The 111,259-nt window shown below is 63.2% G+C and carries 111 protein-coding genes, 1 other RNA gene and 1 pseudogene (2 of these 113 cut by a window edge); 73 read left to right on the top strand and 40 right to left on the bottom strand.

Annotated features, from left to right (window positions below):
• The 4 genes from BGO64_RS16190 to rimO all read right to left on the bottom strand — a co-directional run.
• On the bottom strand, positions 1-414 hold the 5' portion of the coding sequence (locus BGO64_RS16190; RefSeq protein ID WP_010673904.1) for an ABC transporter permease. 492 nt of this gene lie to the left of the window's left edge; 414 of the gene's 906 nt are visible here — the first part of the coding sequence; its start codon is at positions 412-414; its stop codon lies off the left edge, out of view.
• 1 nt (position 415) lies between these two features.
• A complete protein-coding gene (locus BGO64_RS16185) occupies positions 416-1,399 on the bottom strand; it encodes an ABC transporter permease (RefSeq protein WP_010673905.1) in 984 nt (327 codons plus the stop codon).
• Positions 1,400-1,515: 116 nt separating this feature from the next.
• The gene (locus BGO64_RS16180; RefSeq protein WP_010673906.1) at positions 1,516-3,198 is read right to left on the bottom strand and encodes an ABC transporter substrate-binding protein; all 1,683 of its coding nucleotides are present in this window, start codon (positions 3,196-3,198) and stop codon (positions 1,516-1,518) included.
• 545 nt (positions 3,199-3,743) lie between these two features.
• Positions 3,744-5,072, bottom strand: a complete 1,329-nt coding sequence (gene rimO / locus BGO64_RS16175; protein ID WP_041215595.1) for a 30S ribosomal protein S12 methylthiotransferase RimO — start codon at positions 5,070-5,072, stop codon at positions 3,744-3,746.
• A gap of 267 nt (positions 5,073-5,339) precedes the next feature.
• Between rimO and BGO64_RS16170 the strand changes: the two genes are divergently transcribed.
• The 45 genes and pseudogenes from BGO64_RS16170 to BGO64_RS15950 all read left to right on the top strand — a co-directional run bounded on the left by BGO64_RS16170 (position 5,340) and on the right by BGO64_RS15950 (position 46,397).
• Positions 5,340-6,431, top strand: coding sequence for an HD-GYP domain-containing protein (locus tag BGO64_RS16170; protein ID WP_045525198.1), 1,092 nt, complete (start codon positions 5,340-5,342; stop codon positions 6,429-6,431).
• 389 nt (positions 6,432-6,820) lie between these two features.
• The gene (locus BGO64_RS16165) at positions 6,821-7,189 is read left to right on the top strand and encodes an ArsR/SmtB family transcription factor (protein WP_286701016.1); all 369 of its coding nucleotides are present in this window, start codon (positions 6,821-6,823) and stop codon (positions 7,187-7,189) included.
• 88 nt (positions 7,190-7,277) lie between these two features.
• Complete coding sequence (gene arsB / locus BGO64_RS16160; RefSeq protein ID WP_286701015.1) at positions 7,278-8,342, top strand: ACR3 family arsenite efflux transporter; 1,065 nt, start codon at positions 7,278-7,280, stop codon at positions 8,340-8,342.
• A 51-nt stretch (positions 8,343-8,393) separates the two neighbouring features.
• Positions 8,394-8,819 (top strand): glutaredoxin-dependent arsenate reductase, encoded by a 426-nt coding sequence (arsC, locus tag BGO64_RS16155; protein ID WP_286701014.1) that lies wholly within the window; start codon positions 8,394-8,396, stop codon positions 8,817-8,819.
• 103 nt (positions 8,820-8,922) lie between these two features.
• The gene (befA, locus tag BGO64_RS16150; protein WP_041212621.1) at positions 8,923-9,699 is read left to right on the top strand and encodes a beta cell expansion factor BefA; all 777 of its coding nucleotides are present in this window, start codon (positions 8,923-8,925) and stop codon (positions 9,697-9,699) included.
• Between the two features lie 138 nt (positions 9,700-9,837).
• The gene (locus BGO64_RS16145) at positions 9,838-10,101 is read left to right on the top strand and encodes a hypothetical protein (protein ID WP_286701013.1); all 264 of its coding nucleotides are present in this window, start codon (positions 9,838-9,840) and stop codon (positions 10,099-10,101) included.
• A complete protein-coding gene (gene fliE, locus BGO64_RS16140) occupies positions 10,077-10,394 on the top strand; it encodes a flagellar hook-basal body complex protein FliE (protein ID WP_029314161.1) in 318 nt (105 codons plus the stop codon). The genes BGO64_RS16145 and fliE overlap by 25 nt, the downstream gene beginning before the upstream one ends.
• A 55-nt stretch (positions 10,395-10,449) precedes the next feature.
• Complete coding sequence (fliF, locus tag BGO64_RS16135) at positions 10,450-12,150, top strand: flagellar basal-body MS-ring/collar protein FliF (RefSeq protein WP_041212623.1); 1,701 nt, start codon at positions 10,450-10,452, stop codon at positions 12,148-12,150.
• Positions 12,143-13,204, top strand: coding sequence for a flagellar motor switch protein FliG (gene fliG, locus BGO64_RS16130; protein WP_286701012.1), 1,062 nt, complete (start codon positions 12,143-12,145; stop codon positions 13,202-13,204). The genes fliF and fliG overlap by 8 nt, the downstream gene beginning before the upstream one ends.
• A 70-nt stretch (positions 13,205-13,274) precedes the next feature.
• Positions 13,275-14,078, top strand: coding sequence for a flagellar assembly protein FliH (gene fliH / locus BGO64_RS16125; protein WP_139736710.1), 804 nt, complete (start codon positions 13,275-13,277; stop codon positions 14,076-14,078).
• Between the two features lie 74 nt (positions 14,079-14,152).
• Positions 14,153-15,484 (top strand): flagellar protein export ATPase FliI, encoded by a 1,332-nt coding sequence (fliI, locus tag BGO64_RS16120; RefSeq protein WP_029314163.1) that lies wholly within the window; start codon positions 14,153-14,155, stop codon positions 15,482-15,484.
• Positions 15,485-15,500: 16 nt separating this feature from the next.
• Positions 15,501-15,941 carry a flagellar export protein FliJ gene (gene fliJ / locus BGO64_RS16115; protein ID WP_039039911.1) on the top strand — a complete coding sequence of 147 codons (441 nt, stop codon included), beginning with the start codon at positions 15,501-15,503 and terminating at the stop codon, positions 15,939-15,941.
• An 87-nt stretch (positions 15,942-16,028) separates the two neighbouring features.
• A complete protein-coding gene (locus BGO64_RS16110) occupies positions 16,029-17,948 on the top strand; it encodes a flagellar hook-length control protein FliK (protein WP_286701011.1) in 1,920 nt (639 codons plus the stop codon).
• A 57-nt stretch (positions 17,949-18,005) separates the two neighbouring features.
• Positions 18,006-18,512 (top strand): annotated as a pseudogene (gene fliL / locus BGO64_RS16105) (flagellar basal body-associated protein FliL).
• A 10-nt stretch (positions 18,513-18,522) separates the two neighbouring features.
• Entirely contained in the window at positions 18,523-19,596 is a 1,074-nt protein-coding gene (gene fliM, locus BGO64_RS16100) for a flagellar motor switch protein FliM (protein WP_010673923.1), read from the top strand.
• A 41-nt stretch (positions 19,597-19,637) separates the two neighbouring features.
• Positions 19,638-20,033: a flagellar motor switch protein FliN gene (gene fliN, locus BGO64_RS16095; RefSeq protein WP_010673924.1), complete on the top strand. Its 396-nt coding sequence runs from the start codon at positions 19,638-19,640 to the stop codon at positions 20,031-20,033.
• On the top strand, positions 20,030-20,413 hold the full coding sequence (fliO, locus tag BGO64_RS16090) for a flagellar biosynthetic protein FliO (protein ID WP_202044012.1): 384 nt from the start codon (positions 20,030-20,032) through the stop codon (positions 20,411-20,413). Before fliN ends, fliO begins: the two co-directional genes overlap by 4 nt.
• Positions 20,400-21,158 (top strand): flagellar type III secretion system pore protein FliP, encoded by a 759-nt coding sequence (gene fliP, locus BGO64_RS16085; RefSeq protein WP_010673926.1) that lies wholly within the window; start codon positions 20,400-20,402, stop codon positions 21,156-21,158. Before fliO ends, fliP begins: the two co-directional genes overlap by 14 nt.
• A 122-nt stretch (positions 21,159-21,280) precedes the next feature.
• The gene (gene fliQ / locus BGO64_RS16080) at positions 21,281-21,550 is read left to right on the top strand and encodes a flagellar biosynthesis protein FliQ (RefSeq protein ID WP_010673927.1); all 270 of its coding nucleotides are present in this window, start codon (positions 21,281-21,283) and stop codon (positions 21,548-21,550) included.
• A gap of 91 nt (positions 21,551-21,641) precedes the next feature.
• On the top strand, positions 21,642-22,439 hold the full coding sequence (fliR, locus tag BGO64_RS16075) for a flagellar biosynthetic protein FliR (protein ID WP_010673928.1): 798 nt from the start codon (positions 21,642-21,644) through the stop codon (positions 22,437-22,439).
• Positions 22,440-22,513: 74 nt separating this feature from the next.
• Positions 22,514-23,644 carry a flagellar biosynthesis protein FlhB gene (gene flhB, locus BGO64_RS16070; RefSeq protein WP_041212629.1) on the top strand — a complete coding sequence of 377 codons (1,131 nt, stop codon included), beginning with the start codon at positions 22,514-22,516 and terminating at the stop codon, positions 23,642-23,644.
• A gap of 318 nt (positions 23,645-23,962) precedes the next feature.
• Complete coding sequence (gene flhA / locus BGO64_RS16065) at positions 23,963-26,065, top strand: flagellar biosynthesis protein FlhA (protein ID WP_010673930.1); 2,103 nt, start codon at positions 23,963-23,965, stop codon at positions 26,063-26,065.
• 16 nt (positions 26,066-26,081) lie between these two features.
• A complete protein-coding gene (gene flhF / locus BGO64_RS16060; protein ID WP_201956072.1) occupies positions 26,082-27,581 on the top strand; it encodes a flagellar biosynthesis GTPase FlhF in 1,500 nt (499 codons plus the stop codon).
• 1 nt (position 27,582) lies between these two features.
• Positions 27,583-28,458, top strand: a complete 876-nt coding sequence (locus tag BGO64_RS16055) for a MinD/ParA family protein (RefSeq protein ID WP_041212631.1) — start codon at positions 27,583-27,585, stop codon at positions 28,456-28,458.
• Entirely contained in the window at positions 28,451-29,170 is a 720-nt protein-coding gene (locus tag BGO64_RS16050; RefSeq protein ID WP_029314170.1) for an RNA polymerase sigma factor FliA, read from the top strand. Before BGO64_RS16055 ends, BGO64_RS16050 begins: the two co-directional genes overlap by 8 nt.
• Positions 29,171-29,292: 122 nt before the next feature.
• Positions 29,293-29,664, top strand: a complete 372-nt coding sequence (gene cheY, locus BGO64_RS16045) for a chemotaxis response regulator CheY (protein WP_425278782.1) — start codon at positions 29,293-29,295, stop codon at positions 29,662-29,664.
• A gap of 12 nt (positions 29,665-29,676) precedes the next feature.
• On the top strand, positions 29,677-30,417 hold the full coding sequence (locus BGO64_RS16040; protein ID WP_041212633.1) for a protein phosphatase CheZ: 741 nt from the start codon (positions 29,677-29,679) through the stop codon (positions 30,415-30,417).
• A gap of 11 nt (positions 30,418-30,428) precedes the next feature.
• The gene (locus BGO64_RS16035) at positions 30,429-32,585 is read left to right on the top strand and encodes a chemotaxis protein CheA (RefSeq protein ID WP_286701010.1); all 2,157 of its coding nucleotides are present in this window, start codon (positions 30,429-30,431) and stop codon (positions 32,583-32,585) included.
• 31 nt (positions 32,586-32,616) lie between these two features.
• Positions 32,617-33,732 (top strand): protein-glutamate methylesterase/protein-glutamine glutaminase, encoded by a 1,116-nt coding sequence (locus BGO64_RS16030; protein ID WP_041215583.1) that lies wholly within the window; start codon positions 32,617-32,619, stop codon positions 33,730-33,732.
• A 2-nt stretch (positions 33,733-33,734) separates the two neighbouring features.
• On the top strand, positions 33,735-34,472 hold the full coding sequence (locus tag BGO64_RS16025; protein WP_041212636.1) for a flagellar motor protein: 738 nt from the start codon (positions 33,735-33,737) through the stop codon (positions 34,470-34,472).
• Between the two features lie 2 nt (positions 34,473-34,474).
• Positions 34,475-35,383, top strand: a complete 909-nt coding sequence (locus tag BGO64_RS16020; RefSeq protein WP_043154490.1) for an OmpA family protein — start codon at positions 34,475-34,477, stop codon at positions 35,381-35,383.
• A 4-nt stretch (positions 35,384-35,387) separates the two neighbouring features.
• Positions 35,388-36,182: a ParA family protein gene (locus tag BGO64_RS16015; RefSeq protein ID WP_010673940.1), complete on the top strand. Its 795-nt coding sequence runs from the start codon at positions 35,388-35,390 to the stop codon at positions 36,180-36,182.
• Positions 36,179-37,045: a chemotaxis protein CheW gene (locus tag BGO64_RS16010; protein WP_010673941.1), complete on the top strand. Its 867-nt coding sequence runs from the start codon at positions 36,179-36,181 to the stop codon at positions 37,043-37,045. Before BGO64_RS16015 ends, BGO64_RS16010 begins: the two co-directional genes overlap by 4 nt.
• 69 nt (positions 37,046-37,114) lie before the next feature.
• Entirely contained in the window at positions 37,115-37,603 is a 489-nt protein-coding gene (locus BGO64_RS16005) for a chemotaxis protein CheW (RefSeq protein ID WP_010673942.1), read from the top strand.
• 71 nt (positions 37,604-37,674) lie between these two features.
• On the top strand, positions 37,675-38,061 hold the full coding sequence (locus BGO64_RS16000; protein WP_010673943.1) for a DUF2802 domain-containing protein: 387 nt from the start codon (positions 37,675-37,677) through the stop codon (positions 38,059-38,061).
• Between the two features lie 219 nt (positions 38,062-38,280).
• Positions 38,281-38,916 (top strand): cytochrome c biogenesis heme-transporting ATPase CcmA, encoded by a 636-nt coding sequence (ccmA, locus tag BGO64_RS15995; protein ID WP_039039903.1) that lies wholly within the window; start codon positions 38,281-38,283, stop codon positions 38,914-38,916.
• A 3-nt stretch (positions 38,917-38,919) separates the two neighbouring features.
• Complete coding sequence (ccmB, locus tag BGO64_RS15990) at positions 38,920-39,588, top strand: heme exporter protein CcmB (protein ID WP_010673945.1); 669 nt, start codon at positions 38,920-38,922, stop codon at positions 39,586-39,588.
• 166 nt (positions 39,589-39,754) lie between these two features.
• The gene (locus BGO64_RS15985; RefSeq protein ID WP_010673946.1) at positions 39,755-40,495 is read left to right on the top strand and encodes a heme ABC transporter permease; all 741 of its coding nucleotides are present in this window, start codon (positions 39,755-39,757) and stop codon (positions 40,493-40,495) included.
• Between the two features lie 2 nt (positions 40,496-40,497).
• Positions 40,498-40,704 (top strand): heme exporter protein CcmD, encoded by a 207-nt coding sequence (ccmD, locus tag BGO64_RS15980; RefSeq protein ID WP_039039901.1) that lies wholly within the window; start codon positions 40,498-40,500, stop codon positions 40,702-40,704.
• Entirely contained in the window at positions 40,701-41,192 is a 492-nt protein-coding gene (ccmE, locus tag BGO64_RS15975) for a cytochrome c maturation protein CcmE (protein ID WP_010673948.1), read from the top strand. The genes ccmD and ccmE overlap by 4 nt, the downstream gene beginning before the upstream one ends.
• A 79-nt stretch (positions 41,193-41,271) precedes the next feature.
• Positions 41,272-43,227 carry a heme lyase CcmF/NrfE family subunit gene (locus BGO64_RS15970; protein ID WP_286701009.1) on the top strand — a complete coding sequence of 652 codons (1,956 nt, stop codon included), beginning with the start codon at positions 41,272-41,274 and terminating at the stop codon, positions 43,225-43,227.
• Positions 43,224-43,754, top strand: a complete 531-nt coding sequence (locus BGO64_RS15965; protein WP_010673950.1) for a DsbE family thiol:disulfide interchange protein — start codon at positions 43,224-43,226, stop codon at positions 43,752-43,754. Before BGO64_RS15970 ends, BGO64_RS15965 begins: the two co-directional genes overlap by 4 nt.
• A 10-nt stretch (positions 43,755-43,764) precedes the next feature.
• Positions 43,765-44,247, top strand: coding sequence for a cytochrome c-type biogenesis protein (locus tag BGO64_RS15960; RefSeq protein WP_010673951.1), 483 nt, complete (start codon positions 43,765-43,767; stop codon positions 44,245-44,247).
• On the top strand, positions 44,244-45,506 hold the full coding sequence (gene ccmI / locus BGO64_RS15955) for a c-type cytochrome biogenesis protein CcmI (protein WP_104452537.1): 1,263 nt from the start codon (positions 44,244-44,246) through the stop codon (positions 45,504-45,506). The genes BGO64_RS15960 and ccmI overlap by 4 nt, the downstream gene beginning before the upstream one ends.
• A 78-nt stretch (positions 45,507-45,584) precedes the next feature.
• The gene (locus BGO64_RS15950; RefSeq protein ID WP_029314176.1) at positions 45,585-46,397 is read left to right on the top strand and encodes an MlaA family lipoprotein; all 813 of its coding nucleotides are present in this window, start codon (positions 45,585-45,587) and stop codon (positions 46,395-46,397) included.
• Between the two features lie 109 nt (positions 46,398-46,506).
• Here BGO64_RS15950 and sodB read toward each other — a convergent pair whose 3' ends face one another.
• Positions 46,507-47,091: a superoxide dismutase [Fe] gene (gene sodB, locus BGO64_RS15945; protein ID WP_010673954.1), complete on the bottom strand. Its 585-nt coding sequence runs from the start codon at positions 47,089-47,091 to the stop codon at positions 46,507-46,509.
• Positions 47,092-47,378: 287 nt separating this feature from the next.
• Here sodB and BGO64_RS15940 point away from each other — a divergent pair, with 287 nt between their 5' ends.
• The gene (locus BGO64_RS15940; protein WP_010673955.1) at positions 47,379-47,723 is read left to right on the top strand and encodes a Grx4 family monothiol glutaredoxin; all 345 of its coding nucleotides are present in this window, start codon (positions 47,379-47,381) and stop codon (positions 47,721-47,723) included.
• A 67-nt stretch (positions 47,724-47,790) separates the two neighbouring features.
• Here BGO64_RS15940 and BGO64_RS15935 read toward each other — a convergent pair whose 3' ends face one another.
• Complete coding sequence (locus tag BGO64_RS15935) at positions 47,791-49,002, bottom strand: RsmB/NOP family class I SAM-dependent RNA methyltransferase (RefSeq protein ID WP_010673956.1); 1,212 nt, start codon at positions 49,000-49,002, stop codon at positions 47,791-47,793.
• A gap of 211 nt (positions 49,003-49,213) precedes the next feature.
• Between BGO64_RS15935 and BGO64_RS15930 the strand changes: the two genes are divergently transcribed.
• The 4 genes from BGO64_RS15930 to BGO64_RS15915 all read left to right on the top strand — a co-directional run bounded on the left by BGO64_RS15930 (position 49,214) and on the right by BGO64_RS15915 (position 53,256).
• Positions 49,214-51,181 carry a reprolysin-like metallopeptidase gene (locus tag BGO64_RS15930; protein ID WP_286701008.1) on the top strand — a complete coding sequence of 656 codons (1,968 nt, stop codon included), beginning with the start codon at positions 49,214-49,216 and terminating at the stop codon, positions 51,179-51,181.
• Positions 51,178-51,501 carry a hypothetical protein gene (locus BGO64_RS15925; RefSeq protein WP_010673958.1) on the top strand — a complete coding sequence of 108 codons (324 nt, stop codon included), beginning with the start codon at positions 51,178-51,180 and terminating at the stop codon, positions 51,499-51,501. Before BGO64_RS15930 ends, BGO64_RS15925 begins: the two co-directional genes overlap by 4 nt.
• Before the next feature lie 157 nt (positions 51,502-51,658).
• Positions 51,659-52,297: a pyridoxamine 5'-phosphate oxidase gene (gene pdxH, locus BGO64_RS15920; protein WP_010673959.1), complete on the top strand. Its 639-nt coding sequence runs from the start codon at positions 51,659-51,661 to the stop codon at positions 52,295-52,297.
• The gene (locus BGO64_RS15915) at positions 52,297-53,256 is read left to right on the top strand and encodes a LysR substrate-binding domain-containing protein (protein WP_103243515.1); all 960 of its coding nucleotides are present in this window, start codon (positions 52,297-52,299) and stop codon (positions 53,254-53,256) included. The genes pdxH and BGO64_RS15915 overlap by 1 nt, the downstream gene beginning before the upstream one ends.
• A gap of 66 nt (positions 53,257-53,322) precedes the next feature.
• Here BGO64_RS15915 and BGO64_RS15910 read toward each other — a convergent pair whose 3' ends face one another.
• From BGO64_RS15910 to BGO64_RS15900, 3 genes are read right to left on the bottom strand one after another with little or no spacing between them, the layout of a single operon-like run.
• Complete coding sequence (locus tag BGO64_RS15910; RefSeq protein WP_286701007.1) at positions 53,323-54,504, bottom strand: M20 metallopeptidase family protein; 1,182 nt, start codon at positions 54,502-54,504, stop codon at positions 53,323-53,325.
• Positions 54,504-54,953 (bottom strand): hypothetical protein, encoded by a 450-nt coding sequence (locus BGO64_RS15905; RefSeq protein WP_042016367.1) that lies wholly within the window; start codon positions 54,951-54,953, stop codon positions 54,504-54,506. The genes BGO64_RS15910 and BGO64_RS15905 overlap by 1 nt, the downstream gene beginning before the upstream one ends.
• Complete coding sequence (locus tag BGO64_RS15900; protein WP_010673963.1) at positions 54,950-55,768, bottom strand: DUF3100 domain-containing protein; 819 nt, start codon at positions 55,766-55,768, stop codon at positions 54,950-54,952. Before BGO64_RS15900 ends, BGO64_RS15905 begins: the two co-directional genes overlap by 4 nt.
• Positions 55,769-56,029: 261 nt before the next feature.
• Between BGO64_RS15900 and BGO64_RS15895 the strand changes: the two genes are divergently transcribed.
• Together BGO64_RS15895 and BGO64_RS15890 are read left to right on the top strand one after the other, a co-directional pair.
• Positions 56,030-57,220: a GNAT family N-acetyltransferase gene (locus tag BGO64_RS15895; protein ID WP_286701006.1), complete on the top strand. Its 1,191-nt coding sequence runs from the start codon at positions 56,030-56,032 to the stop codon at positions 57,218-57,220.
• Between the two features lie 152 nt (positions 57,221-57,372).
• Positions 57,373-57,879, top strand: coding sequence for a GNAT family N-acetyltransferase (locus BGO64_RS15890; RefSeq protein ID WP_010673966.1), 507 nt, complete (start codon positions 57,373-57,375; stop codon positions 57,877-57,879).
• A gap of 72 nt (positions 57,880-57,951) precedes the next feature.
• On the opposite strand, the gene BGO64_RS15885 is transcribed toward BGO64_RS15890, so the two are convergent.
• Positions 57,952-58,452, bottom strand: coding sequence for an SRPBCC family protein (locus BGO64_RS15885; protein WP_010673967.1), 501 nt, complete (start codon positions 58,450-58,452; stop codon positions 57,952-57,954).
• A gap of 182 nt (positions 58,453-58,634) precedes the next feature.
• Here BGO64_RS15885 and BGO64_RS15880 point away from each other — a divergent pair, with 182 nt between their 5' ends.
• Entirely contained in the window at positions 58,635-59,075 is a 441-nt protein-coding gene (locus BGO64_RS15880; RefSeq protein ID WP_041212649.1) for a GNAT family N-acetyltransferase, read from the top strand.
• 132 nt (positions 59,076-59,207) lie between these two features.
• Here the strand turns inward: BGO64_RS15880 and BGO64_RS15875 are convergent, their stop codons facing one another.
• The 6 genes from BGO64_RS15875 to uxaC form a co-directional block, all read right to left on the bottom strand.
• Entirely contained in the window at positions 59,208-59,828 is a 621-nt protein-coding gene (locus BGO64_RS15875; protein ID WP_128296023.1) for a bifunctional 4-hydroxy-2-oxoglutarate aldolase/2-dehydro-3-deoxy-phosphogluconate aldolase, read from the bottom strand.
• Positions 59,821-60,768, bottom strand: coding sequence for a 2-dehydro-3-deoxygluconokinase (gene kdgK / locus BGO64_RS15870; RefSeq protein ID WP_202015512.1), 948 nt, complete (start codon positions 60,766-60,768; stop codon positions 59,821-59,823). The genes BGO64_RS15875 and kdgK overlap by 8 nt, the downstream gene beginning before the upstream one ends.
• A 21-nt stretch (positions 60,769-60,789) precedes the next feature.
• The gene (locus BGO64_RS15865; RefSeq protein WP_286701005.1) at positions 60,790-61,338 is read right to left on the bottom strand and encodes a YgjV family protein; all 549 of its coding nucleotides are present in this window, start codon (positions 61,336-61,338) and stop codon (positions 60,790-60,792) included.
• Positions 61,335-62,822, bottom strand: coding sequence for a UxaA family hydrolase (locus tag BGO64_RS15860; protein ID WP_286701004.1), 1,488 nt, complete (start codon positions 62,820-62,822; stop codon positions 61,335-61,337). The genes BGO64_RS15865 and BGO64_RS15860 overlap by 4 nt, the downstream gene beginning before the upstream one ends.
• 9 nt (positions 62,823-62,831) lie before the next feature.
• Positions 62,832-64,295: a tagaturonate reductase gene (locus BGO64_RS15855; protein WP_286701003.1), complete on the bottom strand. Its 1,464-nt coding sequence runs from the start codon at positions 64,293-64,295 to the stop codon at positions 62,832-62,834.
• 122 nt (positions 64,296-64,417) lie between these two features.
• Positions 64,418-65,830 (bottom strand): glucuronate isomerase, encoded by a 1,413-nt coding sequence (gene uxaC, locus BGO64_RS15850; RefSeq protein ID WP_286701002.1) that lies wholly within the window; start codon positions 65,828-65,830, stop codon positions 64,418-64,420.
• Between the two features lie 436 nt (positions 65,831-66,266).
• On the opposite strand from uxaC, the gene BGO64_RS15845 reads away from it, so the two are divergent.
• From BGO64_RS15845 to exuR, 4 genes are all read left to right on the top strand, one after another.
• Positions 66,267-67,256 carry a TRAP transporter substrate-binding protein gene (locus BGO64_RS15845; protein WP_045525242.1) on the top strand — a complete coding sequence of 330 codons (990 nt, stop codon included), beginning with the start codon at positions 66,267-66,269 and terminating at the stop codon, positions 67,254-67,256.
• 44 nt (positions 67,257-67,300) lie between these two features.
• Positions 67,301-67,822: a TRAP transporter small permease gene (locus BGO64_RS15840; protein WP_043154535.1), complete on the top strand. Its 522-nt coding sequence runs from the start codon at positions 67,301-67,303 to the stop codon at positions 67,820-67,822.
• Positions 67,822-69,123, top strand: a complete 1,302-nt coding sequence (locus BGO64_RS15835) for a TRAP transporter large permease (RefSeq protein ID WP_043154537.1) — start codon at positions 67,822-67,824, stop codon at positions 69,121-69,123. Before BGO64_RS15840 ends, BGO64_RS15835 begins: the two co-directional genes overlap by 1 nt.
• 130 nt (positions 69,124-69,253) lie before the next feature.
• A complete protein-coding gene (gene exuR / locus BGO64_RS15830; protein WP_045525244.1) occupies positions 69,254-70,033 on the top strand; it encodes a transcriptional regulator ExuR in 780 nt (259 codons plus the stop codon).
• A 283-nt stretch (positions 70,034-70,316) separates the two neighbouring features.
• On the opposite strand, the gene ssrA is transcribed toward exuR, so the two are convergent.
• Together ssrA and smpB are read right to left on the bottom strand one after the other, a co-directional pair.
• Positions 70,317-70,676, bottom strand: a transfer-messenger RNA (tmRNA) gene (gene ssrA, locus BGO64_RS15825).
• 122 nt (positions 70,677-70,798) lie between these two features.
• The gene (gene smpB / locus BGO64_RS15820; protein WP_010673973.1) at positions 70,799-71,287 is read right to left on the bottom strand and encodes an SsrA-binding protein SmpB; all 489 of its coding nucleotides are present in this window, start codon (positions 71,285-71,287) and stop codon (positions 70,799-70,801) included.
• A gap of 248 nt (positions 71,288-71,535) precedes the next feature.
• On the opposite strand from smpB, the gene BGO64_RS15815 reads away from it, so the two are divergent.
• Both BGO64_RS15815 and BGO64_RS15810 read left to right on the top strand, forming a co-directional pair.
• Positions 71,536-71,970, top strand: a complete 435-nt coding sequence (locus tag BGO64_RS15815; RefSeq protein ID WP_010673974.1) for an SRPBCC family protein — start codon at positions 71,536-71,538, stop codon at positions 71,968-71,970.
• Positions 71,963-72,319 carry an RnfH family protein gene (locus BGO64_RS15810; protein WP_286701001.1) on the top strand — a complete coding sequence of 119 codons (357 nt, stop codon included), beginning with the start codon at positions 71,963-71,965 and terminating at the stop codon, positions 72,317-72,319. The genes BGO64_RS15815 and BGO64_RS15810 overlap by 8 nt, the downstream gene beginning before the upstream one ends.
• A gap of 67 nt (positions 72,320-72,386) precedes the next feature.
• Here the strand turns inward: BGO64_RS15810 and BGO64_RS15805 are convergent, their stop codons facing one another.
• The 3 genes from BGO64_RS15805 to yiaY all read right to left on the bottom strand — a co-directional run bounded on the left by BGO64_RS15805 (position 72,387) and on the right by yiaY (position 74,744).
• The gene (locus BGO64_RS15805; RefSeq protein ID WP_286701000.1) at positions 72,387-73,022 is read right to left on the bottom strand and encodes an NAD-dependent epimerase/dehydratase family protein; all 636 of its coding nucleotides are present in this window, start codon (positions 73,020-73,022) and stop codon (positions 72,387-72,389) included.
• A 100-nt stretch (positions 73,023-73,122) separates the two neighbouring features.
• The gene (locus tag BGO64_RS15800) at positions 73,123-73,461 is read right to left on the bottom strand and encodes an outer membrane protein assembly factor BamE (protein WP_029314185.1); all 339 of its coding nucleotides are present in this window, start codon (positions 73,459-73,461) and stop codon (positions 73,123-73,125) included.
• 131 nt (positions 73,462-73,592) lie between these two features.
• Positions 73,593-74,744, bottom strand: a complete 1,152-nt coding sequence (gene yiaY / locus BGO64_RS15795) for an L-threonine dehydrogenase (protein WP_286700999.1) — start codon at positions 74,742-74,744, stop codon at positions 73,593-73,595.
• Positions 74,745-75,136: 392 nt separating this feature from the next.
• Between yiaY and udp the strand changes: the two genes are divergently transcribed.
• On the top strand, positions 75,137-75,892 hold the full coding sequence (gene udp, locus BGO64_RS15790) for a uridine phosphorylase (RefSeq protein ID WP_286700998.1): 756 nt from the start codon (positions 75,137-75,139) through the stop codon (positions 75,890-75,892).
• 125 nt (positions 75,893-76,017) lie between these two features.
• Here the strand turns inward: udp and BGO64_RS15785 are convergent, their stop codons facing one another.
• Entirely contained in the window at positions 76,018-76,749 is a 732-nt protein-coding gene (locus BGO64_RS15785; RefSeq protein WP_080768016.1) for an RluA family pseudouridine synthase, read from the bottom strand.
• Between the two features lie 194 nt (positions 76,750-76,943).
• Here BGO64_RS15785 and rihA point away from each other — a divergent pair, with 194 nt between their 5' ends.
• Together rihA and BGO64_RS15775 are read left to right on the top strand one after the other, a co-directional pair.
• Entirely contained in the window at positions 76,944-77,879 is a 936-nt protein-coding gene (gene rihA / locus BGO64_RS15780) for a pyrimidine-specific ribonucleoside hydrolase RihA (protein WP_109112420.1), read from the top strand.
• 29 nt (positions 77,880-77,908) lie between these two features.
• Complete coding sequence (locus BGO64_RS15775; RefSeq protein ID WP_214004524.1) at positions 77,909-78,385, top strand: hypothetical protein; 477 nt, start codon at positions 77,909-77,911, stop codon at positions 78,383-78,385.
• 96 nt (positions 78,386-78,481) lie between these two features.
• On the opposite strand, the gene BGO64_RS15770 is transcribed toward BGO64_RS15775, so the two are convergent.
• From BGO64_RS15770 to BGO64_RS15760, 3 genes are all read right to left on the bottom strand, one after another.
• Entirely contained in the window at positions 78,482-78,778 is a 297-nt protein-coding gene (locus tag BGO64_RS15770) for a winged helix-turn-helix domain-containing protein (RefSeq protein ID WP_039039881.1), read from the bottom strand.
• A complete protein-coding gene (locus BGO64_RS15765; RefSeq protein ID WP_010674042.1) occupies positions 78,775-79,305 on the bottom strand; it encodes a DUF1523 family protein in 531 nt (176 codons plus the stop codon). The genes BGO64_RS15770 and BGO64_RS15765 overlap by 4 nt, the downstream gene beginning before the upstream one ends.
• Before the next feature lie 178 nt (positions 79,306-79,483).
• Positions 79,484-81,106 carry a methyl-accepting chemotaxis protein gene (locus tag BGO64_RS15760; protein ID WP_045525254.1) on the bottom strand — a complete coding sequence of 541 codons (1,623 nt, stop codon included), beginning with the start codon at positions 81,104-81,106 and terminating at the stop codon, positions 79,484-79,486.
• 164 nt (positions 81,107-81,270) lie between these two features.
• Between BGO64_RS15760 and BGO64_RS15755 the strand changes: the two genes are divergently transcribed.
• On the top strand, positions 81,271-81,903 hold the full coding sequence (locus BGO64_RS15755; protein ID WP_039039878.1) for a LysE family translocator: 633 nt from the start codon (positions 81,271-81,273) through the stop codon (positions 81,901-81,903).
• 142 nt (positions 81,904-82,045) lie between these two features.
• On the opposite strand, the gene BGO64_RS15750 is transcribed toward BGO64_RS15755, so the two are convergent.
• The 7 genes from BGO64_RS15750 to BGO64_RS15720 form a co-directional block, all read right to left on the bottom strand.
• Entirely contained in the window at positions 82,046-83,149 is a 1,104-nt protein-coding gene (locus BGO64_RS15750; protein ID WP_202043994.1) for a beta-N-acetylglucosaminidase domain-containing protein, read from the bottom strand.
• A 45-nt stretch (positions 83,150-83,194) separates the two neighbouring features.
• A complete protein-coding gene (locus tag BGO64_RS15745; protein WP_286700997.1) occupies positions 83,195-84,922 on the bottom strand; it encodes a potassium/proton antiporter in 1,728 nt (575 codons plus the stop codon).
• A 268-nt stretch (positions 84,923-85,190) separates the two neighbouring features.
• A complete protein-coding gene (locus BGO64_RS15740; RefSeq protein WP_010674048.1) occupies positions 85,191-85,337 on the bottom strand; it encodes a hypothetical protein in 147 nt (48 codons plus the stop codon).
• Complete coding sequence (locus BGO64_RS15735; RefSeq protein WP_103244661.1) at positions 85,337-86,023, bottom strand: M15 family metallopeptidase; 687 nt, start codon at positions 86,021-86,023, stop codon at positions 85,337-85,339. Before BGO64_RS15735 ends, BGO64_RS15740 begins: the two co-directional genes overlap by 1 nt.
• Positions 86,024-86,052: 29 nt before the next feature.
• A complete protein-coding gene (gene dapE / locus BGO64_RS15730) occupies positions 86,053-87,180 on the bottom strand; it encodes a succinyl-diaminopimelate desuccinylase (protein ID WP_039039875.1) in 1,128 nt (375 codons plus the stop codon).
• Positions 87,181-87,203: 23 nt separating this feature from the next.
• Complete coding sequence (locus BGO64_RS15725; protein WP_039039874.1) at positions 87,204-87,554, bottom strand: ArsC family reductase; 351 nt, start codon at positions 87,552-87,554, stop codon at positions 87,204-87,206.
• A gap of 374 nt (positions 87,555-87,928) precedes the next feature.
• Positions 87,929-88,243, bottom strand: coding sequence for a hypothetical protein (locus tag BGO64_RS15720; RefSeq protein WP_010674057.1), 315 nt, complete (start codon positions 88,241-88,243; stop codon positions 87,929-87,931).
• A gap of 285 nt (positions 88,244-88,528) precedes the next feature.
• Here BGO64_RS15720 and dcuC point away from each other — a divergent pair, with 285 nt between their 5' ends.
• Positions 88,529-89,905 (top strand): C4-dicarboxylate transporter DcuC, encoded by a 1,377-nt coding sequence (gene dcuC, locus BGO64_RS15715; RefSeq protein ID WP_286700996.1) that lies wholly within the window; start codon positions 88,529-88,531, stop codon positions 89,903-89,905.
• A 137-nt stretch (positions 89,906-90,042) separates the two neighbouring features.
• Positions 90,043-91,182, top strand: a complete 1,140-nt coding sequence (locus BGO64_RS15710) for a M20 family metallopeptidase (RefSeq protein WP_286700995.1) — start codon at positions 90,043-90,045, stop codon at positions 91,180-91,182.
• A 70-nt stretch (positions 91,183-91,252) separates the two neighbouring features.
• Here the strand turns inward: BGO64_RS15710 and BGO64_RS15705 are convergent, their stop codons facing one another.
• The 3 genes from BGO64_RS15705 to asnS form a co-directional block, all read right to left on the bottom strand.
• Positions 91,253-91,909 (bottom strand): Dph6-related ATP pyrophosphatase, encoded by a 657-nt coding sequence (locus tag BGO64_RS15705; RefSeq protein WP_167824853.1) that lies wholly within the window; start codon positions 91,907-91,909, stop codon positions 91,253-91,255.
• A gap of 127 nt (positions 91,910-92,036) precedes the next feature.
• Positions 92,037-93,380, bottom strand: coding sequence for an anaerobic C4-dicarboxylate transporter (locus BGO64_RS15700; RefSeq protein WP_286700994.1), 1,344 nt, complete (start codon positions 93,378-93,380; stop codon positions 92,037-92,039).
• Between the two features lie 352 nt (positions 93,381-93,732).
• Positions 93,733-95,133: an asparagine--tRNA ligase gene (asnS, locus tag BGO64_RS15695; protein WP_039039869.1), complete on the bottom strand. Its 1,401-nt coding sequence runs from the start codon at positions 95,131-95,133 to the stop codon at positions 93,733-93,735.
• A gap of 240 nt (positions 95,134-95,373) precedes the next feature.
• Between asnS and BGO64_RS15690 the strand changes: the two genes are divergently transcribed.
• Positions 95,374-95,676, top strand: coding sequence for a hypothetical protein (locus BGO64_RS15690; protein WP_010674063.1), 303 nt, complete (start codon positions 95,374-95,376; stop codon positions 95,674-95,676).
• On the opposite strand, the gene BGO64_RS15685 is transcribed toward BGO64_RS15690, so the two are convergent.
• Together BGO64_RS15685 and bioA are read right to left on the bottom strand one after the other, a co-directional pair.
• Positions 95,664-96,485, bottom strand: coding sequence for a HAMP domain-containing protein (locus BGO64_RS15685; protein WP_286700993.1), 822 nt, complete (start codon positions 96,483-96,485; stop codon positions 95,664-95,666). The genes BGO64_RS15690 and BGO64_RS15685 overlap by 13 nt on opposite strands.
• Positions 96,486-96,620: 135 nt before the next feature.
• Positions 96,621-97,895: an adenosylmethionine--8-amino-7-oxononanoate transaminase gene (gene bioA / locus BGO64_RS15680; protein ID WP_010674065.1), complete on the bottom strand. Its 1,275-nt coding sequence runs from the start codon at positions 97,893-97,895 to the stop codon at positions 96,621-96,623.
• 193 nt (positions 97,896-98,088) lie between these two features.
• Between bioA and bioB the strand changes: the two genes are divergently transcribed.
• From bioB to htpX, 5 genes are all read left to right on the top strand, one after another.
• Positions 98,089-99,177: a biotin synthase BioB gene (bioB, locus tag BGO64_RS15675; RefSeq protein ID WP_201872009.1), complete on the top strand. Its 1,089-nt coding sequence runs from the start codon at positions 98,089-98,091 to the stop codon at positions 99,175-99,177.
• Positions 99,174-100,370: an 8-amino-7-oxononanoate synthase gene (bioF, locus tag BGO64_RS15670; protein ID WP_286700992.1), complete on the top strand. Its 1,197-nt coding sequence runs from the start codon at positions 99,174-99,176 to the stop codon at positions 100,368-100,370. Before bioB ends, bioF begins: the two co-directional genes overlap by 4 nt.
• Positions 100,360-101,163: a malonyl-ACP O-methyltransferase BioC gene (gene bioC, locus BGO64_RS15665; protein WP_286700991.1), complete on the top strand. Its 804-nt coding sequence runs from the start codon at positions 100,360-100,362 to the stop codon at positions 101,161-101,163. Before bioF ends, bioC begins: the two co-directional genes overlap by 11 nt.
• 108 nt (positions 101,164-101,271) lie before the next feature.
• Positions 101,272-101,952 carry a dethiobiotin synthase gene (gene bioD, locus BGO64_RS15660; RefSeq protein ID WP_286700990.1) on the top strand — a complete coding sequence of 227 codons (681 nt, stop codon included), beginning with the start codon at positions 101,272-101,274 and terminating at the stop codon, positions 101,950-101,952.
• A 113-nt stretch (positions 101,953-102,065) separates the two neighbouring features.
• The gene (gene htpX, locus BGO64_RS15655) at positions 102,066-102,938 is read left to right on the top strand and encodes a protease HtpX (RefSeq protein WP_010674070.1); all 873 of its coding nucleotides are present in this window, start codon (positions 102,066-102,068) and stop codon (positions 102,936-102,938) included.
• 80 nt (positions 102,939-103,018) lie between these two features.
• On the opposite strand, the gene BGO64_RS15650 is transcribed toward htpX, so the two are convergent.
• The gene (locus BGO64_RS15650; RefSeq protein ID WP_286700989.1) at positions 103,019-104,821 is read right to left on the bottom strand and encodes an MOSC N-terminal beta barrel domain-containing protein; all 1,803 of its coding nucleotides are present in this window, start codon (positions 104,819-104,821) and stop codon (positions 103,019-103,021) included.
• A 350-nt stretch (positions 104,822-105,171) separates the two neighbouring features.
• Here BGO64_RS15650 and BGO64_RS15645 point away from each other — a divergent pair, with 350 nt between their 5' ends.
• Both BGO64_RS15645 and nifJ read left to right on the top strand, forming a co-directional pair.
• A complete protein-coding gene (locus BGO64_RS15645) occupies positions 105,172-106,818 on the top strand; it encodes an NAD(P)-binding protein (protein WP_286700988.1) in 1,647 nt (548 codons plus the stop codon).
• Positions 106,815-110,390: a pyruvate:ferredoxin (flavodoxin) oxidoreductase gene (gene nifJ / locus BGO64_RS15640; RefSeq protein WP_286700987.1), complete on the top strand. Its 3,576-nt coding sequence runs from the start codon at positions 106,815-106,817 to the stop codon at positions 110,388-110,390. The genes BGO64_RS15645 and nifJ overlap by 4 nt, the downstream gene beginning before the upstream one ends.
• Before the next feature lie 160 nt (positions 110,391-110,550).
• Here nifJ and BGO64_RS15635 read toward each other — a convergent pair whose 3' ends face one another.
• Complete coding sequence (locus tag BGO64_RS15635; RefSeq protein WP_143237319.1) at positions 110,551-110,766, bottom strand: HP1242/YdcH family protein; 216 nt, start codon at positions 110,764-110,766, stop codon at positions 110,551-110,553.
• Between the two features lie 276 nt (positions 110,767-111,042).
• Positions 111,043-111,259, bottom strand: partial view of a hypothetical protein gene (locus BGO64_RS15630; RefSeq protein WP_039039859.1) — the 3' portion only. Its footprint extends 374 nt past the window's final position; 217 of the gene's 591 nt are visible here — the last part of the coding sequence; its start codon lies beyond the right edge, outside the window — the gene reads right to left on this strand; the stop codon is at positions 111,043-111,045.

Below are 111,259 nucleotides of genomic sequence, written 5' to 3'. Positions count from 1 at the left end.
GGAGGCCTCTCCGATGAAGCTCGCCAGCACCAGCAACAGGGGGAGGTTCGGGATCACCAGCACCACGTTCATCAGGAAGGTGAGGCACTCGTCCACCACGCCGCCGAAGTAGCCGGCGGTGATGCCCACCGTGATGGCCAGGGCGCACACCAGCAGGCCTGCCCCGAAGCCCACCATCAGGGAGATGCGGGCGCCGTTGGTGAACTGGGCCCAGAGATCGTGGCCCATGCGGTTGGAACCCATCACCAGCTCCACGCTGGGGGGCTGGTGGGGGCGGGCGACCCGCTTGGTGGGTTCGTTGCTGGCGAGCAGCGGGGCGAACAGGGCCATCAGCACGAAGGTGACCACGATGGCGAGGCCGAAGGCGGCCTTCTTGTTGCCCAGCAGGATTTTCAAGATAGTCGGCATACGCATCTTATTTGCCTCCTGTACGCAGACGGGGATCCAGGAAGACGTAGAGCACGTCCGCCAGGAAATTGAAGCTGAGCATGGTGATGGTCATGATGAGCAGTTGCCCCTGGATGAGGGGGTAGTCACGGGCCAGGATGCCCTGATAGAGGGTCAATCCCAGGCCGGGGTAGTTGAAGATCACCTCGGTGATGAGGGATCCGCCGATGACGAAACCGAGCGCCATGGAGAGGGCGGTGACGCTGGGCAGCACGGCGTTGCGCGCGCCGTAGTTGAAGATCACCCGGTTGCTGGAGAGCCCCTTGGCCTTGGCCATGGTGATGTAGTCCTCGCCCAGGAGGTTGATCATGTTGTTGCGCATGGTGATGAGAAAGCCCCCTACCTGCACCGCGGCCAGGGTGCCCACCGGCATGATGGCGTGCAGCAGGATGCTCTTGATGTGTTCCCAGCCAAAATCGGCGGGGATCTCGGGGCTGTAGGCGTAGCCGATGGGCAGCCAGCCGAGGCTCACGCCGAACAGGAAGAGGGCGAGCAGGGAGACTACCACGGGGGGGATGGCCTGCATCACCAGGGTGAGCGGGGAGAGGATGCTGTCCATGCGTCCGCCCCGGTACCAGGCGGCGAAGATGCCGACGATGGAGCCGATGGAGAAGCTCAGGATGGTGGAGGTGCCCACCAGGAACAGGGTCCAGCCGATGGCGCGGCCGAGGACGTCGGCAACCGGTTGGGGGTAGTAGCGCACCGAGGTGCCGAGATCCCAGGTGAAGACGCTCTTCACATAGGTGAGAAACTGGGTGCCGATGGGGCCGTCCACGAAACCGAAGGTGGCTTTGAGGGCTTCCAGCGCGGCGGGTTCCATCATGGCGCCGGCCCGGGCAAACATGACGGAGACGGGGTCCCCCGGCATGGCTCTGGGTAGCAGGAAGTTGATGGTGGCGGCCACCAGGAAGGCGACCAGATAGAAGGAGAAGCGTCTAAGTATAAATCCCATGGTGATACCTTTTACTGCAAGCCTGCCCCGCGCTGGGCAAAGCTCCCCCAACCCCGGCAGGTGCGGGGATGGAAGACATGGCGGGGAAGAGGGCCCCCCGCAGGGGGCCGGGGTGATTAGCTGTTTGGCTTGAGTGACAGCACGTGCAGCAGACGCTCCGGAGTGTCCGGGTGAACCTGCGGCTTGGCGACCGGGTTGTCGGCACTGAACCAGCCATTGAAGCGCTTGGTGCTGTATTCGTACCAGGTCGGGTTGTTGAACACCGGGATGATGGTCTGGTTGGCCCCGACACGCTCCTGGATGGCGAACATGATCTCCTTCTGCTTGGCCGCATCGGCGGTCTGGGTGAAGTCGTCGATCAGCTTGTCGAGCTCGGGATCCTTGTAGCGGGGCGCCGCGAAGCGGTTGCCGCGCTCACCCATGTTGCGGGAGTGGAAAGCGGTCTCGAAGTACTTGTGCGGGTTGGCACCGGCAAAGTAACCCTGCAGGGCGACGTCGAAGTCACCGGTGATCAGGGACTCGGTCCAGACGGTGGCTTCCGGGGTGGCGGTCTTGGCGTTCAGGCCCAGGGCCTGCAGGCCTTCGACCCCGATCTGGACTGTGTTGACCCAGTCGGTCCAGCCGTTCGGTACCAGCACCTTGAACTCGATCTTCTTGCAGCTCGGGGTGTCGAGGAACTTGTCGCCGTCACAGTCCTTGTAGCCCGCCTGTTTCAGCAGGGCCTTGGCCCCTTCCAGGTCGAACTTGTTGTACTTGCCGTACTTCTTCTCGACGTCCGGGTTGTCCCAGGAGGCGAATGCCTTGCCAAGCCCTGACGGGTACTCGTTGACGGTGGGGTAGCCGTAGCCCGCGATGTCCACCATGGACTGGCGGTCCATGGCCATGGAGAAGGCGCGGCGGAAGTTGATGTCGTTGAAGGCTTCGTGGTTGCCCGGGTTCTTGCTCTGGAAGTTGACGTTGAACGCCACTGTGCCGGAGGCGGGGAACCAGTACTTGTTGTTCTTGGGATCGTTGCCGACGTAGAGACGCTCGATGTCCGGCACGAAGGAGCCGAACCAATCCACGTCACCCTTCATCACGGCGGCCAGTACCTGGTCGTTGGTGGCCATCTGCGGCATGCGCAGGCAGTCGATGGAGAGGCTGGCGTTGTCCCAGTAGTGCGGGTTGCGGCACTGGGTGTAGAGCTGGGCGGAGAAGTTGTCCACTTCGGTGAAGGGACCGGTCCCGACCGGCTTGTCGTTGGTGAAGGCCACCGGGTCTTTCACCGACTTCCACTGATGCTCCGGCACGATGGGCACCAGCACCAGGTCGTTCACCACGTTGGTGTTGATCTCGGCCAGGTCGAATTTGACCTTGTGGTCACCCAGCTTCTCGACACCCTTGATCTGGGTCCAGATGGAGCGCTCGTCCAGCGCCTTGTTGGCCTTGACCAGGTTGAAGGAGAAGAGGATGTCGTCGGCGGTGAAGGCTTCACCATCGGACCACTTGACCCCTTCGCGCAGGTCGAAGGTGACGGATTTCAGATCATCGCTGAAGGCGTAGTGGGTGGCCAGACGATAGACGGGTTTGCCACCCTGCATATCGTTGAAGATCACCAGCGGCTCATAGATGAAGTGACGGGTGGTGTGGAGCAGACCCGCTTGCAGGAAGGGGTTGAAGTTCTTGACCCATGCGGTTTCCTGCTGGGCAACCAGGGTCAGCACCGTCTTGTTGTCGGCGGCCATGGCTGTGCCGGTGGCACCGGCGAGCAGAGTTCCCAGCATGACTGAGGTTGCGATTTTGGATACTTTGGCAAGCATATTTTTTCCTTTCTTATTGGTCTTCCATGGTTTTGGAATGGAGCACCGACATCGCATGCTTGGATACCGGCCCTCGCTGTTGGTCAGGTTTTGCACCCTTGTAGTTGTGTCGTCCAACGCCCTTAGAAAAGCAGAATTAACAGGAAAACAACAACTCTTCATTTCGTCGATATCGTAAAAATTGCACGGCGCACGTCATTATCGTCAAAATGCATTTTAAATCCTTTTAAATTATAAAGTTGCATTAATTCTCACAAAGTAAAAAGTCACCTTGCCACTCCCTGTTACAACGATAATGTGAGCTGGATCGTGCTCGTTTTTTCCCCGTTGACACGGCTTATTTTTGCGCAGGAAACAAGCGACTCATGTGGCAGGAGAGAAGTGTGCGCTGGTTCACGGGCGCGTGCGAAAAGAGTAAGGAGAGGGAAATCGGTGACGAGGGGCGGGACAGGGGATGACAGGGGGGCATGCAAGAGCCTGACGGGCGGCGGACATTAAAAAAGCCAGTCGGTGAGACCGACTGGCTTTGAGGGGGAGTGGCGTGATTATTCCACCAGGCTGGCCCAGAGGTCGTACTCGTCCGCTTCGTCGATGCGGACCTTGACCATGTCGCCGGGCTTGAGGCCGGTTTCACCATTCAGGTAGACCAGGCCGTCGATCTCGGGGGCATCGGCGGCGGAGCGGCCGGTGGCACCCTCTTCGTCCACCTCGTCGATCAGCACCAGCATCTCTTTGCCCACTTTACGGGCCAGCTTGCGGATGGAGACCTGCTGTTGCAGCTCCATGAAGCGCTGGAAGCGTTCTTCCTGCACCTCGGCCGGCACCGGATCCGGCAGCTCGTTGGCCTTGGCACCCTCGACCGGGCTGTATTTGAAGCAGCCAACCCTGTCCAGTTCCGCCTTGTCGATGAAGTCCAGCAGCATCTGGAACTCTTCTTCGGTCTCGCCGGGGAAGCCGACGATGAAGGTGGAGCGCAGGGTGATCTCGGGGCAGATCTCGCGCCACTTCTGGATGCGCTCCAGGGTGCGCTCGACGGAGCCGGGGCGCTTCATCAATTTGAGGATGCGCGGGCTGGCGTGCTGCAGCGGGATGTCGAGGTAGGGGAGGATCTTGCCGTCGCGCATCAGGGGGATGACGTCATCCACGTGCGGGTACGGGTAGACGTAGTGCAGGCGCACCCACATGCCGAGCTTGGCCAGCTCTTCGCACAGGGCCACCATGCTGGTCTTGACCGGCATGCCGTCGTAAAAACCGGTGCGGTGCTTGACGTCCACGCCGTAGGCGGAGGTGTCCTGGGAGATCACCAGGATCTCCTTCACGCCAGCCTCTTTCAGGCGCTTGGCCTCGGCCAGCACTTCGCCGATGGGGCGGCTCACCAGATCCCCGCGCATGGAGGGGATGATGCAGAAGGTGCAGCGGTGGTTGCAGCCTTCGGAAATCTTGAGATAGGCGTAGTGGCGCGGTGTCAGCTTGACGCCGTGGGCCGGCACCAGGCTGGTGAAGGGGTTGTGGGTGGGTTTTTCCACGTATTTGTGGACGTGGCCCAGCACCTCTTCATAGGCGTGGGGACCGGTGATCTCGAGCACCTTGGGGTGGATCTCGCGGATCTGGTTCTCTTTGGCACCCAGGCAGCCGGTGACGATCACCTTGCCGTTCTCGGCCAGGGCTTCACCGATGGCTTCCAGGGACTCCTGCACCGCGCTGTCGATGAAGCCGCAGGTGTTGACCACCACCAGCTCCGCATCGTCATAGCTGGGCACCACGTCGTACCCTTCGGTACGCAGCTGGGTCAGGATGCGTTCGGAATCGACCAGGTTTTTGGGGCAACCCAAGGAGACGAATCCTACTTTGGGGGCCTGTTTTGTGTTGGACATCGCTCAATCACTCTTAGGTGGCTCTTATTCAAGGGCGCGGATTTTACCGGAATGGCTAACCAAAAACTATACAGCCGACACGTCGGAAGCGAACAATCTCTTTGCCCGGGGAAGCGGGGTGGGGCGGGCGTGACATGACCACGGGCAGGGAGGGGGCCGTCGCCAGTGCGGGCGGGATCACGATCCCTGTGCGCCGTCACCATTTGGCAGGAGGGGCAAAACGGGTGTCACTATACTCCCAACAGGCCTATCAGAAGGATGTGCGGGATGGAGAGTTCATTTGGTGAGAAAGTGCAGAATGTGCACGCCACCCTCAGGCAGCGGTTTGACAAGTTGAGCCGGGTGGCGATCGCCATCTACGACCCGCAGACGGACCAGCTCAAGACCTTTGCCCACAGCACGGACGGGGGCTCGCCGCTGTTGCAGTACGAGGTCAGGCTGAGCGAGGTGCCTTCCCTGCGCTACCTGGCCGAGCACCAGCAGCCCAGGGTGCTCGACACCCTGGATTCCCTGCTGGGCTCCCCCTCCGAGCACAGCCGCAAAGTGCTGGCGGCCGGGTACGCGTCGAGCTATACCGAGCCGCTGCTGCTCAACAGTCGCTTGTTCGGCTTTCTGTTTTGCGATGCCAAAGAGCCCGGTTACTTCGATGGCGCCATTTGCGGTGAGCTGGCGGCCTATGCCCAGATCCTGGCGGCCATCATCGCGGTGGAGTTCTTCTCCATCCAGACCCTGAACGGGGCCCTGACCACGGTGCGGGAGTTCAGCCGCTACCGGGACGAGGAGACCGCCAATCACCTGCACCGCATGTCGGCCTATTCGCGGCTCATCGCCCGGGAGGTGGCGGCCCATTACCCCTTGAGTGACGAGGAGGTGGAGTTCATTCACCTCTTCTCCGAGCTGCACGATATCGGCAAGATTGCGGTGCCCGACGCCATCCTGCTCAAGCCGGGCAAGCTCACGGCCGAGGAGTACGGGGTGATGAAGACCCACCCCTTCAAGGGGCGGGAGATGATCGCCCTGATGATCCGCGAGTTCGGCCTGGACGGCATCCATCACACCGACATGCTGGAGAACATCATCGCCTACCACCATGAGCGTTTCGACGGTCAGGGCTACCCGGAAGGACTGGCGGGGGAGGCGATCCCCCTGGAAGCCCGCATCGTTGCGGTGGCGGATGTGTTTGACGCCCTTACCAGCGAGCGACCCTACAAGCAGGCCTGGCCCCTCGAAACGGCTTTTGAATACCTCAAGACCCATGCCGGCAGCCAGTTCGACCCTGTCTGCGTCGCGGCGGCGCTGCAAAGCCGGGAGGCGTTTTGTGCCATCCACCGGCAATATCGGGATCCCGTGATCACCTGATTGCGCCTCTCTCTCCTCCCCGGTTTCTCCCGGATTCCCCAGGCCCCGTCATCTGATGGCGGGGCCTGGGGCCATTTCTCGTTTCATCGCCTTTTGGTGCATCCGGCGCCGGGGGTTGTTCTGCGGCATTGCGGCTTTGCGGCGGGGCAGGGCGCTGCGGTGGGCGGGGCGGCCAACGGGGGGATTGTCCGGGGTACGGTCATAAGAGTGCCTTATATAGAGAGGCCACATATTAGCCGTATGACTGGCATGAGGCCGCTGGCGGGCACGACATGGCCGGGGCGGCGCCTCTGGCGGCCCGTCCCGTCGCGATGCCGGCTCGGTGGTGGTGTTTTGATCATTTCAATAATTCTTGTATAGTTGAAATAAAGCATCCAAGGGGGAGACCCATGAACAAAGAGACGGCCACCAAGGTCTTTGAATCGCTGGCTTCCGGCATCCGGCTCGAGGTGTGGCGGCTGCTGGTCAAGGCCGGGCTGGAGGGGCGGGTCGCGGGGGAGCTGGCCAGCGAGCTCGACATCGCCCCCAATACCCTCTCGTTTCACCTCAAGGGGATGCTCAACGCCGGGTTGCTGTCGGTGGAGCAGGAGGGGCGTTTTCTGCGCTATCGCGCCAACATCCCCCTGATGCTGGGGGTGATCGCCTACCTCACCGAGGAGTGCTGCGCCGGTCATCCCGAGGCGTGCGGCCTGCTGCCCGCCGGGCCCGGCAGCGCTTCCCGCACCGAGGCGTCGTCGCCCTGCTGCGGCGAGTCGTAACGGGCCATGCCGGGCTGTCTATGCCCATGTGCCGTGCCATTCATCTATTCAACCTGGGGTGCGAGCGTGGATCGCACCGGGAGTCATCATGTCTGCAAACTGTGAGGCCAAGGCAGCCCCTGCCATCGGCTTTTTTGAACGTTATCTGACCGCCTGGGTCGCCCTCTGCATCCTGGTGGGCATTGGTCTGGGGCAGGGGTTGCCGAGTCTCTTCAAGGCCATCGGCGCCATGGAGGTGGCCAGGGTCAACCTGCCGGTGGGGCTGTTTATCTGGGTGATGATCATCCCCATGCTGCTCAAGATCGACTTTGGCGCCCTGCACCAGGTGAAGGGGCACCTCAAGGGAATCGGGGTCACCCTCTTCATCAACTGGCTGGTCAAGCCCTTCTCCATGGCCTTCCTCGGCTGGCTCTTCATCCGCGTGCTGTTTGCCGACTGGCTGCCGGCGGATCAGCTGGACAGCTACGTGGCGGGCCTCATCCTGCTGGCGGCGGCCCCCTGCACCGCCATGGTGTTTGTCTGGAGTCGCCTCACCAACGGCGATCCCTACTTCACCCTGTCGCAGGTGGCGGTGAACGACCTCATCATGGTGTTTGCCTTTGCCCCGCTGGTGGCGCTGCTGCTCGGGGTCTCCAGCATAGTCGTGCCCTGGGATACCCTGCTCACCTCGGTGGTGCTCTACATCGTCATCCCTGTCATCCTCGCCCAGCTGCTGCGCAAGGCCTTGCTGAGAAAGGGGCAGGCCCATTTTGACGGCATCATGACCCGCATCCAGCCCTGGTCGGTGGCGGCCCTGCTGCTCACCCTGGTGCTGCTGTTCGCCTTCCAGGGCAACGCCATCATCGAGCAGCCGCTGGTCATCGCCCTCCTGGCGGTGCCCATCCTGATCCAGGTGCTGTTCAACTCCGGGCTCGCCTACTGGCTCAACCGCAAGGTGGGGGAGAAGCACTCGGTGGCCTGCCCTTCCGCCCTGATCGGGGCCTCCAACTTCTTCGAGCTGGCGGTGGCCGCCGCCATCAGCCTGTTCGGCTTTCATTCGGGCGCGGCGCTCGCCACCGTGGTCGGGGTGCTCATCGAGGTGCCGGTCATGCTGCTGGTGGTGCGGGTGGTCAACGCCAGCAAACCCTGGTACGAGGCGGGACTAAGGCGCTAACGGATGGCCACTAACCCATTTCTATTCACTTGAGTCATGAGAGACAGGCAAATGAGTGCAATCACCCTCTATCACAATCCAGAGTGCGGCACCTCCCGCAACACCCTCGCGCTGATTCGGAACAGCGGTGTGGAGCCCACCATCATTCACTATCTGGAGACACCCCCCTCCCGCGACGAGCTGGTGGCCCTGATCGCCGCCATGGGCCTGCCGGTGCGCGATCTGCTGCGAAAGAACGTGCCCCCCTACGAAGCACTGGGGCTGGCAGAAGATCGCTTCAGCGATGACGAACTGATCGATGCCATGCTGGTCCACCCCATCCTCATCAACCGGCCCATCGTGGTCACCCCCCTCGGCACCCGACTGTGCCGCCCGTCGGAGGTGGTGCTCGATATCCTGCCTGACCCGCAGCAAGGGGCGTTTGCCAAGGAGGATGGCGAGCAGGTGGTGGACGGTCAGGGTAAACGGCTTCGTTGAGCCCCTGCGCGTCAGCGTCTGACCCGCGCCGGGGGGATGCCCTTAACGGGCAGGCGCCAGATCTGCTACTGTGACCTTCGACTCATCACAGAGGGTGGAAACAATGAAGATTCGATTCCTGGTGATAGCCACGGCACTGGCGCTGGCCTCAACCCCCGGTCTGGCCGACTGGGCAAAGCTGAAGGAGGCCGCCTCCGAACTCGGTACCGCGGTGAGCGATACCAGCAAGGAGGCGTGGAAGGGGATCACCGATTTCTCCAAGGAGACCTGGGAGTCGGTGTCCAGCTGGGGGGCCGAGGCCTACAACAAGGCGGGGGCCTGGACGGCAGAGAGCGCGGCCACCGGCAAGGAGTGGCTGACCGCCGCCGACAAGAAGCTCGACACCATGCTCGAGCCCAAGACCCCGGAGGAGGCGAGAACCGCCCTCGATACCATGGCCGATACCGCCCTGGTGCGGCTGTTCAACGAGCAGCCCTCGGCCAAGTTGCTGTTTGACAAGGCTTATGGCTATGCGGTGTTCGACTCGCGCAAGTTCTCCCTGATGATCCACACCAATCAGGGGGCCGGGGTCGCCGTCAATCGCACCAGTGGCAAGCACACCTACATGAAGATGTTCGGTGCCGGTCTTGCGGCCGGGATCGGCGGCAAGTTCTACCAGCAGGTGATCCTGTTCGAAGACAAGGCGAGGTTCGATGCCTTCGTCAGCAAGGGGTGGGAAGCCACCTCCGAGGTGGGCGCCGTGGCGGGCAAGGAGAGCGCCGAGCTCACCGCCAAATACAATGGCGGCATGGCCATCTACCAGATTGGCGAGAAGGGACTGTTGCTTGACGCCAACATCTCGGGCTCCAAGTACTGGCTGGATGATGACCTGAACAAGTGATCCCTGCCAATCTGTCCCGGCATTTCATGGATGGCTAGAGATGCACCCTGTTTACTTGTCGGGATTTGCAGTAAAAAGAGGGCCCAAGGCCCTCTTTTTCATGGGCGCCGCACAGAGTCCGGCGACCAGGAGAGCAAGATGACCCATGAGGCCGAGCAGGATCGGATGGCTGCCCAGCGCCGGGAGTGGGACAAGCAGAGCATCTACCTGCGGCTGCTGCTGGGCGATCCCCCGGATCTGCGACCTGATCCCCGGATGGCCGGTGCCCGTCGGCCTGATCGCGCCCCGCTTTTATCCCTGATCTCGAGATCTCGCTCTGGTTGGCACCTTTATTGCTTCAAGCCAGTCAGTGTCAATGATTTGTCTGGGAAGGGAAGATGGAAATTAGCGCAAGCAGCCTGATGCAAGAGATGCAGGCCCTCAAGGTGGAAGCCGGTGCCACGCCGTTGACCCAGCCCGGTCGTCCAGTCAGCTCGGATTTCGGCCAGATGCTGCAACAGGCCCTGGACAACGTCAACGAGTTGCAGGGCACCGCCAACGATCTGCGTACCCGCTTCGATCTCGGCGACAAGTCGGTGGATCTCTCCCAGGTGATGATCGCCGGCCAGAAATCCTCCATCGCCTTCGAGGCGACGGTGCAGGTGCGCAACAAGATGGTCGATGCCTACAAGACCATCATGAACATGCCGGTGTAACTCGGGCCCATGACGACCGAGCATCATGAAGATGTCAGCAACAAGGACATAAACCGTGGCAACTGATCAAAACGGCGATCTGCTGATCAACAACGAGGGGGCGGCCGCCCTCGACGAGCACGAGCAGAAGAGCTCGGCGCTGGGCTTCCTGTCCAACACCGATGTGTTGCGCCAGATCACCCTGATCCTGGGGCTGACCATCTGTCTGGCCATCGCCGTCTTCATCCTCTTGTGGGGCAAGGAGCCGGAGATGCGTCCCCTTGGCACCTTCACCACCCAGGAGCTGGTCTCCACCCTGGATTACCTGGATCAGCAGAAGATCCCCTATCAGGTGGATGGCAAGAGCGTGCTGGTCAGTGCCGAAAACTATGCGGACATCCGGTTGCGCCTGACCCGCGCTGGTCTGGCCAACAACAGCGACGCCAGCAACGACGGCGAAGCCATCCTGCTCAAGGACTCCAGCTTCGGCGTCAGCCAGCGCATGGAGAGCGAGCGCCTGAAACTGAGCCGCGAGCGTCAGCTGGCGAGCGCCATCGAGCAGTTCCAGAACGTCGCCAAGGCCCAGGTGCTGCTGGCCATCCCGAAAGACAACGTGTTCGCCCGCAACGAACGCAAGCCCAGCGCCACCGTGGTCCTGAGCCTCAAGGGCAACGCCCTGGGCCAGGGTGAGGTGGACTCCATCGTCGACATGGTCGCCTCCGCCGTTCACGGTCTGGAGCCGACCCGCGTCACCGTGACCGACCAGAACGGTCGCCTGCTCAACTCCGGCTCCCAGGATCCCCTCTCTGCCCAGACCCGCAAGGAGTTTGCGATGCAGCAGAAGCAGGAGCTCGAATACAAACAAAAAATTGACGCCATCCTGATCCCGGTGCTGGGGGCCGACAACTATACGGCGGAGGTGGATCTCTCCCTCGACTTCTCCCAGCAGGAGCAGACCCGCAAGACCTACAACCCGGACCTGCCGGCGGTGCGCTCCGAAATGACCATGGAAGAGAACAGCGCCAGCGGCAGCAACGGCGGGGTACCCGGCGCCCTCTCCAACCAGCCGCCCGCTGCGTCCAACATTCCCGAGCAGGCCGCCGGCGGGGAAGGAACCGCCTCTTCCGGCCGTTCCCGCAAGGAAGCGACCCGCAACTTCGAACTGGACACCACCGTCAGCCACATCCGGCGCCAGCAGGGCGGCATTCGCCGCATGACGGTGTCGGTGGCGGTGGATTACAAGGCCATCCCCGGCGCCGACGGTGCCGTGACCCGGGAAGCCCGCAGCCAGGCCGAACTCGATACCCTGCGCCGTCTGCTGAGCGGCGGTCTGGGTTTTGACGTGACCCGGGGGGATACCCTGGAGGTGGTCGCCATTCCGTTCAACCGCCCGGAACTCGAGACCGTTGCCGACATTCCTCTCTACGAGCAGCCCTGGTTCTGGCGCGCGGTGCGCATCGCCGCCTCCGTGCTGGTCATCATAGTGCTCATCGTCACCGTGGTGCGGCCCATGCTCAAGCGCCTGCTCTACCCGGACGCCAAGCCGGAAGGGGAGCTGGACTTCGACAACCACACCGTGCTGGGTGGCGACGACGAACTGAGCCTGCTGGCCGCCCAGGCCGAGGCCGAACCGGTATTCGGTCTGCGGGATGGTCAGCTCAAGCTGCCTGACCTGCACCGTGACGAGGATCTGCTCAAGGCCGTGCGCGCCCTGGTAGCGAACGAACCTGACCTGGCCGCCCAGGTCATCAAAGAATGGGTAACCAAAGATGCCTGAAGAGAATAAAAGCCAGGTCACCGGCAACGACATCACCGAAAGCCAGCGTTTGATCCTGGATCAGATGGGGGGCATGGAGATGGCGGCGGTACTGATGCTGAGCCTCAACGAGGAGGACGCGGCCCAGATCTTCCGCCACCTCGAGCCCAAGCAGGTGCAGCGGCTCGGCATGTCCATGGCCTCCATGTCGGATTTCAGCCACGATCGGGTGGCGGCGGTGCATCGTCAATTTATCGACGACATCCAGAAGTACACCAATATCGGCATCGGCAGTGAAGACTTCGTGCGCAAGGCCCTGGTGGCGGCGCTCGGGGAGGACAAGGCCAGCAACCTGGTGGATCAGATCATCCTGGGCTCAGGCGCCCGCGGCCTCGACTCCCTCAAGTGGATGGATGCCCGCCAGGTGGCCAGCATCATCCAGAACGAGCACCCGCAGATCCAGACCATCGTCCTCTCCTATCTGGAGCCGGAGCAGTCCGCCGAGATCCTGAGCCAGTTCCCGGAGCAGGTGCGCCTGGATCTGGTGATGCGCATCGCCAACCTCGAAGAGGTGCAACCGGCGGCGCTGCAGGAGCTCAACGACATCATGGAGAAACAGTTCGCCGGTGCGGCCGATGCCCAGGCGGCCAAGATGGGCGGCCTGAAGGCGGCGGCCAACATCATGAACTACCTGGATACCAACATCGAAGGGCAGCTGATGGATTCCATCCGAGAGTCGGACGAGGAGATGAGCCAGCAGATCCAGGATCTGATGTTCGTGTTCGAAAACCTCATCGACGTGGACGATCGGGGCATCCAGACCCTGTTGCGGGAAGTGCCCGGGGATCTGCTGCAACGGGCCCTCAAGGGGTCGGACGACCAGATGCGGGAAAAAGTATTCAAGAACATGTCCAAGCGGGCCGCCGAGATGCTGGCGGACGACCTCGAGGCCATGGGGCCGATCCGGGTCTCCGAGGTGGAGGCCGCCCAGAAGGAGATCCTCTCCACCGCGCGCCGCCTGGCGGATGCGGGCGAGATCATGCTGGGGGCGGGTGGTGGCGAAGAGTTCCTCTAAGCCATGGGCCATGGAATGTGCGATGATGTCGGCCCCTGTACCCGGCCCTCGATAGGAGTCTCTTCGGCACATGAATGACAAGAACAGCAAACTGCGCGGCTATCTGAGGCCCGAGTCCGACACGGCGCAGATTGAGACCTGGGGCTGGCCAGAGATGGAGACCGAAGCCGAGGTCGAGACCAATGCCCTGGGGCTGGCTCCTGACTGGTATCGTCAGGAGCAGGCCGATGCGGCCCTGCCGGAAGAACAACCCGAAGAACCCGCCCCCAGCATTACCGCCGAAGAGGTGGAGGCGATTCGTCAGGCCGCCTGGGAAGAGGGGATGCGCGATGGGCGCGAGGCCGGTTTTGCCAAGGGGCTGGAAGAGGGCAAGCTCGAAGGCTTGCAGCAGGGCCACCAGGCCGGGCTGGAGCAGGGCAGGGAAGAGGGACTCGCCATGGGGCGGGAGCAGGTGGAGCTGGAGATAGCCCGCTGGCAAGCCCTGGTCTCACGCCTGGCCACTCCCCTTGGCGAGATGGACGAGGCGGTGGAGCAGCAGCTCATCGCCCTGGTGCAACAGCTCGCCCGCGCCCTCATCCGCCATGAGGCGCAAACCTCCCCCACGCTGCTGCTGGAGGCCCTCAAGCAGGGGTTGGCCCTGCTCCCTGCCGCCGAGCAGGGGGTCACCCTGATGCTGCACCCGGAGGATGTGATCCGGGTAGAGGCCGCCTTTGGCGCCGAGGAGTGCGCCAGGCGCCACTGGCGGCTGCAAAGCGAGCCCACCTTCTCCCCCGGCGATCTGCAACTGGCCACCGAGCTTTCCAGCATCGATCTCACCCTCTCCGGGCGCATCGATCAGCTGCTGCGCAACTTCCTGCGTGACAACGCGAGCTGAGCCATGGCCCGGTTCGAACCCGTCGTGCAGCGCCCTGCTGACGGCATCATCAGGCACCCATCTTCGGAGGCGACATGACGGCACCCCTTCTTGATCGGCTTAAAGGCTACCGGGTTCGCGAGCAGGCCCCCATACCACCCGTGGCAGGCAAGCTCACCCGGGTGGTGGGGTTGACCCTGGAAGCCATTGGCTGCCGCGCCGCCATCGGCTCCCTGTGCCGCATCGATACCCAGGATGGGGCCCTGGAGGCTGAGGTGGTGGGGTTTGCCGGGGATCGCCTGTTCTTGATGCCGAGCGAGCAGCTCAAGGGGGTCATTCCCGGCGCCCGGGTGGTGCCCGTCACCGAAGATCACGGCATTCCGGTGGGCATGAGTCTGCTTGGCCGGGTCATCGACGGCATCGGCCAGCCCCTGGACGGGCTCGGTCCCATCCTCTCGTCCCAGACGGTGCAGTTCGCCCAGCACCGTATCAATCCCCTGGCCCGTCGCCCCATCCATCAACCCATGGACGTGGGGGTACGGGCCATCAATGCCGTGCTCACCGTGGGCCGGGGTCAGCGCATGGGGCTGTTCGCCGGCTCCGGTGTCGGTAAATCCGTGCTGCTTGGCATGATGACCCGGGGCTCGGTGGCGGATGTCGTCGTGGTGGGCCTCATCGGCGAGCGGGGCCGGGAGGTGAAGGAGTTCATCGAGGAGATCCTCGGCGCCGAGGGGCGCGAGCGCGCCGTGGTGGTGGCCGCCCCTGCCGATGCCTCGCCGCTGATGCGCCTCAAGGGGTGCGAGACGGCGCTCGCCATCGCCGAGTATTTCCGCGAGCAGGGGCTCAACGTGCTGCTGCTGATGGACTCCCTCACCCGCTACGCCCAGGCACAGCGGGAAATTGCACTGGCGGTGGGGGAGCCGCCGGCCACCAAGGGCTATCCCCCCTCGGTGTTTGCCAAATTGCCGGCGCTGGTGGAGCGGGCCGGCAACGGCAGCGACGGCCAGGGCTCCATCACCGCCTTTTTCACCGTGCTGACGGAGGGGGACGATCTGCAGGATCCCATCGCCGACGCGGCCCGGGCCATCCTTGACGGCCACATCGTGCTGGCGCGGGAGCTGGCGGATGCGGGCCACTATCCGGCCATCGACATCGAAAAATCCATCAGCCGGGTCATGCCCATGGTGACCTCACCGGAGCATATGGAGCTGGCGCGCACCTTCAAGCAGTTCTACTCCCTCTACCAGCAGAACCGGGACCTCATCACCATCGGCGCCTACAGTCAGGGATCGGATCCGCGCATCGACCGGGCCATCATCCAGAAACCCTATCTGGATCAGTTCTTGCAGCAGAAAATGCGCGAGGTCATTCACTACGATGAAGGCCTGCAATCCCTGCAACTGGTGGCCATGCCCCTGATGCGTTGACCGGTGGAGAGCCCTTATGAGTAAAGGATTGACGTTGCTGGCGAGTCGGCTGGAGGAGGCCGAACAGCAGGCCGCCATGGCGCTGGCCAAGGCCCAGCAGGATCTCAAGCTGTTCATGGATCAGCAAAACGCCCTCAACCAGTACCGCCAGATCTACCACCAGCAGTGGACGGAGCGCGGTCTGCAGGGGATCAGCCCCCAGCAGAACAGCCAGTATCACGCCTTCATCAACAAGCTCGAAAACGCGGCGACCCAGCAGTACCAAGGGGTGTTGCAGGTGCGCGAGGCACTGGCCGAGTGCCGCACCCAGTGGCTCGAAGCCCAGCAGCGGCGCAAGGCGGTCGAGCTGCTGCTGGAGAAGAAGGCGGACAAGGTGCGCCAGAAGGCCCAGCGCCAGGAGCAGAAGATGCTGGATGACTACGCCATCCTGCGTCGTTATCACCAATCTGGCCTGTAATTTGCTTTCTTCCGGTCATGCGAGGCCGATGGGCCAAGCCATGACCGCACGTGCGGCCGTCACCGAATCGTCGTCAGGGATCCCAGCATGATACAGACCCCCTTGATTAGCACTCTCCCCCAGGCGCCTTCTGCCGATGGCAGCGCCACCCTGCTGGCTCCCACCGTCGGGGGCGAAGGGGGCGTGCAGCCGTCAGGCGAGGGCAAGGCCGCCTTCTCGCAAGCCATGGCCATGGCCCAGCTGATGGGCAAGGCGCCAGCCAGCCAGGGCAATCCACCACTCCCGGGCCCCGCCGAGGGCGCCCGGGAGGGGCTTGCCCCGGCTGCCAAATCTTTGGCGTCTGACGAGCCCGCCACCGAGTCCGCGTCTTCCTTGAAGGGGGCGGACGACGAGGGCGAGCTGCCTCCCGACGACTTCCTGCAACAGTTGCAAGCCTCCCTGCGCCAGGATGTGAGCCTGGTGGTGCCCCCGACATCGCCCGCCATGGCCGGTGAGGCGGCGGCGCCTGTGGACGGCAACCCCTTGCCGCCTGGCGCCGCTGCGCCTGGGATGGCAGAGGGGGTGGGAATGGCAGAGGACGTGGGGTTGGCAGAGAGCGTGGAGGCGGCAGAGGGGAGCGCCTCCCTGCCGCAGATGACGCCAGAGCGTCAGCATGAAGGGAACAAAACGAAGGCTGCTCCCGGTGCGGCCCAAGGCGCCAGCGCCGTGCCAAGCGGTCAGGGTGCTCTGCCGCTGGGGGCGGAAGAGCCCCCCTTGGCCGATGACACCGCCGTGGCCGACCAGGGCGGGGTGACCCGCCAGCCCATGGCTGGCAAGGGAGCGGAGCCGGATGCCAAGGGGGGTGAGCCCCCTCTCTCGGGTCAGGAGCGTGCCGCCCTGCTCGCCAAAGTAGTGGCAGGAGAAAACGCCCAGGCTCCCACTGTCACCCGGGCTGACTCATCGCAAGAGGCACAGGTGACCGATCCCCTGGCGTCGGCCGGACAGGGGACAACCACTTCCCGTGCCGCCAGCGCCTATGGCGATGGCGTGATCCGGACGGTGGCGCAGGGGCCGGCCCCTGCGGCCACACCGGAGTCCGCCCCGCCCGCGACGGCGGCAGGGGCAGAGAAGGACGCCCCTGTCGCCGGTGAGGCCAGACAGGCCGAGGCTGCGAGCGGGCAGGGAGCCCGTGCAGGGGCCGAGCCTGCGGTGAATGCAGGGAGCAGCCAGCCCGTGACGACGGAAGACCCGGCCCCCGTGCAGGTGGCGCCGCAGATCCTGGCTCGTCATGAATCCCAGGGGGCACAGGCCCCCCTGACGGCCCTCTCGGCGGGCCTGGACCAGATGGAGAGCGCCCCCGTGGTGGCCGCCGGCGCTGCCGTGTCGGTGAAGCCCGCGGTGGACAAGTCCCGGCTCGATGAGCTGGGAAAACAGTCGGGGATGGAGGTCAAGGGCAGTGAACCCGCCGAGGGGAGCCAGCCTTTGCATCAGGCACAGAGCCAGGTCGGCGAGAACCGACCGCTGGCCGAGTCGACCGTCAGACGGGAGCCCCAGAGCCTGCCCCACCTCAAGCTGGCGACCCCTGAGGCCCCCGAGCAGTTGCACCACAAGGTGAACCTGATGCTGGCGGACAAGCTGCAACAGGCGGAGATCCAGCTAGACCCCCTGGGGCTTGGCAAGATGAAGATCCAAATCCAGATGGATGCCTCCAGCCAGGCCAGCGTGCACTTCGTGGTGCAGCATGGCCAGACCCGTGAGATGCTGGAGCAGGCCATGCCGCGCCTGCGCGACATGCTGGCAGGGCAGGGGATCCAGCTCGGCCAGACCGTGGTGCAACAACAGGCGCAGCAGCAAGCCTTCCAGCAGCAGGGGCAGTCATCCTCCCAGGGTCAGTCCGGTTTCGGTGACCAGGGGCGACAGGGGGGAAATGGCGGCGGCAGCGATGGCAGAGAGGCCGAGGGGAGCGCTCGCAACCTCACGCTGCTGGTGGAATCGGCAAACGATGCCGGAATCGATTTCTATGCTTGATGCATTCTTAAGTAAGTTTATGATACCGAACAAGTTTGAGACTAGGGTGGACAAGGGATGGCAGACGATAACGAACTGACGCTGAAGGATCCGGCGGCAGGCAAGAAAAAGAAGCTGATCATGATAGTCGCCCTGGCCGTCGTGCTCCTTGGCGGGGGCGGCGCCGGCGCCTGGTTCATGCTCGTCGGTGGGGATGAGCCCGCTGCCGAAAAGAGCGAGGCCAAGCCGGAGGCGAACACGCCCCAGCCCTCGCTCTATGTGGGCATGCCCCGTCCCTTCGTGTTCAACGTGGCGGGAGGCCAGCGGGATCGGCTGGTGCAGATCAAGATCCAGCTGATGGTGCGCGGCACCGCCGACGAAACCCTGGCCAAACAGAACATTCCCCTGATCGAAGGCACCTTGCTGCGGGTCTTCAGCTCGGCGACCGCCGAACAGCTGATGACCTTCGAGGGCAAGGAGAAGCTGCGTTAGGATTCGCTGGAAGAGTGCCGCCGGGTGCTGAACGACCTGGTCTCTTCTCCCGTAATCGAACAAGTGCTGTTTACCGGCTTTGTCATGCAATGAAAGGTGAAGCGTGAGCGATCTGTTAAGTCAGGACGAGATTGATGCCCTGCTGCACGGCGTCGACGATGTCGAGGAGGAGGAGCTGGGAGCAGCCGGGGATCCTGGTATCGCCCAGTTCGACTTCTCCTCCCAGGACCGCATCGTCCGCGGCCGCATGCCGACCCTGGAGCTGGTGAACGAACGGTTTGCCCGCCACATGCGCATCAGCCTGTTCAACATGATGCGGCGCACCGCCGAGGTCTCCATCAACGGCGTGCAGATGCTCAAGTTCGGCGAATATGTCCACACCCTGTTTGTGCCCACCAGCCTGAACATGGTGCGTTTCCGCCCCCTCAAGGGGACGGCGCTCATCACCATGGAGGCGCGGCTCGTCTTCATCCTGGTGGAGAACTTCTTTGGCGGTGATGGCCGCTACCACGCCAAGATCGAGGGGCGGGAATTCACCCCCACCGAGCGGCGCATCATCCAGATGCTGCTCAAGCTGGTGTTCGAGGACTACAAGGATGCCTGGGCGCCGGTGATGGACGTGGGCTTTGAATACCTCGACTCCGAAGTGAACCCGGCCATGGCGAACATCGTCAGCCCCACCGAGGTGATCGTGGTGAGCTCCTTCCACATCGAGCTGGACGGCGGTGGCGGCGACTTCCACGTGGCCATGCCCTACTCCATGCTGGAACCCATCCGCGAACTGCTGGATGCGGGGGTGCAGAGCGACAAGGGGGATACCGACGTGCGCTGGAGCAAGGCCCTGCGCGACGAGATCATGGACGTCAAGGTGGAGCTCAAGGCCAAGCTGCTGGAGACCGAGCTCTCCTTGCGTGAGCTGATGGAGCTCAGACCCGGGGACATCATCCCGGTGGAGATGCCGGAGAACCTGCTGGTCTTTGTGGAGGATCTGCCCACCTTCCACGCCAAGATGGGGCGCACCAAGGAGAACGTGGCGCTCAAGATCACCGACAAAATCAAGCGCCCTGACGGGGTCAAGACAGAGATGCATCTGGTGACCCGCGGGGGCGTGCGCATTGATGGCGAAGCCGAGCTGGAAGAGCTCGAACGAAGCATCTCTGACAAACACCCTGATTGATCCTCCCCCAGGGGAGGTGTTGCAACACTGAGGAATTGAAGATGAGCGGAACCGATGACGAGCAGGATTTGATGGCTGACGCCTGGGCGGCCGCACTGGAGGAGCAGGTCACGGCCGAAGCCAAGCCTGCCCCCCTGGAGGAGTTGAAGGACGAAGCCCCTATCAGCGCCGAAGAGCGGCGCAAGCTGGACACCATTCTGGACATCCCGGTGACCATCGCCATGGAAGTGGGCCGCAGCCAGATCAGCATTCGCAACCTGCTGCAACTGAACCAGGGCTCGGTGGTGGAGCTGGATCGGGTGGCGGGTGAACCCCTGGACGTGCTGGTCAACGGCACCCTGATCGCCCACGGCGAGGTGGTGGTGGTGAATGACAAGTTCGGTATCCGCCTTACCGACGTCATCAGCCAGATTGAAAGGATCAAGAAGCTCAAATGATCCGTGTGCTCCCGTTGTGGCTGTTTTCCCTGCCTGCCCTGGCCAACCCGGGGGTAGGGGCGAATCCCCCCAGCCTCACCTCCTGGCTGCTCTCCAGCCTGATGGTGATCGGCCTCATCCTGGTGCTCGGCTTCCTGCTCAAGAAGAGCAAGCTTTCCCAGGTGATGGGAGGGGGCCATATGAAGATCATCGCCACCCTGCCCCTTGGCTACAAGGAGAAGCTGATGGTGGTCAAGGTGGGCGGCCAGCAACTGCTGGTCGGGGTGACGCCGCAGCAGGTCAACTTCCTCTATCGCCTGGAGGAGCCGCTGGACGAGAGCCAGCCTCAGGCGTTCTCCGAGCAACTGGGCAAACTGATGGGCAAGCATGAAAAACGTTAACTGGACCCGGTGGCTGGCACTGCTCTCCCTGGTGCTCTCGCCTCTGGCGATGGCCCAGGACGGCATGTCGGCACTCACCGTCAAGACCATGGCGGATGGCAGTCAGGAGTACAGCCTGACCCTGCAGGTGCTGGCGTTGATGACCGCGCTCTCCTTCCTGCCGGCCATGGTGATCATGATGACCTCCTTCACCCGGATCATCGTGGTGCTCGGCATCCTGCGCCAGGCCATCGGTCTGCAGCAGAGCCCCTCCAACCAGGTGCTGATCGGCATCGCCCTCTTCATGTCGTTTTTCATCATGTCGCCGGTGCTGGATCGCATCAACAACGAGGCGCTGCAGCCCTATCTGGCCGAGACCATCGGGGCCAAGGAGGCCCTGGAGAAGGCGGAGCTGCCCATTCACCAGTTCATGCTGGCCCAGACCCGGGTCAAGGATCTCAATACTTTCATGGAGATAGCGAACGTGCAGGTGGCCGAGCCTGCGGACGTGCCGCTGCGGGTGCTGATCCCGGCCTTTGTCACCAGCGAGCTCAAGACCGCCTTCCAGATAGGCTTCATGCTGTTTCTGCCCTTCCTGGTCATCGATCTGGTGGTCGCCAGTATCCTGATGGCCATGGGGATGATGATGCTCTCCCCCATGCTGGTCTCCCTGCCGTTCAAGCTGATGCTGTTCGTCATGGTGGATGGCTGGAACCTCATTCTGGGCTCCCTGGCCACCAGCTTCGGGCTGGGCTCGGGTGGTTAGGGGAGGGCAGACCCTCCCCCGGCTTTCCCCTTCACTCGGGGAGGGCGCGAGGCCTCTCTTCCTCTCGAAGGAGGAGGCCGGGAGGATGCGGCCCTGGGCAAACCCATCACAAGGAGCGAGCAATGAGTCCTGAAACCTTCGTCGACGTCTTTCGCGAGGCGCTTTGGCTGGTGACCATCATGGTGTGTGCCGTGATCTTGCCGAGCCTGATGGTGGGGTTGGTGGTCGCCATCTTCCAGGCCGCCACCTCCATCAACGAACAGACTTTGAGCTTCCTGCCCCGTCTGGTGGTCACCCTGCTGGCCTTGGGGGCGGGGGCTCACTGGGGATTGCAGAGTCTGATGGACTTCTTCCAGCTGATGGTGAGCCAGATCCCCGAGGTGGTGGGCTGATGCCAGCCAAGGGCCACCCTTTCGCTCTGGCCGAGGCAGACCGGGGCCTGCGTCCTCCCGTTGGCCTGCCCGTGCCGGGAGTGTTGCTGTCATGACCTACACCACGGCGCTCATCATGGAGTGGCTCTCCTCCATCCTCTGGCCCCTGGCCCGGGTGAGCAGTCTCCTGATGGTGATGGCGGTCTTTGGCAGCCGGCTCGCCCCGGCCCATATCCGCATCGGCCTGGCGCTGGCGATCACCCTCATCATCGCCCCCCTGCTGCCCCCGATGCCGAAGATCGAGCTCTTCTCTCTCGGCAGCTTCCTGGTGCTGGGGCAGCAACTGCTCATCGGCATCGCGCTCGGCCTCATGACCCAGTTCCTGCTGGAGACCTTCGTGATGGCGGGTCAGGTCATCGCCATGCAGACCAGCCTGGGCTTTGCCACCCTGGTGGATCCCATGAACGGCCAGTCGGCTCCCGTGGTGGGCCAGTTCTACCTGATGCTGGCGACCCTGGTGTTTCTCGCGGTGGACGGCCACCTGCTGATGCTGCGCATGGTGGTGCTGAGTTTCGAAACCCTGCCGGTATCTGACAGCGGGCTCACCCTGCCTGCCATCCGCAGCCTGGTGAGCTTTCTCGGGGTCATGTATCAGGCTTCTCTGGTGATGGCGCTTTCGGCCATCATCGCCCTGCTGCTGATCAACTTCGCGTTCGGGGTGATGACCCGTGCGGCCCCCCAGCTCAACATCTTCAGCATCGGCTTTGCGGTCAGCATGATGTCGGGCCTGTTCATCCTCTGGCTCACCATAGGTGGCTTCATGGGGCACTTCGACGCGCTCTGGGAGCGGGTGCAGGAGACCAGCTGCGAGCTCATCAACGTCCAGTGCTTCGGGGGCCAGCATGACTGAGGCCCTCCCGGTTGCGGCCCTTTTGCTGCCAGTCTGGCGGGCCGCCAGTCGGCTGATGCCGGCAGGAGGCCAGCATGGCTGATACCGATCAGGAACGCACAGAACAACCCACGGGCAAACGACTGCAACAAGCCCGGGAAAAAGGGCAGATTGCACGTTCCAAGGAGCTGGGTACCGCCAGCGTCCTGCTGGCGACCGTGTTCGGCCTCCTGATGATCAAGGAGAGTCTGGCAGGGGCCATGATCAAGGTACTCACCATGGGCTTTACCCTGGACCGGGATCAGGCGTTCGACCCCAATGCCATGGGGGCCATGGTGCCTGCCCTGCTGGGGGAGCTGATCCAGCCTCTGGGGCTGCTGTTCATGCTGGTGATCATCGCCGCCTTCGTCGGCAACACCCTGCTCGGCGGGATGAATTTCTCCTCCGAGGCCATGCTGCCCAAGTGGAGCAAGCTGAGCCCCCTGAGCGGCATCAAAAGGATGTTCGGGGTGCAATCCCTGGTGGAACTTGTCAAATCCATCGCAAAAGTGGTGTTTATCAGTCTGTTCGCCTGGTGGATGCTGTCAAGCCAGTTCAACCATCTGCTGAATCTCTCTCTTGAGGGCTTTCCCGGCGGCATCGTCGATGCCCTGGACCTGCTGCTCTGGATGCTGATCATCCTCTGCTGCGCCCTGATCCCCATTGTCGCCATCGATGTGCCGTTCCAGAGCTGGAACCACAATCGCCAGCTCAAGATGACCAAGCAGGAGATCAAGGACGAGTTCAAGGACAGCGAAGGCAAGCCCGAGGTCAAGGGGCGGATACGCCAGTTGCAGATGCAGATGGCCATGCGCCGCATGATGGGGGATGTCCCCAAGGCCGATGTGATCATCACCAACCCGACCCACTACTCGGTGGCGCTCAAATACGATGCGGGCAAGCCGGGGGCGGCGCCCAAGGTACTGGCCAAGGGGGTCGACGAGGTGGCGATGAAGATCCGGGAGATCGGGCGCGAATACGACATCCCCGTCATGTCCTCCCCGCCGCTCACCCGGGCCCTTTACCACGCCACCGAGATTGGCCAGGAGATCCCGGAGGGGCTCTTCGCCGCCGTCGCCCAGGTGCTGGCCTATGTCTATCAGCTCAAGAAGTTCCGCCGTGGCCGCGGCCGGCGCCCGACCCCCATCGCCAAGGATCTGCCCATTCCACCCGAGTTTCGCAAATAACGCAGTGGTGGCAGCCTGATCCCGGGTGCTCTCCCTTGTGCCCCGTGTTTCGCAAATAAAGCGGCCACCATCCGATCTCTCCCTTGTGTCGCAAACAAGGCCGCAATCTCCCTGTCGAGGCGCGACGCCTCGCCCCATGGCCTGGGCTGGCCTTTGGCCTGCTTGGTGAAGGTAGCTTCCCTCCTGTCACCATTCCCCGTGACGCCAACGACGGACTTCTGACAGCGTGAAAATAAAAACCTTATAAATCAATATATTGAATCCTTGGCTTGATATTTGCTTTAATCCGCTATTGGCAGTTTATTATTGAGAAGCACGATGGGATTCAAAGCGGGACTGGGCCGTTTCAAAGAGTACAAGTGGCTGCTCAGCAGAGGGGTAGGGACGCCGCTGCTGGTATTGGCCTCTCTGGGGATGGTGGTACTCCCCATTCCGCCCCTGATGCTGGATATCCTCTTTTCCTTCAATATCGCCCTCTCCATCGTGGTGCTGCTGGTGGCGGTCTATACCCGCCGCCCCCTGGAATTTGCCGCCTTCCCCACCGTCTTGCTGATTGCCACCCTGCTGCGGCTCGCCCTCAACGTCGCCTCCACCCGGGTGGTGTTGCTGGAAGGCCACAACGGCAGCGCGGCGGCAGGCCATGTGATCGAGGCGTTCGGCAACGTGGTGATCGGCGGCAACTATGCCGTGGGCATCATCGTCTTCATGATCCTGGTGATCATCAACTTCGTGGTGGTCACCAAGGGTGCGGGCCGGATCTCCGAGGTGAGCGCCCGCTTCACCCTTGACGCCATGCCCGGCAAGCAGATGGCCATCGATGCGGACCTGAACGCCGGTCTCATCAACCAGGAAGAGGCCAAGAAGCGCCGTCAGGACGTGACTCAGGAAGCGGACTTCTACGGCTCCATGGACGGTGCCTCCAAATTCGTGAAGGGGGATGCCATCGCCGGCATCATGATCCTCTTCATCAACATCATCGGCGGCTTCATCATCGGCATGATGCAGCACCAGCTCACCTTCGGCGAAGCGGCCCAGGTCTATACCCTGCTCGCCATCGGTGACGGTCTGGTCGCCCAGATCCCCTCGCTCCTGCTCTCCATTGCCGCAGCCATCATCGTCACCCGTCAGAATACCGACCAGGACATGGGGACAGCGGTACTCGGCCAACTGTTCGAAAATCCCAAGGCGCTGGTGATCTCCGCCGGCATCCTGCTGATGATGGGCAGCGTGCCCGGCATGCCGCACCTGGCTTTCCTGAGCCTGGGGGCGGTGGCGGCGGCGGGCGCCTGGTGGCTGCTGCGCCGCGAGAAGCAGAACAAGGCGAAGGCGGCGAGCGGCGAACTCATGCCGGCCCAGGGGGATGCCCCGGTGGAGCAGAAGGATCTCAGCTGGGACGATGTCATGCCGGTGGACATCATCGGCCTGGAGGTGGGTTATCAGCTGATACCTCTGGTGGACAAGAATCAGGGGGGCGAGCTGCTCAACCGGATCAAGGGGGTGCGCAAGAAGCTCTCCCAGGAGCTGGGCTTTCTGGTGCCTGCCGTCCACATTCGCGACAACCTGGATCTTGCCCCCAACCAGTACCGCATCACCCTGATGGGCGTGAGCACGGGGGAAGCCACCGTCTATCACGACAAGGAGATGGCCATCAACCCGGGGCAGGTGTTCGGCCAGATCCACGGTATCGCTACCCAGGATCCGGCGTTCGGGCTGGAGGCGGTCTGGGTCGCCAAGGAGCAGGTCTCCCAGGCCCAGACCCTTGGCTACACCGTGGTCGATGCGGCCACCGTGGTGGCTACCCACCTGAGCCAGATCCTCTCCAACCATGCGGCGCTGCTGCTGGGTCATGACGAGGTGCAACAACTGCTCGACATGATAGGGAAGCATCAGAGCAAGCTGGTGGAAGGACTGGTTCCCGAGGTGATAAGCATGGGCAACCTGGTGAAGGTATTGCAGAATTTGCTCAATGAAGGCGTGCCAATTCGCGATATGCGCACTATCCTGCAGACCCTCGTGGAATATGCGCCCCGCAGCCCGGACCCGGAAGTGCTGACCGCAGCCTGCCGGATAGCCCTGCGCAGATTGATTGTGCAGGAGATTGCCGGCCCCGAGCCCGAGCTGCCGGTGATCACCTTGTCACCAGAACTGGAACGTATATTGCATCAATCCCTGCAAGCAGGTGGGGGAGATGGCGCCGGTATCGAACCGGGACTGGCGGAGCGGATGCAACGCTCCCTGGTGGAAGCCACTCAACGACAAGAACTGGAAGGCCAGCCGGCCGTGCTTCTGACATCGGGGATATTGCGCAATACCCTGGCGAAATTTGTCAAGAATGCCATTCCTGGATTACGCGTGCTGTCCTATCAGGAAGTGCCTGACGACAAGCAGATCCGCATCGTCAGTGCGGTGGGACAGGGCTAGTTAGCGGAGATGACGGGTGAAGATTAAGCGGTTTTTTGCCAAAGACATGCGCACGGCGCTGGCCGAGGTCAAGGAGACTCTCGGACCCGATGCCGTCATCATGTCCAACAAAAAGGTCACCGGTGGGGTGGAGATAGTCGCGGCCGTCGATTATCAATCCCAGGTACCGGGGCCCAAAGACGCGCCGGTTCGCCGTCAGTTGAATGAAGAGAGCGTCAATATCTCGTCTGCGGGCAAACAGATGACGAGGTCGGCGCCACCCAAGGAACAGAACGAATACTACGCCGATACCCTGGCGGCCCTGCTGGCACGCCAGCAGAAGCTCAATCCGGCCAACCCGGCGGGTGGCAATGCCGCCCCGGGATCATGGTCTGGCAGCGGAGCGGGCAACGGTCAGCCAGCCTCGGCCTCCTGGCCCGCCAATGGCGCTGCCGGCACCCAGTCCGCCGGACTGGCGGGCGCGGCCAGTGCTCCCAGAACCCTGGCCGAACAGGGCCAGTGGGGCGCCGCTCCCGAGCCCGCCAAGCCCAAGGCCCGTCCTGCCGCCGCCCCGCGCCAGGCTCAGTCCGCCCAGCGGGATCAGGAGATGGAGGGGATGCGCAAGGAGATGGCCAGCATCCGCAAGTTGCTGGAGCACCAGATCTCCGGCCTGATGTGGCAGGAGGTGGAGCGCCGCGAACCCATGCGCGCCCTGCTCATCAAGGAACTCAAGAAGATGGGGTTCGACGACGCCTTCGCCGATCAGCTGGCGGGCCTCATCCCCGAAGACATGCCGATCCATCAGGCCATGGCCCAGCTGGCCGAGGTGCTGACGGCCCAGCTCAAGATCAGCGAGGACGAGATCCTGCGTCAGGGAGGGGCGGTGGCCCTGCTCGGACCGACCGGGGTGGGCAAGACCACCACCATCGCCAAGCTGGCGGCCCGCTTTGCCATGAAGTATGGCGCCGAGCAGGTGGCGCTCATTACCACGGACAACTACCGGATCGGGGCCCACGAACAGCTGCAGACCTATGGTCGCATCATGGGTTGCCCGGTGCGTCAGGTGCGGGACGCCGAAGAGCTGGCCAGTGCCCTCTATCAGTTCCGCCATCGCCGGCTGGTGCTCATCGACACCGCCGGGGTGGGGCAGCGGGATATCCGCCTGACCGAACAGCTCGACACCCTGGTGAAGAATGCCAAGGTGCGTATCCGCAGTTATCTGGTCATGTCGGCCACCTCCCAGCGACGTGTGATGCAGGAGGCGGTGGATCACTTCCGGCGCATTCCGCTCTCCGGCTGCATTCTGACCAAGCTCGACGAGAGCCTGAATCTGGGTGAAGTGATCAACGTGTGCATTCAAAACGCCCTGCCCATCAGTTACATCACCGACGGGCAACGGGTGCCGGAAGATATTCAAGTTGCCAACGCGGCGCTGCTGGTCGGTGCCGCCATGGGGTCGCTGGAACGGGAAGCAGAAGATCCCTATTTCTGGGGATCGGGTTTTGGCGAATCCGAAGATTCGGAGTTTTATGAGTAACATGTATATGGATCAGGCGAGTGGTCTGCGCAAAATGCGTCAAAACAATCGAGTGAAAGTGATCGCCGTGTCCGGAGGCAAGGGGGGCGTCGGCAAGACCAACGTGACCCTGAACGTGGCGGGAGCCATGGCCGCCCAGGGCAAGCGGGTGTTGGTGCTGGATGCCGACCTTGGTCTGGCCAACGTCGACGTCATGCTGGGGCTGAGGGTGCATCGCAACCTCTCCCATGTGCTGGCCGGGGAGTGCACCATAGACGACATCATCGTCGAGGGGCCCTACGGCATGATGATAGTGCCGGCCACCTCGGGCACCCAGTCCATGGTCGAGCTCTCCCCGGTACAACATGCCGAGCTCATCCGCGCCTTCAGCGAGATGAAGACCCAGGTGGACGTGTTGCTGGTGGACACGGCGGCGGGGATTTCCGACATGGTGCTGAGTTTCACCCGTGCCGCCCAGGACATCATGGTGGTTGTGTGCGATGAACCCACCTCCATCACGGATGCCTACGCGCTCATCAAGATCCTCTCCAAGGATCACGGTGTGTTCCGCTTCAAGGTGGTGGCCAACATGGTCCGCTCCCTGCGCGAGGGGCAGGAGCTGTTCGCCAAGCTGACCCGGGTCACCGACCGCTTCCTGGATACCTCCCTGGAACTGGTGGCCTGCGTGCCTTACGACACCAACCTGCGGGCCGCGGTGCGCAAGCAGAAACTGATAGTTGAAGCGTTTCCAAAATCCCCTGCCGCCCTGGCATTTCGTGCCCTGGCGAACAAGGCGGCGAGCTGGCCCATCCCGAATCAGCCGGGCGGCCACCTCGAATTTTTCCTGGAAAACTTGTTGCAAAAGCCGGTCATAACACAGGAAGACTCCCGTGAATAAAGCCCAAGCATACTTGCGTCATCAGGATTCCTACGTGCTGGTTGAGCGACACGCTCCGCTGGTCAAGCGGATTGCCCAGCATTTATTGGCTCGCCTGCCAAGCAGTGTCTTGCTGGATGACCTGATCCAGGCAGGTATGATTGGGCTGCTCGAAGCTTCCCGCAACTTTGACGGCAGCAAGGGCGCCAGCTTTGAAACCTATGCCGGCATCCGCATCCGTGGTGCCATGCTCGACGAGATCCGCCGTGGGGACTGGGTGCCCCGTTCGGTGCACCGCAACAGCCGTGCCATCGCAGAAGCGATCGAGAACGTGGAGCAGGCCCATGGCCGGGATGCCAGAGACACCGAGGTGGCCGCCAATATGGGGGTGTCCCTCGGGGAGTACCATGCCATGCTGCAGGATGTCTCCTGCGGCAAGATCATCGGCATCGAGGATCTGGGCGTCAGCGAAGATGTCATCGGTCATCCCGATGAAGGCAACGGTCAGGGAGGATTCGACGATCTGGCGGCCGAGCGCTTCCAGGGGGCCCTGGCGGAGCACATCGCCCGCCTGCCGGAGCGGGAGGCGCTGGTGCTGTCCCTTTATTACGATGAAGAGCTGAATCTGCGCGAGATCGGTGAAGTATTGAGTGTGAGTGAGTCTCGGGTGAGCCAGATTCATAGTCAGGCCATGCACAGGCTGCGCGCCCGTTTGCGAGATTGGAATTTATAAGTGGTTGTACTGGCTACACTGGAGCACAACTCTAAGGCATAATCCGCACCATAAAACCTGCGATCTGCATCATGTAAGTGAGCCGTCTTGGCGGCTATTTAGGAGGAACTTTGGACAAGAACATGAAAATCCTCATCGTCGATGACTTTTCAACGATGCGCCGGATTATCAAGAACTTGCTGCGTGACCTGGGATACAACAATACCCATGAAGCAGACGATGGCAACACGGCGTTGCCGATGCTGAAAAATGGCGACTTCCAGTTCGTGGTCACCGACTGGAACATGCCCGGCATGCAGGGCATCGACCTGCTCAAGGCGATTCGCCTCGACGACAAGCTCAAGCACCTGCCGGTTCTGATGGTGACTGCCGAAGCCAAACGCGAGCAGATCATCGAAGCCGCCCAGGCCGGGGTCAATGGCTATATCGTCAAGCCGTTCACCGCTGCCACCCTCAAAGAGAAGCTCGACAAAATCTTTGAACGTATCGGCTAAGGAGCGGCAGGGATGAAGGCCAAAACGAGTGCCATGATCTCGCTTGACCAGGCAAGGATGCTGGTTGCCCACCTGGAGCGGGAAGAGTTTGAACAGGCCGATACCATCCTCGCCGATGTGTGCGCCCCCAATGCGGCGGCCCTGTTTGACAAGGTGGGGCAGCTGACCCGCCAATTGCACAACTCATTGCAGGATTTTCGCCTGGATCCCAGGATCCCCGACCTGGCCACCCATGAGATCCCGGATGCCCGGGAGCGTCTGAGCTATGTCATCGACATGACGGACAAGGCGGCCAATCGCACCATGGATGCGGTCGAGGCAAGCCTTCCCATCGCCGATCGACTCAACGACAACATTCAGCTGGTCATGCCCAACTGGAATGCCCTGATGAGCCGGGATCTCGAGCTGGGTCAATTCAAGGCGCTGTGCCATCAACTGAATGATTTTATTAAGGCTTCTGAGACGGATGCCGATAAGTTACGACAACTGCTGACGGAAATTCTGATGGCTCAGGATTTCCAGGACCTGACCGGTCAGATGATCCGCAAGGTGATCAAACTGGTGCAGGAAGTTGAAACGAAGTTGATAGAGATGCTGACCATGTTCGGTGAGGGCGTTAGCGACAATTCGGCACGTAGCCTGCCAGTGAGCGGCATCGAGGCGGAAGGCCCCATCATGAACCCGCAGACCCGCTCAGATGTGGTCAATGGTCAAGATGATGTGGACGATCTGCTGTCTAGCCTGGGATTCTAATGGAGTGACGCATGGCCTTCGAAGTTGATGAAGACATACTGCAAGACTTTTTGGTCGAAGCATCAGAAATATTGGAACAGTTGTCTGAACAACTGGTCGACTTGGAAAAGCGGCCCGATGACAAGAACCTGTTGAACGCCATCTTCCGCGGCTTCCATACCGTCAAGGGGGGAGCGGGTTTCCTCTCCCTCACCGAACTGGTGGATGTCTGTCACGGTGCCGAGAACCTGTTCGACATGCTGCGCAACGGCAAGCGGACCCTCAGTGCCGAGCTGATGGATGTCATCTTGCAGGCGCTGGATGCCATCAACGTCATGTTTGCCCAGGTCCAGAACCGCGAAGAGATAAGCCCCGCTTCTCCCGATCTGCTGCACGATCTGCACGAGCTGTGCAAGCCGGAAGGGCAGGAGCAGCTGCGTACCGCCAGCGTGGCGGCCCAGCCAGCACCCGAGCCTGAGCCCGAACCCGTACCAGAACCCGAGGTCATCGCCGAGGTGGCGCCTGTCGCCGTCAATGGCGGTGGCTCCATCGACGAGATCTCCGCCGACGAATTTGAACGCCTGCTCGATGAGCTGCACGGTGTCGGCAAAGCGCCAACGGTCTCTGCCGCCCCCGTGCTGAGCGGTTCAGGTGACATCACAGACGACGAATTCGAAGCCCTGCTCGACCAGCTCCATGGTCAGGGCCAGCACGGTGGTGCCCCCGATCTGGCACCTTTGCAGTCGGTCCAGAAAGAGGTGGACGAGCTCATCGACGACGATGAGTTCGAGCGCCTGCTGGATGAACTGCACGGCCGTGGCCAGGCGCCCCAGCACAGTCTGGCACCTGCTCCTGCGCCCGCTCCCGAACCCAAGGCCCCGGCACCCGCTGCCCCCGCAGCCCCGGTGACGCCGCCCAAGGCGCCAGTGGCCGCCAAACCCGCGCCGGCAGAGCCCCCAGCGCCAGCCAGGGCCGCCCCTGCCAAGCAGGCCGCTCCCGCCGAGAGCAGCGCGGTACAGAGCGATACCACGGTGCGGGTGGATACCAAGACCCTGGACGTCATCATGAACATGGTGGGCGAACTGGTGCTGGTGAGAAACCGCCTGGTGAGCCTCGGCATCGCCAGCAATGACGAAGAGATGTCCAAGGCTGTCGCGAACCTCGACGTCGTGACCGCCGATCTGCAGGGCGCGGTCATGAAGACCCGCATGCAGCCTATCAAGAAAGTATTCGGCCGCTTCCCGCGCGTGGTGCGCGATCTGGCTCGTACCCTCAAGAAGGAGATCGAGCTGGTGATGGTGGGTGAGGACACGGATCTGGACAAGAACCTGGTGGAGGCCCTGGCCGACCCCCTGGTTCACCTGGTGCGCAACTCCTGCGACCATGGCGTCGAGATGCCGGACGTGCGCGAGAAGGCGGGCAAGCCCCGTCAGGGCACCATCACCCTGAGCGCCTCCCAGCAAGGGGACCACATTCTGCTCTGCATAGAGGATGACGGCGCAGGGATGGACCCGGAGAAGCTCAAGTCCATCGCCATCAGCCGTGGCGTGCTCGATGCTGACAGCGCGGCGCGCATGAGCGACAACGATGCCTACAACCTGATCTTCGCCCCCGGCTTCTCCACCAAGTCGGAGATCTCCGACATCTCCGGCCGTGGAGTGGGCATGGACGTGGTGAAGACCAGCATCGTCAGCCTCAATGGCTCGGTGCACATCGATTCCACCTGGGGCAAGGGCACCCGTCTCGAGATCAAGGTTCCCCTGACCCTGGCCATTCTGCCGACCCTGATGGTGGAGGTGGGTCAGCAGACCTTCGCCCTGCCCCTCGGTTGCGTGAATGAGATTTTCCACCTGGATCTGAAAAAGGCCAACGTGGTGGATGGCCAGCTCACCATCATCGTCCGTGACAAGGCGATTCCGCTGTTCTACCTGCACAAGTGGCTGGTACGCGGTGCCGGCAAGACGGCCCGCCAGGACCAGGGCCACGTGGTCATCGTCCAGATCGGCACCCAGCAGGTCGGCTTCGTGGTAGACAACCTCATCGGTCAGGAAGAGGTGGTGATAAAGCCCCTGGACAACCTGCTGCAAGGTACCCCCGGCATGGCTGGCGCCACCATTACCAGCGACGGCGGCATCGCCCTCATTCTGGATGTGCCCAGCCTGCTCAAGGCCTATGCCCGTCGCCACTGAGCGCCAGGCTCAAGGAGTTAAAAGAATAACAATGGCAGTCAAGGTATTAGTGGTCGACGATTCGAGTTTCTTCCGCCGTCGGGTCAGCGAAATCATCAATCAGGATCCCCTGATGACGGTGATCGACACGGCCCAGAACGGGCGGGAGGCGGTAGACAAGGCGCAGCAGTTGCGGCCAGACGTCATTACCATGGACATTGAAATGCCGGTGCTCGACGGCATCAGCGCCGTGCGCGAGATCATGGCCAAGTGTCCGACCCCCATCCTGATGTTCTCCTCCCTGACCCACGAGGGAGCCAAGGCAACCCTGGATGCGCTGGATGCGGGCGCCCTCGATTTTCTGCCCAAGAAGTTTGAAGACATCGCCCGCGACAAGGACGAAGCCGTCAACCTGCTGCAGCAGCGGGTCAAGGAGATCGCCCGCAAACGCTTCCTGATGGCCACCCGGCCCCGAGCCCCCGAGCCTGCCGTCCGGCCCGCCGTCACGGGGACCCTGAATCGTCCCTTGGCCGAACGCCAGCCCGAGCCTGCGCGGGCAGCGGCGGCTCCCGCCGCGTTCAAGCGCAGTGGCAAGAGTTACCAGCTGGTTGCCATCGGTACCTCCACCGGCGGGCCGGTGGCACTGCAGAACGTGCTGACCAAGCTGCCGGGAGATTTCCCTCATCCCATCCTGCTGATCCAGCACATGCCGGCCACCTTCACCGCTGCCTTTGCCGCCCGCCTCAACGGGCTGTGCCAGATAGGCGTCAAGGAGGCGCAGGATGGCGACGTGCTCAAACCGGGTCAGGCCTATCTTGCCCCCGGTGGCAAGCAGATGTTGCTGGAAGGGCGCGGGCCCGGTGCCCGTCTTCGCATCATCGATGGCAATGACAAGGTCAACTACAAACCCTGCGTGGACATCACCTTCGCCTCCGCCGCCAAGACCTATGGCGACAAGGTGCTGGCCATCGTCCTGACCGGCATGGGCGCGGATGGCCGCGACGGTGCCCGTCTGCTCAAGGAGCAGGGGGCGACCATCTGGGCGCAGGATGAAGCCTCCTGCGTGGTCTATGGCATGCCCCAGGCCGTTGCCAAGGCGGGCATAGCAAGCGAATCCCTGCCGCTGGATCGGGTGGCCCAGCGCATTCTGGTCGAGTTGGGTCGCTGACCATGGGCATGCTCGGCCTGGTGCTGGCGCTGGGGGCCGTCGCCATCGCCCAGTGGTGGCATGGCGGGAGCCTGCTGACCCTGCTGGATGGCCCGGCCTTTGTCATCGTCGTCGGGGGAACCTGGGGGGCGGTGATCTTGCAGACTCCCCGCAAGTACCTGCTCAGTGCCCTGAGGCAGGCAACCTGGATGCTGTTTCCGCCGCAGCTGGATCTTGCGGAGCAGGCCGAGCGCCTGAAGGCGTGGGCCCAGTTCGCCCGCCAGCAAGGCTTGCTGGCGCTGGAAAACCAGGCCGAGGCCGAGCCCGATCCCTTCACCCGCCAGGGGCTTTCCATGATTGTGGATGGCGTCTCCATCGAGGATATCCGCAGCTTGCTGGAGGCGGACATCGACATCGAGCAGGAGCGCAACGAGCACTCGGCCAGGGTGTTCGAGTCCATGGGGGGGTACAGTCCCACCATCGGCATCATCGGGGCCGTGATTGGCCTCATCCAGGCCATGTTTCATCTGGAGGAACCAGGCACCCTGGGGGCGGGCATTGCCGTGGCCTTCGTCGCCACCATCTACGGGGTGGGCTTTGCCAACTTGCTCTATCTGCCGATTGCGAATCGGCTGCGCGCCTTCCACTACCATTACGGCCTCTATCAGGAGATGACCCTGGAGGGGCTTCTGGCCATCGCCCACGGGGAGAACGGCCCGCAGGTTGAAAGGCGGTTACGGGCTTATCTGAAAGGGGAGTAGCCATGCGCAAGCGCTATCGTTTGCACCTGCAAGGGCGAGAGCATCTCGATCGCTGGCTGGTCTCCTATGCCGATTACATGACGCTCATCTTCGCCCTTTTTGTGGTGCTCTACTCCGTTGCCATCGTCAACAAGGAGGAGTACCGCGCCGTCATCGAGGGCATGACCCAGGCCTTCAACCAGGCGCCGCGCAGCGATGGTCTGCTGGAAGGGCGGGGCAATTCCTTGTTGGACAACCCGGTCTCGGCCGCCCCCAGCCTGCTGGAGAGCCAGGCCTCTGCGTCCCCCTCGCGGGCACCCATCACGGGCACGCCCGTCTCGCAAGATGGCACGGCTCTTGCGCAGATCGACATGCAGATCCAGGAGTCCATGGGCGCCCTGGTCGATGCAGGGGTGGTGAAGCTTGCGCAGGATGACAACTGGCTGACGGTGGAGCTGAGTTCAGGTCTCCTGTTCAACAGTGGCAGCGCTTTTCTGGGGAGCAATGCCGCACCCGTGCTCGATACGCTTTCAGGTATTCTCAAACCGGTCGATAACTATGTCAGGGTGCGGGGCTACACGGATAACCAACCGATAAACAACGAAATTTTCCGCTCCAACTGGACATTGTCAGCGGCCCGTGCCGAGGCAGTGCTCAATGCCCTGGTGGGCAAGGGGGTGGCTCCCGGTCGGCTCGCCTACGAGGCGTACGGAGAGTTTTCCCCCTTCGTCGACAATGGCACCGAGCAGGGACGATTACAGAATCGCAAGGTGGTGGTCGCCATATCCAGGTTCGCCTGGGTGCCGCCAGCCCCCGTCAAACCGCTGACGGTGGCACCGGTGCAGGACGCACCGCAGAGTGTCGACAGTGAAAAGATCAGGGTGATCGCGCTGCCCGGTGGGGGCATACGCATAACAACAAGGCAGGATTGATACAGTGATTGTTTGGACGGTTGCCAATCAGAAAGGTGGAGTCGGTAAAACCACCACGGTCGTCTCCCTGGCGGGCATTCTGGCCCAGCGTGGCCAGCGGGTACTGCTGATCGACACCGACCCCCACGCCTCCCTGACCTCCTATCTCGATTTCGACTCGGACAGGCTGGAAGGCACCCTGTACGAGTTGTTCCAGGCGGCCAAACCCAGCGCCGAGCTGGTCAACCGGATGACCCTCAAGACCCGATTCGAGAACATCAGCCTGCTGCCTGCCTCGATTACCCTGGCCACGCTGGATCGGGTGATGGGCAACCGGGAAGGGATGGGGCTGGTGCTCAAGCGCGCTCTGCTGCGGGTGCAGGATCAGTTCGACTACGTGCTCATCGACTGTCCGCCGGTGCTGGGGGTCATGATGGTGAACGCGCTGGCGGCCTGCGATCGCATCCTGGTGCCGGTGCAGACCGAATTCCTGGCCCTCAAGGGGCTGGAGCGGATGATGAAGACCTTCGAGATCATGCAGCGCTCCAAGCGGGAGAAGTTCCGCTACACCATCATTCCGACCATGTTTGACAAGCGTACCCGCGCCTCCCTGATGACATTGCAGTCCATCAAGGAGCAGTATGGGGAGGCGGTGTGGAATGCGGTCATTCCCATCGACACCAAATTCAGGGATGCCAGTCTGGTGCACATTCCTCCCTCCATCTATGCACCGGGCAGCCGGGGCACCTATGCCTATGAGACCCTGCTCAACCATCTCGACGCGCTGGAGCGTCAACGGACCCAGGAGGTGATGCCGTGAGAGAAACCACCCAGGTTCGGGCCATGGACGACTATTTCCACTCCCTGCTGCTGGACGATGCCCTGCTGCGGGAAGATCCCGAAGACGAAGCACCGGCCCCTGCGTTGCAACGTCAGACCGTCGCCGTGCCGGAGGTGGCTGCCACCCCCTATCTTGAAGCCGATACCCGACTGGCCCAGCTGAGCGAGCTGCTTGCCCAGGTGGGGCAGGTCCAGTTCGAGATGGATGCCCTGAGCCACGAAGAGGTGCATGTCGAGCCATTCCAGCTCGAGGCGGAGGTAGTTGACAGTGAGCCTCTGGTCGCCCTGGCAGAGCCGGTGGTGGAAGCCGTGGTGGAGGAGGTCGAGCCCGTCGCCCTCGCGGTGGCAGAACCCGCGCCCGCCCTCGAAGCGGCGCCCGCACCATCGACCTGGGAGAACCTGGATACCGGCAACGAGTTTCAGGCGCTCTTCTTCGACGTGGCCGGGGTGACGTTTGCGGTGCCTCTGACCGAGTTGGGGGGCATCCATCAACTGGGGGAGGTGACCTCTCTCTTCGGCCAGCCGGGCTGGTACAAGGGGATCATGACCTCCCGCGAGCAGAAGATGAATGTGGTGGACACGGCCCAGTGGGTCATGCCGGGCCAGCATCTGGAGATGGACGATTACAAATATCTGATTATGCTGGGAGAATCACCCTGGGGATTGGCTTGTCACCAGTTGAAGGGCACAGAACTGCTGCACCGGGACCAGGTGAAGTGGCGCCATCAGGAGGGCAAGCGCCCCTGGCTGGCCGGCATGGTCAAGGAGAAGATGTGTGCCCTGCTGCACGTCAGGGAGCTCTTGCTGCTGCTTGGCCGGGGCGTGAACATCGAAGGCCGCTGACAACATCGGCATCGCCATGGTTTTATTGCTAATTTTACCCGTTGACGGGTTCATACAAGGATCAAGAAGATGACAGAGAAGCGCAATATTGCACAGAATCTGGCCGAAGACGAAGTGCTGCAGTGGGTGACCTTCCAGTTGGAAAACGAGACCTATGGCATCAACGTGATGCAGGTTCAGGAAGTGTTGCGCTACACCGAGATCGCTCCGGTCCCGGGTGCACCTGACTACGTGCTGGGCATCATCAACCTGCGTGGCAACGTGGTGACCGTCATCGATACCCGCTCCCGTTTCGGCTTGCCGGCCGGGGACGTGAGCGAGAACTCCCGCATCGTCATCATCGAGGCGGAGAAGCAGGTGATCGGCATCATGGTGGACAGCGTGGCCGAGGTGGTCTATCTGCGCTCCTCCGAGATCGATGCCGCCCCGGCGGTGGGCACCGAGGAGAGCGCCAAGTTCATCCAGGGCGTCAGCAACCGTGACGGCCAACTGCTGATCCTGGTGGATCTCAACAAGCTGCTCTCCGACGAAGAGTGGGAAGACATTGGTTCCCTGTAACAGGGACGGGAACGTGCGGACGGGGGCGATGGCACCTGTCCGCCTCCCTGTGACGGTAAGGTGATGGTTTGATGATTGAATTTGCAGCCTTGGGGTTGTCCTTGCTCGCACTGGTGCTGGCCCTTTACGGGATCCTGGGGCACCGTCGTCGCCAGCGAGAGTCCGAGGCCAGGGTGGAAGCGCTGCAGGGGCAGCTCGAGAGTCTGCGCAAGCAGATGATGGAGTTGCACACGGGTGCCATCGGCATGGGTCAGCGTCTGCAAGCCGCAGAAGGGGCCATGCAGAAGATCCACGACAGCCAGCAGGAGCTGACGTTGCAGGATCCGGAGCGCCGCCTCTACAGCCGCGCCGCCAAGATGGTGGAGCTTGGTGCCGATCTGGACGAGGTGATGAGCGAGTGCGAGTTGCCCCAGGCGGAAGCGGAGCTGCTTATTTCCCTGCGAAAGGGACGCAGCTGACGGATGTGTCGCGGGGAGGCCGGTGCCTCCCCGCTTTCTGTTCGGCCCGTGGCCACCTCTTTCTCGATGCCGGGACGGTGGATAATCCTTTGGCATCAATCTCTTTGGTGGGGGCGCGATCTTCCCCACAAATCCTGTTGATTATTGGCATCTTTGAAAAGACGCCTCCGGATCCTGTGTTAAGATGCAGGCCGCCTCATTTTCAACGATTACATCCCCATGCTGCTTCAAGCGAACAATCTGAGCTGCGTGCGTGAAGATCGCACCCTGTTTGAACATCTCTCCTTCGCGGTGCGTGCCGGGGATTTGATGCAGATTGAGGGTCCCAACGGGGTGGGCAAGACCAGCCTGTTGCGCCTGCTCACCGGCCTCTCCCAGCCCTTTGCTGGCGAGGTGTGCTGGAATGGGGAGAATATCCGCCATTGCCGGGATGAATACCACGCCAGCCTGCTTTACCTGGGCCATCAGCCCGGCGTCAAGGCGACCCTGACCCCCCTTGAGAATCTCTCCTTCTACCAGAAGCTCCATGGTCCTGCCGGGGACGGCGTGGATCTCTGGCGGGTGCTGGCCCAGGTCGGCCTCGCCGGTTTCGAAGACTATCCCGCGGGGCAGCTCTCCGCCGGGCAGCAGCGACGGGTGGCGCTGGCCAGGCTGTGGCTGAGCGAGCGACCGGCGCTCTGGATCCTGGACGAGCCCTTCACCGCCATCGACAAGCAGGGGGTCAGGGTGCTGGAGCAGTTGTTCCTCGCCCATGCGGACAGAGGGGGCATGGTGGTCCTTACTACCCACCAGGATCTGACCCTGATGCAGGGACGGCTCAAGACCCTCTCTCTGACCTCGCTGTTGCAGGAGTAGCCCATGCTGCGCGCCGTCATACACCTTATTCACCGCGAGTTGCTGATGGCCCTGCGCCAGCGCGCCGACATCTTCAACCCGCTCTGGTTCTTCCTCATCGTCATCACCCTGTTTCCATTGGGGATCGGGCCCGAGCCCCAGTTGCTGGCCCGCATCGCTCCCGGCATCATCTGGGTGGCGGCCCTGCTGGCGGCCATGCTCTCCCTGGAGCGGCTGTTTCGTGACGACTTCAGTGACGGCGCCCTGGAGCAGATGATGCTGATGCCTCATCCCCTGGGGTTGCTGGCCCTGGCCAAAGTAATCGCTCACTGGTTGCTGACCGGTCTGCCGCTGTTGCTGGTCTCCCCCTTGCTCGCCATCCTGCTCTCCCTGGAGCTGAAGACCTATCTGGCCGTGGTGGCCACCCTGGCGCTCGGTACGCCGGTGCTGAGCCTGCTCGGGGCGGTCGGAGTGGCGCTGACCGCAGGGCTGCGCAAGGGGGGCGTGCTGCTCAGCCTGTTGCTGCTGCCGCTCTATATTCCGGTGCTTATCTTCGCCACGTCCGCCATCGACGCGGCGAGCATGGGACTGCCCTATGCCGGTCAGCTCGCCATCCTGGGGGCCATGCTGGTGGGGGCATTGACCCTGACGCCCCTGGCCATCTCGGCGGCGTTGCGGGTGAGTGTCAACTGATTGACTTGGTGAAAAGATTTTCGTTTGAAGCCTTGTTAGGGGCGAGATAGTTGAGATAGATCAAGGGGATGGCTGCTTATTGCTTTCGGGGGATATGATGTTTTTCCCCCATGGGTATGGTAGCCCTCGCCACTTAAGAATTAATAACTGAAAGGTTTCGTGAGCTATGTGGAAATGGTTGCACCCTTATGCCAAACCCGAGCGCGCCTATGGGCTGGCCGGCACCCTGCTGCCCTGGTTTGCCGTGACAAGCCTGCTCGCCTTCATCATCGGCACCGTCTGGGGGCTGGCTTTCGCACCCGCCGATTACCAGCAGGGCGACTCTTTCAGGATCATCTATATCCATGTGCCCTCCGCCATCCTCTCCATGGGCGCCTACTCCACCATGGCGGTGGCCGCCTTCATTGGCCTGGTGTGGCAACTGCGCATGGCAGACATGACGGTGGCGGCCATCGCCCCGGTGGGGGCCGTCTTCACCTTCATTGCCCTCTTTACCGGCGCCGCCTGGGGCAAACCCATGTGGGGCACCTGGTGGGTGTGGGATGCCCGGCTCACCTCCGAGCTCATCCTGCTGTTCCTCTATCTGGGTGTCATCGCCCTCTACAACGCCTTCAGCGACAAGGTGGTGGCGGGCCGCGCCGCCGGCATCCTGGCGCTGGTCGGGGTGATCAACCTGCCCATCATCCACTACTCGGTGGAGTGGTGGAACACCCTGCACCAGGGGGCCACCATCACCAAGTTTGACAAGCCCTCCATCTCCCCCGAGATGCTGTGGCCGCTGCTCATCATGATCCTGGCGTTCGCCGCATTTCTCGGTGCCCTGACCCTGATGCGTTTTCGCAATGAGCTGCTGATGCGGGAGTGGCACCGCCCCTGGGTCGCCGACATCGCCAGGCAGGAGAAGTAAGCATGCACTTTGCCTCGTTCAGTGATTTCATGGCCATGGGAGGCTATGCCTTCTACGTCTGGCTCTCCTTCGGTCTGACCCTGCTCTGCCTGGTCGGCATCGTCATTTCCACCCGGTTGAAGACCCGCAGCCTGCTCGGCGAACTGCGCAACAAGCAGGCTCGGGAGGCTCGCCGCAAGGCGGCCCAGCAGATGGAGAACACCCTATGAACCCGCGCCGCAAGAAACGCCTCACCATCATCCTGGCCATCAGCCTGGGCCTTGCCAGCGTGACTGGCCTGGTGCTCTATGCCCTGAGCCAGAACATCGACCTCTTCTACACCCCGAGCGAGCTGGTGGAAGGGAAGGGGCCGGAGAAGATCAAGCCCGAGGAGGGGCAGCGCCTGCGCATCGGTGGCCTGGTGGTGCCGGGGTCTGTGGTGCGGGATCCCCAGAGCCTCAAGGTAGCCTTCAAGCTGGTGGACAACGGCGGCCATCTGGTGACGGTGGAGTTTGACGGCATTCTGCCGGACCTGTTCCGCGAGGGGCAGGGCATTGTCGCTCAAGGCACCCTCAAGGATGCCACCACGGTCGCCGCCTTCGAGGTGCTGGCCAAGCACGACGAGAACTACATGCCGCCGGAAGTGGCCGACGCCACCAACGGCATGCACTTCAAGCCCGAATACACAGAGGCACAGTTGCAGGGAGCCAAGCAATGATGCCGGTATGTGCCAAGAATTCACTTCTTTATGCCGCCAAATCGGCAGGTTTCTCCGTGCAATCGAGAGGGAATAGTCAATGATCCCGGAATTAGGGCAGTTCTCACTGATCCTGGCCTTCGCCACCGCCCTGCTGCTGGGCAGTTACCCGCTGATCGGGGCCCATCTCGGCCGTCTTGGCATGATGTCGGCGGCCCGCCCGCTCGCCTACAGCCAGTTTCTGCTGCTGCTGCTGTCGTTTCTCTGCCTCACCTGGGCCTTTATCGACAACGACTTCACCGTGCAGTACGTGGCCACCAACTCCAACAGCCTGCTGCCCCTGCAATACCGCATCTCGGCGGTGTGGGGAGCCCATGAAGGCTCGCTGCTGCTCTGGGTGCTGACCCTGGGGGGCTGGACGGCGGCGGTGGCCCTCTTCAGCCGTCGCCTGCCGCTCGATGCAGTGGCGCGGGTACTCGGAGTGCTCGGCCTTATCTCGGTGGGCTTCACCGCCTTTGTGCTGTTCACCTCGGATCCTTTCACCCGCACCCTGCCGTATTTCCCGGTGGACGGGCGGGATCTCAATCCGCTGCTGCAGGATCCCGGTCTCATCTTCCACCCCCCCATGCTCTACATGGGCTACGTGGGCTTCTCGGTGGCCTTCGCCTTCGCCATCGCCTCCCTGATGACGGGGCGTCTGGACGCCACCTGGGCGCGCTGGTCCCGTCCCTGGACCATGGCCGCCTGGGTGTTCCTGACCCTGGGCATCGTGCTCGGCTCCTGGTGGGCCTATTACGAGCTCGGCTGGGGCGGCTGGTGGTTCTGGGATCCGGTGGAAAACGCCTCCTTCATGCCCTGGCTGGCGGGCACGGCCCTGCTCCACTCCCTCGCGGTGAGCGAGAAGCGCGCCACCTTCAAGGCCTGGACTGTGCTGCTGGCGCTCTCGGCCTTCTCCCTGAGCCTGCTGGGTACCTTCCTGGTGCGCTCCGGCGTGCTGGTGTCGGTCCATGCGTTTGCCTCCGACCCGACCCGGGGCCTCTTCATCCTGGGCTTCCTGCTGGCGGTGATAGGCAGCTCCCTTCTGCTGTTCGCCTTCAAGGGCTCCCAGGTCAAGAGCCACGGCAAACACGAGCTGTGGAGCCGCGAGACCCTGCTGCTTGGCAACAACATCCTGCTGGTGGCGGGCCTGCTCACCGTGCTGCTCGGCACCCTGCTGCCCCTGGTGCACAAGGAGCTGGGGCTTGGCAGCATCTCCATCGGCACCCCCTTCTTCAACCACATCTACAGCTGGCTCATCATCCCCTTCGCCCTGCTGCTGGGGGTGGGCCCCCTGTTCCGCTGGCGCCGCCAGGATCTCGGTGAGCTCAAGGGCAAGGTGATGCTCGCCCTGGTGCTGAGCCTGGCCGCGGCTCTGCTGTTGCCCAAACTCTTTGCCGAGGCGTTCAAACCCTGGGCTGCGCTCGGTATCGGGCTTGGCGTCTGGATCATCGTCACCAGCGTGCTGGAGACCTGGGCGCGGGCCACCCACAAACACGGTTTTTCCACCGGCGTGCGCAAGCTTGGCAACAGCCACTGGGCCATGATCCTGGGGCACGTGGGGCTCGCGGTCAGCATCATCGGCATCGCCTGCACCCAGAACTACAGCATCGAGAAGGACCTGCGGATGCAGGCCGGCGATCGCGTCCAGTTCGCCGATTACGAGTTCGTCTTCACCGGCATCAAGGAGAAGAACGGCCCCAACTACGACGGTTTCAAGGGCGTGCTGGAAGTGCACCGGGATGGCAAGCAGGTAGCCCTGCTCAAGCCCGAGAAGCGGATGTACACCGTGAGCCGCATGCCGATGACCGAGGCGGCCATCGACGCGGGTGTTACCCGGGATCTCTATGCGGCGCTCGGTGAGCAGCTCGACAACGGCGCCTGGGCGGTGCGGATCTACTACAAGCCCTTCGTGCGCTGGATCTGGTTCGGCGGCGTCTTCATGGCCCTCGGTGGCGTGCTGGCCATGCTGGACAAGCGCTACCGCTTCGGACGTCGTGACGAGGAGGCCAAGGCATGAGCAAGAAGACCTGGCTCTATCTGCTGCCCTTCATCATCTTCCTGATGGGGGCCGTGTTTCTGTTCAAGGGGCTCTACTCCGATCCCACCAAGCTCGAATCCGTGATGGTGGACAAGGAGGTGCCCGTGTTCACCCTGCAGGACATCTATGACCTGGGCAAGCAGCACGACAGGAGCATCCTCAAGGGGCGCCCCATGCTGCTCAACGTCTGGGCCACCTGGTGCCCGACCTGTTACGGAGAACACACCTACCTCAAGGAGCTGGCGGGGCAGGGGATCTACATCGTCGGCATGAACTACAAGGACGAGCGTGACAAGGCCATCAAGTGGCTGGCGGAGCTTGGCAACCCCTACCAGATCAACCTCTACGATCCGGACGGCATGCTGGGGCTGGATCTCGGTGTCTATGGCGCGCCCGAGACCTTCTTCATCGACAGCCAGGGCATCATCCGCTATCGCCACGTGGGGGACATCAACCCAGACGTCTGGGCCAGTACCCTCAAACCCATCTTCGATGCCATGAAGTGAGGCCTCCCCGATGAAAACACTGATTGCATCCCTGTTGCTGCTGGCCGGTCTCGTCTGTGCCGGACAGGCCCGCGCCGCCATCGATGTCTACACCTTCGAGAGCGACGCTCAGGAGCAGACCTTTCGCGAGCTGACTAAGGAGCTGCGCTGCCCCAAGTGCCAGAACCAGGACATCGCGGATTCCAACGCCGGGCTTGCCAAGGATCTGCGGGACAAGACCTACCAGATGGTGCGCGAGGGCAAGGAGAAGCAGGAAGTGGTGGACTACATGGTGGCCCGCTACGGCAACTTCATTCTCTATGATCCCCCCCTGATGGCCTCGACCCTGATCCTCTGGCTTGGCCCCTTGCTGGTCATCGTGATTGGCGTCGTCACCGTGGTGGTGCGAAGCCGCCGCCATGCCCCCGCTCCCTTGCAACAGCCTGAAGGCACCCTGAGTGCAGAAGAGCAGGCCAGGCTGTCCGCCCTGCTCAAAGAGGAAGATAAACCATGACCCCATTCTGGATACTGGGTGCGGCCCTGCTGGTGCTGGCGAGCCTGGCGCTGATCGTGCCGCTGTGGCGCGGCGAGGGCAGGCAGAGCATCAGTCGCTCGGCCCTCAACAAGCAGCTCTATCGCCAGCGCCTGCTGGAGATAGGGGAGGAGCGGGAGCAGGGGATACTGGCGGAGGAGCCGGAATCCCTGGTGGAGCTGCAGCGCAGCCTCCTGGACGACATTCCCGACGTGGAGCAGACCGCCCGTGGCGGCAAGAGCCTGATCTGGATCCCCGGTGTGCTGGTGCTGGCGGTGGTGAGCATCGGCCTCTACGCCAAGCTCGGCGCCTGGCAGGAGGTGAGCCGCTGGCAGGATGCCAGCAGCCGGTTGGGGGAGCTCAGCAACCGCATCCTGGTGGAGCGCGACGCCCGGGTGACCGAGCAGGATCTGCTGGACTTCACCCTGGCCCTGCGAACCCGGCTGAAACAAGAACCGAACGACTACCGTGGCTGGCTGCTGCTGGGGCGCCTGACCCTGGATGGCAATGATCCCGAGATGGCCCGCGAGGCGCTGGAGCGTGCCTACGCCCTCGCGCCCCAGAAGGCCATGGTAGCGGTGCCCTATGCCCAGGCCCTGATGATGACGGGGGAGGAAGCCCGTGCGGATCAACTGTTGCAGGCGGTCATTACCGAGGACCCGGCCAACATCGAGGCTCGCTCCGTCCACGCCTTCATGGCCCTGCAAAAAGAGGATTTCCAGACCGCCCTCGACCGCTGGCAGGGGATGTTGCCGCTGCTGGAGCCGGGCTCGGCCCGCTACACCATGGTGGAGCGCTCCATGGAGTACGCCAGGCAGCAGCTTGGCCAGCGTGGCATCGCCGTGACTACCCCGTCTGCCGAAGGCCAGGCACAAGCCGGGGTGCTGGCGGTGAAAGAGGGGGAGTTCCCCCTGCACATCACCCTGGCGCCGGGCATCAAGATGCCGGAAGATGCCCATCTGTTCGTCTTTGCGGTGATCCCCAACGGTCCGCCCATGCCCATCGCGGTCAAGCGCATTGCTGGCCCGCATCTCCCGCTCACCCTCTCCCTGGGAGACGGGGATGCCATGATGGAGGGGAGCAAGCTGGCGGCCCATGCCGAGCTGCAGTTCAAGGCGCGCCTCTCCCGAGGTGGCAACGTCATGAACAAGGAAGGCGCCTTTGAAGGGGTTTCGGTCACCGTGCCGACCAGCACCATCCCCACAGCGCCGATTGACATCCGCATCGATCACGCCCTCTAATACGCTTTTGGCCCACCCCTTGGGGTGGGCCCCCTGTATAATTCATATCAATACCCAAAAAAATCTTAGGACTTTCATATGTATCTGCGTTCAGGAGCATTGGCGGTGGCATTGCTGCTCGCGGGCTGTGCGGGCGGCCCTCCCAAGCCGGGCCCGGAGAGCCTGGATCTCGGCGAGACCCCGAGCCGCCCCGGGGCATCCAGCACGGCCAGCGATCCTCGCGACCCCTTCCAGGGGCCCAACCGTGCCATGTGGGCCGTCAACTATGACGTGCTGGAGCCCTATGTGGCGCGCCCCGTGGTACACGGCTATGCCCGCTATGTTCCGCAAGGGGTGAGGGACAGCATCGAGAATTTCGTGGACAACTTCGACGAGCCGAGCAGCATGGTAAACCACCTGCTGGTGGGTGATCTGAAAGGGGCCGGTACCAACCTGGGTCGCTTCACCCTCAACACCACTGTGGGCCTGCTCGGTCTGTTCGATGTGGCCAAGCATGCGGGCCTGGCTCGCAACACGCTGGAGATGGACACCGTGCTCGGCAAGGCCGACATCGGGGATGGCGCCTATCTGATGGTGCCGGTCTACGGTCCCACCACCACCCGGCAACTGGTAGGGGATACCATTGATACCATCTACTTCCCCTATGCCCTGCTGACCTTCCCGCTGAAGGTGGTGCACTGGGCGCTGGATGGCCTCGGTACCCGCTCCAAGCTGATCGATCAGGAGCGCATCATCGACAACGCGCTGGATCCTTACGCCCTGACCAAGGACTTCTACTTGCAGTACAACGATGGCAAGGTGACGGGCCGCAAACCCGAGCTCCAGGAGCAGAAGCCAGAGGCGGCTGATGATGGCAACCTCGACGATTACATGGACGAGATAGACCAGTAAGCACGGTCATCTTCCACAAGGCGCCTGCGGGCGCCTTTGTTGTCGATGGCAGGTGTTCGACCATAAAAAACGCCCCGCAAGTGCGGGGCGTTTTGGCAAGAAAGGCTTATCAGGCAGCCAGGTTCTTGGCCACGAATTCCCAGTTGACCAGGGCCCAGAAGGTTTCCATGTACTTCGGACGCAGGTTGCGGAAATCGATGTAGTAGGCGTGTTCCCACAGGTCGACGGTCAGCAGCGGGGTGGTACCGGCTTCGGTCAGCGGGCAACCGGCGTTGGAGGTGTTGACGATGGCCAGGGAGCCGTCAGCCTTTTTCACCAGCCAGGTCCAGCTGGAGCCGAAGTTGCCGATGGCAGACTTGGTGAACGCATCCTTGAACTCGGCGAAGGAGCCGAAGGCCTTGGTGATGGCATCGGCCAGGGCGCCAGTGGGTTCGCCACCGCCGTTCGGGGAGAGGCAGTGCCAGTAGAAGGTGTGGTTCCAGATCTGGGCAGCGTTGTTGAAGACGCCACCAGTGGAGGTCTTGATGATCTCTTCCAGAGACTTGCCTTCAAACTCGGTACCCGGCACCAGGTTGTTCAGGTTGACCACGTAGGTGTTGTGGTGCTTGCCATGGTGGTATTCCAGGGTTTCCTGGGAGATGTGCGGTTCCAGAGCATTGATTGCATAGGGCAGAGCGGGAAGTTCGAAAGCCATTTTCTACTCTCCATTGGCTGGTCCGTGCGAAGGCGACGGTTGCAAGACATTGCGTACTCTTTTCTATCTTGAAAAGAATTGTTCTTGAAATGAGGGGGCCAGACGGCCCAAAGCCCGTCGATTGTAGCAGTATCAAAGATGGGCGAACAACCCTTGATTCTTGCCATGATCCGGATCAAGCTGCGGCGTATTGATGCATGACTTCTTTCATTCGCAACGGTTTGCCAGTTTGTGGTCTGCCCGGATTGCAGTAGAATGGCCGCCGAAATCGCTCCAGTGAGGCATTTATGGAAACTATTGAAAAGATCAAACAGCAGTTGGCTGAGAATCCCATCATCCTCTACATGAAGGGATCCCCCAAGCTGCCCAGCTGCGGTTTCTCTGCTCAGGCCTCCCAGGCCCTGATGTCCTGCGGCGAGCCTTTCGCCTATGTCGACATCCTGCAGAACCCGGACATCCGCGCCGAGCTGCCGAAATTCGCCAACTGGCCCACCTTCCCGCAACTGTGGGTCGAGGGCGAGCTGGTCGGTGGTTGCGACATCATGATCGAGATGTTCCAGGCCGGCGAGCTGCAGACCCTGATCAAGGAAACTGCCGCCAAGCACAAGCAGGATGACGCTGCCGCCGAATAAGGCCGCATTCATACCATGCAAAAAGGGGAGCCATTGGCTCCCCTTTTCTTTGTGCCCACGACAGACATCAGGCGATGCGCTCGAGGCGCGCCATGTAGAAGCCGTCGAAGCCGGTCTCGGCCGGGCTGACGTTGTGATCGCCGATCAGGCGGAAGTGCTCGTTGGCGGCGAGGAACTTGTCCACCTGCTGGCGGTTCTCCTCGGGCAGGATGGAGCAGGTGGCGTAGACCAGCAGGCCGCCCACCTTCACCATCTGGCTGTAGCGCTGCAGGATCTCCTCTTGCAGGGCGACCAGCACCGGCAGGCGCTCGGCGGTGTCGCGCCACTTGGCATCCGGGTTGCGCTTGAGCACGCCAAGGCCGGAGCAGGGGACGTCCAGCAGCACGCGATCGGCGCTTTCTTTAAGGCGCTTGACGGTCTTGCTGCTGGTGATGACCCGGGTCTCCACGTTGTGGGCACCGGCGCGGCGGGCGCGCTGCTTGAGGTTCTCCAGTTTCCACTCTTCCACGTCCATGGCCAGCAGACGGCCCTTGCCCTGCATCATGGCGGCCAGGTGCAGGGTCTTGCCGCCGGCACCGGCACAGGCGTCGATGACCCGCATGCCGGGCTTGACGTCGAGGGCCGCGGCCACCAGCTGGGAGCCGGCATCCTGCTGCTCGAAGCAGCCGTCGGCAAAGGCCTGGGTACGGAACAGGGCGGCGTCCGAGGTCACTTGCAGGGCGGTCTCCACTCCGTCGACGGGCACTGTGGTGACATGCTCTTTGGCCAGCATGGCTTGCAGCTCGTCCCGGGTGCACTTGAGGGTGTTGACCCGCAGGTAACGCTTGGGCATCCAGGCCAGGGCGGCACGCTCGGCCGGCCAGGCGTCGCCCAGTTGCTCGCTGCCGAGTTTTTCCAGCCAGGCAGGGCAGCCGTCCATCAGCACCGGGTTCTTCTTGGCTTCGGTCAGGCGGCGGCGGAACGCCTCCTCGTTGAAGCGATCCAAGGTCGGGTGGTTGGGCTGATCTATCTTGTGGAAGGCGTGCCAGCTGTGCAGCAGCGGCCAGACATTCTTCTCCGCCTGACGGACCTGGATGCCGGTGAGGAAGCAGTAGAGGCTGAGGCGGCGCAGCAGATCGCCGGTGACCAGGGCAATCCTTGCCTGTTCTTGCGGTTTGAGTTCGATGCCGGAGAAGTGACGTGCATAGGCGCGGTCGAGGGTAAGACCCTGACCCAGCACATCGTCAACGATGGCAACGACCAGATCCCCGAAACGGGGCAACAGTGGGGACTTGAGCATGAGATTAACCTTGGCCAAAGAAAGAGTGAACCGGCCCCGTCGAAGAGGGGTTCTGGAACGGACAAATCCGCGCCATGATAGGGGCTAGTCTGCATTGGTGCAACCTTCCCCATTCGGGGAATGTACAGAGGATGTTGCTGGACTAATCGGACCAGCGGGCAAATGATGCCGTGGCAGTTCAGGTGAATCCGTTTAAAAAGGAATTAAAAAGATGCAGTTGATGAAATATTCTCCGCTGGCGGTGCTGGTGGCGAGTCTGATGACGTCCGGCAACCTGATGGCCGGCGAGTGGCATACGGTCACGGCGCGGGCCACCGCCGCCGATGGGTACGAGGTGAGGGCCAGCCAGTATCGCATCGTCACCGTCTCCACCGATTACCTGGCTGCCCTGAAGGGGGGCGAGCGCCGCCTGACCTTGCCTCTGCCGGATGGCAAGGAGGTGACCTTCAGCCTGCAACCCTATGATCTGCTGCCGGCGGATCTGGCCGCCAAATATCCCGATATCCTGGCCTTCAAGGGGCACAACGAAGCGGCGCCGGGCGAGACCGGGCGCTTCGATCTCGGTCCCCAGGGATTCCACGCCATGTTCAGCCATGAAGGGAAGATGGTGTTCGTCGATCCCCTTCGCAACGGGGAAGGCTATGCCGTCTATTACCAGCAGGATGCCCACAGCCGGCTGGAAGAAGAGGCGGACAAGGTGATCGGGGGCGAGGCCAAAAAGCTGGCCCGCCAGGTGCTGGTGGATGGCAACGAGCGCAAGCGTTATGTCATCGCCATCTCGGCGGCGGGGGAGTATACCCAGTATCACGGCGGTACCGTGGAGGCGGGTCTTGGCGCCATCACCACCCTGCTCAACCGGGTCAACGAGGTCTACCAGCGTGACGTGGCGGCCGAATTCCAGCTGGCCAGCGGCAACGACACCATCATCTTCACCGACGTGGCGAACGATCCCTTCAACAATGATGACGGCGATATCGATGCCAACATGCAGGTGCAGGCCGATGCCCTGACCAAGGGGCTGGGGGCCTTCGACATCGGCCATGTGGTCAACACCGGTGGCGGCGGCCTGGCGGGGCTGGGCGTACTCTGCACCCCTGACAAATCGGCGGGGATGACGGGCTCCCCCGAGCCGGTGGGGGATGCCTTCTTCATCGACTACGTGGCCCACGAGATCGGTCACCAGTTCGGGGCAGACCACACCTTCAACGGCACCACAGGCAGTTGTGGCGGCGGCAACCGGGAGGCAAGCCAAGCCTGGGAGCCGGGCAGCGGCAGCTCCATCATGGCCTATGCGGGGATCTGCGGAGACGAAGATCTGCAGCCCCACAGCGAGCCCTATTTCCACAGCAAGTCCATCGAGCAGATGCGGGCCCACATGGCCACGGTGCCAAATTGCGGCACCCCGTTGGCGCTGGTCAACAATGCGCCCCAGGTGGCGGCAGGCAATGACTACGTCATCCCCGCCAACACCCCCTTCGTGCTCAAGGGGGCGGGGGCCGATCTTGACAGCGATCCGCTGAATTACACCTGGGAGCAGATCGATCTGGGGACGGAGTCGAGCAGCCCGGCCACCATGGTGGACGACGGCAGCCGCCCGCTGTTCCGTTTCGTGGCGCCGACCAGCGTGCCGGAGCGCACCCTGCCGAGTCTCACCTCCCTGCTCACCAACACCCTGGCGATAGGGGAGGCCTGGCCTGCCACCAACCGGGACCTGAACTTCCGCCTCACGGCGCGGGACGGCAAGGGCGGTGTCGCCAGCGATGACATGAAGATCCAGGTGGTCAACACCGGCAAGGTCTTTGCCCTGACCAGCCCGGTGGTGACCCCCCTGGGGGCGGGCAAGACGCAGACCATCAGTTGGGAAGTGGCCGGCACCAATGCCGCCCCCATCAACTGCAGCAAGGTGGATCTCTTCATGACCCGGGACGAGGGGGCAAACTGGACTTCCCTTGCCAGCGGCAAACCCAACTCGGGCTCGGCGAGCGTCACCATCCCGGCGGGCCAGGATGGCACTGCCCGCTTGAAGGTGGCGTGCAGCGACAACATCTTCTTCGCCATCAGTCCCCTCAAGCTCTCGGTCACCCAGCGCGGTGAAGAGGGGGGAAGCGGTGGCGGCGGTGCCCTCGGCTTCTGGACCCTGGCCCTGGCGTTGCTGGGCTGGCAGCGGAGGCGGGCATGAGACTGGCCGGGGTGCTGCTGCTCACCCTGCTCGGTGGTTGTCAGGCCGATGCAGACACCCTGGAACAGGCGGTCAGCGCCAGCCTTGCCAGGCAGGATTACCGGCTGATCGTGCGGGCCGGGCGCGGCGAGGTGGCGCCCGGGATCGCGGCGGATCAGCAGGCGGCGGCCAAGGCGCGCTGCGGCGTGCGCTATCTCGATGGATTCGGGGATGTCATCAAGCCGGATCAGAAGGAGGCCCATGCCAGGCTGAGCGCCTATGCGGCGGACTACAACCGGCGCATGCTGGCCCATTGCCCGCCGGTTGACGGCAAGCAGTAGGCTGACGGTCATCGGCATAAAGAGGGAGGCATGAGCCTCCCTCTTTTTTTGCTCCGCCATTTGGCCGCCCCGAGGCTTGTACCCATGGCGCGCTCGTCGCACAATGCCTGCACCCATCGCCGCACGGGCGGCAGAGAAAGAGAGAAGGAAAATCAAGATGATGGATGTGGCTGATCTGCGTCGCGAATACACCAGGGGTGGACTGCACCGGGCCGATCTGCCGGCCGAGCCCCTCGCCCTGTTCGAGAAGTGGCTGGCCCAGGCGTGCGAGGCCAAACTGACCGATCCCACCGCCATGGTGGTGGGCACCGTGGATGCCGATGGCCAGCCCTGGCAGCGCACCGTGCTGCTCAAGCACTACGATGCCGAAGGCATGGTGTTCTACACCAACATGGGCAGCCGCAAGGCGCATCAGCTGGAGGGCAACCCCCGTATCAGCCTGCTCTTCCCCTGGCATACCCTGGACAGACAGGTACACGTGACCGGCCGGGTGGAGAAGATGAGCACCTTCGAGGTGATGAAGTATTTCCACAGCCGTCCCAAGGACAGCCAGATCGCCGCCTGGGTCTCCAAACAGTCGACCCGCATCTCGGCCCGTGGCGTGCTGGAGGCCAAGTTCCTCGAACTCAAACAGAAGTTTGCCAATGGCGAGGTGCCGCTGCCGAGCTTCTGGGGTGGTTTCCGGGTGCGCATCGACACCGTCGAGTTCTGGCAGGGCGGGGAGCACCGTCTGCACGATCGCTTCTATTACACCCGCGAGGGGGACGGCTGGCACATCGAGCGCCTGGCACCCTGATGAACATCGCCCGGCTCAAGAACTTCACCGAGATAGTGAAGAACAACTTCAACATCTCGGCGACGGCGGAGAAGCTCTATACCTCCCAGCCGACCCTCAGCAAGCAGATGAAGATGCTGGAAGAGGAGCTGGGGCTGGCGCTGTTTACCCGCAAGGGCAAGAACCTGTCGGGCCTGACCCCCATGGGGGAGCAGGTGATGGAGCTGGCCAGGGGAGTGGTGGCCCAGGTGGAGCAAATTGGCCAGCTTTCCCTCGGGGATCAGCTGGCCACCAGCGGGGTGCTGCGCATCGCCACCACCCACACCATGGCCCGCTACAAGCTGCCGGCGGTCATCACCGAATTCTCCCGCCGCTACCCCGAGGTGAGCATCCAGCTGCATCAGGGAGCCCCTGCCCAACTGGCGCAGATGGCGCAAAACGGGGATGTGGAGATGGCCATCGCCACCGAGTCCATGCACCTGTTCGACGAGCTGGCGACCGTGCCCTGCTATCGCTGGGGGCGCAGCGTGGTGGTGCCCCACGGCCATCCGCTGCTGGACTGCCAGCCGCTGGCCATGGCGGATCTGGCCCGGTATCCCCTCATCACCTATGTGTTCGGTTTCACCGGCCGCTCCAAGATGGACAAGGCGTTCGGACGCCATGGCCTCAGCCCCCGCATCGTGCTGACGGCCACCGACAGCGACATCATCAAGCACTATGTGCGCCTGGGGATGGGTGTCGGGGTGATCGCCACCTCGGCGTTCGACGAAGGGGACAGGGAGAGCCTGGTCTGCCTCAACATCGATCATCTGATCGCCTCGAGCGTGGCCCATGTGTGCCTGCGCAGGCACGCCCACCTGCGGGACTACATGTACGACTTCATCCACCTCTATGCCCCCCATGTGAGCCGGGAGACGGTGCAGCTGGCGCTGCTCAACCAGGGAACGCCCGCTCCGTCTGCGACTCTGCCCTGGCTCTGACGCCGAGACATAAAAAAGAGAGGCCGTTGGCCTCTCTTTGCATTGCTATCCCCTTGTACTGACCCCTCAGGCGGCTCGGGTCGCCAGATTGACGAAGATCTGGGCACCGATCAGCAGGCAGTCGTCGTCCAGGTAATAGGGGTTCGCGTGCAGGTAGTTGCAGATCCCCTTGGCCTGATTGCCGCTGCCGAGGAAGAACATGGCCCCCATGCGGCTTGGCGTGGCGTTGATCATGTAGCTGAAGTCCTCGCTGCCGGTCATGGGCTGGCCCTTTGCGTTGATCCCGTCGCTGGACAACACATCCGAGGCGGCTTGTTGCAGGCGCTCGCAGGCCTGGGGGTGGTTCTCCACCGCCGGGTAGCCGGCATGGACCATGGTGGTCTTGAAGCCGCGCAGCTCGCTCTGGGCGATGATGTCCCTGAAGCTGTTTTTCAGGATCTGGTCGGTTTCGGCATCCATGGCGCGGATGGTGCCACGGGCCTGCACATGATCGGCGATGGCGTTGGGAATGGTGCCGCCGTTGATCATGCCGCAACCAAAGACCGCCGGGCTGAACGGGCTGGTGCGCTTGGCGACGATGTAGTCCATGTCCTCGATGATCCGCACCGCCTCCCGGATGGCATCCAGCCCCTTGTGGGGGGTGGAGCCGTGGGCGGAGATGCCGTGCACATCGAGCGTCCAGGCCGACCCCCAGGAGGACATGACCCCCTGGTTGAACTTGATGGTGCCCGTCTCCATGGCGCCGTCGTTGTGCAGGGCATAGACCTCGTCCACCCCCTTCATGCAGCCAAGCTCCACCATCTTTTCGGCACCGGGGACGCGCATGTCCTCTTCCGCCATCTGGAAGATGAAGCGGACGTTGTACCGCAGGCGATCGCGGTTGGCGGCCAGAAACCTGGCGGCGGTCAGAGCGATCGCCATGTGGGAGTCGTGGCCGCAGTTGTGGGCCATCCCCTCATGGGTGGATTTGAACGCCACCTCGCTCATGTCGTGCATCTCCAGGCCATCCATGTCGGCACGAAAGGCAATGGTGGGCAGGGCGGGGTCGACCGCCAGATCCCCGTGAAAACCGGTGAAGCCGGGATACAGGGTGATCCTGTAGCCGAACTCTTCCATCAACCCACGGCAGTAGGCAGAGGTCTTGAACTCGGCCCCGGAGTATTCCGGGATGCGGTGCAGGTGGTGGCGCACTTCGTAGCTGAAGTCGCGCAGGGCCAACAGGTCAGGTTCGATATGGTAGTGGTTCATCAGATGATCCCTTGAATGGAGAAACCGAGCTGGGCAACCAGGGAGGCGCCAAAGAAGCAGCAGGTGGAGACGATCATGAAGATGAGGATCACCTTCCACGACATCTTCTTGAGTTCTTCGAGCTGACCGCCCACCGAGAGGCCGGCGAAGGCCAGGAGCGGCACGCAGCAGGAGAGGAAGGAGATCTTGGCCACGGCATCGATGAAGAGGCCGCGTACAGGGGTCTCGGGCAGGCAGATGAGAATGCCGATGATGGTGGCATAGGCAAAGGCCGGCAGGGAGGAGGGCAGGTAGCGCTTGGTCACCAGAGAGGCGAACACCACCAGGGACATGGCGACGAAGCTGTCCCCCATCTGCCACAGCGGCAGGCCCGAGGTCAGGGTCTGGGTGAACATGGCCAGCAGGATCGCCAGGAAGACGAAGCGCATATCCATCACGATGCTTTTCATGCTTTCTCTCCTTTGGCGGTCAGGGCATAGATTTTTTCAGCGAGCGGCAGACCCAGATAGGTGAGGGAGAGCGCTCCCAGGGCCGACGAGAGCAGGTTCGAGGCGGCGGCGATGCTGAGCACCTGCTGGGCCATCGCCTCGTCCAGGCCGTTGATGAGGGCACCGGAGGCGGCGCTCAGCATGGAGCCGGATCCCACGCCGGACCCGGCGGCCAGGGCCAGGGGATGCAGCCCCGTGAGGGGGGCGATGCTGCCGAGCACGCTGAACCAGAGGGTGCCGATGACGGAGCCGCACAGGTAGATGGCGAGCACGCCGATGTACTCCTGGGAGCCGGTGCCGAACTTGCCCTGGATCACCGCGACCGAGGGTTCACGGCTGATGGAGGAGCATGCCCCGATGGCGCGGCGGCCAAAGCCGAACTTCACCGCCAGCGGAATGGCGATGAGGATGGGCAGGAGGTTGCCTATTTCCTGCAGGAAGAGCGGCACGCCGACGCTCAGGATCATCTTGAGGTTGGGGATGATCATGCCCGCATACTGGGTCCCGAGGATCAGCAGGCTGAAACCCACCATCTTGCCGCAGAAGCCCTCTTCTCGCTCGGTGAAGAGCCTCTTCCAGCCGGGAATGCGATCCTTGACGGGCTTGGCGGAGACGATCATGCCGATGATGACGGCAAAGAGCATGGGCAGGATGGGGATGATGGCGATGCCGAGTCTGATCTCCTGCTTCCCGATGAGGGATTGGGCCACGAAGATCAGCAGGGCGGTCGCCAGGGTACTGACTACTACCGTTTTGAGTGGGCTGGTTGGCTGCATAGTGTGTTCTCTTGTTATCCGTTGTCCTTCATGGGCGTCTTTGGTCGCGCCATGATGGGGGCATGATAGGAAGCGAGGAGGGGAAGGAATGTGACCGCCATCAAGTCAGCCATATGGCATTTTTTCATGGGGTATGCCGTTTAACCATGATAAACATATGGTTTAACAACTCATTGGTAGCTGCTTATGCTGCCTCAGACAGGAGTGTGGTGCCGCCCGGGCACCCGGTGCCTGATCCGGGGGGCGGATGTGGGGGAAGGAATGGATCTGTATATCGAGGGTGCGCTCTGGCGCCCCTCCTGGCAAGCGGCGTTGCAGGCCTGGCAGCACCAGGGAAACCGCTGGTGGCTGCTGCTTGGCAAAGGGGAGGCGAGGGAGATGGCACCCTGGTCGGTCAGCCCGCCAGATGGCATTCTCCGTGCCCGCGACCTGCTTGCCGCCTGGCTGGGGGAGGCAGCCTCCTCGCTGATGGCGACACAGCCGGACCGGCAGATCCTGATCGCTGCCTCCGGCTCCCTGCTGACCCTGGCCAGAGAGAGCGGCCTGCTCACCCTGGGGCCCGCGGGGGCGGATCATCGCCTCGGTGCCGATGACGACCTCGGGGTTGCCCTGCAACGCCTGCTTGCCCGCCGCCTGATGACCCCGGTGCTGCGCGAGCCTGGCGGGCAGGACGCGCTGGTGCTGCGCCCCCTGCTGCCCGGCGATGAGAGCGCCATCCTGCGTTATTGTTCGGATGCGGCGCTCGCCCGCTATACCCTCAACATCCCCCACCCCTATTCGCCGGAGGCGGCGCGGGACTTGCTTGCCCTGAGCGGGCGCAAGGCTGCTCTCGGGCTGGGATGCACCTGGGCCCTGACTCTGCCCCAGGGGCGTGAAGACGAGCCCGCTCCCCTGGTCGGCTCTCTCTCCCTGCACTGGCACGGGGAGCTGGCATGGTGGGTCGGCGTGCCCTGGCAGAACAGGGGGCTGGCCACCCGGGCCGCGAGCCTAGTCAGGGCGTTTGCCTTCGAGCAGTGGCACCTGCCTGCCCTCACCGCCCGCCACATGCCGGGCAACCTCGCCTCAGGCCGGGTGATGGAAAAGACTGGCATGCACCATGACGGGCGTCGGCCAGATCCGGCCGATGGCGCCCTCGAGCTCGATCACTGGCGGCTGGATCGCCCGGCGCGCCTGACGGATGCACGCAAAGAGGCGCTGGCCCCCTGGCTGGATGACGAGGAGGTGGTCGTGGCCATACTGCACGGTGAGGGGGTGGCACTTTTCATGGCGGGGGAGGCGACAGGGGGCGAGCAGACACTCAGCGGGCTGACGGTGCGGCGCTATCCCCAGGCCATGCTGGCGCCAGAGGCGCCCGGGGTGCAGGCTCATGGTGGTGGCGCCCTGCTCAAGGAGTGCGGGGATCTGGGCCTCGCCTATCTGCGGCGATTGCGACAGCCTGACGACGGACGCTGATGGCTTGCCCAGGGGCGGTCATCGCGAAGCCTGGTGCGGGGTCTGTCAGGCGTTTTCCTGAGTCCGTCCTCCCATTTTCAGACAAAGGCAGTGAAGAGGCGCCCCACTTCTGTGGAATAATGGCCGCCCTGCTGTACGAGGAGTAACGCTGTATGTTGAGAACCGAGCGTCCCGGTGACATGCTGCCAGTCTATGAGCTGGTGAGTGCCGCCTTTGGTCGTCCCGACGAGGCCGAACTGGTCAACCGCCTGCGAGAATGTGGGGCTGCCGTGGTCACCATGGTCGAGGAGGAAGAGTACGAGTTCATGGGGCACCTGATGCTGAGCCCGATCACCATTGAGGGACAGGAAGGGCCCTGGCTGGGACTGGCACCCGTGGCCGTGCATCCCGACTGGCAGGGGCAGGGCATTGGCTCGGATCTGGTGCGGGAAGGGCTGGACACGGCACTGGAGATGGACTGGAAGGCAGTGGTGGTGCTCGGGGATCCCGCCTACTACGCCCGTTTCGGGTTTCGGCCTGCCAGCGACTTCGGCCTGCACTGCATCTACGAGGTGCCGACGGAGTGTTTCATGGCGATGGAGTTGCAACCCGGCGGGCTCGACGGGGTAAGGGGCGAGGTGCTCTATCACCCCCTGTTCGATGAAGAGCCGGTGGAGTGACCGCCTGCCTATCCATGAAAAAGGACCCTGAGCGGGTCCTTTTTCGTGCCATGCCCATCGCTTGAACGGACGTCACTGGGCCAGGGATTTCAGCTGCTGCTTGCCCGGCGGGTTGTTCCAGTCGATGGGGCCGTGGGTGAAACGGTACTGAAGCCTTGGCAGACTCAGTTCCAGCCACTCCTCCCGGAAGTAGGCATAGCCCTGGTCCCAGTCCGGATCCTGCGCCCAGCCGGTTTGCAGGAAGTGGAGCCGGGTGCCCTGGCCCTCCGGCACGAAGCGCAGGCTGACCTGGGTCTTCTGCTGACGAATGTGGGGAAACTGGGGAGGGAAATTCCAGCTGAAGCTGAGCAGATCATGGGGCATGACCGCCATCACCCGGCACCCTTCGCTGCCACGCTCGCCGAGGGGAGCATCGGGTCTGAAATAGATCTCGAACGGTCCGTTGGGTTCCGGGACCATGAGGCACTCCGGCGCCAGAAAACTGCGCAGCCCGCTCTCCGTGGTCCAGGCCCGCCAGACATCGTCAATGTGGGCGGGTACCAGAATACTGCCTTCAATTTGCTTGTTATCCATAAATCAGTGAACCTCAAACCAGTCATGGACGGGACCTCGGCAGTATAGCCCCTGAGGCGATAAAATAGGCAGCCCTGTGTCACACGGTTACGTATTCAAGAGGGTCCACATTGCCGATTTGACAGCACGGCGGGATCCATCGAGAGTGGGAAGCGACAAGCACGCAACGCAAGGATGGTGTCATGATCAGAATGATGACGGAAGCTGACGAGCCCATGCTGGCGCAGCTCTTCCTCAAGGGAAGGCGCCAGGCCTTCCATTGGGTTGATCCCGCCCTGTTCCGGCTCGAGGATTTTGCCGAGCAGACCCGGGGCGAGGAGATCTGGGTGGCGGAGAAAGGGGGCAGCCCGTGCGGATTCGTCTCCATCTGGGGGGCCGAGAGCTTCGTGCATCATCTCTACGTGGTGGCGGACTGGCATGGGCAGGGCATGGGGCGGGCCTTGCTTGCCGCCGGCTTGGCCGGATACCCTTCCCCGGCCTCCCTCAAGGTGGCCATGCGCAACACCACGGCGATGGCTTTCTATCATCGCCTGGGCTGGGAGAACACCGAAGAGACGGGTCATTGCGACATCACGGGGCCCTGGCGCAGGCTGGTGCTGACGCCCGATGACGCAGGGGAATAAGCCGCTGGCAGACTGCGGCAACCGCACCGCATATTCATCTCCAGCCCTGGCAGGGCATAAAAAGCCACTTCGCGGGAAGTGGCTCTTCAACACATCCGGGGGAGGGCAGACCTTCCCTCGCTCAACCGATGATCACAGGGCCGCCACGGCCTCTCTTACCAGGGCGGCCAGCTCTTCCCACCTGCCCTCGTCGATGAGCTTGGCCGGCACCATCCAGGTGCCGCCGCAGGCGATCACGGCATTCAGCCCCAGATACTCCTTCAGATTGGCCGGCGTCACGCCGCCGGTGGGCATGAAGCGCACCGGATAGACGGCGCCCAGGGCCTTGAGCATGGCGGTGCCGCCAGACTGCTCGGCCGGGAAGAACTTGAGGTGGCGAAGCCCCATCTCCATGGCCTGCTCCACCAGGCTGGGGTTGTTGACCCCGGGGATGATGGTGACGTCCTTGTCCAGACAGTACTGCACCGTGGTCGGGTTAAAGCCGGGGCTGACGATGAAGTCGGCGCCCGCCGCAACGGCCGCATCCACCTGCTCGCGGTTGAGCACGGTGCCGGCCCCGATCAGCAGATCCGGGTAGGCCGCGCGCATCTGGCGGATGGCCTCGGCGGCGGCGGGGGTGCGGAAGGTCACCTCGGCGGCGGGCAGGCCATTTTCCACCAGCACCCGGGCGAGAGGGACGGCCTGGGCAGCATCTTTCAGCGCGATGACGGGGATCACCTTGAGGGCTTCGAGGCGGGCGATGAGATCAGACATGGTGCGTTTCCTTGAGTGATGGCATGTGGGAGGGGGGAATGATGGCCCCCGGATACTGGATGACGGCCGCCGCCAGGCGGTGGCCTGCCCGGGCGGCGTCGGTGACGTCGGCCCCTTGCAGGCGTGCGGCGAGATAACCGGCGCTGAAGGAGTCGCCCGCCGCCGTGGTGTCGATCACCTGTTCGGCGGACAACCGCAGGGCGGCGATTTCGATCCGCTGCGCTGCCGTGACCACCAGGCAAGGCTCAGAGCCGCGCTTGACGACGATCTCGCCCACCCCGAAGCCCTGGCTGCGGGCGAGGCAGGTTTCGACCTCCGCGTCGCCCCAGAGTGCCTGCTCGTCATCCAGGGTCAGCAGGGCGATGTCCGCCAGGCGCAGGATGGCGGTGTAGGCCTCTTTGGCGGTCTCCTTGTCTTGCCAGAGGCGGGGGCGGTAGTTGTTGTCAAAGGCAATTCTGGCCCCCCGGGCGCGCGCTGCGGCGAGTCCTTCCAGCAGGCGCTGGCGCGAGGCGGGCGGCAGTATGGCCAGGCTGATGCCGCTCACGTAGACAAGATCGCACTGGCTCAGGGCGGCGAGAATGGCCTCGCCCTCGGGTTGCGCCAGCCAGTAGCGGGCGGCGGCGTCGCTGCGCCAGTAGGTGAACGAGCGCTCGCCGTCGGCCGCGGTGTCGATGAGATAGAGACCAGGGGCCTTGTCTGCCAGGCGCAGCACCCAGTCGGTGTGGATGCCCTCTTGCTGCCAGGCGGCCAGCATCTGGCTGCTGAACCCGTCCTGGCCGAGGGCTGTGACATAGTGCACCGCGAACGCCTGGCTCCCCAGGCGGGCGAGATAGAGGGCGGTGTTGAGGGTGTCGCCCCCGAAACCTTGTGCCAGCAGGCCTTGCCCGGCTCGGCGCAGCTCCACCATGCATTCGCCGATGACGGCTATCTGTCGGGTCATGGTTTCGACTCCTTGCAATCGTTACAGGGGGTTCGCCAGGGGATGACGCCACATGCGATACATGGTGTGGCAGTTGACGAACAGGAAGGTGGTCTCAATCAGGCTGCCGCCGATGGAGCCGATCAGTATGTTGTGGCTGGTCCAGCACAGGCCGCCCGCCAGCATGCACAGCCGCAGCGCCAGCCCGCGGGCCCGGAACAGGCCCCAGGTGCCGATGGTGGTGCCGATGATGGGGAGCCACTGCACCGCACTGGTGATCCCGGGGATGCCCAGTACCCACACCAGCACGAGGAAGAAGAGCATCACCCAGGGGTTGCGGGTGCGCCCCGAGGCGATGGTGCGACCACAGCTGAGGGCGGCGCTGAGAGCCGCCGTGCTGGCACCCATTAGCAGGAAGTGGACCGCGATGGCTCCCTGGTAGAGACACAGCCGCCAGCGAAAGCGGCTGTCATCCTGTTGCAGGAAGGCGCTCACCCCGACCAGCATGGCGGCAAGGCCGATGCCTTGCGCCAGGGGCTGCTGTTCAATCAGGGTCCAGACCGGTTGCAGCCAGCCAAGCTCGAGACTCACAGGGTGACACCACTCTTGAAGATGGCCAGCTCCCGGAAGTCGTTGCGCTCGTTGCAGGTCGGCTTGCCGTTGGCGATATCGACGATGAGGTCGATGAACTGGGCGAGCAGACTGCTCATGGGGGTGCCCTCAATCAGGGTGCCGGCGTTGAAGTCGATCCAGTGTGGCTTGCGCCTGGCCAGATCGCTGTTGGTGGCAAGCTTGACCGTGGGGGCCGGGCCACCGTAAGGAGTGCCGCGCCCGGTACTGAACAGCACCATGTGGCAGCCTGCGCCGGCCAGGGCGCTGGTGGCGACGGCGTCGTTGCCCGGGGCGCTCAGCAGGTTCAGCCCGGGGCGCTGCAAGCGGGCGCCGTAGGGCAGCACGTCCACCACCTGGCTGTGCCCCGCCTTCTGGGTGCAGCCGAGGGACTTCTCCTCCAGGGTCGAGATGCCGCCCGCCTTGTTGCCGGGGGAGGGGTTCTCGTAGATGGGCTGCTGGTGGTCGATGAAGTACTGCTTGAAGTCGTTGACCATCTGCACCGTCTTGTCGAAGGTCTGCTCGTCCTGGCAACGGGACATCAGGATGCGCTCGGCGCCAAACATCTCCGGCACCTCGGTCAGCACCGAGCTGCCCCCGTGCTGGATCACGTAGTCGGAGAAGCAGCCGAGCAGCGGATTGGCGGTGATGCCGGAGAGGCCGTCCGAGCCGCCGCACTCCAGCCCGAATTTGAGCTCGCCGAGCCGACCGGGTTGGCGCCTGTCTTGCTGCATCTGCGCGAGCAGCTCGCGCAGCAGTCCCAGCCCGTGCTCCACCTCGTCATCGTGCTGCTGGCACACCATGAAGCGCACCCGGGCGGCATCGATCGGGCCCAGGGTCTCCCTGAAGGCGGCGATCTGGTTGTTCTCGCAGCCCAGCCCCACCACCAGAACCCCCCCCGAGTTGGGGTGGTGCACCAGGTTTTGCAGCAGGGTGCGGGTGTTGAGGTGATCCTGACCGAGTTGGGAGCAGCCGTACTGGTGGCCGAACAGATGCACCCCGTCAATGGCGCCGAGATCGGTGTCGCGCTCGAGCTGTTGCTTCATCTGTTTGGCGAGGGCGTTGACGCAGCCCACGGTGGGCAGGATCCACAGCTCGTTGCGAATGCCGACCTGGCCGTCGTGGCGGCGGTAGACCTGGATCTCCCGGTCCGGCAGCGCGGTGCTGACGTCGATGAGCTCCGGCTGGTAGCTGTACTCGTCGAGATCGCTGAGGTTGGTGGCCAGGTTGTGGTGATGGATATGTTCTCCCGCCGCGATGGCGCGGGTGGCGTGGCCGATGGGCAGACCGTACTTGATGATCTGATCCCCTTCAAAGAGGGCCACCAGCGCCAGCTTGTGGCCGCGGGGGAGGGGGTCGCTCAGGGTGAAGGAAACACCTTCGTGCGCTATCTGCTCGCCAGCGGCGAGCTCTCTCAGGGTCACCAGCACATTGTCGGAGGGGTGGATGCGAATCACGGCTTGCATGGTCACTCCTTAGCAGCAGGCGGCCAGCGCCGCGCGCAGGCCCTGCTCGCGGATCCGGGTCAGGCAGAGATCTACCCGCTCGACCAAGCCGGGCACCTCGCACAGGGACTGGCCCCAGTGGGCCTCCTGCCCGAGCACCTCTTGCACCAGGGCGCGCTGGGGGATCTCGCCGCGCTCCACCGCAGGCCAGAGGCGGGCGTAGGCGTCGAGCCAGGGTTGATCGTCCTGCAGCGGATAGGCGTGTCCGTTGCGCTCCCCGCGATAGAAGGCGAGCAGGGCGGCGAGGGCAAAGCTCAGGCGCGGCGCCAGGGTGCCCTGCTGCTGTTGATAGGTCAGCAACTGCGGCAGCAAACGGGTGCGGAACTTGGTCATGCCGTTCAGGGCGATGGAGAGCAACTGGTGCTTGATGAAGGGGTTGCGAAAGCGCCCCTGCACGTCGCGGGCGAAGGAGAGCAGCTCTTCTTGCGGCAGGCTCAAGGTCGGCACTATCTCATCGCGCATGATGCGCTCGACGAACTCGCCAATCTCCTCGTCGGCCATGGCCTCGCCCACCGTGTCGAGCCCGGCCAGGAAGGCGACCGGTACCAGGGCGGTGTGGGCGCCGTTGAGGATGGCGACCTTGCGCTCCTTGTAGGGCTTGATGTCGTCGACGATGAGGATGTTGAGTGCCTGCCCGGCGGGCAGCTGATCGAGGCAGAGGGCGCTCGCCAGCCATGCAGGCCCCTGGATCACCAGCAGGTAGAAGTGCTCGGCGGTGACCACGAACTGATCCTGATAGCCAAATTGCGCCTGCAGCTCGGCGTGCTCGTCCCGGGGGAAGCCGGTGACGATGCGATCCACCAGGGTGGAGCAGAAGGTGTTGTGTTCGCGCAGCCAGGTCTGGAAGGCCTCTGGCAACTGCCACTGGGCGGCGTAGCGCAGCACCAGCTCGCGCAGGGCGTCGCCGTTGTAGTCGATGAGCTCGCACGGCAGCAGCACCCAGCCCTTGTCGGCGGCGCCGTCAAAGTGACTGAAGCGCTCGAACAGCAAGCGGGTCAGCTTGGCCGGGAAGCTCGCGGGCGGAGTGTCGTCGAACTGGTCGTCGGCGTGATAGCTGATCCCGGCTTCCGTGGTGTTGGAGAAGAGGAAGCGGATATCCGGGTTGCGCGCCAGTGCCAGCACCTCGTCGAACTGGCGATAGCAGCTCAGTTCGCGGTTGACGCTGCGGATCAGGCGCTGGGTGCTGATGGCCTTGCCGGACTCGTCCAGCCCGCGGATGACGGTGGTGTAGAGGCCGTCCTGAGTGCTCAGGCTGGGGGGAACGTCGCTGTCGATGGGGCGCACTATGACCACGCCGGCGTCGAGGCGGGTGTGCTCGTTGAGCAGGTCCAGCTGCCAGTCGATGAAGGCGCGCAGGAAATTCCCCTCGCCAAACTGGATCACGCGGTCCGGATATTGGGCCCCCGGGAAGGCATCACGATTCAGGCGTTGCATCTTGTTGTGGTCCTCATGGGGCTGTGCCCCTGTGGCGGATATGGATGATGGGCGCGGTTTGACCCATGGAATGGTCCGCTCCGGCGGCGGGACATGCCCGCCGCCTCATTTTTTATTTCTGGTCAGTTCAGCTCGATGGCGAAGTAGTCGCGGGCGTTGTGGAAGCTGATGTTCTCCACCATCTGGCCCAGCAGCGCGAGATCGGCCGGGGCCTCACCGTCCGCGACCCAGTGCCCGATCATGCGGCACAGGATGCGGCGGAAGTATTCGTGACGGGTGTAGGAGAGGAAGCTGCGGCTGTCGGTCAGCATGCCGACGAAGCGACTGAGCAGGCCGAGCTGGGCGAGCTGGGTCATCTGGCGCTCCATGCCATCCTTCTGATCGTTGAACCACCAGCCCGAGCCGAACTGCATCTTGCCGGGAAGGTTGTCCCCCTGGAAGTTGCCGATCATGGTGCCGAGCACCTCGTTGTCCCTCGGGTTCAGGCAGTAGAGGATGGTCTTGGGCAGCGTCCCTTGCGCGTCCTGGGCGTCGAGCAGGCGGGAGAGCGCCTTGGCCACGGGAGCGTCGTGGATGGAGTCAAAGCCGGTGTCCGGCCCCAGGGTCAGCAGGCGGCGGCTGTTGTTGTTGCGCAGCGCCCCGATGTGGTACTGCTGCACCCAGCCGCGCCGGTGGTATTCGCCCGCCAGATAGAGCAGCACGGCGGTCTTGAAGGCGGCCACATCGGCGCTCTCCAGTACGGCGCCCCCCAGACGTCGAGTCAGCATGGCGTCGAGCGCCTGTTCGCCGGCCTGGCCGAAGGGCACTTCGTCCAGGGCATGGTCGGCAATCTTGCAGCCGTGTGCGGCGAAGTGATCCAGCCGCACGCCGAGGGCCCGGGTCAGATCGGCAAAGGTGCGGATCTGGATGTCGCTGACCCGGCCGAGTTCGGCCAGATAGTCCGCAAAGCCATGGGCGTCGATGTTGAACGCCTTGTCCGGACGCCAGCTCGGCAGCACCTTGATGTCGAAGCCGCCGTCGGCCGCGATGGCGGCGTGGTGGCGCAGATCGTCGACGGGATCGTCCGTGGTGCCCACCATCTTGACGTTCATCTGTTTCATGATGCCGCGGGCCGAGAAGTCGGGCTGGGCCAGCTTGTCGTTGCACTGGTGCCAGATGGCCTGTGCGGTCTGCGGCCCCAGCAGCTGGCCCGTGATGCCAAAGGGCCGCTTGAGCTCTAGATGGGTCCAGTGATAGAGGGGGTTGCCGATGGTGTGGGGCACGGTGCGGGCCCAGGCCTCGAACTTGGCGTAGTCGTCGGCATCCCCGGTGCAGAAGCGTTCATCCACTCCGTTTGAGCGCATGGCGCGCCACTTGTAGTGATCCCCCTTGAGCCAGATCTCATACAGGTTGGCGAAGCGGTGATCCTCGGCAATCAGCTGGGGCGGCAGGTGGCAGTGATAGTCGAAGATGGGCTGTCCGGCGGCGAAGCCGTGATAAAGCTGGCGCGAGAATTCGGTATCCAGCAGAAAGTCATCGGTCATGAAGGCGGTCATTCGCTTGCTCCCTACGAGAGTGCTCGGTGAAGTGGAGATAGTTGTTGGACCAATTATTCTCATTGCCAGACATCTCGTCCAGTCACCATATTGAAAAAACACCGGTCGGCTCACAAAATCGTCGAATTAAACCATTTTGAGTCTCAAAGAGGGCCTTCAATGGTGCCTAACAGGGTGAGAAAGAGCGGGAAAGAGGATGAAGAGGCTGGATGAGAGGTTTGTATGACACCTTTTTACTCTTGTGGATGGGGAAAATGTGACCTGCGTTGGGTTTATCACAGCCCATTTGTGGGGGTATGCCGTTTTTGTGATGGTTCTCAATATTCATAGATGTTCTACCAATTACAGTGTGCATCACAAAGATGTAGGACATTAAGACTGACTCCTCAGGGAAGAGGTCTAGCAGATAAACGCACACACTTGAGGTCCCGCTCCAATGAAAATGAAAACCATCGCCGCCGCCATCCTGATGGCCGCCCCCCTGGCCCTGACAGCCTTCTCTTCCCATGCCATGGAGAGAGTGACGCTGAAGCTGGCCCATAATCTGGACACCAACCATGTGGTACACCAGGCGCTGGCCCAGATGGCCAAGGAGATCAGCACCGCCTCCGACGGCAAGATGAAGCTGCGCATCTACCCGGGTGGCCAGATGGGCGGTCCCCGTGAGACCCTGGAGTTGCTGCAAAACGGCGCCCTGGACATGACCAAGGCCAGTGCCAGCGAGATGGAACCCTTCTCGCCCGCCTTCTCCATCTTCAGCCTGCCTTACCTGTTCAAGGATCAGGCCCACTTCAACAAGGTTATTTACGGCCCCGTGGGCGAATCCATGATGGCCCAGACCCGTGACAAGGGCTTCGTTTCCATCGCCGCCTACGTGGCGGGGACCCGCAGCTTCTACGCCAACAAGCCTATTCACACCCCGGCCGACATGAAGGGGATGAAGATCCGGGTGGTCGCGACCCCCACCACCATCAAGCTGATCGAACTGCTGGGTGCGGCCCCGGCCCCGATCCCCTTCGGTGAGGTCTACACCGCACTGCAGCAAGGGGTCATCGACGGCGCCGAGAACAACGAGCCCTCCTACGTGCAGACTCGTCATGTCGAGGTGGCCAAGTTCTACGCCGAAGATCAGCACACTTCTGTGCCCGATTTCCTGGTGATCTCGAGCAAGGTGCTGGACAAGCTTTCCGACGAACAGAAGGCCATCCTCACCACTGCCGCCAAGCACTCGGAAACCTACGAACAGGAGCTGTGGGACAAGGAGGTCGCGGCATCTCGCAAGCAGGCGACCGACGCGGGGGCCACCTTCATCCAGGTCGACAAGGAGGCTTTCCGCACTGCGCTGGCCCCCCTGTATGACGATTTCCGCAAGGATCCGGTACGCGGTGAGTGGCTCACCAAGATCGAGAATGAAGCCGGTCAGTAATCATGAGGGGAGGGCGACGAGATCGCCCTCCCGGGAGAACCGCAATGCGTCTTGAAAAGTTCAAGCAACCCATCGACAGGTTGCTCGCCGGGTTTACCGTCGCCGTGATGGCCATGCTGGTAGTCTGCGTGGTCTGGCAGGTGTTCAGTCGCTACGTGCTGGCACAGCCGAGCACCATGACCGACGAGATAGCCCGCTTCAGCATGATCTGGGTGGGATTGCTGGGAGCGGCCTACGCCACCGGCAAGCGTCGCCACCTCAGCATCGACCTGTTCGTTTCCGACCTCAAGGGAGGGCGCAAGCTCGCCAACCAGCTGTTCGTGGATCTCTGCGTGCTGCTGTTTTCCAGCGGCGCCATGGTGTGGGGCGGCCTGACTCTGGTGACCAAGGTCTACAGCACCGGCCAGGTCTCCCCGGCCATGCAACTGCCGATGGCCTATGTCTACGCCGTGCTGCCCCTGAGCGGCCTCATCATCAGTTATTACTGTGTGCTCTTCATGCTGGAGACCCTGCTCGACAGTCTGGCGCCCACCCCCGATCTTGCCCCCTCAGAGGAGAACATCTGATGGATTGGACCATAGCCCTGGTCATGTTCGGCTCCTTCTTCGTGTTGGTGTTCGCGGGCGTGCCCATCTCTTTCTCCATCGGCCTGGCGACCCTGGCCTCCGGCATGATGATGCTGCCGATGGAAACCATCCTTGCGGTGGTCGGCCAGAAGATGGCCACCGGCCTCGACAGCTTCTCCCTGCTGGCGATCCCCTTCTTCATCCTGGCGGGGACCCTGATGAACTGCGGCGGTATCGCCCAGCGGCTCATCAACTTCTCCCAGGTGCTGGTGGGCCGCATGCCGGGCTCGCTCGGCCACGTGAATGTCATGGCCAACATGCTGTTCGGCTCCATCTCGGGGTCGGCGGTGGCAGCCGCGGCCGCGGTGGGTGGCACCATGGCCCCCATGCAGAAGAAGTCCGGCTATGATCCGGCCTATTCGGCGGCCATCAACGTGACCTCCTGCATCACGGGTCTGCTGATCCCGCCCTCCAACGTGCTCATCATCTATGCCCTGACCGCCGGCGGCATCTCGGTGGCCACCCTGTTCATGGCCGGTTACGTCCCCGGCATCCTGATGGGGCTCAGCATCATGGCCGTGGGAGCCATCATCGCCAAGCGCCGTGGCTACCCGGTTGCGGAGCGACCCTCCTTTGCCATGGTGATGCGCGCCTTCTGGGATGCCATCCCCAGCCTGCTGCTGGTGGTGGTGGTCATGGGCGGGATCCTGGGGGGCATCTTCACCGCCACCGAAGCCTCCGCCATCGCCGTGGTCTACACCTTCGTGCTCTCGGTGCTCATCTACCGCGAAGTGAAGTTCAAGGATCTGCCGGCCATCATGCTGGACTCGGTCATCACCACCGCCATCGTGCTGCTGCTGATCGGCATCTCGGTGGGCATGTCCTGGGCCATGACCAATGCGGACATCCCCTACACCATCAGTGACGCCTTGATGAATGTCTCCGATAACCCTCTGGTCATCCTGCTCATCATCAACGTGATCCTGCTCATCGTGGGCGTCTTCATGGACATGACTCCGGCGGTGCTGATCTTCACCCCGATCTTCCTGCCCATCGTCACCGAGCTCGGCATGGATCCGGTCCACTTCGGCATCATGATGATCTTCAACCTCTGCATCGGGCTCTGTACACCGCCGGTGGGCAGTGCGTTGTTTGTGGGGTGTTCGGTCTCGGGGGTCAAGCTGCAGGCCCTGATCCGGCCCATGCTGCCCTTCTTCTTCGTCTTGCTGCTGAGCCTGATGGCGGTGACCTACATACCGTCACTCAGTCTCTTCCTGCCGGGACTGTTTGGCATGCACTGAGTCATGAGAGAACAAGTGAGCCCAGGGCTCACTTGTTCATTTTCATGTAAATTGGTATAACAAGTTACCGTATCCGGGTGACAGTCCCGGCACTTGAATAGTATGAGGCTGGGGTGTGAGTGAGATGAATATGGACTTGGTTGAATCAAAGCGTCTCTATCAGAAAGTCGCCGCCGAGCTGAAACAACGCATTGCCAGCCAGCGTTATCAAGTTGGCGAGCGTCTGCCGGCCGAGCGGCTGATTGCCGAGGAGATGGACGTGAGTCGCACCGTGGTGCGCGAAGCCATCATCATGCTGGAAGTGGAAGGGCTGGTGGCGGTGCAGAAAGGGTCCGGGATCCACGTGATCGCCCGGGAGAGCCAGTATGCCGAAGCGACTCCCACCCTGGATGACGCCCTGTTGACGGCGGGCCCCTTCGAGCTGCTGCAAGCCAGGCAACTGCTGGAGAGCAACATCGCCGAGTTTGCCGCGACCCAGGTGACCAAGCAGGACATCATGGAGCTGCTGAAGATCCAGGCCCTGGCCCGCAAGGAGGATCGTGCCCGCGATTCGGAGTGGGACAAGCAGTTCCATATCCAGGTGGCCAAGGCGACCCAGAACTCCGTGCTGGTGATCCTGACCGAGCAGCTCTGGCTGCATCGCGAGCGCAACCCCTACTGGCGCAAGCTCCACGAGCATATCGACGACAAGGCTATCTCCAGCTGGTGCGACGATCACGACCAGATCCTCAAGGCCCTGATGCGCAAGGATCCGCAGGCGGCCAAGCTGGCCATGTGGCAGCACCTGGAGAACACCAAGCAGATGCTCTTCCAGGCCACCATCTTCGATGACGAAATGGAGGATGACCGCTACCTCTTCTCCGAAAATCCCGTCGTTCATCTGACCCAGCATTCCACTGCCAACGGCTAGTGGAAGGTTCTCGGGGGCGAATCCTCGAGGCTGTTTCAACCCCATGGAGGCGCTGGGCTGATGGCGTGGCCCAGAGCTCCCGGGCAAATTGCCGTTCCACTCGCCGGTTTTTGCTGGCCGCATCACCTGGATGCTGGCCCATGTCAAATGCAGTAACGACCCGCAGAGCCTTTGGCCCTTGGTCTGGAGATGCACAGCACTCGCGGGGCGGATACAACCTCTGAAGGCGAGAAAAAGGATACAAAAAGGGCCACTTCTTGCGAAGTGGCCCTTTCCAAACGTTTGGTGGAGCTGGGGGGATTTGAACCCCCGTCCAAAATTACTACATCCTCGGTACTACATGCTTAGTCACTCTTTACATTCGCCAACACGCTGCGGAGAGACACGCCACGCATTGACTAGCTCGATTGGTTTTAATGCTTCCGCCCCGAGCAGGACTTCCACACGATCCTGTGAAGGATGACCTTCCATTTCCCTAGGACACAGGCAAGCTAGGGGAGAAGGGCTCAGCGCAGGTTATTAAGCTGCGAGTGCGTAGTTTTCGTCGTTTGCGACTATTTTTTTGCGGTTTATTAACGAGGCCTACCGCACCTCGGCATGCACCTTGGGTTTCGTGAATCTTGTCGAATCCAGAATCAGCCCCAAGTTGTCAAAAGGGATTGTACGCAAAAATCCTGTCATGGCAAGGCGTTGATGGCAATCGACCGGCCTTGGCCGGTCGATTGCTGGTTTATTGGACGCCTTGCCATGGCGGGTGGCGCACAATCAACCGCGGTGTTTGTTTTTCATGATGCGGGCTTTTTCCCGATCCCATTCACGGGCCTTGGTGTCTTCCCGCTTGTCGTGTTCTTTCTTGCCCTTCACCAGGCCGATCTCGACCTTGACCCAGCACGCTTTCCAGTAGAGGGCCAGCGGCACTATGGTGTAGCCCTGACGAGCGGTCAGGCTCTCGAGCTTGTCGAGTTCACGGCGACTGAGCAGCAATTTGCGGGTGCGGGTCGGATCGCATACCACGTGGCTGGAGGCGGCGTTCAGCGGCAGGAAGCTGGAGCCGAACAGGAAGGCTTCCCCCTGCATGAAGATGACATAGGCTTCGCTGATGTTGGCCTTGCCCGCCCGCAGGGACTTCACTTCCCACCCTTGCAGGGACAGGCCGGCTTCCACGCGCTCTTCGATGAAGTACTCGTGACGGGCGGTTCTGTTGAGTGCAATGGTGCTGGACCCGGCTTTGTTTTTACTGTTCTTTTTGCTCATGACGGGGGCCTTAGGCAATGTTTAGGAAGGCGCATTATACGTGGGTGGCGGCGGCTGTAAAACGCACAGCGCTCCGAGTGGCGGCTTTGTGAGCAGTTCGATGACGATTTTGAGGGAAGGGCGGGGCGAGAGCGGACCACACTGGCCGGAAAGTGTGCGATTGCCCTGCTTGGTGACCCGCGAACAGTTTCGGCGGTGATTTTGGCTGACAAGGTGATAAAATCGGGCCGATTGGATGAGGAAAACCCATGCCCCGTATTACTCGCAGTGCCCTGGTGATGTTCAGCGCGGAACAGATGTTCCGGCTGGTCAATGATGTTGATGCCTATCCTGAGTTCCTGCCCGGCTGTGTCGGCAGCCGTGTTCACGAGTCGGGTGAAGACTACATGATGGCCTCGGTCGATGTGGCCAAGGCAGGTATCGCCAAGACCTTTACCACGCGCAACCAGCTTGATGCCAATCGCACCATCAAGATGGAGCTGGTGGAGGGGCCTTTCAGCAAGCTGGCGGGTTGGTGGACCTTCACACCCCTGGACGTGGATGCCTGCAAGGTGGAGTTCGATCTCGACTTCGAGTTCACCTCCAAGCTCATTGAGCTGGCCTTTGGCCAGATCTTCCGCGAGCTGGTGAGCTCCATGGTGCTCGCCTTCTCCAATCGTGCCAAGGTGGTTTACGGTGTCTGAGCTCCTCAATATCGAAGTGGCCTATGCCCTGCCCGAGCGGCAGACGGTGCTGTGCATCCGGGTCGCGCCCGAGACCAGCGTGCTGGCGGCCATCGAACAGTCCGGCATCCTGCAAAAGCACCCGGAGATCGACCTGTCGGTCAACAAGTTCGGTATCTACAGCCGTCCGGTGAAGGGCGCAGAGTCGGTGCAGGAGGGGGATCGCATCGAGATCTACCGCCCTCTCATCGCCGACCCCAAGGAGATGCGCAAGAAGCGTGCGGAAAAAGCCAAGGAAGAGGGGCGCGCCGATGTGGTCACCGGCGGGCGGCCCGATGTGCACCGCAAGCGAGACGATGCCGGCACCTGACGGGTGATGGGTTGTGACAAGGGGCGCCGTGGCGCCCCTTTGTGATCGTCTCGCCCGACACGGGGCATCACAGGGTGAGCAGGCGCTCGTTTTCCACCGTCTCTATTCCGCTCTCCTGGATGGCAAGGCGCGCCATGGCGTGCGCCACCTGACTGGCCTCGATGGCACGCCAGCGGCGCAGCGACCCGCGCAGCAGGGGCTTGACCAGCGGATAGATGGCCTGGATGATCTGCTCCGAACGGCGCGCAGGTTCTCGATGGCCGAGCAGCATGGCCGGGCGCAGGATGACGAGCCGCTGCCACTCCTGGGCCAGCAGGGCCTGCTCCATCTCGCCCTTGGTGCGGGGATAGAGAGCAGGGGAACCCGGGTTGGCGCCCAGACTGGAGACCACCAGCAGGCGGCGGCAGCCGTGGCGACGGGCGAGCGCGGCAAAGGCCAGCACATAGTCGAGATCGACCCGGCGAAATGCCTCGGCCGAGCCGGCATCCTTGCGGGTGGTGCCAAGGCAGCAGAAGGCAATGTCCACAGGGGAGGGCAGCGTCAATCTGTCCAGCGCGTCGAACGAGGTGGGCAGCCAGGTGCGTCCCGGAGCGGGGTCTCCCGATTTGCGGCAGAGCAGGAGGAGGTCGTGCTCCGTCCCCAGCTCGCGCAGCAAGGCTTTGCCAATCAGACCGGTGGCGCCGGCAATCAGGAATCGACTCATGATGATCTCCTCGGGGCAATGAGGCATCCAGAGTGTGGCCCGGCGACATCACCGGGGCCAGAGAGAACAAAACCGGCAGAAGCCGGTTTTGTGATGTCATCTAGAGCGGTGTGGTGAAGGCGGCAGGGAGAGGGAAATCACCGGTCACGGTGGCCAGTCTGTCACCCACGAAGTTGAGGGTCAGCTCCTTGCGCTCCTTGTCGCCCCGACCGGGCTGGAACTCATAGAGGTAGTACCAGGTGTTGGGGTCAAAGCTGTCGCGCAACATGGGAGAACCCAGCACGAACTCGACCTGTTCGCGGGTCATGCCCTGGCGCAGCTTGTCGACCTGCTTTTGTTCCACATAGTTGCCCTGGGGAATATCGATGCGATAGACCAGGCTGCAACCGGACAGGGTGAGGGCGGTCAGGGCCGCGGCAATCAGGTGTTTCATCCGCATATCGGGTTCAGATCATCCATACAGTCTTTTTAGCTCGGCAAATCATACCCACTCCCCGTGCGGAAGTAAAAAGCCATTGATCCATCAGCCAATAAAAAGGGCCGCGTGGCGGCCCTGGCAGATCTTGCCCCTTACATGGCGGCGCGGAAGATGGCGACGATCTCCGCGTGAGTCGCCTGCCTGGGGTTGGTGAGACCGCAGGCATCCTTGAGCGCATTGTTGGCCAGCACGTCGAGGTCGTCGGCCCTGACCCCGAGCTGCTCCAGACCGGCGGGGATCTTGACGTCGCGAGCCAGTTGCCGGATGGCGTCAATGGCTGCCGCCGCACCCTGCTCATCGCTCATGGCGCTCACATCCACCCCCATATGACGGGCCACATCCTTGAGCCGGCCGGCGCACACCCGGGCGTTGTAGGCCTGGACATGGGGCAGCAGCACCGCATTGCACACTCCGTGGGGCAGGTCGTAGAAGCCCCCGAGCTGGTGAGCCATGGCGTGCACATAGCCCAGGCTTGCGTTGTTGAAGGCCATGCCGGCCAGGAACTGGGCATAGGCCATCTGCTCACGGGCATGGAGATCCTCCCCCTGATGCACGGCGGTGCGAAGGTGTTCGGCAATCAGTGCGATGGCCATCACGGCGCTGGCATCGGTGACCGGGGTAGCGGCGGTGGAGACATAGGCCTCGATGGCGTGGGTCAGGGCATCCATGCCGGTGGCGGCGGTGAGGCCGGCGGGCTTGGCCAGCATCAGTTCCGGGTCGTTGACCGACATCAGCGGCGTGACGTGCTTGTCGATAATGGCCATTTTCACCTGACGGGATTCGTCGGTAATGATGCAAAAACGGGTCATCTCGGAGGCGGTACCGGCCGTGGTATTGATGGCGATGAGCGGCAACTGCGGCTTGGCGGAGCGATCCACCCCCTCGTAATCCTTGATGCTGCCCCCATTGGCGGCCACCAGGGCGATGCCCTTGGCGCAGTCGTGGGGTGAGCCGCCGCCGAGCGAAATGACGCAGTCACAGCCGTGGGCCCGGATCATCGCAAGACCCGCCTCGACGTTGGCCACGGTGGGATTGGGTCTGGTCTCGTCGAACACCACGGCACCGATGCCGTGCTCGGCCAGGAGGGCGGCGAGCCGGCCCACCACACCAATCTGGCCCAGGATCTTGTCGGTGACGATGAGCGCCTTGCGATAGCCATGTCCCTGGATATCCGCTGCCGCCTCCTGCAGGCAGCCCGCCCCCATCAGGTTGATTGCGGGAATGTAGAACTTGAATGTCGCCATGATGGACTCCGTATGATTAGCCATTAAGTGGTATGCGGGCGCCAACATAACAGCGTCGGAGGGGATGAGAAGGGGTCAATGGTATCTCGTTTGCAACTTTGTGGACTCGATCGCGCTCTTTAAATGGACGGTTGATCAAGGCTTGACAAGGGATGGGAGAGCAAAAGGAACGTAAAAACGTTTTTCAAGAAATTCATCATCTTAGCAAACGTTTCGCGCCATTTTTGTCAGCTTTGAAGCGCAGAAGTGTGAGGCGCATCAAGGAATTGGAAAGCGCTTTCGACCATAGTTGGCGCCTCCCCGGATGAGGGGACACCGGCTTGAAAGTACCGTAAAGAATCACCTTAACTGCACTCAGCTGCCATGCGGCGGGGCGCAACCAGGAGTCCACTATGTCTGATGTATTTCACTTGGGTTTGAAAAAAGCGGATCTGCAAGGCGCCACCCTGGCGATCGTCCCCGGTGACCCCGAGCGCGTGAAGCGCATCGCAGAGCTGTTGGACAACCCGGTGCACCTGGCCAGCCATCGTGAATTCACCACCTGGCGCGGCGAGATGGACGGCAAGGCCGTTATCATCTGCTCCACCGGTATCGGTGGCCCGTCCACCTCCATCGCGGTGGAAGAGCTGGCCCAGCTGGGTATCCGTACCTTCCTGCGCATCGGCACCACCGGCGCCATCCAGCCGCACCTGAACGTGGGCGACGTGATCGTCACCACCGGCTCCGTGCGCCTCGACGGTGCCAGCCTGCACTTCGCGCCGATGGAGTTCCCGGCAGTGGCCGACTTTGACTGCACCACCGCCCTGGTGAACACCGCCAAGGAGCTGGGCTCCAAGCTGCATGTGGGCGTCACTGCTTCTTCTGACACCTTCTACCCGGGTCAGGAGCGTTACGACACCGTATCCGGCCGCGTGGTACAACGTTTCCAGGGTTCCATGAAAGAGTGGCAAGCCATGGGCGTGCTGAACTACGAGATGGAGTCCGCAACCCTGCTGACCATGTGTACCAGCCAGGGCCTGCGTGCGGGCATGGTGGCCGGTATCATCGTGAACCGTACGCAGCAGGAAATCCCGAACGCCGAAACCATGGCGAAAACCGAATCTGATGCCATCAAGATCGTGCTGGGCGCCGCCCGCAAGCTGATCTGATAGCCCTCTTTGTAACAAAGAGTACCGAGTGGGGGGTGGGGGCCGTTGCGAAAGCGCGGCCCCTATCTTTATCCGCCGTTTGCCTCTTTTGCCTTCCTGGCCCTGCTTTCCCCCTTCTTCCTTCGTTACCCCTGTTGCCCCGTCATGGCCGCCAGTGCCTGCGCAAAGGGCGCTTCACAGCGGATCTGTACCGCTTCGCCGCTCACCGGGTGCACAAAACCGAGTTCACTGGCGTGCAGCATCAGTCTGGGGGCCCGTTCGCAGCCGGGCGGGAGCAGGCCGCCATAGAGATCGCATCCCAGGATGGGATGGCCCAGCCACTGGCTGTGGATGCGCAGCTGGTGGGTGCGCCCGGTTTCCGGTACCAGCCTGACCCGGGTCAATGGCACCGGCTGGCCTGCCCCCTCCAGGGTGAGCCGCTCCATTACCCGATAGCGTGAGCGGGCGGGTTTGCCGCTGGCGGCGCAGATGCTCATCAGCGGGAACAGCGCCGGATCCTTGGCGATGGATGCGTCGATGACGCCCTCATCCGCCGCCAGATGGCCGCAGAGCAGTGCCTCGTAAGCCTTGCTCACGGTGCGCTGGCTGAACTGGTGGCAGAGCAGGGCGTTGATGCTCTTGTTTCTGGCCACTACCATGACGCCCGAGGTGCCAAAGTCGAGGCGGTGCACCAGGGTACAGCCGGGGTAATCCTGTACCAGCCGGTAATGGACCGAATCGAGGTTCTGCGGGTTCTTGCCCGAGAGGCTCAGCAGGCCGCTCGGCTTGTTGATGAGCAGCAGATGCGCATCCTCAAACAGGATCTCGATGGTGGCGGCGCAGGGCGGGGCAACAAAGGTGTCGATGATAGCGGACATGGGGCAACCGGACGATGAAGGGGGAGGGATCATACCCGAACGATGGCGGCGCGGCGAATCTGGGTGTCCGCTCCCAAGGCCTGTCGCCAAGTACTTGATCTCGTTGGTTGAGGCGTTTTGTGACTCCCTCCTGAGTTCATCTGGCCATCTCTTGCTAAGGTATGGCTCCCTGTCATGTTGTAAGGAGTCTGTCCATGGCGTTGCCCGTTATTCTCGATTGCGATCCCGGCCACGATGATGCCATCGCCCTCATTCTGGCGCTGGCGAGCCCCGAGCTGAAGGTGCTGGCGGTCACCACCAGCGCGGGCAACCAGACCCCGGACAAGACCCTCAACAACGCCCTGCGCATCCTGACCCTGCTCGGCCGCGACGACATCCCGGTGGCGGCGGGGGCTGCCAAGCCTCTGGCCCGTGAGCTCATCATCGCCGACAACGTCCATGGCGAATCGGGGCTGGACGGCCCAGAACTGCCGGAGCCCGCCTTTGCTCCCCGGGCGATGAGCGCCCTTGAACTGATGGCAAGATGTCTGCGCGAGAGCCCGGAGCCGGTCACCCTGGTGCCGACCGGGCCGCTCACCAACATTGCCCTCTTGCTGGCGGCCCACCCCGAGCTCAAGCAGAAGATCGCCCGCATTGTGCTGATGGGGGGCGCCGCCGGTGCGGGCAACTGGACCCCCGCGGCGGAATTCAATATTTATGTGGATCCCGAAGCGGCCGATATGGTCTTCAAGTCGGGGCTGCCCATCACCATGTGCGGGCTGGACGTGACCCACGAGGCCCAGGTGATGGACGAGGATATCGAGCGGGTACGCGCCATTCCCAACCCGGTGGCGCAGTGCGTGGCACAGCTGCTCGACTTTTTCATGATCTATCATCGGGATCCCAAGTGGGGATTTGCTGGCGCGCCGCTCCATGACCCCTGTACCATCGCCTGGCTGCTGGCGCCCTCCCTGTTTCACGGGGTGGAGTGCCGGGTCGATATCGAAACCGGCGGAACCCATACCCTGGGCATGACGGTGGTGGATCGCTACGACCTGACCGGCAAACCGGCCAATGCCCTGGTGCTGCTGGGGCTCGACAGAGTCGGTTTCATCGAGTTGCTGGTGCAGCGACTGCGCTCATTTGGTTGACATCCTGGACATCGGATAAGGGGTTGGGAATGTGGAAAGGGACGTTGGCGCTGCTGACATGCATGCAACTGACGGGTTGCGCGACCCCGTTCGAGAAGATGTGGCAGGGGCTGGCGACCTGCGAGCTGGACACCCTTCATCTCGACATCGAGACCGGGCGCCCGGCCAATCCGCAGCTCGCCATGTATACCCCTGACAAGGTGAGCGAGGGCTTTGCCTGGTACAAGGTCCATCAGGAGTTGCACGGCCTGCCCATCGTCGGTTTCCTGGTGCCGGCCTCCACCTTCGAGGTACATGCCCTCTTCGTGGATACCCCCATCGCCAATGCCCGCAGGCTGACCCACAACGCCTATGGCAGCGAATTTGCCGACGAGCAGCTGCATGACGAGGGGATGGCCCCTCTGCTGCTGCGCGACCCCAACAATCCCAAGCGCTCCATCATCGACTGCACCCGGGGTGAGTCGGCGGAGCCGCTGCCGGAAGAGTCTTTCGGCGAAGGGGAGTGAGTCCGGGGGAGGGCAACGGGATATCAGGCCAGACAAGAAAGAGGCCAGCCGCAAGGCTGGCCTCTTCTCTATGGGAGCAGACCCGGGTCCGGGGTGTCAGGGATACCCCAGGGTCTGCCTGATGACGGGAAGCTGCGCGGCAATCCAGGCCGGATTGATGGGCCCCCAGTCGCTGATGCGGTAGTGCCCCTGCAGATGGCGAGCCCCCTCGGTCTGCTCGAAGGCGCACTGGATATCGAGCTCCGCCAGGGCGCTGAGGGTGTCCTGGGCGGTGCGGCGCGGCATGCCGGTCGCCTCCATGATGGCGGGCACGGTGTCCGTGCCCTGACTGATGAGGTGAGCCACGTAGAGCCGGCGATAGAAGCTGGTGCGGGTCTTGCTCGGCTCGCTCATATCTCGTCCTCGAGGCGATCGAAGTAGCGCCAGGTGGCGATGGCCGCCTTGCCCATCACCAGGGCCCAGACACCGAACCAGAACCAGCGGAAGAAGCTCCAGGTGGAGGCATCGGGCTCGGTGCTCGCGATCTTGGTGACGTTGGGGAACATGGAGAACATGTTCACGCGCCAGCCGTAGGAGGTGATGATGGCCAGGCGTTTTTCGAACTCCATGGACTTGGCCTTGGCCTGGACGTCGGCGGCGTTGAACTTGAAGTAGAAGGGCCAGCCCCATTCGGTGTCTTCATTGCGAAACACCCGGATCTTCTCGCCGGGGCGCTCGGTGTAGATGTAATAGACGTCGGTGGTGGGGCCGTCAGCCGGGTTCTTCTGGCTGATGGGGCCATCCTTGTCGGTGCGCTTCACCTCTACCCCGGTGATGGTGGCGATGGTGTGCTCCGGCAGATAGAAATCGAGCCAGAGTGCGGAGAGCAGGGCGATGAGGCCGAGCATGATAAAAGCGGGTTTCTTGAACTTCAGGCTCATGATGATCTCTCGATGAGGGGGAGTGACGTGCCTCTACCATACCCACATTTGCGAATGCAGCCCAGCCCCCAATGACACCTTGATGGCAAAAACCCGTTTTAAACAGGAGGCGTGAAGGGGGAGGGGCAAGTGCGGGGCCTGCGCCGGGCCCCGCGGTATCGAAGAGACCCTCTCGGGATCAGAGCTGGAACTGGGCGAGCTGCCTGCGCTGCTGCTCGGCGAGCTGTGACAGTTCGTGACTGGCGGCGGCACTCTGGCTGATGCCGGCAGCGTTCTGGTTCACGATCTCGTGGATGTTGGTGAGGTTGCGGCTGATGTCGGCGGTGACGCAGGATTGTTGTTCTGCCGCGGTCGCCACCTGGGCGTTGGCACCGTTGATCTGGTTGACCGCGTCCGTGATGCCCCCCAGCAATGCCTGTACCTCGGCGGAGAGCTGCTGGTTGTGGCCGAGGATCTCCAGGGTCTGCTGCACGCCGCTGTTGGCGGAGAGGGACTGGCTCTGCAACTGTTCGATGATGGCCTGGATCTCCTTGGTGGAGTCCTGGGTTCGGGCGGCCAGCAGGCGCACTTCGTCGGCCACCACCGCAAAGCCGCGGCCGCTTTCACCGGCGCGGGCCGCCTCGATGGCGGCGTTGAGGGCCAGCAGGTTGGTCTGCTCCGAAATGCTCTGAATGACTTCGATCACCTTGCCGATCTGCTCGGACTGGGACTTGAGCCTGGCCACCACAGTCGCGGCGTTCTCCAGACTGCCCGCCATGCGGCCGTTGGCCTCGATGCTTTCGGCAAACAGGGCCAGCCCCTGCTCGACCCGACTGTTGGCATCCCGGGCCAGCTCGTCGGCCAGGGCGGCGTTGTGGTTGACGTTGTCGGCGGTGCTGGCCAGCTCGGTGACGGCGGAGGCCACCTGTTCGGTCTCACCACGCTGCTGCTGGGCGTTGACCTCTGCCTGGGTCATCACAGCGGCAAGCTCGGTGGCGGCGGAGGCCACATTGCCGCTGATGCCGGTCAGGGTCTGGATGGTGTTGGCAAGCTGGCTCAGGGTCCGGTTGATATCCCTGGCGAGCTGGCCCAGCTCGTTGTTGCCTTCGGCATTGGCACGCACGTTGAAGCGGCCGAGGGCGACGGCGTGCATCACCTCCTGCAACTGGCCGATGGGCTGCACGATGCGCCCGGAGATCCACCAGCCACCCAGCAGGGCCGCGATCAGGGTGCCCCCCATCAGCAGCAGGGTGCGCAGCAGGGTCGCGCGGTAGTGGGCCTGCTCCTCGGCAATCTCAGTCTGGGTCAGCTGATTGATGTGGACGGACATGGCATCGATCTGCTTGATGAGCGCCTCCCCCAGATCGCGAAAGTGCAGGCGGGCCTGCTCATAGGCGGCGGGATCGCCACTGCCTTGGTACTTGGCGGTCAGCAGGGGCAGCATGCTGCTGCGGGTATGGCCGAGGTAGGCCTGCAGGGCGGCCGCGACCTGACGGTTGTCCTGCTCGGCACCGGTGACAACCAGTCTGGTCAGGATGGCGCCAATCTCCTGTTCGGCGGCGGAGAGCTGGGCCGGCAACTGGGCGAAGAGGGCCTCATCGTAGAGGCCGTAGATGGCGTTGGTGCGCAGCCGGTAGGTGGCGTGGATCAGGGCCGCAATGTCGTCCTTGTGGCGGGTGACGCTGGCGGTGGTTTCATTCATGTCCTGAATGGCACCGTCGATTTCCTGTTTGCTGATCACGGCCATCAGCAGCATCAACAGGCTGGCGAGCAGGAGAGGGATAAGCACTTGAAGACGAATGGACAGATTATTCAATGACATGAAAGATCCTAACCCGAAAGAGGAGTGAGGCGGCATCTTACACAGGCGCGACAATCCTTGTCACAGGGTTTTTAATGCTGAATTCTTGCTGAATGAAAAGGTTTTTCTTGTGTTAAAAGAGTGTGATAGGCAAGATCGTCTGCTTGTTACCCTGGAGGTGTAGTGTGTCCGACTGGATTGATCCCGCCATCTTGGCGCTCTTTATTCCCACGTTCTTTTTTGTCTCAGTAACCCCCGGTATGTGCATGACCCTGGCGATGACCCTGGGCATGAGTCTGGGGGTGCGCCGTACCCTGCACATGATGTGGGGGGAGCTTGTCGGCGTCGGCCTGGTCTCCGTGCTGTCGGTGGTCGGGGTGGCGGCAGTCATGCTCAACTACCCGGCCCTGTTCTCTGCATTCAAATATGTAGGTGGCGCCTACCTGGTCTGGCTTGGCATCCAGATGTGGCAGGCCAAGGGCAAGATGGCCATCCCGGCGGATCTCTCGGCGGGTCAGCAGACCAGCCCCATGGGACTGGCCGTGCAGGGTTTCGTGACCGCCATCGCCAACCCCAAGGGGTGGGCCTTCATGGTCTCCCTGCTGCCCCCCTTCATCAATGCGGCCAAGCCGATGGCACCCCAGATAGGGGCCCTGGTCGCGCTCATCCTGGTCATCGAGTTCTCCTGCCTGATGCTCTATGCCAGCGGTGGCCGCACCTTGCGCCATTTCCTTGCCAAGAGCGGCAATGTCACTCTGATGAACCGGATCGCGGGCTCTCTGATGCTGTTTGTCGGGGTCTGGCTGGCCTTCGGTTAAACACCCGCTCAATCTGCCGCCCTATGTGACGCCATGGGGCACCTGAAGAGAGATGATGCAAAAAGGCCACCTCCCTGCCCGGGAGGTGGCCTTTTACATGGGCCCGTTTATTCATGAACCCACTTTTCATGGACTCATGAGGTCAGTCGGTCAGGCAGTCCGGATCGAACACGTACTCTCCGGCCAGCCAGCGCAGGATCTCGTTCACGCAGGCCTGATCCTGGAACGGCAGGTAGCGGCTCTTGAGGTGGATGACCTGCTCGGGGGTGAGCTGGGCCAGACCGATATCCTGGAAGAGCGGCAGGTCTGCCTGGATCATGGCGGAGATCTGCGGCCCGCAGGTGGCGTTGAGGGAGGCGTGCAGCGCCTTGTCAGGATCGTACTGCTTGCCGAGCTTGTAGCTCATGGGCAGGGTGGCGAGCGGCAGGGCCGAGAGGGCCGCCTGCTTCATGGGGTTGACCGCATGGCCGCTCACGAGATCCGCCAGCTCTGCCGGACGGTTTTCGAAGGCGCGCAGGTGCAGGAAGCTGCTCGCCTTGCTGCCGTCATTGACCGGATAGTTGTCCCACAGGAAGGGCTTGCGATGGAGCCAGTCGGCGGCCTGTTTGAGGTGGGCAGCCGGATACTCGGTGGAGCAGACTTTGGGGCCGGTCCAGAAGACATCGATGCGCCTGTCGAGCCCCTGACCCAGATCCTGCAGATAGTGGGGGGGCATGGCACCGAACACCTTCTCCAGCACCGGATCCGTGCTGTAGTAGCTGGGGCAGAACAGCAGGCGGCCTGCGTCGGTGTGGGCCGCGATGTCGTGGGCGATGGTGAGCTGCCAGTGGGCGAGATCCGGGGTGTCCCCCTTCATGTCGTCAAACAGGATCGCCAGGATATCGGGCTTGAGCACCTCTTCGATGAGCCTCACCTTCTCCAGCAGGGCGGGTCGCTGGCGGGCATAGTCGTGATGGGCCCCCATGGGGCTCAGGCCCACCCCGAAGGCCAGACCGTTCTCCCGGCACTGGCGGGCGAGCTGGCACAGGGCTTCAAGCTGGTCGGCGGGCCAGGGGGTGGCCCAGTGCTTGCGCAGGTAGCCGTCTTCCTTGGGGGCGTAGAGGTAGAAGCCATAGCCGTGGCGGGGCAGCCACTGGGCGTAGCGGGCACGGGCTTCCCAGCTCCAGCCCTTGCCAAAGAAACCCTCGATGAGGCCCAGCTTGGGCGAGGGAGGATACAGACCGGACAACAGGGTTTGATAAGGCATGGTTCACTCCCTTCTCACACAAATGCGGGCTACGATGGCCGGCGCCTAGACGGGGTCTTCTTCCAGGAAGCGTACCCCTATCTTGCGGGGTTCACCCTCTTCCATTTCCGCCACCGTCCAGAGCAGTCCCTGCCAGGCGACATGGTCACCGACCACCAGATTATCGCCCAACTGGTGGGCAATAAAATCGCCGAGGCTCTGATCCGCCACCTCGCTCACATCCAGCCCGTAGAGCGGGGCGAGATCCACCAGCCTGGCGTTGGCCTCCAGCAGGAAGTCACCGAAGAAGCGCGGGCCCAGATCCTGCTCCGGCGCCTGGCTGAAGAGCTGACCGAGGGCGGGCAGGTCGTGCTCGTGGCCGATGACGCAGAGGATGTCATCGGATTGCAGGCAGGTACTGCCCGAGGGGTGGAGCAGCTCCTGGCCGCGGAACAGGGCGCAGATGCGGGTGCCCTGGGGCATGCGCAGCTCTCGCAAGGGGGAGCCGATGCACCACTTCTCGGCGCTCAGGCGATAGACGAAGGTCTCCCACTGGCTGTCGAGATCGATTTCCAGCCCAGAGCGGTTGATGGGAGAGGGCGGTGCGGGCACCTCCACTCGCGCCAGCTTTGATGCCAGCGGCAGCGAGCTGCCCTGCAGGATGAGCGAAACCAGCACCACGAAGAAGGCGACATTGAAGTAGAGCTGGGCATTGGGCAGCCCCGCCATCATGGGGAAGACCGCCAGGATGATGGGCACGGCGCCGCGCAGCCCCACCCAGGAGATGAACCAGCGCTCGCGCGGCGCGAAGTTCTTGAACGGTAGCAGTCCAATCCAGACCGACACCGGACGGGCAAACAGGATCATCCACATGGCCAGAGCCAGCGCCGGCAGGGCGATGGGCAGCAACTTGTGGGGAGAGGCGAGCAGCCCCAGCACCAGGAACATGCCGATCTGGCTGAGCCAGGTCAGGCCGTCCAGCACGGAGAGGGTGGTGCTGCGGCTGCGCAGGGAGAGGTTGCCGAGCAGCAGGCCGGTGAGGTAGATGGCCAGGATGCCGCTGCCCCCCACCGCCGTGGTGAGGGCGAAGATGAGCAGGCCGCCGCTCACGGTGAGCAGGGGGTAGAGACCGGGGGCGAGCTTGGCACTGTTGATGAGCTTCCACAGCAGCCAGCCCCCCGCAAGGCCGATGCCAGCGCCCAGACCAAACTGCTTGACGAGTTGCAGTAGCAGGAAGCCGGCATCCAGCCCCTGCTGGGCGGTAGCCAGTACCTCGATCAGGGTGACGGTGAGAAAGACCGCCATGGGATCGTTGCTGCCCGATTCTATCTCCAGGGTGGCGCTGACCCGCTCGTTGAGGCTGCGCCCGCCGAGCAGGGAGAAGACCGCCGCCGCATCGGTGGAGCCGACGATGGCACCGATGAGCATCCCCTGCATCAGGTTGAGGTCGAACAGCCAGGCGGCGGCGAGGCCCGTGAGGCCGGTGGTGATGGCCACCCCGACCGTGGCCAGCGAGAGCGCGGGCCAGAGCGCGACCCGAAAGGAGGAGACCCGGGTGCGCATGCCGCCATCCAGCAGAATGATGGCCAGCGCCAGGTTGCCCACCAGGTAGGCGACCGAGTAGTCGGCGAAGTGGATGCCGCCAGGACCATCCTCACCCGCCAGCATGCCGACGGCGAGGAAGATGACCAGAATGGGGATGCCGACTCTGGAGGAGAGTGCGCTCAACAGGACACTGGCGCTCACCAACAGGGCACCGATGAAGAAGAAACTGTTGACGGTGGTGGCATCCAATGGCGAACTCCTTATGGCGGGCTGCAAAACAGGCACATTATATGCAGATTGACCCCCTTTGTGTGGCTTAATTGTGCATTGTTTTGCAGTTTTTTACGTTTGTTGCGCAGTTTTCAAGCAGGGCGAGGGCGGAGTGCCCGCGCGGGAAAGCGTAGGGAAAGGGGGCAATGGATGGGGCTTTCAGTGCAGGCAGAGGGGGGCGGCAGAGGGCGAAAAAATGCCGTGGACGAGAAGGGGGCAGGAGCGCCGACGGGCTCCTGCGAGTAGGTCAGTCGTCCTCGTCGTCCTTGACCTCCCGGATCTTGTCCTTGTACTTGGGCAGCTGTTTCTCGAGCTGCTTCATGTCCTTGATGGCGTTGAGAAACAGGCCGAGCAGAAACAGCAGCGGCAAGCCTATCCATAACCACAAGCTCATCAGAATCTCCTTTCGTGGTGTGCCGGGGTGACATAGCGGGCCAGGATCTCGTCGAGATGGGCCAGGATGCACTCCTTGCCTTCAATATCCGCCCCTTCCAGACAAAGCGCCAGCGCCGCCGGATCCAGGGCCAGCCCATCGGATTCGGGTGCGAAGCTCAGGTGCCAGGGCTCGTAGGCAACCCCCTGATCCGGTTGCTCCCCTTTTGCATAGGGCAGGAAGAAGCCGAAGTCGTTCATGTGATCGTCCAGCCATTCGCGCAAATCGGCAAACCAGCCGCCCGCCTCGTACTCCCAGGGTTCCAGCGCGAGCCGGGTGCCGGCGGGGAGGCAGTCTGGATCGTAGATGTCGAGATCCGTGCCCCAGTGATGGCGGCTGGTGCCGGGCAGGGCGCTCCAGTGCAGGATGGCGTGCAGTCGCTCGGTCTCGCCCAGTTGCAGGGCATCGAGGGGCTGGTTGTGCGCATCCAGCAGAGGGCGCTCCCCGCGCCATTTGCCGTTCCAGATGGCGAGCTGGCGCTCGAAGCCGCGCCAGCTGGAGGCCGCCTGCAGGTTGAAACCGGCATGGGCGGCAGCCACCTGCATGTCGTTGAAGGCCGCCGCGGTGGCGGCGGTCAGACGATGGGGGCCGCGCCCCACCAGGATGAGGTGGCTCTCATCCAGCCCAAGCAGTTGATCCTGATTCATGGTCTGGTCTCTCTTGTCCGGAGCGCCGCTCATGCCAGCAGTCGTGCCAGCACCCCTTGGTACATGTCCGCCAGCAGGTCCAGGTCGTCCGCCTTCACACACTCGTTCACCTTGTGGATGGTGGCGTTGACCGGGCCGAGCTCGATGACTTCCGCCCCGGTGGGAGCGATGAAACGCCCATCGGACGTGCCCCCCGTGGTGAGCAGGGCCGGCTGCTGGCCGTTCACTGCCGCCACGGCGGCGACGGTGGCTTCCAGCAGGGCGCCGGTGTCCGTCAGGAAGGGCTGGCCGGAGAGGGTCCACTTCAGCTCGAAGTCCAGGCCGTGACGGGTCAGCAGCGCCTCGACCCGCTCGCGGATAGCCGCATCGGTGAGCTCGGTGCTGAAGCGGAAGTTGAACTGGACCTGCAACTCCCCCGGAATGACGTTGGAGGCGCCGGTGCCGCCCTGGATGTTGGCGATCTGGAAGCTGGTGGGGGGGAAGTAGGCGTTGCCCTTGTCCCACTCGATGGCGGCGAGCTCCGCCAGCGCCGGGGCCGCCTTGTGGATGGGGTTGTCCGCCAGATGGGGGTAGGCGACGTGGCCCTGCACCCCGCGCACCAGCAGATCGCCGGTGATGGAGCCGCGACGGCCGTTCTTCACCACGTCCCCGACCTGGGCGGTGGAGGAGGGCTCGCCGACGATGCACCAGCGGATCTTCTCGTTGCGTGCCTCCAGGGTGTCGATGACGCGTACCGTGCCGTTGATGAAGGGCCCCTCTTCATCCGAGGTGATGAGAAACGCGATGGAGCCCTTGTGGTCCGGGTGCTCGGCCACGAAGCGCTCGGTCGCCACCACCATGGCGGCCAGAGACCCCTTCATGTCGGCGGCGCCCCGGCCATGGAGCATGCCGTCCTTGATGGTCGGCTCGAATGGCGGGGTGTCCCACTTCTCCAGGGGGCCGGCGGGCACCACGTCGGTGTGGCCGGCGAAGCAGAAGAGGGGACCCTCGCTGCCACGGCGTGCCCAGAGGTTGGTGGTGTCCTCGAAGACCATGGGTTCGATGACGAACCCCAGGCGCGCGAGGCGCTCCGCCATCAGGGTCTGGCACCCTTCATCCAGGGGGGTCACGGAGGGGCGGCTGATCAGATCCTTGGCCAGTGTGATGACGTCCGACATCGGTGTTCCTTAAACAGAAAAAGTTAACGGGAGAAGAGGGATTGATAGAGGTCTGCCTTGAAGCCCAGGGTCAGGGTGCCGTCCTGGTCCAGCAGCGGGCGCTTGATCATGGCCGGGTGGGCCAGCAGCAGATCACGTGCCTTGGCGGTGTCGAGCCCCTGTTTTTCTGCTTCTGGCAGGGCGCGGAAGGTGGTGCCACGGGTGTTGAGCAGGGCTTCCCAGCCCAGCTTGGCGAGCCAGAGATCGAGCTGCTCCGGGCTCAGACCGTCGGCGCGGTGATCGTGAAAGCGGTAATCGATACCCGCCTCCTCCAGCCACTTGCGGGCCTTCTTGATGGTGTCGCAGTTCTTGATGCCATAGAGGGTGGTGGCCATGGGGGATCCTTTGTCTGCGGGCCGGCGGCCCTGAAATCGTGCAAGGGCCCGATTCTGGCATTGTGGCCCCCCCATGGCAACGCTCATGGCCGGATGGGCTGGTTTTACCAGTCAGGCGGAGTGGAGAAGGGAGGGGGCCGCGCGCCAGAACACGCTGGTCTGTGACGGGATGCGCTGCGGTATCAAAGGGGGAGACCGAGGGAGGAGGCCCTTATGCTGCACACCTGGCCGGATAGGACGACAGGGGGCAGGGAGCCTCACAGGGAAGCACACCTGGCCGGATGGGGCCGCTGGGGCCGGGGAAGAAACGGCGGGGGCCAAAAACCAGAACGCGCCTGCTGGTCTGGGCGCGTTCCGGATTCAGGGGACGGCACTCAGTGCAGGGTGGTCCACTCGTGATCGAAGACCCGTGCCCGCTCCCAGGGGGCATCCGGCAGGCTGGAGGAGAGGCCGGCGTATTTGCCCACGTCATCCATCACGATGGCGGAGAGAATGGGCAGGTGATTTTCGGTGCAATACATGCGGATGCGTTGCAGCAGGGTGCGCAGTTCATCCTGGCACTGCTCCAGCCCGGCCTGCCTGGCCAGTTTGGAGTAACGAATGGTGGTGCGTTCCTTTGCAGACTCGACGAGGATGTCCCACAGCTTGCAGTCGCAGGTCGGGGTGCCTGCGGTGGCTTGGTTTGTCATAACTCTCTCCGGTGCGAAATGGTCGCTCTGTGTCGACGGGCATCTTGGCCAGTTCACCCCGGCGGGATGTTGATCCAACGCAAACAAAGTGGCGGTTGTCGGTCAGGGATACCCTGGGGAGCATTCTAGATCCAGTTCTGTGATGTTAAATGTCGTTTTTAGTTTTATTTTTGGAATAAAAATCTACAACCGTTTGCTTTTTCCATCTTTATTGATGGTGATCAAGAGGAAAGGGGAGATCCACCACTAGATTGCGCTTCTCGATAATCTTGTCAGGAGTGCACCTTGGAACTCGTCTTCGTCTTGCTCGTGCTGATCGCCGTGGTCTACGGCATCATCAAGGATTACAACCCGCAGGCGGTGCTGGCGCTGGCGGGCATGGCCCTCTTCACCGTCGCCTACTGGCTGGGACTGCACCCCATTCTGCCCGCCGACAAGAGCACCGGCTTCGCCCTGTTCGACCTGTTCGAGGTGTTCAAGGGGATCTTCTCCTACCGTGCGGCGGGGCTCGGCCTCACCATCATGGCGGTGGCGGGCTTTGCCACCTACATGTCCCATATCGGTGCCTCCCAGGCGCTGGTGCGGGTGGTGGTCAAACCGGTGGCGGGCATCCAGTCCAGCTACCTGATGCTGGCCATCTGCTACCTGGTGGCTGTCTTCGTCTCCCTGTTCGTCACCTCCGCCACTGGCCTTGGCCTGCTGTTGATGGTCACCATGTACCCTGTGATGCGCAACCTCGGCATCAGCCCGGCTTCCGCCTGCGGCGTCATCGCCACCTCCCAGGCGTTCGAAATCGGCCCGACCCAGACCAACGCCATCTTCTCCGCCGGTCAGTCCGGCATGGATCCCACCAGCTATTTCGTCGACTACCAGATCTGGTTGGTGGCTCCCATGTTGCTGGTGACCATGGTGCTGCACTTCTTCTGGCAGCGGCACTGTGACCGCCAGGAGGGTTGGGATCCGGCCCTGCATCGCGGCGAACACGCGGAGCTTGACGAAAAAGGGGCAGACGAGGTGGCCGCGCCAACCTGGTACGGCCTGCTGCCCATCATCCCCTTCGTGCTGATGATGACCTTCTCCAAGCTGCTGGTGACCACCATCAGCGTCAGCGTGGAGGTGGCCATGCTGCTGTCGGTCTTTATCGGCATGCTGTGCGAGCTGCTGCGCACCCGCTCGGTGCGCACCGCCTTCGCGGGGCTGTCGAGCTTCCTCGACGGCATGGGCAAGGTGTTCGGTCCCGTGGTGGCGCTCATCGTCTGTGCCGAGCTCTTCGCCGAATCCCTCAAGGCCATCGGCGCCATCGACACCCTGCTCCATTCGGCCAGCAATGCCGGCATCGGCAGCGGCCTGATGACCCTGGTGATGGTGGGGCTCATCATGGTGGCGGCGGTCATCATGGGCTCGGGCAACGCGGCCTTCCTCAGTTTCTCCTCCCTGGCCCCCGCGGTGGCGGCCAAGTTCGGCGTACCGGCGGTGACCATGCTGCTGCCGATGCAGCTCGCCTCCAGTATCGGCCGCACCGTCTCCCCCATCGCGGCGGTGCTCATCGCCTGTGCGGGCATCGCCAAGGTCTCTCCCTTCGTGGTGGTCAAGCGTACCAGCGTGCCCATGGCGGGGGCCCTGGTGACGGCGCTGCTCCTCAACTATCTGCTGTTCATGTAAAGGCTCTGGTGTAGAGGTGGCGGCCAGTTGATCCACGCTGGCCGACCGCCGTTGACGAGGCGGCGCCGAGTGCCCGCCCACTCTTATCGTTGCAAAAACAGTCTGTGTTTTACGCAGATTGTTCCATGGAGAAGACAATGAACGACCTCACGCGCCCGTTTTCCCTCGATACCTATCTGGCGGATCTGGCCCCGCTCATCAACCTCGACTGCGGCACCCGCACCCCGGCCGGGGTGGCCCGGGTCGCCGACATCATGACGGAGAAATATGAGGCCATCGGCTGGCAGGTGACCCGCCACCAGTTCGCCGCCGAGTGCGGCCCTTGCCTGGAGGCAACCAATGCCCCGGGGGCGGATCACTACGACGTCATGCTGGTGGGCCACATGGACACCGTCTTCCCCGAGGGGACGGCGGCCAAACGCCCGCTGAAAATCGAAGGCAATCAGGCCTTTGGCCCCGGCGTCTCGGACATGAAGAGCGGCCTGCTCTCCACCTGGTATGCCTTGAAAGAACTGGACCCGGCCGTGCTGGCCAGGCTCAAGGTGCTGGTCTGCTGCAACTGCGACGAGGAGATTGGCTCCCCCTGGTCCAAAGCGTGGCTGGTGGAGCGAGCCAGACAGAGCGGCTGCGTGCTGGTGGCCGAGGCGGCCCGCCCGAGCGGAGAGCTCATCAGCGCCCGAAAGGGCAATGCCAAGTACCGCATCACCTTCCACGGCAAGGCCTCCCATGCCGGTTCGGCCCTGGCACAAGGGATCTCCGCCATCACGGAGCTGGCCAACTGGGTGCTTGCCATCAACCAGCAGGTCAACATGGAGACCGGCACCACCATGAACGTGGGGGTGGTGCAGGGGGGGACCGGCGTCAACGTGGTGCCCGACTTTGCCGAGGCGATCGTGGATTTGCGCTTCTGGCGCAACGAAGAGGCGCAGGCGGTGCACGACCGGCTCACCTTCATGGCCAACAACCCCTTCCTCGCCGGTTGCCGGGTCGAGGTGGCGCGCCAGAGCTTCAAGCCCGCGATGCGCCCGAGCGGCGACACCGAGGCCCTGATGGCACTGGTGGAGGCGGCAGGCAGGGAGGAGGGCGTCCCCTTCACCTGGCTGGAGGCCGGTGGCGGCTCCGATGCCAACTTCACCGCGGCGGCCGGGGTGCCGTCCCTCGATGGCTTCGGCCCCATGGGGGGCGGCTTCCACTCGGAGGCGGAGTTCCTGCTGCTGGAGAGCATCGAGCCGCGCATCCGCCTGCTTAAGCGGGTGCTGGGCAAGCTGACCAAATAGGTCAACGTTAAGGACAAGCAAAACGGGAGGCCAGCGCCTCCCGTTTTTTATGTGTCGCCCTCGTGAGACGTCATTCCTCGTCCTCCAGCAGATAGGCGAGGTGCTCCTGGCGCGCTACCTGCCAGTGGCCGAGCGTCAGCGGCGCCGCAAACCCGGGGCCGTCGGTCACCATGGTGTGGTACTCCCCCTGCTCGCCGCAGGCATCGAAGCCATCCCGATCCGCCAGTTGCTGCAGATCGCTGAGGGTGCCAGCATCGAGCCTGCGCCCCACCCACTCGGGGGCCAGTACCCGGGTATCGACGCAGGAGAGGTGGGCGACGATGCCGCGGGCCAGCATGTCCGCCAGCAACGCCTCGCGGGGTTGTTGCCATAGCGGGGTGTGAACGGTGAGCCCCAGGGGGCGACAGCGCTCGCGGATCCAGTTCGGCGCGCCCCCCACGCTGTCGATGTCGCCGGTGACGACCCCATCGAGTTGCCACTCCTCTTTCAATGCCGCCAGGGCCCGCTCATAACCGAGATCGAACGGCGCTTCGATGGTGACCAGCCGATGGGGCAGTGCGAGGGCCGCCGCCTGACGGCGAACCTGTGACAGGGGATGGGCGAGAAAGCGGGGCGCTGGCGGGGCAAAGGTGATCAGGGCCACCACCTGATGGCCCGCTTCCCGGGCGTGGCAGAGGGCCTGCATGGCATCTTTGCCGCCGCTCCAGAGCAGGATGACGCGAGACATGGGGGATTTCCGCTGAATAAAAGAGGGCTCATGCTACCCAGAGTGGGGGGCGATGGCAAAGCGCGGGCCGGGGATGCGGGGATAAAAAAGCGGCTCCCACGGGGGAGCCGCTCGCACCGGATGCCTGTTACAGCAGGATGCTGGTCAGGATGAAGCCCAGGGTACAGGAGGTCACCACCCCGATGAGGCCCGGAATGATGAAGCTGTGGTTGATGATGAACTTGCCGATGCGGGTGGTGCCGGAGCGGTCGAAACCGATGCAGGCGAGATCGCTCGGGTAGGTCGGCAGCACGAAGTAGCCGTAGCTCGCCGGCAGGAAGGCGATGAGCAGTTTGGGTTCGACCCCCAGCGCCAGCCCCATGGGGGCGATGGCGGTGAGCGCCGCGGCCTGGCTGTTCACCAGCTTGGAGATGAGGAAGAGCACCATGGCGTAGGTCCAGGGCTGGGCCTGTACCACGTGGGCCAGGGTCTCCTTGAGCAGCGGCATGTGGGCCTGGAAGAAGGTTTCACTCATCCAGGCGACCCCGAACACGGAGAAGATGGCGACCATGCCCGCCTTGAAGACGGCGCCGTTGGCGATCTCCCCCGGCTTGACCTTGCAGCGCATCAGGATGATGGCGCCGGCGATCAGCATCATCATCTGGATCACCAGGTTCATGGAGAGGGGGCCCGTCTTCTCCTTGATGGTGAAGACGGGGCGCAGCGCCTCATCGGCCCCCAGCAGCACCACGGCAGCGATGGCGGCGAAGAAGATCCAGGTGGACCAGTAGGCCTCTTTCGGGAACTTGGTGTTGAGCAGGGTTTCACCACCGCCGTAGATGAAGTCCCGCTGGGCAGGGTCCTTGATCTTGGCCTGGAACTCCTCGTCCTTGTCCAGATCCTTGCCGCGGCGCAGGCTCCACAGGGCCGCCATCATGACACCCGTGAGAGAGGAGGGGATGGCCACCATCAGGATGTCGAGCAGACCGTAGGCCTGACCCACGCCGTGAGCCGCCGCCAGGATGGAGACCATGGAGACCACGGCCACCGAGACCGGCGAGGCGCAGATGGCCATCTGGGAGGCAACGGATGCCACTGCCATGGGGCGCTCCGGGCGGATGTTCTTCTGCAGCGCGATGTCGGCGATGATGGGGAACATGGTATAGACCACGTGGCCGGTGCCGCACAGGAAGGTGAGGGTCCAGGTAGTGAGCGGCGCCAGCAGAGTGATGTACTGGGGGTGACGGCGCAGCAGACGCTCGGCCACCTGCATCATCAGGTTGAGACCGCCGGCGGTCTGCAGGGTGGCGGCGCAGCCAATGACCGCCAGTATGGTCAGCATTACCTGCACCGGCGGCTCGCCCGGCACCAGGCCGAAGACGAAGGTCAGCAGGAACAGACCAATGCCGCTGATAAGACCCAGCCCCATGCCCCCGAAGCGGGTACCCAGCAGCAAGCAGCCGAGTACCACCAAAAATTCCATCAAGATCATTCCATTACCTCGTGTGTTTTATCCATGTCCCCATCGGCCAGCTGCCCGGGATCCGCTGTCATCAATTACCCCTGAAGGGTTAATTGATATTTTGTCACCCCTAAAGGGGTAAAAAATTGCGTTGCTTCAACAACCGGCTTTTTTCCGATTTAAGTGCATAAAAACTACGGTTCAGCCCTTGAACAGGGGACCGCTTCCTGGCGCACACCAGATAAATGACGGGAAAGATGGGGGAGATCACAGGGTTTGGAATGCAAAAGGCGGGAATAACACGTGCGGGAAGAGCGAGGCGGGCATAAAAAAAGCCGACCCCGGGGGTCGGCTTTTGCACGGTGCGAGTGGGCGGGTCGCCTTAGAACTCGGCGGTGCGGGGAGTACGGGGGAAGGGGATCACGTCGCGCACGTTGCCCATGCCGGTCACGTAGACCACCAGGCGCTCGAAGCCCAGACCGAAGCCGGAGTGGGGCACGGTGCCGTAGCGACGCAGATCGCGGTACCACCAGTAGTCTTCCTTGTTCAGACCCATCTCGGCCAGACGGGCATCCAGCACCTCGAGACGCTCTTCACGCTGGGAGCCGCCGATGATCTCGCCGATCCCCGGGGCCAGTACGTCCATGGCGGCAACGGTCTTGCCGTCGTCGTTGAGGCGCATGTAGAAGGCCTTGATGTCCTTCGGATAGTTCTTCACCACCACCGGGGACTTGAAGTGCTCCTCGGCCAGGTAGCGCTCGTGCTCGGAGGAGAGATCGATGCCCCAGGAGACCGGGAACTCGAAGCTTTTGCCGCAGTTTTGCAGCACGTCGATGGCGTCGGTGTAGTCAATCTGGGCGAAGTCGGAGGCGACGAAGCGCTCCAGACGGCCGATGGCGTCCTTGTCCACGTGCTGGGCGAAGAACTCCAGATCGTCGCGGCGCTCGGTCAGCACGGCGTTGAAGACGTACTTCAGCATGGCTTCGGCCAGGGCGGCGTTGTCTTCCAGATCGGCGAAGGCCACTTCCGGCTCCACCATCCAGAACTCAGCCAGGTGGCGGCTGGTGTTGGAGTTTTCGGCGCGGAAGGTCGGGCCGAAGGTGTAGACCTTGGACAGGGCGCAGGCGTAGGTTTCGACGTTCAGCTGGCCGGACACGGTCAGGAAGGTCTCCTTGCCGAAGAAGTCCTTGTCGTAGTCCACCTTGCCTTCGGGGGTGCGCGGCAGGTTTTCCATGTCCAGGGTGGAGACGCGGAACATCTCGCCGGCCCCTTCGGTGTCGGAGGCGGTGATGAGGGGCGCCGCGATCCAGAGGTAGCCCTGTTCGTGGAAGAAGCGGTGAATGGCCTGGGAGAGGCAGTTGCGCACCCGGGTCACGGCACCGACGATGTTGGTGCGGGCACGCAGGTGGCCCTGCTCGCGCAGGTACTCGATGCTGTGGCGCTTGGCAGACATGGGGTAGGTGTCCGGATCTTCGACCCAGCCCACCACCTTGACCTCGGTGGCCTGCAGTTCGAACGCCTGGCCGCTGCCCTGGGACTCGACCACGGTGCCGGTCACTTCGACGGAGCAAGCTGTGGTCAGACGTTGCACTTCATTCTCGTAATTGGCCAGGGTATTGGGGGCGACGGCCTGCACCGGATGGAAGCAGGAGCCATCGGAAACGGCCAAAAATGAGATCCCCGCCTTGGAATCGCGGCGGGTCCGGATCCACCCTTTCACAGTCAGGGTGGTGCCGACCGAATACTTACCGGCCAGCACATCAACTACGGATGCGTGCGTCATCGAAATATTGTCTCCAGCTTGTTCTTGCAGCGCTATTTGCAACACTAGGGGTCTGGCCCGGGCGCAGTTGGCCCACCATGGCAGACTAAGCCGTTCATCTTACCCGCGCAGGTTTGATAAACAAGCAAAAATGTCGGACCCTTGCGGGGATTTCCCCATGCATCGTGCATGGATCATGGCGGTTGGACGGGGGTGAGGGTGAAGGAGCGCAGGCGGGGGCCGGATGGCTGGATACGGGTGTTGCAGGGGCTGGTGATCCTCTGCTGGGGCGGCTTTGTCGCCCTGCTCTCCCTCTATCACTTCGCCCGGCCAGAGGTGGCTTACGGCTTTCTGGTCTATGGGGGCGTCAAGGTGCGCCAGAGCTGGGACCCCCTGCTTACCCCCTGGCTGGAGCGCGGGCTCTGGGGTTGCTGCCTGCTGACCCTGGTGGTGCTGGTGCTGGCCCGTGGCCGCAGCCGTCGGCAGGAAGATGCCCGCCACGTCAATCTCTTCATCCTGCTGCTGATCCTGGTGGCCTGCCTGCTGCTTTACTACCGGGGCTGAGGGCCGTCGCCGTCATCCATCCCCTGAGAGGCGGGGCGCTTGCCTATCTGGCGCTCCACGCTGTCGAGCATCTGGTTGTAGGCGAGCGCCACCCGGCCAATCTCGTCCCCTTCATCCCCCTCCAGCCTGTGGCCGAAGTCGTTGCGATCGGTGGCCTCCTCCATGGAGCGGGTCAGCTGGTTGAGAGGGCGGACTATCCAGGTGCGGATGACCCAGAGGGTGAGCAGGAGTCCCAGCCCGAAGATGAGGGTGAGGCTCAGGGCCGAGGTGAGGATGTTCTGCTCCACCCGGGTAAACAGGGTGTCGAGGGAGTAGTCAAAACGCACCGCTCCCAGTACGGTGTTTTCCGGCACCTGGTGGCAGCTGGTGCAGTCGGTACCGCGAAAATCCTTTCTGGCCAGCAGCGGGCGGGTCACCACCAGCCGGCTGTGCATGCCCTCATGCTCTACCTCCAGGCTCCCCTTGCCCACCAGCGCCAGGGCATCGTACCTGTCCTTCGGGGCCTCGACGTCACGGCCCGGCCCGTACTGCTTGTTGACCGCCGCCCCGCGCACGATGCGGGCATCTTCCACGTGGGCGTGATGGAGAAACTTGGCGCGCAGGGTATCGCGGGCGTCCATCTTGCCGGTCAGCATCAGCATGTTGAGGCCGTCGAAGTAGGCCTCGGTCTGCTCGCGGCTCTGTTCCTTGATGAGGGTCAGGATGAGGTCACGCTCGCGCACCGCCTGATAGGCCGCGGAAAACACCAACACCATGGAGAAGATGAAGAGCAGGAAGAAGTTGATCTTGGCAGCAATGGAGAGGCGCATGGGACTGGTACATCTGTTGGGTAAAACCCGCGCAGTCTACTCTCCTCGCCGGACGGGTTTTGGTGTCTTGCTCACATTCTGATGAAAAAGCGCCGAAAGGCCCTGCGTTCTCATGCAGGGCCCGTTCATCCGGACTCAATATTCGCCGATGGTGATGGCCTCGTGGATGGCGCCGGTCAATACCCGCAGCTCCTCGGGGGTGATGACGAAGGGAGGCATCAGGTAGATGAGCTTGCCAAAGGGACGGATCCAGGCGCCCAGCTCCACGAACTTGCGCTGGATGCGCGCCACATCCACCCGCTCCTTCATCTCCACCACCCCGATGGCGCCGAGCACCCGTACATCCGCCACCGCCGGGTGCAGGGTCAGTTCCACCAGTTCGGTTTTGAGTTGGTGTTCGATGGCTTGCACCCGCGCCTGCCAAGGTGAGGCGAGCAGCAACTCGATGGAGGCGTTGGCCACCGCGCAGGCGAGCGGGTTGCCCATGAAGGTAGGGCCGTGCATGAAGACGCCTGCTTTGCCGTCACACACGGTGCGAGCCACATGCTCGGTAGTGAGCGTGGCCGACAGCGTCAGGTAGCCGCCGGTGAGTGCCTTGCCCAGGCACATGATGTCGGGGCTGATCCCCGCCCAGTCGCAGGCAAAGAGCTGGCCGGTGCGGCCAAAGCCGGTGGCGATTTCATCTGCTATGAGCAGCACGCCGAATTCGTCGCACAGGGCGCGCACCCACTGCAGGTAGCGGGGGTGGTAGAAGCGCATGCCGCCTGCCCCCTGGACGATGGGTTCCAGCACGATGGCGGCAATTTCCTCGTGATGATCCGCCACCAGGGTGGCCAGCTCCACCACGCTCTGCTCGTCCCACTGAGCGTGGAAGCGGCAGCTGGGCGCTTCGACGAAATGGTGTTCGGGCAGGAAGCCCTGGTAGAGCTCGTGCATGCCGCCATCCGGGTCGCACACGCTCATGGCGCCGAAGGTGTCGCCGTGATAGCCGCCCCGAAGGGCAACGAATTTGGCGCGGGGCGTCCCTTTGGCATGCCAGTACTGCTGGGCCATCTTGAGGGCCACCTCCACCGCCACCGAGCCGGAATCCGCCAGAAAGACCCGATCCAGCCCCTTCGGGGTGATCTCCACCAGTTTGCGGCAGAGCTCGACCGCCGGGGCATGGGTCAGGCCGCCAAACATCACGTGGGACATCTTGCCGAGCTGGGCGGTGGCGGCCGCGTCCAGTTCCGGCACCTGATAGCCGTGAACGCAGGCCCACCAGGAGCTCATGCCATCCACCAGCTCGCGCCCGTCCGTCAGGGTGAGGGTCACCCCTTTGGCGCTGGCCACTTCATAGCAGGGCAGGGGATGGGTGAGGGAGGTATAGGGGTGCCAGACGTGGTGCAGGTCGAATTCTTGATTGGTCATTTTGTGTTCTGTTGTCAATTGATTTGATCTGGTCGGTGTTGACAGTCTACGCGTGCTCTCTACACTAGCCAACAATTTCAGCCACTTGGCTTCGCGCACGCCCTGGCGTCGCGCTGTCCAGCTGGCGGGTCTTGCGGCGAACGCTCTCTTGAGCGCGGCGCAGGATCCCACCAATAACAACCGGAAGCCATGTATGAATGCTCTCACCGCGGGTGCCCACGCCCTTCGTCACGACTGGACCCTGTCCGAGGTTCAGGATCTCTTTGCCCTGCCATTCAACGATCTGCTGTTCCAGGCCCAGACGGTGCACCGCGCCCATTTCGACCCGAACGAGGTGCAGGTAAGCACCCTGCTCTCCATCAAGACCGGGGCCTGCCCGGAAGATTGCAAATATTGTCCCCAGAGCGCTCGCTACCACACCGGGCTCGAGACCGAGCGGCTGATGGAGGTGGAAAAAGTGCTGGAGCGGGCCCGGGAGGCCAAGGCCAACGGCTCGTCCCGCTTCTGCATGGGGGCGGCCTGGCGCAACCCGAAAGAGAAGGACATGCCCTATATCTTGCGGATGATCGAGGAGGTGCGCGGGCTCGGTATGGAGACCTGCATGACCCTGGGGATGCTGACCGCCGATCAGGCGGCGCGTCTCGGGGCTGCGGGGCTCGATTACTACAACCACAACCTCGACACCTCGCCGGAGTTCTACGGCGACATCATCACCACCCGCACCTATCAGGACAGGCTCGACACCCTGGAGCATGTGCGCGGCGCCGGCATGAAGGTCTGCTCCGGCGGCATCGTCGGCATGGGGGAGCAGGCGAAAGACCGTGCGGGCCTCTTGATGGCGCTGGCCAATCTGCCGCGCCACCCGGAGAGCGTGCCCATCAACATGCTGGTCAAGGTGAAGGGGACGCCCCTGGAGAACCAGGAGAACCTGGACCCGTTCGAATTTATCCGCACCATCGCCGTGGCGCGCATCATGATGCCGGCCTCCCACGTGCGCCTCTCCGCCGGGCGGGAGAAGATGAACGAGCAGATGCAGGCCATGTGCTTTATGGCCGGGGCCAACTCCATCTTCTACGGCTGCAAGCTGCTGACCACCCCCAATCCGGACGAGAACAGCGACATGCAGCTCTTCAAGCGCCTTGGCATTCGCCCCGCCCAGCGGGCCCAGAAGCCGGATCAGGTTCAAGAGGAGGAGCTGCTGGCCGAGGTGAACCGCCAGAGCGAGCCGAGCGAACTCTTCTACGATGCCACCCGTTCCCGCGAAGATGTCCTCCGTCCATGATGACGCCCGTTGTTACCGGCCCCTTTGCCCTGGGGGAGGCGCTGGCCGAGCGTGAACAGGCCACCCTGCTGCGCCGACGCACCCCGGTGGATGTGGCGAGCGGTGGGCGGATCCGGGTCGGGGGGCGCGATTACCTCAACGTCTCTGGCAACGACTACCTGGGCCTTGCCGGTCACCCCGCCATCAAGGCCGCCTTCACGGCGGGGGTGGCGCAATATGGCGCAGGGGCAGGCGCCTCGCCCCTGGTGACGGGTTACAGCCGCGCTCACCAGCAGCTGGAAGAGACGCTTGCCGACTGGCTCGGGGTGGAGGCGGTGCTGCTGTTCAACTGTGGCTTCTCCGCCAATCAGGCGGTGCTCAAGGCCCTGCTCGGCAAGGATCACCTGCTGTGGCAGGACAGGCTCAACCACGCCTCCTTGCAGGAGATGGGGAGCCAGCTCCCCTGCAAGATGAAGCGCTTCGGCCACAACGACATGGCGGCCCTTGAGCGGCTGCTTGAGCCAAACCGGGGCCTGATCGTCTCGGAAGGGGTCTTCAGCATGGACGGGGATCAGGCCCCCTGGGTTGAGCTGGCAACACTCGCATCCCGAAGCGGCAACTGGCTGATGATTGACGATGCCCACGGCCTCGGCGTGCTGGGTGCCGAGGGGCGCGGCACCCTGGCGGCCCAGGGGGTTGCTCCGGCCAGCGTGCACATCCAGATGGGGACCTTCGGCAAGGCGCTCGGGGTGGCCGGCGCCTTTGTGGGCGGCAGTCGCGAGCTGGTGGCGTATCTGGTCAATTTTGCCCGCCACTATGTCTACAGCACCCATATGCCCCCCGCCCAGGCGTGCGCCGTGCGCCAGAGCATCGAGCTGGTACGCGTAGCCGACGAGGCCCGTGCCCACCTGGCTCGCCTTGTCGCCCGGTTCCGGCAGGGGGCGCAGGCGCTCGGCTGGCGGCTTGGGGCAAGCGATACCCCCATCCAGCCGCTGCTGGTGGGGGAGAGCGTCGCTGCCCTGCAACTGGCCGAGCGGCTGCGGGAGTGCGGTGTCTGGGCCGGCGCCATCCGCCCGCCCACGGTGCCGGTCGGCACGGCGCGCCTTCGCATCACCCTGTGCGCCGCCCATGGCGAAGATGACGTGGATCGCCTGCTCGAGGCCCTGGGACCCCGCCCATCCACCGACGAGAGAGGGGGCGCCCATGGTGCATGAGCGTTTCCAGTCGGTGGACAAGGCGCAGCTCGCCCGCCGCTTCGGAGCGGCGGCCCGCCACTACGACGCCCACGCCCGCTTCCAGCAGGAGGTGGGGCAGTCGCTGCTGGCGCGCATGGACGAGGGGGGCGTGAAAGAGGTGTGCTCAGGGGCCGGGCTGGATCTGGGTTGCGGTACCGGTTTCTTCCTGCCTGCCCTGGCGCCGCGCTGCGAGACGCTGACCGGGCTGGATCTCGCACCCGGCATGCTGGCCCAGGCGGCCCTTCGCGGCAGCGGAGCCCGCCTGGTGTGCGGCGACGCGGAGGGGCTGCCCTTTGCCGACCAGAGCCTGGACTGGGTTTTCTCCAGCCTGGCTCTGCAGTGGTGCGAGCGGCCGGCCCAGGCCTTTGCCGAGCTCAACCGGGTGCTCAAACCCGGTGGCCAGGTCTTCTTCTCGACCCTGCTTTCGGGGTCACTGTGGCAACTGCGGGAGGCCTGGCGGGCCGTGGATGGTCGTGACCATGTCAATCGCTTCCTGACGTTGCCCCAGTTGCAGCAGGCGGCCCGTGACGGGGGCTTCGAGGCACCGGCACTCTGCCCGCTGACCTGGTCCCTCGCCTACCCGGCGCTCAGCGGACTGCTGCGCGACCTCAAAGGGATAGGTGCGAGCCAGGTCAACGACGAGCGGTCTGCGGGCCTGGGTCATCGCCAGCGCCTGGTGCGACTGGGGGAGGCCTACGAGCGCCACCGTCAACCGGACGGCCTGCTGGCCGCCAGCTACGAGGTCTGCCTCGGGCGCCTGGTGCGGCGCTGACACAAAAAGACCCGGCGCACCCACCCCTTCAGCGGCAGGACGCGCGCCTGCCTTTCACCATGGATATCGGGGCGCCTCTGCGCCCCTGCACTGCATCGAGGAATCATCATGGGGACATCCTATTTCATCACCGGCACGGACACCGACGTGGGCAAGACCCTGGTGGCCCGCACCCTGTTGCTGGCGCTTACCGCCAGAGGCATTCGCTGCGCCGGGTACAAACCGGTGTCGGCGGGCTGCAACCGCACCCCGGAGGGGCTTCGCAATCTGGATGCCTTGCTGTTGCAGCAGGCGGCCACGGTTGCGCTGCCCTACGAGCAGGTCAATCCCTATGCCTTCGAGCCGCCCATCGCCCCCCATATCGCCGCCCGTGAGCGGGGGGTGAGCATCCCCTTCGAGGGGCTGTCCGCCGGCTTGCGGGAGATTGAGGGAGCTGGGGCCGATCTCGTCATTGTCGAAGGGGCGGGGGGCTGGTTCCTGCCGCTGGATCATCAGCGTCTGCTCTCGGAGTGGGTCGCCCAGGAGCGGCTGCCGGTGATCCTGGTGGTGGGGGCCAGGCTGGGCTGCCTCAACCATGCCCTGCTCACCGTCAGCGCCATTCGCCAGCAGGGGTTGACCCTGGCGGGCTGGGTCATCAACCGGGTGGATCCGCACATGAGCCGCTACGAGGAGAACCTGGACACCTTGAAAGCCATGTTGCCGGCCCCATTTCTGGGGGAGCTCCCCTTCGTGGACGCGGTGAATGAGGTGGATTTGCACCACTGTCTCGATGTGTCGCCCTTGCTCTGAGGCCAGACATTCAGCAAACATTCATCGAGTCTGTCTATTATCTGGGGCAAGTGTGGCATCGGTCGCCCCTGGGGCGCCCCGAACCATGCATCCATATCTCACAAGGAGTCAATATGAAGCGAATTATGCTATTCCTGGTGACCAACCTGGCCGTCATGCTGGTGCTGGGGGTGGTACTCAATATCCTGTTCTCGGTTCTGGGGATCAACAAGTCCAGCATTTCCGGTCTGTTGGTATTCTGCGCCGTGTTCGGTTTTGGGGGTTCCTTTATCTCCTTGCTGATGTCCAAGTGGATGGCCAAGCGCAGCTATGGCGTCCAGGTCATCGAGCAGCCTCGCAACGAGACCGAGCACTGGCTGGTGAGCACTGTTGCCCGTCAGGCCCGTGAGGCTGGCATCAAGATGCCGGAAGTGGGGATCTACGACTCCCCCGAGATGAACGCCTTTGCCACCGGTGCCCGCCGTGACGACTCCCTCGTCGCCGTCTCCTCCGGTCTGCTCTACAGCATGAGCCGCGACGAGGCGGAAGCCGTGCTGGCCCACGAGGTGAGCCACGTGGCCAACGGCGACATGGTGACCCTGACCCTGATCCAGGGGGTGGTGAACACCTTCGTGATGTTCTTCGCCCGCATCGTGGCCGGCGTCATCAGCAACTTCTTCAGCTCCAACAACGAGGAAGAGAGCAGCAGCACCGGCGGTTTCGCCTACATGATCACCGTGTTCGTGCTGGAGATGGTGTTCGGCGTGCTCGCCTCCATCATCGTCATGTGGTTCAGCCGTCAGCGCGAGTTCCGTGCCGACGCCGGTGCCGCCAAGCTGGCCGGCCGCGACAAGATGATTGCCGCGCTCCAGCGTCTCGCCCGCGGTGCCGAGCCGCAGATGGAGGGTTCCATGATGGCGTTCGGCATCAACGGCAAGCGCTCCATGAGCGAGCTGTTCATGAGCCACCCGCCCATCGAGCAGCGCATCGCCGCCCTGCGTGGCTGATAGCCAGTCATCTAAAGAAAACGGCTGCCCTCGGGCAGCCGTTTTGCATTCCGGGGACAGGGTTTTGCCCCCCGATCACCCTATTTGATCACCAGATCCGTCAGGGGCACGGCGCAGCAGGTGAGGATCTTGCCCTCGGCCCGCTCGGCGGCGCTGATGGCGGGGGCATCGGGGTGATCCACCTCGCCCGAGACCAGGGTCTGCTTGCAACTGCCGCAGATGCCGGCACGGCAGCTCCAGGGCAGCTCTACCCCCTGCTTGTTGGCCTGATCCAGCACGGTGCCCTGGTTGTTGCCCGCAAACTCCCGCTCGCCGATACGCAGTTGCACCGCCTGATGGGGGCGGGCCACCGAGAGCAGGGCCCCGCCAAAGCTCTCTTGGCGGATGCGCCCGGCCGGTACGCCGAGGGCGGTCAGCCGGTTGGCTGCATCGGCCATGAAGCCGTGGGGACCGCAGATGAACACCTCCCGCTCCTGCAAACCCCGGATCCGGCCCAGGTGATCGTCATTCAGACGGCCGCTGAGTCCCTGCCAGTGTTTGTCAGGCTGGCTCAGGATCAGGGTGAGGGTCATTCCCTGCTGCGCCATGGCGTGCAGCTCGCTGGCGGCAGGAATGTCTGCCTCGCTGCGACACAGGTGCATGAAGTGGACGTCACCGAGCTCCCCCCGTAGTGCCAGAGTGCGGGCAATGGAAAGCATGGGGGTGACACCGGATCCCGCCGAGAGCAGCAGCAGCCTGCGCTCGGACCCTAAGTGAAACTCGCCGGCCGGGGGGGCGGCCAGCAACCGGTCGCCCACTTTCAGCTCATGGTGCAGCCAGGGGGAGAGGCGGCCATCGGCCAGCTTCTTGACGCTGATGCTGTAACGCTCGGGCCGCTCCGGCGTGGAGCTCAGGGTGTAGCGACGTTGAACCCGTGTGTTTTTGATATCGAGGCTGATGGGCAGGTGCTGGCCAGGCAGGTAGTCGGGCAGGGGCTCGCCGTCGGCGGCCTCGAACCAGAAGGTTTCCAGATCCCGGGCCAGGGGTTCCCGGGCGACGCACACCAGCTCCCGCTTTTTCGGGGCCGCGTTGGGGTAGACCGGCGCCCGGGCCCGCTCCAGCACCTCGATCTCGTTGCCCGCCTCAATCCACCCCTCGTTCAGGGCCACCAGATTCTGGCCGAAGTAGACCTCACCATCTTCGCCACGGCGGTAGCGGGTGAGGGTGGCCAGCGGCTCTTTCAGGGCATTGAAGCGCTCCGAGCCTGCCTCCACCGTGGTCATGATGCAGCGGCTGCACGGCTTGTCCACCCGAAACTCCACCTCGCCGATGCGGATCCGCTTCCAGCCATCCTCCTCGAAGGGGCGGGTGCCGCTCGCCACCAGGTTGGTACGAAACTGGCTCATCTGGTGCAAGGCATCGGATCTCAGGTTGAGATCCTCAAGGGAAGCCTGGCTGATGAGCAGCAAGGGGTAGCCGTCCGCAAAGCTCACCCGGGTGCCGGTCTTCTCCCGAAAACGATCGGATGCCTCCCCGAGCCAGAGCAGGCGCACCGGCTCCCTCGCCACCCGGCTCAGCCACTCATCGGCGTCGGGCCCGGTGTGCAGGGCGGTAAAGCGATCCCCCCAGACACCGGTGTGCTGAGGGGCGCGACTGAACGCCGCCTCCATGAGAGCAAGGGGGGGCAGACCTGGATAGCGCAGTTGCAGCCCCCCCTGGACGGGGGTGGCCACCACCTGCTGCAACTGGGGATGGGTGCGGGCGGTGATAAAGGTGCCATCCGGTTTGACCACCATGTAGCGGCGATCCCCGGCAAGTCCCTCCTGGGTCACCTGGGCGCGCTCCAGCGGCATGCCTGCCGTCGATTTGATGGGGTAGAGATGTATGCTGGCGAGGGTCGGCATGTCCTGGTCCTTGTGCTGTGGCGATTCCTGTGAAGAGGGGAAGATAACGATTCCTGCCCCGGGCGGCAATCTTCTCCTGCTGCCCACGTCGAGGACGGCGAGGGGGCTCGGGCGACAGGCCCGAATGGCTGCGGGGTGTGACGGGGATCCGGTTGTGAAGGGGGCGACCCATAAAGCGCAACATTTATTGATCCTGATCCACCATGTCGTACAAAAAACGGCCCATCATCGGGCCAGCTTCCAGTTTCTGACGCTTTCGCTTCTTCCCTCTCCGGCCACCGTCTGCCCAGGCAAAACGGTATCAAGCGCATTCGGATGGGGCCTGTCACACAAAAAGAAGAAAGCAATGTATGAGCAAACAACTGGATATGACCCCACAGCCGGATCTCTCCCAGAAAACGGGAACAGGCCCGGTCCGTACTCGGCTACCCGTTTGGCGGCCGGCCCTGCCACCTTGCAACCATGCCTGCCCGGCTGGCGAGAACATCCAGGCTTGGCTTGCACTGGCCGAAGCAGGCCGCTTTGAGGCGGCCTGGCAACGACTGATCGAAGAAAATCCCCTGCCTGCAGTCCACGGGCGGGTCTGTTATCACCCCTGCGAAACGGCCTGCAACCGTGCCCAGGTGGATGATGCCGTCTCCATCCACGCCATCGAGCGCTTCCTCGGCGACGAGGCGCTGGCCCGTGGCTGGCAGCCTGCGCCGCCTGCCCCCGCCAGCGGCAAGAAGGTGCTGGTCATTGGCGCCGGTCCCTCCGGCCTCTCCTGCGCCTGGCACCTCAACCGGCTCGGCCATCAGGTGGAGATCCGCGAAGCGGGCCCGCTCGCCGGCGGCATGCTGCGCTTCGGTATTCCCGCTTACCGCCTGCCCCGCGATGTGCTGGATCGGGAGGTGGCCCGCATCGTGGCGGCCGGGGTGACCCTGACCCTCAACCACAAGGTGGAAGACGTGCTCAAAGCGCGCGACGAGGGGGGCTTTGACGCCGTCTTCATGGCCATCGGCGCCCATCTGGCCAAGCGGGTCGACATTCCGGCCCGGGAAGCGGGCAAGATCCTCGATGCGGTGAGTTTCCTCGAGCAGGCCAGTCTTGCCGAAGAACAGGGCTTGCCGCCCCCCAAACTGGGGCGGCGGGTGGCCATCTACGGTGGCGGCAACACCGCCATGGACGCGGCTCGCACCGCTCGCCGTTTGGGCGTTGAAGAGGCGATGATCATCTATCGCCGCGACCGGGATCATATGCCGGCCCACGCCTTCGAAGCCGATGAGGCCGAGGAGGAGGGGATCAAGATCAACTGGCTGCGCACCATCCGCCAGCTCGATAGTACCAATATCGAAGTGGAGGTGATGGCGCTGGATGTCGAAGGCAAGCCGGTGCCCACCGGCAAGTTTGAAACCCTCGAAGCGGACTCCCTTATTCTGGCGCTCGGTCAGGAGGTCGACCTCTCTGTGCTGGAGAGCATTCCCGGCGTGCGGGTCAACAAGGAGGGGGTGGTGCAGGTTGGCGAGAACCTGATGACGGATGTGCCGGGTCTGTTTGCCGGCGGCGACATGGTGCCCTCCGAGCGCACCGTCACCATCGCCACCGGCCACGGCAAGAAGGCGGCGCGCCACATGGATGCCTGGCTGCGCGGTCGCCACTACCACAAACCGCTTTCCTATTCATTGGTGGGGCCGGAGCAGTTGCAGCTCTGGTTCCAGACCCACGCCCCGGCCAGCAGCCAGCCGGTCAAACCGCCCTCGGCGCGGGATGACTTTGGCGAGATCATCGGCGGACTGGACGAGACGGCGGCCCGCTACGAGGCGGCGCGCTGCTACTCCTGCGGCAACTGCTTCGAGTGCGACGGCTGCTATGGCAGCTGCCCAGAGCAGGCCATCGCCAAGCTGGGGCCGGGTCTGGGGTATCAGGTGGATGCCGAACGCTGCACCGGTTGCGGTGCCTGCCATGACCAGTGCCCCTGCCACGCCATCGAGTTGCGCCAACCGGAGGAGTCCCAATGAAACATGAACTGATCATGGTTGACGGCAACGAAGCCGCGGCCCGGGTGGCGTACCAGCTGAGCGAAGTGTGTGCCATCTACCCCATCACCCCGAGCTCGACCATGGCCGAACTGGCCGACGCCTGGGCGGCACAGGGGCAGACCAACCTCTGGGGCAACATCCCCACCGTGGTAGAGATGCAGAGCGAAGGGGGAGCGGCTGGCACGGTGCACGGCGCCCTGCAGGCGGGGGCGCTCGCCACCACCTTCACCGCCAGTCAGGGGCTGATGCTGATGCTGCCCAACATGTACAAGATCGCAGGCGAATTGACCTCGGCGGTGTTCCATGTGGCGGCCCGATCCTTGGCGGCGCAGGGGATCTCGATTTTTGGCGACCATCAGGACGTGATGGCGGCGCGCAGCACCGGCTTTGCCATGCTCGCCTCCGGCTCGGTGCAGGAGGCGCAGGACCTGGCTTTGGTCGCCCACAGCGTCACCCTGCAATGCCGGGTGCCCTTTATCCACTTCTTCGACGGCTTTCGCACCTCCCACGAGGTGAACAAGATCACCGCGCTGCATCGGGATGAGATCCGGGCCCTTATCGACAACGACTGGGTGCGCGCCCACCGTGCGCGGGCGCTCAACCCGGATCATCCGGTGATGCGTGGCACCGCCCAGAACCCGGACACCTATTTCCAGTCCCGCGAGAGCGTCAACCCCTTCTACGAGGCGGTGCCGGCGCGGGTGCAGCAGTGCATGGAGAGCCTCGGTGAGCTGACTGGCCGCCACTACCAGTTGGTGGAGTACCACGGCGCGCCCGATGCCACCGATGTCATCGTGCTGATGGGCTCGGGGGCCGCCACCGCCCGCACCACTGTGGATTGGCTCAACCGGCAGGATCGCAAGACCGGGGTACTGGTCATTCGCCTCTATCGCCCCTTCCCGGTACAGGCGCTGCTCGATGCGCTGCCCGCGAGCGTGCGGCGCATCGCGGTGCTGGATCGCACCAAGGAGCCGGGGGCAGGGGGCGAGCCGCTGTTGCTGGATGTGCAGAGCGCGCTGATCGACGGCTTGCAGCGCGGCCTTATCAAGCGGCTGCCGTGGCTCAGTGGCGGTCGCTACGGCCTCTCTTCCAAGGAGTTCACCCCCGCCATGTGTGCGGCCGTGTTCGAGGAGCTGGCCTCCGATGCGCCGCGCCCCCGCTTTACCGTGGGGATAGTGGATGATGTGTCGGGCCTCAGTCTGGCCTGGCACCCCATCGGCGATCTGGAGCCCGCCAGCCGGGTGCGGGCGCTCTTCTTCGGCCTTGGTGCCGACGGCACTGTGGGCGCCAACAAGAACAGCATCAAGATCATCGGCGAGCTGGAGGGGTTCCACGCTCAGGGCTACTTCGTCTACGACTCCAAGAAGTCGGGCTCGCGCACCGTCTCCCACCTGCGCTTTGGCCCCGAGCCCATCGACGCCCCCTGGCTTATCGAGCAGGCGAGCTTTATCGGCTGCCACCAGTGGGGCTTTGCCGAATCGGTCGATCTGCTGGAGCACGCCGCAGAAGGGGCGACCCTGCTGCTCAATGCTCCCTATGAGCCTGACCGGGTCTGGGCCGAGCTGCCCGAGCGGCTGCGCGCCCGCATCCGCGCCCTCGATATCCGCCTCTATTGCATCGATGGGGATCGGGTGGCCGAGCAAAACGGCATGGGCAATCGCATCAACACCATCATGCAGACCTGTTTCTTCGCGCTGGCCGGCATCTTGCCGCGGGACGAAGCGATTGCGCTCATCAAGGAGAGCATCGAGAAGAGCTATGCCCGCAAGGGGCCCGAGGTGGTGGCGCGCAACTTCGCGGCGGTGGACGACACTCTGGCTCATCTCCATCAGGTGGCCATCTCGGCCGGTGAGGAGCAGATCAGCGACTATCCGCTGCCACTGGCACCGGGTGGCAGCGAGTTTGTCCAGCGGGTCACAGGCCCGATGCTGGCGGGGCGCGGCGATCTGATCCCTGTCTCCATGCTGCCGGTGGATGGCACTTACCCTACAGCTACCAGCCGCTTCGAGAAGCGGGATATCGCCCGCGAGATCCCGATTTGGCATTCGGACATCTGCATCCAGTGCGGCAACTGCGTCTTTGTCTGCCCCCATGGGGCGCTGCGGGCCAAGTTCTACCATCAGGACTGGCTGGCGACCGCCCCCGAGGCGGCGCAATCGGTACCCGTCACCGCCAAGGGTTTCCCCGACAGCCGCTACACCTTGCAACTCTATCCGGAGGATTGCACCGGCTGCGGCCAGTGCGTGCAGGCCTGTCCGGTGCGGGCTGGGGCTGATGAGGAACACGAGGGCGAGCGCGCCATCGCCATGATGGACAAGGCCCCCCATCTGGCTGGCCAGAAACAGGCACTGCGCTGGTTCGAGAGCCTGCCCTGGCCTGCCCGCGAGCGGGTGGACTTCTCCACGGTGCGTGGCACCCAGTTCCTCGAACCCCTGTTCGAGTTCTCCGGCGCCTGCGCCGGCTGTGGCGAGACCCCCTATCTCAAGCTGCTGACCCAGCTGTTTGGTGATCGCATGCTGGTGGCCAACGCCACCGGTTGCTCCTCCATCTACGGCGGCAACCTGCCGACCACGCCGTGGGCCAAGAACGGGGAAGGGAAGGGGCCGGCCTGGTCGAACTCATTGTTTGAGGACAACGCCGAGTTTGGCTTTGGTTTTCGCCTCACCGCCGATCAGCATCACGGTCAGGCGGTGGCGGCTTTGCAGGCGATGAAGGGGGAGCTGGGCGCCGAGCTGGTCGATACCCTGATTAGCGCCCCGCAGCGGCTGGAGTCGGAGATCCGCGCCCAGCGTACCCGGGTCGCGCAAGTGCGGGAGCGGCTGGAAGAGGTGAAATCCGGCAAGGCCCGCGAACTGCTCTCCTTGATTGATCAGCTGGTGCGCCGCTCGGTCTGGATAGTGGGCGGCGATGGCTGGGCCTATGACATCGGCTCGGCGGGGCTCGACCATGTGCTCGCCTCCGGCCGCGATGTGAACGTGCTGGTGATGGATACCGAGGTCTACTCCAACACCGGCGGTCAGATGTCGAAATCGACCCCGCTCGGCGCCGTCGCCAAGTTCGCGGCGGGAGGCAAGACGCTGGCCAAGAAGGATGTGGCGTTGCAGGCCATCTCCTACGGCAACGTCTATGTTGCCCGCATCGCCTTCGGGGCCAATCCGCAGCAGGCGCTACAGGCCTTGCGGGAAGCGGAAGCCTATCCGGGCCCGTCGCTGATCATCGCCTACAGCCACTGCATCGCCCACGGCATCGACATGGAGCAGGGATTGGCCCAACAGAAGCGTGCGGTCGATTCGGGCCACTGGCCGCTGATGCGCTACAACCCGGTACTGCGCAGCGCCGGGCAGAACCCCTTCAGCCTCGACAGCCTGCGCCCCTCCATTCCGCTTGCCGAATATCGGCAGGAGGAGACCCGTTATCGGGTGCTGGCCCAGAGCCATCCTGAAGAGGCACAGCGGCTGATGCAGGTGGCGCAACAAGTGGCGTGGCAGAAGTGGGCCACCTATGAAGAGATGGCCACCCGCGAGGCCAGCCAGTTCCATCCGCCAGTGTAAGGATGGGGGAAACAGGTATGAGAAAGCGGGCCACTGGCCCGCTTCGTTTTCCGGTGCCAAGGGAAGTGGCCGTTGCCGCGCCTTGGGGCGGCCAACAAAAAGCCCGGCGTCGGGCCGGGCTGGCAGGATAAGTTGCTTATCCAGGTATTCGTCGAGGCGTCTAGTGTGGATGTTGTTTGAGGATGTCGTATATCTCCTCTTTCAGTTTAAGTTTCTGTTTTTTCAGATCCTTCACCTCGGAGCTGTAGTCGCTGGCGTGATGCTTTTCCAACTTTCTAATCTCCACATCCAGGTCGTTGTGCAAGTCAAACTTCTTCTGGAAATGGACATCACTGCTCTTCAGTTTCGAGATGAGATCTCTGTACTCCGGAAACATGTAATGAAGCCTCCTTGTTGTCGTTTGATTGTGCCTGCAAGACCAAAGTACCCCTTACTGCCGGGGAGAAACGTGATCCCGATCCAATTCGGGGCCACGGATTTGCTTCATGGGAAGGGCGATTTTTAACTGTTTGAATTACAAGATGATTGCCTGCTGGCCCTGGGGCAGCAGAGGAAAGAAGCGGGATCCGCTTCACATTCGGGAGAGGGGGTCTGCAACGGGGCGGGCAACAGAAAGGGGCGCGAGGCCCCTGACTGGAAACGGGTGAGCCGTTTACTCTTTTTTCTTTTTCTTCTCGGGCAGGGGCTTGCCGTCTCTGGCAATCACCTTGCCCGCCTCGAAACCGATCTGCGCCGCCAGCTCTTCCAGATCCGGCGCCTTGGCCTCGTTGCCGATGGCGTACTGGTAGTTGGCGATGGAGATTTTCTCCGCCACCGGTGTGCCCGGCACGATGGGTTCGCGCCAGCCCTGACCGATGTGGGCCACCAGG

Source organism: Aeromonas sp. 62-46 (genome assembly GCF_001898585.1).
GTDB classification, from domain to species: domain Bacteria; phylum Pseudomonadota; class Gammaproteobacteria; order Enterobacterales; family Aeromonadaceae; genus Aeromonas; species Aeromonas caviae.
Note: the sequence above shows the minus strand (reverse complement) of the source record. Positions and strands in the feature narration are given on the sequence as shown.

Excerpts from the sequence above, each read along its gene's own strand:
- BGO64_RS16185 (WP_010673905.1), bottom strand. The coding sequence starts at position 1,399 with ATGGGATTTATACTTAGACGCTTCTCCTTCTATCTGGTCGCCTTCCTG.
- BGO64_RS16180 (WP_010673906.1), bottom strand. The coding sequence starts at position 3,198 with ATGCTTGCCAAAGTATCCAAAATCGCAACCTCAGTCATGCTGGGAACT.
- rimO (WP_041215595.1), bottom strand. The coding sequence starts at position 5,072 with ATGTCCAACACAAAACAGGCCCCCAAAGTAGGATTCGTCTCCTTGGGT.
- BGO64_RS16170 (WP_045525198.1), top strand. The coding sequence starts at position 5,340 with ATGGAGAGTTCATTTGGTGAGAAAGTGCAGAATGTGCACGCCACCCTC.
- BGO64_RS16165 (WP_286701016.1), top strand. The coding sequence starts at position 6,821 with ATGAACAAAGAGACGGCCACCAAGGTCTTTGAATCGCTGGCTTCCGGC.
- arsB (WP_286701015.1), top strand. The coding sequence starts at position 7,278 with ATGTCTGCAAACTGTGAGGCCAAGGCAGCCCCTGCCATCGGCTTTTTT.
- arsC (WP_286701014.1), top strand. The coding sequence starts at position 8,394 with ATGAGTGCAATCACCCTCTATCACAATCCAGAGTGCGGCACCTCCCGC.
- befA (WP_041212621.1), top strand. The coding sequence starts at position 8,923 with ATGAAGATTCGATTCCTGGTGATAGCCACGGCACTGGCGCTGGCCTCA.
- BGO64_RS16145 (WP_286701013.1), top strand. The coding sequence starts at position 9,838 with ATGACCCATGAGGCCGAGCAGGATCGGATGGCTGCCCAGCGCCGGGAG.
- fliE (WP_029314161.1), top strand. The coding sequence starts at position 10,077 with ATGGAAATTAGCGCAAGCAGCCTGATGCAAGAGATGCAGGCCCTCAAG.
- fliG (WP_286701012.1), top strand. The coding sequence starts at position 12,143 with ATGCCTGAAGAGAATAAAAGCCAGGTCACCGGCAACGACATCACCGAA.
- fliH (WP_139736710.1), top strand. The coding sequence starts at position 13,275 with ATGAATGACAAGAACAGCAAACTGCGCGGCTATCTGAGGCCCGAGTCC.
- fliI (WP_029314163.1), top strand. The coding sequence starts at position 14,153 with ATGACGGCACCCCTTCTTGATCGGCTTAAAGGCTACCGGGTTCGCGAG.
- fliJ (WP_039039911.1), top strand. The coding sequence starts at position 15,501 with ATGAGTAAAGGATTGACGTTGCTGGCGAGTCGGCTGGAGGAGGCCGAA.
- BGO64_RS16110 (WP_286701011.1), top strand. The coding sequence starts at position 16,029 with ATGATACAGACCCCCTTGATTAGCACTCTCCCCCAGGCGCCTTCTGCC.
- fliN (WP_010673924.1), top strand. The coding sequence starts at position 19,638 with ATGAGCGGAACCGATGACGAGCAGGATTTGATGGCTGACGCCTGGGCG.
- fliO (WP_202044012.1), top strand. The coding sequence starts at position 20,030 with ATGATCCGTGTGCTCCCGTTGTGGCTGTTTTCCCTGCCTGCCCTGGCC.
- fliP (WP_010673926.1), top strand. The coding sequence starts at position 20,400 with ATGAAAAACGTTAACTGGACCCGGTGGCTGGCACTGCTCTCCCTGGTG.
- fliQ (WP_010673927.1), top strand. The coding sequence starts at position 21,281 with ATGAGTCCTGAAACCTTCGTCGACGTCTTTCGCGAGGCGCTTTGGCTG.
- fliR (WP_010673928.1), top strand. The coding sequence starts at position 21,642 with ATGACCTACACCACGGCGCTCATCATGGAGTGGCTCTCCTCCATCCTC.
- flhB (WP_041212629.1), top strand. The coding sequence starts at position 22,514 with ATGGCTGATACCGATCAGGAACGCACAGAACAACCCACGGGCAAACGA.
- flhA (WP_010673930.1), top strand. The coding sequence starts at position 23,963 with ATGGGATTCAAAGCGGGACTGGGCCGTTTCAAAGAGTACAAGTGGCTG.
- BGO64_RS16055 (WP_041212631.1), top strand. The coding sequence starts at position 27,583 with ATGTATATGGATCAGGCGAGTGGTCTGCGCAAAATGCGTCAAAACAAT.
- cheY (WP_425278782.1), top strand. The coding sequence starts at position 29,293 with ATGAAAATCCTCATCGTCGATGACTTTTCAACGATGCGCCGGATTATC.
- BGO64_RS16040 (WP_041212633.1), top strand. The coding sequence starts at position 29,677 with ATGAAGGCCAAAACGAGTGCCATGATCTCGCTTGACCAGGCAAGGATG.
- BGO64_RS16035 (WP_286701010.1), top strand. The coding sequence starts at position 30,429 with ATGGCCTTCGAAGTTGATGAAGACATACTGCAAGACTTTTTGGTCGAA.
- BGO64_RS16030 (WP_041215583.1), top strand. The coding sequence starts at position 32,617 with ATGGCAGTCAAGGTATTAGTGGTCGACGATTCGAGTTTCTTCCGCCGT.
- BGO64_RS16025 (WP_041212636.1), top strand. The coding sequence starts at position 33,735 with ATGGGCATGCTCGGCCTGGTGCTGGCGCTGGGGGCCGTCGCCATCGCC.
- BGO64_RS16020 (WP_043154490.1), top strand. The coding sequence starts at position 34,475 with ATGCGCAAGCGCTATCGTTTGCACCTGCAAGGGCGAGAGCATCTCGAT.
- BGO64_RS16005 (WP_010673942.1), top strand. The coding sequence starts at position 37,115 with ATGACAGAGAAGCGCAATATTGCACAGAATCTGGCCGAAGACGAAGTG.
- BGO64_RS16000 (WP_010673943.1), top strand. The coding sequence starts at position 37,675 with ATGATTGAATTTGCAGCCTTGGGGTTGTCCTTGCTCGCACTGGTGCTG.
- ccmA (WP_039039903.1), top strand. The coding sequence starts at position 38,281 with ATGCTGCTTCAAGCGAACAATCTGAGCTGCGTGCGTGAAGATCGCACC.
- ccmB (WP_010673945.1), top strand. The coding sequence starts at position 38,920 with ATGCTGCGCGCCGTCATACACCTTATTCACCGCGAGTTGCTGATGGCC.
- BGO64_RS15985 (WP_010673946.1), top strand. The coding sequence starts at position 39,755 with ATGTGGAAATGGTTGCACCCTTATGCCAAACCCGAGCGCGCCTATGGG.
- ccmD (WP_039039901.1), top strand. The coding sequence starts at position 40,498 with ATGCACTTTGCCTCGTTCAGTGATTTCATGGCCATGGGAGGCTATGCC.
- ccmE (WP_010673948.1), top strand. The coding sequence starts at position 40,701 with ATGAACCCGCGCCGCAAGAAACGCCTCACCATCATCCTGGCCATCAGC.
- BGO64_RS15970 (WP_286701009.1), top strand. The coding sequence starts at position 41,272 with ATGATCCCGGAATTAGGGCAGTTCTCACTGATCCTGGCCTTCGCCACC.
- BGO64_RS15965 (WP_010673950.1), top strand. The coding sequence starts at position 43,224 with ATGAGCAAGAAGACCTGGCTCTATCTGCTGCCCTTCATCATCTTCCTG.
- BGO64_RS15960 (WP_010673951.1), top strand. The coding sequence starts at position 43,765 with ATGAAAACACTGATTGCATCCCTGTTGCTGCTGGCCGGTCTCGTCTGT.
- ccmI (WP_104452537.1), top strand. The coding sequence starts at position 44,244 with ATGACCCCATTCTGGATACTGGGTGCGGCCCTGCTGGTGCTGGCGAGC.
- BGO64_RS15950 (WP_029314176.1), top strand. The coding sequence starts at position 45,585 with ATGTATCTGCGTTCAGGAGCATTGGCGGTGGCATTGCTGCTCGCGGGC.
- sodB (WP_010673954.1), bottom strand. The coding sequence starts at position 47,091 with ATGGCTTTCGAACTTCCCGCTCTGCCCTATGCAATCAATGCTCTGGAA.
- BGO64_RS15940 (WP_010673955.1), top strand. The coding sequence starts at position 47,379 with ATGGAAACTATTGAAAAGATCAAACAGCAGTTGGCTGAGAATCCCATC.
- BGO64_RS15935 (WP_010673956.1), bottom strand. The coding sequence starts at position 49,002 with ATGCTCAAGTCCCCACTGTTGCCCCGTTTCGGGGATCTGGTCGTTGCC.
- BGO64_RS15930 (WP_286701008.1), top strand. The coding sequence starts at position 49,214 with ATGCAGTTGATGAAATATTCTCCGCTGGCGGTGCTGGTGGCGAGTCTG.
- BGO64_RS15925 (WP_010673958.1), top strand. The coding sequence starts at position 51,178 with ATGAGACTGGCCGGGGTGCTGCTGCTCACCCTGCTCGGTGGTTGTCAG.
- pdxH (WP_010673959.1), top strand. The coding sequence starts at position 51,659 with ATGATGGATGTGGCTGATCTGCGTCGCGAATACACCAGGGGTGGACTG.
- BGO64_RS15915 (WP_103243515.1), top strand. The coding sequence starts at position 52,297 with ATGAACATCGCCCGGCTCAAGAACTTCACCGAGATAGTGAAGAACAAC.
- BGO64_RS15910 (WP_286701007.1), bottom strand. The coding sequence starts at position 54,504 with ATGAACCACTACCATATCGAACCTGACCTGTTGGCCCTGCGCGACTTC.
- BGO64_RS15905 (WP_042016367.1), bottom strand. The coding sequence starts at position 54,953 with ATGAAAAGCATCGTGATGGATATGCGCTTCGTCTTCCTGGCGATCCTG.
- BGO64_RS15900 (WP_010673963.1), bottom strand. The coding sequence starts at position 55,768 with ATGCAGCCAACCAGCCCACTCAAAACGGTAGTAGTCAGTACCCTGGCG.
- BGO64_RS15895 (WP_286701006.1), top strand. The coding sequence starts at position 56,030 with ATGGATCTGTATATCGAGGGTGCGCTCTGGCGCCCCTCCTGGCAAGCG.
- BGO64_RS15890 (WP_010673966.1), top strand. The coding sequence starts at position 57,373 with ATGTTGAGAACCGAGCGTCCCGGTGACATGCTGCCAGTCTATGAGCTG.
- BGO64_RS15885 (WP_010673967.1), bottom strand. The coding sequence starts at position 58,452 with ATGGATAACAAGCAAATTGAAGGCAGTATTCTGGTACCCGCCCACATT.
- BGO64_RS15880 (WP_041212649.1), top strand. The coding sequence starts at position 58,635 with ATGATCAGAATGATGACGGAAGCTGACGAGCCCATGCTGGCGCAGCTC.
- BGO64_RS15875 (WP_128296023.1), bottom strand. The coding sequence starts at position 59,828 with ATGTCTGATCTCATCGCCCGCCTCGAAGCCCTCAAGGTGATCCCCGTC.
- kdgK (WP_202015512.1), bottom strand. The coding sequence starts at position 60,768 with ATGACCCGACAGATAGCCGTCATCGGCGAATGCATGGTGGAGCTGCGC.
- BGO64_RS15860 (WP_286701004.1), bottom strand. The coding sequence starts at position 62,822 with ATGCAAGCCGTGATTCGCATCCACCCCTCCGACAATGTGCTGGTGACC.
- BGO64_RS15855 (WP_286701003.1), bottom strand. The coding sequence starts at position 64,295 with ATGCAACGCCTGAATCGTGATGCCTTCCCGGGGGCCCAATATCCGGAC.
- uxaC (WP_286701002.1), bottom strand. The coding sequence starts at position 65,830 with ATGACCGCCTTCATGACCGATGACTTTCTGCTGGATACCGAATTCTCG.
- BGO64_RS15845 (WP_045525242.1), top strand. The coding sequence starts at position 66,267 with ATGAAAATGAAAACCATCGCCGCCGCCATCCTGATGGCCGCCCCCCTG.
- BGO64_RS15840 (WP_043154535.1), top strand. The coding sequence starts at position 67,301 with ATGCGTCTTGAAAAGTTCAAGCAACCCATCGACAGGTTGCTCGCCGGG.
- BGO64_RS15835 (WP_043154537.1), top strand. The coding sequence starts at position 67,822 with ATGGATTGGACCATAGCCCTGGTCATGTTCGGCTCCTTCTTCGTGTTG.
- exuR (WP_045525244.1), top strand. The coding sequence starts at position 69,254 with ATGGACTTGGTTGAATCAAAGCGTCTCTATCAGAAAGTCGCCGCCGAG.
- smpB (WP_010673973.1), bottom strand. The coding sequence starts at position 71,287 with ATGAGCAAAAAGAACAGTAAAAACAAAGCCGGGTCCAGCACCATTGCA.
- BGO64_RS15815 (WP_010673974.1), top strand. The coding sequence starts at position 71,536 with ATGCCCCGTATTACTCGCAGTGCCCTGGTGATGTTCAGCGCGGAACAG.
- BGO64_RS15805 (WP_286701000.1), bottom strand. The coding sequence starts at position 73,022 with ATGAGTCGATTCCTGATTGCCGGCGCCACCGGTCTGATTGGCAAAGCC.
- BGO64_RS15800 (WP_029314185.1), bottom strand. The coding sequence starts at position 73,461 with ATGCGGATGAAACACCTGATTGCCGCGGCCCTGACCGCCCTCACCCTG.
- yiaY (WP_286700999.1), bottom strand. The coding sequence starts at position 74,744 with ATGGCGACATTCAAGTTCTACATTCCCGCAATCAACCTGATGGGGGCG.
- udp (WP_286700998.1), top strand. The coding sequence starts at position 75,137 with ATGTCTGATGTATTTCACTTGGGTTTGAAAAAAGCGGATCTGCAAGGC.
- BGO64_RS15785 (WP_080768016.1), bottom strand. The coding sequence starts at position 76,749 with ATGTCCGCTATCATCGACACCTTTGTTGCCCCGCCCTGCGCCGCCACC.
- rihA (WP_109112420.1), top strand. The coding sequence starts at position 76,944 with ATGGCGTTGCCCGTTATTCTCGATTGCGATCCCGGCCACGATGATGCC.
- BGO64_RS15775 (WP_214004524.1), top strand. The coding sequence starts at position 77,909 with ATGTGGAAAGGGACGTTGGCGCTGCTGACATGCATGCAACTGACGGGT.
- BGO64_RS15770 (WP_039039881.1), bottom strand. The coding sequence starts at position 78,778 with ATGAGCGAGCCGAGCAAGACCCGCACCAGCTTCTATCGCCGGCTCTAC.
- BGO64_RS15765 (WP_010674042.1), bottom strand. The coding sequence starts at position 79,305 with ATGAGCCTGAAGTTCAAGAAACCCGCTTTTATCATGCTCGGCCTCATC.
- BGO64_RS15760 (WP_045525254.1), bottom strand. The coding sequence starts at position 81,106 with ATGTCATTGAATAATCTGTCCATTCGTCTTCAAGTGCTTATCCCTCTC.
- BGO64_RS15750 (WP_202043994.1), bottom strand. The coding sequence starts at position 83,149 with ATGCCTTATCAAACCCTGTTGTCCGGTCTGTATCCTCCCTCGCCCAAG.
- BGO64_RS15740 (WP_010674048.1), bottom strand. The coding sequence starts at position 85,337 with ATGAGCTTGTGGTTATGGATAGGCTTGCCGCTGCTGTTTCTGCTCGGC.
- BGO64_RS15735 (WP_103244661.1), bottom strand. The coding sequence starts at position 86,023 with ATGAATCAGGATCAACTGCTTGGGCTGGATGAGAGCCACCTCATCCTG.
- dapE (WP_039039875.1), bottom strand. The coding sequence starts at position 87,180 with ATGTCGGACGTCATCACACTGGCCAAGGATCTGATCAGCCGCCCCTCC.
- BGO64_RS15725 (WP_039039874.1), bottom strand. The coding sequence starts at position 87,554 with ATGGCCACCACCCTCTATGGCATCAAGAACTGCGACACCATCAAGAAG.
- BGO64_RS15720 (WP_010674057.1), bottom strand. The coding sequence starts at position 88,243 with ATGACAAACCAAGCCACCGCAGGCACCCCGACCTGCGACTGCAAGCTG.
- BGO64_RS15710 (WP_286700995.1), top strand. The coding sequence starts at position 90,043 with ATGAACGACCTCACGCGCCCGTTTTCCCTCGATACCTATCTGGCGGAT.
- BGO64_RS15705 (WP_167824853.1), bottom strand. The coding sequence starts at position 91,909 with ATGTCTCGCGTCATCCTGCTCTGGAGCGGCGGCAAAGATGCCATGCAG.
- BGO64_RS15700 (WP_286700994.1), bottom strand. The coding sequence starts at position 93,380 with ATGATCTTGATGGAATTTTTGGTGGTACTCGGCTGCTTGCTGCTGGGT.
- asnS (WP_039039869.1), bottom strand. The coding sequence starts at position 95,133 with ATGACGCACGCATCCGTAGTTGATGTGCTGGCCGGTAAGTATTCGGTC.
- BGO64_RS15685 (WP_286700993.1), bottom strand. The coding sequence starts at position 96,485 with ATGCGCCTCTCCATTGCTGCCAAGATCAACTTCTTCCTGCTCTTCATC.
- bioA (WP_010674065.1), bottom strand. The coding sequence starts at position 97,895 with ATGACCAATCAAGAATTCGACCTGCACCACGTCTGGCACCCCTATACC.
- bioB (WP_201872009.1), top strand. The coding sequence starts at position 98,089 with ATGAATGCTCTCACCGCGGGTGCCCACGCCCTTCGTCACGACTGGACC.
- bioF (WP_286700992.1), top strand. The coding sequence starts at position 99,174 with ATGATGACGCCCGTTGTTACCGGCCCCTTTGCCCTGGGGGAGGCGCTG.
- bioC (WP_286700991.1), top strand. The coding sequence starts at position 100,360 with ATGGTGCATGAGCGTTTCCAGTCGGTGGACAAGGCGCAGCTCGCCCGC.
- bioD (WP_286700990.1), top strand. The coding sequence starts at position 101,272 with ATGGGGACATCCTATTTCATCACCGGCACGGACACCGACGTGGGCAAG.
- htpX (WP_010674070.1), top strand. The coding sequence starts at position 102,066 with ATGAAGCGAATTATGCTATTCCTGGTGACCAACCTGGCCGTCATGCTG.
- BGO64_RS15650 (WP_286700989.1), bottom strand. The coding sequence starts at position 104,821 with ATGCCGACCCTCGCCAGCATACATCTCTACCCCATCAAATCGACGGCA.
- BGO64_RS15645 (WP_286700988.1), top strand. The coding sequence starts at position 105,172 with ATGAGCAAACAACTGGATATGACCCCACAGCCGGATCTCTCCCAGAAA.
- nifJ (WP_286700987.1), top strand. The coding sequence starts at position 106,815 with ATGAAACATGAACTGATCATGGTTGACGGCAACGAAGCCGCGGCCCGG.
- BGO64_RS15635 (WP_143237319.1), bottom strand. The coding sequence starts at position 110,766 with ATGTTTCCGGAGTACAGAGATCTCATCTCGAAACTGAAGAGCAGTGAT.